Origin of the sequence: Geodermatophilus obscurus, from assembly GCF_900115395.1 — a bacterium.
Lineage (GTDB): Bacteria > Actinomycetota > Actinomycetes > Mycobacteriales > Geodermatophilaceae > Geodermatophilus > Geodermatophilus obscurus_B.
In genome coordinates, this window is the sequence record NZ_FOWE01000007.1 from 170,719 (window position 1) to 284,614 (window position 113,896).

Annotated in this window: 112 protein-coding genes, 3 tRNA genes and 1 pseudogene (2 of these 116 running past the window's edge); 55 read left to right on the top strand and 61 right to left on the bottom strand. The window is 75.9% G+C overall.

Going from position 1 to position 113,896, the window contains the following annotated elements; all coding sequences use genetic code 11:
• The 11 genes from BM165_RS15220 to argS form a co-directional block, all read right to left on the bottom strand.
• Positions 1-1,166 carry the 5' portion of a glycosyltransferase family 4 protein gene (locus tag BM165_RS15220; protein ID WP_075014396.1) on the bottom strand. It extends 142 nt beyond the left edge of the window, so only the first 1,166 of its 1,308 coding nucleotides appear in the window; it begins with the start codon at positions 1,164-1,166; its stop codon lies off the left edge, out of view.
• A gap of 153 nt (positions 1,167-1,319) precedes the next feature.
• The gene (locus BM165_RS15225) at positions 1,320-1,961 is read right to left on the bottom strand and encodes an L-threonylcarbamoyladenylate synthase (protein WP_075014397.1); all 642 of its coding nucleotides are present in this window, start codon (positions 1,959-1,961) and stop codon (positions 1,320-1,322) included.
• Between the two features lie 6 nt (positions 1,962-1,967).
• Positions 1,968-2,831 carry a peptide chain release factor N(5)-glutamine methyltransferase gene (gene prmC / locus BM165_RS15230; protein WP_075014398.1) on the bottom strand — a complete coding sequence of 288 codons (864 nt, stop codon included), beginning with the start codon at positions 2,829-2,831 and terminating at the stop codon, positions 1,968-1,970.
• Positions 2,828-3,907: a peptide chain release factor 1 gene (gene prfA / locus BM165_RS15235; RefSeq protein WP_075014399.1), complete on the bottom strand. Its 1,080-nt coding sequence runs from the start codon at positions 3,905-3,907 to the stop codon at positions 2,828-2,830. The genes prmC and prfA overlap by 4 nt, the downstream gene beginning before the upstream one ends.
• Positions 3,908-4,004: 97 nt before the next feature.
• Positions 4,005-4,229, bottom strand: a complete 225-nt coding sequence (rpmE, locus tag BM165_RS15240) for a 50S ribosomal protein L31 (protein WP_075014400.1) — start codon at positions 4,227-4,229, stop codon at positions 4,005-4,007.
• Positions 4,230-4,410: 181 nt separating this feature from the next.
• Positions 4,411-6,732, bottom strand: a complete 2,322-nt coding sequence (gene rho / locus BM165_RS15245) for a transcription termination factor Rho (protein ID WP_075014401.1) — start codon at positions 6,730-6,732, stop codon at positions 4,411-4,413.
• Positions 6,733-6,978: 246 nt separating this feature from the next.
• Complete coding sequence (gene thrB / locus BM165_RS15250) at positions 6,979-7,932, bottom strand: homoserine kinase (protein ID WP_075014402.1); 954 nt, start codon at positions 7,930-7,932, stop codon at positions 6,979-6,981.
• A gap of 53 nt (positions 7,933-7,985) precedes the next feature.
• Positions 7,986-9,065, bottom strand: a complete 1,080-nt coding sequence (gene thrC / locus BM165_RS15255; protein ID WP_075014403.1) for a threonine synthase — start codon at positions 9,063-9,065, stop codon at positions 7,986-7,988.
• Entirely contained in the window at positions 9,062-10,354 is a 1,293-nt protein-coding gene (locus tag BM165_RS15260; RefSeq protein WP_075014404.1) for a homoserine dehydrogenase, read from the bottom strand. Before BM165_RS15260 ends, thrC begins: the two co-directional genes overlap by 4 nt.
• On the bottom strand, positions 10,351-11,829 hold the full coding sequence (gene lysA, locus BM165_RS15265; protein ID WP_075014405.1) for a diaminopimelate decarboxylase: 1,479 nt from the start codon (positions 11,827-11,829) through the stop codon (positions 10,351-10,353). The genes BM165_RS15260 and lysA overlap by 4 nt, the downstream gene beginning before the upstream one ends.
• Positions 11,826-13,487 (bottom strand): arginine--tRNA ligase, encoded by a 1,662-nt coding sequence (gene argS, locus BM165_RS15270; protein ID WP_075014406.1) that lies wholly within the window; start codon positions 13,485-13,487, stop codon positions 11,826-11,828. The genes lysA and argS overlap by 4 nt, the downstream gene beginning before the upstream one ends.
• A gap of 224 nt (positions 13,488-13,711) precedes the next feature.
• On the opposite strand from argS, the gene BM165_RS15275 reads away from it, so the two are divergent.
• From BM165_RS15275 to BM165_RS15300, 6 genes are all read left to right on the top strand, one after another.
• On the top strand, positions 13,712-14,524 hold the full coding sequence (locus BM165_RS15275; protein ID WP_083427385.1) for a DUF3105 domain-containing protein: 813 nt from the start codon (positions 13,712-13,714) through the stop codon (positions 14,522-14,524).
• A gap of 7 nt (positions 14,525-14,531) precedes the next feature.
• The gene (locus BM165_RS15280; RefSeq protein ID WP_075014407.1) at positions 14,532-15,221 is read left to right on the top strand and encodes a DUF305 domain-containing protein; all 690 of its coding nucleotides are present in this window, start codon (positions 14,532-14,534) and stop codon (positions 15,219-15,221) included.
• A gap of 52 nt (positions 15,222-15,273) precedes the next feature.
• Positions 15,274-15,345: transfer RNA gene (locus BM165_RS15285), tRNA-Arg, on the top strand.
• A 114-nt stretch (positions 15,346-15,459) separates the two neighbouring features.
• Positions 15,460-16,002 (top strand): SigE family RNA polymerase sigma factor, encoded by a 543-nt coding sequence (locus tag BM165_RS15290; RefSeq protein ID WP_244274252.1) that lies wholly within the window; start codon positions 15,460-15,462, stop codon positions 16,000-16,002.
• The gene (locus BM165_RS15295) at positions 15,999-17,375 is read left to right on the top strand and encodes a hypothetical protein (protein ID WP_075014408.1); all 1,377 of its coding nucleotides are present in this window, start codon (positions 15,999-16,001) and stop codon (positions 17,373-17,375) included. Before BM165_RS15290 ends, BM165_RS15295 begins: the two co-directional genes overlap by 4 nt.
• 71 nt (positions 17,376-17,446) lie before the next feature.
• The gene (locus BM165_RS15300; RefSeq protein WP_075014409.1) at positions 17,447-18,898 is read left to right on the top strand and encodes a GGDEF domain-containing protein; all 1,452 of its coding nucleotides are present in this window, start codon (positions 17,447-17,449) and stop codon (positions 18,896-18,898) included.
• 30 nt (positions 18,899-18,928) lie between these two features.
• On the opposite strand, the gene BM165_RS15305 is transcribed toward BM165_RS15300, so the two are convergent.
• Positions 18,929-20,431: an AAA family ATPase gene (locus BM165_RS15305; RefSeq protein WP_143108180.1), complete on the bottom strand. Its 1,503-nt coding sequence runs from the start codon at positions 20,429-20,431 to the stop codon at positions 18,929-18,931.
• A gap of 275 nt (positions 20,432-20,706) precedes the next feature.
• On the opposite strand from BM165_RS15305, the gene BM165_RS15310 reads away from it, so the two are divergent.
• Positions 20,707-22,491, top strand: coding sequence for an alkaline phosphatase (locus BM165_RS15310; protein WP_083427386.1), 1,785 nt, complete (start codon positions 20,707-20,709; stop codon positions 22,489-22,491).
• Between the two features lie 92 nt (positions 22,492-22,583).
• On the opposite strand, the gene BM165_RS25715 is transcribed toward BM165_RS15310, so the two are convergent.
• From BM165_RS25715 to BM165_RS25725, 3 genes and pseudogenes are all read right to left on the bottom strand, one after another.
• Positions 22,584-22,742: a hypothetical protein gene (locus BM165_RS25715; RefSeq protein ID WP_244274273.1), complete on the bottom strand. Its 159-nt coding sequence runs from the start codon at positions 22,740-22,742 to the stop codon at positions 22,584-22,586.
• Positions 22,743-22,911: 169 nt separating this feature from the next.
• Positions 22,912-23,196, bottom strand: a pseudogene (locus BM165_RS25720) (sigma factor); the annotation flags it as partial.
• Positions 23,151-23,312: a hypothetical protein gene (locus tag BM165_RS25725; protein ID WP_244274253.1), complete on the bottom strand. Its 162-nt coding sequence runs from the start codon at positions 23,310-23,312 to the stop codon at positions 23,151-23,153. The gene BM165_RS25725 and the pseudogene BM165_RS25720, both read right to left, overlap by 46 nt.
• Before the next feature lie 83 nt (positions 23,313-23,395).
• Between BM165_RS25725 and BM165_RS15320 the strand changes: the two genes are divergently transcribed.
• Complete coding sequence (locus tag BM165_RS15320; protein ID WP_075014413.1) at positions 23,396-24,289, top strand: alpha/beta fold hydrolase; 894 nt, start codon at positions 23,396-23,398, stop codon at positions 24,287-24,289.
• 42 nt (positions 24,290-24,331) lie between these two features.
• Here BM165_RS15320 and BM165_RS15325 read toward each other — a convergent pair whose 3' ends face one another.
• Positions 24,332-25,093 (bottom strand): SDR family NAD(P)-dependent oxidoreductase, encoded by a 762-nt coding sequence (locus tag BM165_RS15325; protein WP_075014414.1) that lies wholly within the window; start codon positions 25,091-25,093, stop codon positions 24,332-24,334.
• Positions 25,094-25,181: 88 nt separating this feature from the next.
• Between BM165_RS15325 and BM165_RS15330 the strand changes: the two genes are divergently transcribed.
• From BM165_RS15330 to BM165_RS15340, 3 genes are read left to right on the top strand one after another with little or no spacing between them, the layout of a single operon-like run.
• Positions 25,182-25,586, top strand: a complete 405-nt coding sequence (locus BM165_RS15330; protein WP_075014415.1) for a hypothetical protein — start codon at positions 25,182-25,184, stop codon at positions 25,584-25,586.
• Entirely contained in the window at positions 25,507-26,616 is a 1,110-nt protein-coding gene (locus BM165_RS15335; RefSeq protein ID WP_075014416.1) for a PHA/PHB synthase family protein, read from the top strand. The genes BM165_RS15330 and BM165_RS15335 overlap by 80 nt, the downstream gene beginning before the upstream one ends.
• Positions 26,613-27,161: a GNAT family N-acetyltransferase gene (locus BM165_RS15340; RefSeq protein ID WP_244274254.1), complete on the top strand. Its 549-nt coding sequence runs from the start codon at positions 26,613-26,615 to the stop codon at positions 27,159-27,161. Before BM165_RS15335 ends, BM165_RS15340 begins: the two co-directional genes overlap by 4 nt.
• An 85-nt stretch (positions 27,162-27,246) precedes the next feature.
• On the opposite strand, the gene BM165_RS15345 is transcribed toward BM165_RS15340, so the two are convergent.
• Positions 27,247-28,881, bottom strand: a complete 1,635-nt coding sequence (locus BM165_RS15345; protein ID WP_075014418.1) for an ABC-F family ATP-binding cassette domain-containing protein — start codon at positions 28,879-28,881, stop codon at positions 27,247-27,249.
• A gap of 85 nt (positions 28,882-28,966) precedes the next feature.
• Entirely contained in the window at positions 28,967-30,085 is a 1,119-nt protein-coding gene (locus BM165_RS15350) for an adenylate/guanylate cyclase domain-containing protein (protein ID WP_075014419.1), read from the bottom strand.
• Positions 30,086-30,289: 204 nt separating this feature from the next.
• Between BM165_RS15350 and BM165_RS15355 the strand changes: the two genes are divergently transcribed.
• From BM165_RS15355 to BM165_RS15400, 10 genes are all read left to right on the top strand, one after another.
• On the top strand, positions 30,290-31,279 hold the full coding sequence (locus BM165_RS15355) for an ABC transporter ATP-binding protein (RefSeq protein WP_083427388.1): 990 nt from the start codon (positions 30,290-30,292) through the stop codon (positions 31,277-31,279).
• On the top strand, positions 31,276-32,043 hold the full coding sequence (locus BM165_RS15360) for an ABC transporter permease (protein WP_075014420.1): 768 nt from the start codon (positions 31,276-31,278) through the stop codon (positions 32,041-32,043). Before BM165_RS15355 ends, BM165_RS15360 begins: the two co-directional genes overlap by 4 nt.
• Before the next feature lie 37 nt (positions 32,044-32,080).
• Positions 32,081-32,902 (top strand): ankyrin repeat domain-containing protein, encoded by an 822-nt coding sequence (locus tag BM165_RS15365; protein WP_075014421.1) that lies wholly within the window; start codon positions 32,081-32,083, stop codon positions 32,900-32,902.
• 129 nt (positions 32,903-33,031) lie between these two features.
• Entirely contained in the window at positions 33,032-36,877 is a 3,846-nt protein-coding gene (locus BM165_RS15370) for a multifunctional oxoglutarate decarboxylase/oxoglutarate dehydrogenase thiamine pyrophosphate-binding subunit/dihydrolipoyllysine-residue succinyltransferase subunit (protein WP_075014422.1), read from the top strand.
• Positions 36,878-36,895: 18 nt separating this feature from the next.
• The gene (locus tag BM165_RS15375) at positions 36,896-37,087 is read left to right on the top strand and encodes a DUF6104 family protein (RefSeq protein WP_075014423.1); all 192 of its coding nucleotides are present in this window, start codon (positions 36,896-36,898) and stop codon (positions 37,085-37,087) included.
• Between the two features lie 147 nt (positions 37,088-37,234).
• The gene (locus BM165_RS15380) at positions 37,235-37,948 is read left to right on the top strand and encodes a metal-dependent hydrolase (RefSeq protein WP_075014560.1); all 714 of its coding nucleotides are present in this window, start codon (positions 37,235-37,237) and stop codon (positions 37,946-37,948) included.
• A 30-nt stretch (positions 37,949-37,978) separates the two neighbouring features.
• Positions 37,979-39,256 carry a sensor histidine kinase gene (locus tag BM165_RS15385; protein WP_075014424.1) on the top strand — a complete coding sequence of 426 codons (1,278 nt, stop codon included), beginning with the start codon at positions 37,979-37,981 and terminating at the stop codon, positions 39,254-39,256.
• Positions 39,253-39,933, top strand: a complete 681-nt coding sequence (locus BM165_RS15390; protein WP_075014425.1) for a response regulator — start codon at positions 39,253-39,255, stop codon at positions 39,931-39,933. Before BM165_RS15385 ends, BM165_RS15390 begins: the two co-directional genes overlap by 4 nt.
• Before the next feature lie 75 nt (positions 39,934-40,008).
• A complete protein-coding gene (locus tag BM165_RS15395) occupies positions 40,009-40,836 on the top strand; it encodes an alpha/beta hydrolase (RefSeq protein ID WP_075014426.1) in 828 nt (275 codons plus the stop codon).
• The gene (locus BM165_RS15400; RefSeq protein WP_075014427.1) at positions 40,833-41,888 is read left to right on the top strand and encodes an acyltransferase family protein; all 1,056 of its coding nucleotides are present in this window, start codon (positions 40,833-40,835) and stop codon (positions 41,886-41,888) included. The genes BM165_RS15395 and BM165_RS15400 overlap by 4 nt, the downstream gene beginning before the upstream one ends.
• A 15-nt stretch (positions 41,889-41,903) precedes the next feature.
• Here BM165_RS15400 and BM165_RS15405 read toward each other — a convergent pair whose 3' ends face one another.
• Entirely contained in the window at positions 41,904-42,359 is a 456-nt protein-coding gene (locus BM165_RS15405) for a hypothetical protein (RefSeq protein ID WP_075014428.1), read from the bottom strand.
• Positions 42,360-42,498: 139 nt separating this feature from the next.
• Here BM165_RS15405 and BM165_RS15410 point away from each other — a divergent pair, with 139 nt between their 5' ends.
• A complete protein-coding gene (locus BM165_RS15410; protein WP_075014429.1) occupies positions 42,499-43,833 on the top strand; it encodes an MFS transporter in 1,335 nt (444 codons plus the stop codon).
• The gene (locus tag BM165_RS15415) at positions 43,830-45,281 is read left to right on the top strand and encodes a pyridoxal phosphate-dependent decarboxylase family protein (protein ID WP_075014430.1); all 1,452 of its coding nucleotides are present in this window, start codon (positions 43,830-43,832) and stop codon (positions 45,279-45,281) included. Before BM165_RS15410 ends, BM165_RS15415 begins: the two co-directional genes overlap by 4 nt.
• On the opposite strand, the gene BM165_RS15420 is transcribed toward BM165_RS15415, so the two are convergent.
• Complete coding sequence (locus BM165_RS15420; protein ID WP_075014431.1) at positions 45,271-46,449, bottom strand: NAD(P)-dependent malic enzyme; 1,179 nt, start codon at positions 46,447-46,449, stop codon at positions 45,271-45,273. The genes BM165_RS15415 and BM165_RS15420 overlap by 11 nt on opposite strands.
• Before the next feature lie 94 nt (positions 46,450-46,543).
• Here BM165_RS15420 and BM165_RS15425 point away from each other — a divergent pair, with 94 nt between their 5' ends.
• The gene (locus BM165_RS15425; protein ID WP_075014432.1) at positions 46,544-47,149 is read left to right on the top strand and encodes a dTDP-4-dehydrorhamnose 3,5-epimerase family protein; all 606 of its coding nucleotides are present in this window, start codon (positions 46,544-46,546) and stop codon (positions 47,147-47,149) included.
• Here BM165_RS15425 and BM165_RS15430 read toward each other — a convergent pair.
• Positions 47,146-47,511: a S26 family signal peptidase gene (locus tag BM165_RS15430; RefSeq protein ID WP_244274255.1), complete on the bottom strand. Its 366-nt coding sequence runs from the start codon at positions 47,509-47,511 to the stop codon at positions 47,146-47,148. The two genes, BM165_RS15425 and BM165_RS15430, sit on opposite strands and share 4 nt — an antisense overlap.
• A gap of 51 nt (positions 47,512-47,562) precedes the next feature.
• On the opposite strand from BM165_RS15430, the gene sodN reads away from it, so the two are divergent.
• The 6 genes from sodN to BM165_RS15455 all read left to right on the top strand — a co-directional run bounded on the left by sodN (position 47,563) and on the right by BM165_RS15455 (position 51,040).
• Entirely contained in the window at positions 47,563-47,967 is a 405-nt protein-coding gene (gene sodN / locus BM165_RS15435) for a superoxide dismutase, Ni (protein ID WP_075014434.1), read from the top strand.
• Between the two features lie 25 nt (positions 47,968-47,992).
• Complete coding sequence (locus BM165_RS24350; RefSeq protein WP_208976753.1) at positions 47,993-48,145, top strand: hypothetical protein; 153 nt, start codon at positions 47,993-47,995, stop codon at positions 48,143-48,145.
• Positions 48,146-48,245: 100 nt separating this feature from the next.
• Positions 48,246-48,923, top strand: coding sequence for a phosphatidylserine decarboxylase (locus BM165_RS15440; RefSeq protein ID WP_075014435.1), 678 nt, complete (start codon positions 48,246-48,248; stop codon positions 48,921-48,923).
• Positions 48,924-48,931: 8 nt separating this feature from the next.
• Positions 48,932-49,762, top strand: a complete 831-nt coding sequence (gene pssA, locus BM165_RS15445; protein ID WP_075014436.1) for a CDP-diacylglycerol--serine O-phosphatidyltransferase — start codon at positions 48,932-48,934, stop codon at positions 49,760-49,762.
• Positions 49,759-50,253, top strand: a complete 495-nt coding sequence (locus tag BM165_RS15450; RefSeq protein ID WP_075014437.1) for a GNAT family N-acetyltransferase — start codon at positions 49,759-49,761, stop codon at positions 50,251-50,253. The genes pssA and BM165_RS15450 overlap by 4 nt, the downstream gene beginning before the upstream one ends.
• A gap of 4 nt (positions 50,254-50,257) precedes the next feature.
• Positions 50,258-51,040 carry an HAD-IIA family hydrolase gene (locus BM165_RS15455; RefSeq protein ID WP_208976754.1) on the top strand — a complete coding sequence of 261 codons (783 nt, stop codon included), beginning with the start codon at positions 50,258-50,260 and terminating at the stop codon, positions 51,038-51,040.
• Positions 51,041-51,054: 14 nt separating this feature from the next.
• Here BM165_RS15455 and BM165_RS15460 read toward each other — a convergent pair whose 3' ends face one another.
• Positions 51,055-51,528: a hypothetical protein gene (locus BM165_RS15460; protein WP_075014438.1), complete on the bottom strand. Its 474-nt coding sequence runs from the start codon at positions 51,526-51,528 to the stop codon at positions 51,055-51,057.
• Positions 51,529-51,612: 84 nt separating this feature from the next.
• Here BM165_RS15460 and BM165_RS15465 point away from each other — a divergent pair, with 84 nt between their 5' ends.
• Both BM165_RS15465 and BM165_RS15470 read left to right on the top strand, forming a co-directional pair.
• On the top strand, positions 51,613-52,635 hold the full coding sequence (locus BM165_RS15465; RefSeq protein WP_075014439.1) for a diacylglycerol/lipid kinase family protein: 1,023 nt from the start codon (positions 51,613-51,615) through the stop codon (positions 52,633-52,635).
• A 389-nt stretch (positions 52,636-53,024) separates the two neighbouring features.
• Positions 53,025-53,273 (top strand): WhiB family transcriptional regulator, encoded by a 249-nt coding sequence (locus tag BM165_RS15470; protein WP_073421644.1) that lies wholly within the window; start codon positions 53,025-53,027, stop codon positions 53,271-53,273.
• Between the two features lie 80 nt (positions 53,274-53,353).
• On the opposite strand, the gene BM165_RS15475 is transcribed toward BM165_RS15470, so the two are convergent.
• Positions 53,354-54,853, bottom strand: coding sequence for a sensor histidine kinase (locus BM165_RS15475; protein ID WP_075014562.1), 1,500 nt, complete (start codon positions 54,851-54,853; stop codon positions 53,354-53,356).
• A gap of 43 nt (positions 54,854-54,896) precedes the next feature.
• Between BM165_RS15475 and BM165_RS15480 the strand changes: the two genes are divergently transcribed.
• Positions 54,897-55,397 (top strand): GNAT family N-acetyltransferase, encoded by a 501-nt coding sequence (locus tag BM165_RS15480; protein WP_075014440.1) that lies wholly within the window; start codon positions 54,897-54,899, stop codon positions 55,395-55,397.
• An 11-nt stretch (positions 55,398-55,408) separates the two neighbouring features.
• Here BM165_RS15480 and BM165_RS15485 read toward each other — a convergent pair whose 3' ends face one another.
• Positions 55,409-56,968 (bottom strand): WS/DGAT/MGAT family O-acyltransferase, encoded by a 1,560-nt coding sequence (locus BM165_RS15485; protein WP_075014441.1) that lies wholly within the window; start codon positions 56,966-56,968, stop codon positions 55,409-55,411.
• Positions 56,969-57,128: 160 nt separating this feature from the next.
• Here BM165_RS15485 and BM165_RS15490 point away from each other — a divergent pair, with 160 nt between their 5' ends.
• Positions 57,129-57,959 carry an esterase/lipase family protein gene (locus BM165_RS15490; protein WP_083427390.1) on the top strand — a complete coding sequence of 277 codons (831 nt, stop codon included), beginning with the start codon at positions 57,129-57,131 and terminating at the stop codon, positions 57,957-57,959.
• Positions 57,960-57,968: 9 nt separating this feature from the next.
• Here the strand turns inward: BM165_RS15490 and BM165_RS15495 are convergent, their stop codons facing one another.
• Positions 57,969-58,193 (bottom strand): biotin/lipoyl-binding carrier protein, encoded by a 225-nt coding sequence (locus tag BM165_RS15495; RefSeq protein ID WP_075014442.1) that lies wholly within the window; start codon positions 58,191-58,193, stop codon positions 57,969-57,971.
• Between the two features lie 59 nt (positions 58,194-58,252).
• Complete coding sequence (locus BM165_RS15500; protein WP_075014443.1) at positions 58,253-59,302, bottom strand: biotin carboxylase N-terminal domain-containing protein; 1,050 nt, start codon at positions 59,300-59,302, stop codon at positions 58,253-58,255.
• A 185-nt stretch (positions 59,303-59,487) separates the two neighbouring features.
• On the opposite strand from BM165_RS15500, the gene BM165_RS26305 reads away from it, so the two are divergent.
• Entirely contained in the window at positions 59,488-59,562 is a 75-nt protein-coding gene (locus tag BM165_RS26305) for a 50S ribosomal protein bL37 (RefSeq protein ID WP_014377707.1), read from the top strand.
• Positions 59,563-59,695: 133 nt separating this feature from the next.
• On the opposite strand, the gene rsrA is transcribed toward BM165_RS26305, so the two are convergent.
• Together rsrA and BM165_RS15510 are read right to left on the bottom strand one after the other, a co-directional pair.
• On the bottom strand, positions 59,696-60,034 hold the full coding sequence (gene rsrA, locus BM165_RS15505) for a mycothiol system anti-sigma-R factor (protein ID WP_075014444.1): 339 nt from the start codon (positions 60,032-60,034) through the stop codon (positions 59,696-59,698).
• 3 nt (positions 60,035-60,037) lie between these two features.
• A complete protein-coding gene (locus BM165_RS15510; protein WP_075014445.1) occupies positions 60,038-60,739 on the bottom strand; it encodes a sigma-70 family RNA polymerase sigma factor in 702 nt (233 codons plus the stop codon).
• Positions 60,740-60,972: 233 nt separating this feature from the next.
• On the opposite strand from BM165_RS15510, the gene ybaK reads away from it, so the two are divergent.
• Positions 60,973-61,446, top strand: coding sequence for a Cys-tRNA(Pro) deacylase (gene ybaK, locus BM165_RS15515; RefSeq protein ID WP_075014446.1), 474 nt, complete (start codon positions 60,973-60,975; stop codon positions 61,444-61,446).
• 27 nt (positions 61,447-61,473) lie between these two features.
• Here ybaK and BM165_RS15520 read toward each other — a convergent pair whose 3' ends face one another.
• Complete coding sequence (locus tag BM165_RS15520) at positions 61,474-62,952, bottom strand: fused MFS/spermidine synthase (protein ID WP_244274256.1); 1,479 nt, start codon at positions 62,950-62,952, stop codon at positions 61,474-61,476.
• An 86-nt stretch (positions 62,953-63,038) separates the two neighbouring features.
• A complete protein-coding gene (locus BM165_RS15525; protein ID WP_075014447.1) occupies positions 63,039-63,785 on the bottom strand; it encodes an SOS response-associated peptidase in 747 nt (248 codons plus the stop codon).
• Between the two features lie 144 nt (positions 63,786-63,929).
• On the opposite strand from BM165_RS15525, the gene BM165_RS15530 reads away from it, so the two are divergent.
• From BM165_RS15530 to BM165_RS15545, 4 genes are all read left to right on the top strand, one after another.
• Positions 63,930-65,393 carry an NAD-dependent succinate-semialdehyde dehydrogenase gene (locus BM165_RS15530; protein ID WP_075014448.1) on the top strand — a complete coding sequence of 488 codons (1,464 nt, stop codon included), beginning with the start codon at positions 63,930-63,932 and terminating at the stop codon, positions 65,391-65,393.
• 179 nt (positions 65,394-65,572) lie between these two features.
• Positions 65,573-66,853, top strand: a complete 1,281-nt coding sequence (aroA, locus tag BM165_RS15535) for a 3-phosphoshikimate 1-carboxyvinyltransferase (RefSeq protein WP_075014449.1) — start codon at positions 65,573-65,575, stop codon at positions 66,851-66,853.
• A 92-nt stretch (positions 66,854-66,945) separates the two neighbouring features.
• Positions 66,946-67,869 carry a ribosome small subunit-dependent GTPase A gene (gene rsgA, locus BM165_RS15540; RefSeq protein ID WP_244274257.1) on the top strand — a complete coding sequence of 308 codons (924 nt, stop codon included), beginning with the start codon at positions 66,946-66,948 and terminating at the stop codon, positions 67,867-67,869.
• 88 nt (positions 67,870-67,957) lie between these two features.
• Positions 67,958-68,389: a VOC family protein gene (locus BM165_RS15545; protein WP_075014450.1), complete on the top strand. Its 432-nt coding sequence runs from the start codon at positions 67,958-67,960 to the stop codon at positions 68,387-68,389.
• Here BM165_RS15545 and BM165_RS15550 read toward each other — a convergent pair.
• A complete protein-coding gene (locus BM165_RS15550; RefSeq protein WP_075014451.1) occupies positions 68,386-69,027 on the bottom strand; it encodes a hypothetical protein in 642 nt (213 codons plus the stop codon). The genes BM165_RS15545 and BM165_RS15550 overlap by 4 nt on opposite strands.
• A 167-nt stretch (positions 69,028-69,194) precedes the next feature.
• Positions 69,195-69,740, bottom strand: a complete 546-nt coding sequence (locus BM165_RS15555) for a DUF2087 domain-containing protein (RefSeq protein WP_075014452.1) — start codon at positions 69,738-69,740, stop codon at positions 69,195-69,197.
• A gap of 54 nt (positions 69,741-69,794) precedes the next feature.
• Here BM165_RS15555 and BM165_RS15560 point away from each other — a divergent pair, with 54 nt between their 5' ends.
• Both BM165_RS15560 and hisN read left to right on the top strand, forming a co-directional pair.
• Positions 69,795-69,971: a DUF2795 domain-containing protein gene (locus BM165_RS15560; protein WP_083427391.1), complete on the top strand. Its 177-nt coding sequence runs from the start codon at positions 69,795-69,797 to the stop codon at positions 69,969-69,971.
• A 22-nt stretch (positions 69,972-69,993) separates the two neighbouring features.
• Positions 69,994-70,797, top strand: a complete 804-nt coding sequence (gene hisN, locus BM165_RS15565) for a histidinol-phosphatase (protein WP_075014454.1) — start codon at positions 69,994-69,996, stop codon at positions 70,795-70,797.
• A 41-nt stretch (positions 70,798-70,838) separates the two neighbouring features.
• Here hisN and BM165_RS15570 read toward each other — a convergent pair whose 3' ends face one another.
• The 5 genes from BM165_RS15570 to BM165_RS15590 form a co-directional block, all read right to left on the bottom strand.
• Positions 70,839-71,033, bottom strand: coding sequence for a hypothetical protein (locus BM165_RS15570; protein ID WP_075014455.1), 195 nt, complete (start codon positions 71,031-71,033; stop codon positions 70,839-70,841).
• An 85-nt stretch (positions 71,034-71,118) separates the two neighbouring features.
• Positions 71,119-72,462 carry an FGGY family carbohydrate kinase gene (locus BM165_RS15575; protein ID WP_075014456.1) on the bottom strand — a complete coding sequence of 448 codons (1,344 nt, stop codon included), beginning with the start codon at positions 72,460-72,462 and terminating at the stop codon, positions 71,119-71,121.
• Between the two features lie 2 nt (positions 72,463-72,464).
• On the bottom strand, positions 72,465-72,914 hold the full coding sequence (locus tag BM165_RS15580; RefSeq protein ID WP_075014457.1) for an XdhC family protein: 450 nt from the start codon (positions 72,912-72,914) through the stop codon (positions 72,465-72,467).
• On the bottom strand, positions 72,911-73,696 hold the full coding sequence (locus BM165_RS15585) for an alpha/beta fold hydrolase (protein ID WP_143108182.1): 786 nt from the start codon (positions 73,694-73,696) through the stop codon (positions 72,911-72,913). The genes BM165_RS15580 and BM165_RS15585 overlap by 4 nt, the downstream gene beginning before the upstream one ends.
• Entirely contained in the window at positions 73,693-74,712 is a 1,020-nt protein-coding gene (locus tag BM165_RS15590; RefSeq protein ID WP_075014458.1) for an aldo/keto reductase, read from the bottom strand. The genes BM165_RS15585 and BM165_RS15590 overlap by 4 nt, the downstream gene beginning before the upstream one ends.
• Positions 74,713-74,811: 99 nt before the next feature.
• On the opposite strand from BM165_RS15590, the gene BM165_RS15595 reads away from it, so the two are divergent.
• Positions 74,812-75,372, top strand: a complete 561-nt coding sequence (locus BM165_RS15595; RefSeq protein WP_075014459.1) for a hypothetical protein — start codon at positions 74,812-74,814, stop codon at positions 75,370-75,372.
• A gap of 12 nt (positions 75,373-75,384) precedes the next feature.
• Here BM165_RS15595 and BM165_RS15600 read toward each other — a convergent pair whose 3' ends face one another.
• Entirely contained in the window at positions 75,385-76,176 is a 792-nt protein-coding gene (locus tag BM165_RS15600) for an aldo/keto reductase (protein ID WP_244274258.1), read from the bottom strand.
• A 40-nt stretch (positions 76,177-76,216) separates the two neighbouring features.
• A complete protein-coding gene (locus BM165_RS15605; protein ID WP_244274259.1) occupies positions 76,217-77,047 on the bottom strand; it encodes an alpha/beta fold hydrolase in 831 nt (276 codons plus the stop codon).
• A 93-nt stretch (positions 77,048-77,140) separates the two neighbouring features.
• Between BM165_RS15605 and BM165_RS15610 the strand changes: the two genes are divergently transcribed.
• Both BM165_RS15610 and BM165_RS15615 read left to right on the top strand, forming a co-directional pair.
• Positions 77,141-78,526, top strand: a complete 1,386-nt coding sequence (locus BM165_RS15610) for a cystathionine beta-synthase (RefSeq protein WP_075014460.1) — start codon at positions 77,141-77,143, stop codon at positions 78,524-78,526.
• A complete protein-coding gene (locus BM165_RS15615; protein WP_075014461.1) occupies positions 78,523-79,677 on the top strand; it encodes a cystathionine gamma-synthase in 1,155 nt (384 codons plus the stop codon). The genes BM165_RS15610 and BM165_RS15615 overlap by 4 nt, the downstream gene beginning before the upstream one ends.
• Here the strand turns inward: BM165_RS15615 and map are convergent, their stop codons facing one another.
• On the bottom strand, positions 79,678-80,472 hold the full coding sequence (gene map / locus BM165_RS15620) for a type I methionyl aminopeptidase (protein WP_244274260.1): 795 nt from the start codon (positions 80,470-80,472) through the stop codon (positions 79,678-79,680).
• Between the two features lie 24 nt (positions 80,473-80,496).
• Here map and BM165_RS15625 point away from each other — a divergent pair, with 24 nt between their 5' ends.
• Entirely contained in the window at positions 80,497-80,766 is a 270-nt protein-coding gene (locus BM165_RS15625; RefSeq protein WP_075014462.1) for a helix-turn-helix domain-containing protein, read from the top strand.
• Between the two features lie 2 nt (positions 80,767-80,768).
• Here the strand turns inward: BM165_RS15625 and BM165_RS15630 are convergent, their stop codons facing one another.
• The 8 genes from BM165_RS15630 to BM165_RS15670 form a co-directional block, all read right to left on the bottom strand.
• Complete coding sequence (locus tag BM165_RS15630; RefSeq protein ID WP_075014463.1) at positions 80,769-80,951, bottom strand: ferredoxin; 183 nt, start codon at positions 80,949-80,951, stop codon at positions 80,769-80,771.
• Positions 80,951-82,243 carry a cytochrome P450 gene (locus BM165_RS15635; protein WP_208976755.1) on the bottom strand — a complete coding sequence of 431 codons (1,293 nt, stop codon included), beginning with the start codon at positions 82,241-82,243 and terminating at the stop codon, positions 80,951-80,953. The genes BM165_RS15630 and BM165_RS15635 overlap by 1 nt, the downstream gene beginning before the upstream one ends.
• A gap of 129 nt (positions 82,244-82,372) precedes the next feature.
• The gene (locus BM165_RS15640; RefSeq protein ID WP_143108183.1) at positions 82,373-82,660 is read right to left on the bottom strand and encodes a GNAT family N-acetyltransferase; all 288 of its coding nucleotides are present in this window, start codon (positions 82,658-82,660) and stop codon (positions 82,373-82,375) included.
• A gap of 86 nt (positions 82,661-82,746) precedes the next feature.
• Positions 82,747-82,820 (bottom strand) — tRNA-Met (locus tag BM165_RS15645).
• A 47-nt stretch (positions 82,821-82,867) separates the two neighbouring features.
• Complete coding sequence (locus BM165_RS15650) at positions 82,868-84,907, bottom strand: DEAD/DEAH box helicase (RefSeq protein WP_075014465.1); 2,040 nt, start codon at positions 84,905-84,907, stop codon at positions 82,868-82,870.
• A 433-nt stretch (positions 84,908-85,340) separates the two neighbouring features.
• Positions 85,341-85,417: transfer RNA gene (locus BM165_RS15660), tRNA-Met, on the bottom strand.
• A gap of 83 nt (positions 85,418-85,500) precedes the next feature.
• Positions 85,501-88,488 (bottom strand): UPF0182 family membrane protein, encoded by a 2,988-nt coding sequence (locus tag BM165_RS15665; RefSeq protein ID WP_244274268.1) that lies wholly within the window; start codon positions 88,486-88,488, stop codon positions 85,501-85,503.
• A 233-nt stretch (positions 88,489-88,721) separates the two neighbouring features.
• Complete coding sequence (locus tag BM165_RS15670) at positions 88,722-89,747, bottom strand: YlbL family protein (RefSeq protein WP_075014468.1); 1,026 nt, start codon at positions 89,745-89,747, stop codon at positions 88,722-88,724.
• 129 nt (positions 89,748-89,876) lie between these two features.
• Between BM165_RS15670 and BM165_RS15675 the strand changes: the two genes are divergently transcribed.
• Complete coding sequence (locus tag BM165_RS15675) at positions 89,877-91,352, top strand: zinc-dependent metalloprotease (protein WP_075014469.1); 1,476 nt, start codon at positions 89,877-89,879, stop codon at positions 91,350-91,352.
• Between the two features lie 92 nt (positions 91,353-91,444).
• Here the strand turns inward: BM165_RS15675 and BM165_RS15680 are convergent, their stop codons facing one another.
• Complete coding sequence (locus BM165_RS15680) at positions 91,445-92,029, bottom strand: M48 metallopeptidase family protein (RefSeq protein ID WP_075014470.1); 585 nt, start codon at positions 92,027-92,029, stop codon at positions 91,445-91,447.
• Between the two features lie 368 nt (positions 92,030-92,397).
• Here BM165_RS15680 and BM165_RS24825 point away from each other — a divergent pair, with 368 nt between their 5' ends.
• The 3 genes from BM165_RS24825 (at position 92,398) to BM165_RS15690 (ending at position 95,108) form a co-directional block, all read left to right on the top strand.
• Positions 92,398-92,550, top strand: coding sequence for a DUF5679 domain-containing protein (locus BM165_RS24825; RefSeq protein ID WP_176449798.1), 153 nt, complete (start codon positions 92,398-92,400; stop codon positions 92,548-92,550).
• Between the two features lie 123 nt (positions 92,551-92,673).
• Positions 92,674-93,714 carry a ThiF family adenylyltransferase gene (locus BM165_RS15685; protein ID WP_075014471.1) on the top strand — a complete coding sequence of 347 codons (1,041 nt, stop codon included), beginning with the start codon at positions 92,674-92,676 and terminating at the stop codon, positions 93,712-93,714.
• A gap of 71 nt (positions 93,715-93,785) precedes the next feature.
• Positions 93,786-95,108, top strand: a complete 1,323-nt coding sequence (locus BM165_RS15690; protein WP_075014472.1) for an ABC1 kinase family protein — start codon at positions 93,786-93,788, stop codon at positions 95,106-95,108.
• A gap of 105 nt (positions 95,109-95,213) precedes the next feature.
• On the opposite strand, the gene BM165_RS24830 is transcribed toward BM165_RS15690, so the two are convergent.
• From BM165_RS24830 to BM165_RS15705, 4 genes are all read right to left on the bottom strand, one after another.
• Complete coding sequence (locus tag BM165_RS24830; RefSeq protein ID WP_177225211.1) at positions 95,214-95,378, bottom strand: hypothetical protein; 165 nt, start codon at positions 95,376-95,378, stop codon at positions 95,214-95,216.
• A gap of 52 nt (positions 95,379-95,430) precedes the next feature.
• Positions 95,431-95,673 (bottom strand): WhiB family transcriptional regulator, encoded by a 243-nt coding sequence (locus BM165_RS15695; protein WP_280140717.1) that lies wholly within the window; start codon positions 95,671-95,673, stop codon positions 95,431-95,433.
• Positions 95,674-95,920: 247 nt separating this feature from the next.
• Positions 95,921-96,283 carry a hypothetical protein gene (locus BM165_RS15700; RefSeq protein WP_075014473.1) on the bottom strand — a complete coding sequence of 121 codons (363 nt, stop codon included), beginning with the start codon at positions 96,281-96,283 and terminating at the stop codon, positions 95,921-95,923.
• Positions 96,284-96,476: 193 nt separating this feature from the next.
• A complete protein-coding gene (locus BM165_RS15705; RefSeq protein ID WP_075014474.1) occupies positions 96,477-98,516 on the bottom strand; it encodes an ATP-dependent helicase in 2,040 nt (679 codons plus the stop codon).
• A 179-nt stretch (positions 98,517-98,695) separates the two neighbouring features.
• On the opposite strand from BM165_RS15705, the gene BM165_RS15710 reads away from it, so the two are divergent.
• The 3 genes from BM165_RS15710 to BM165_RS15720 all read left to right on the top strand — a co-directional run bounded on the left by BM165_RS15710 (position 98,696) and on the right by BM165_RS15720 (position 100,335).
• Complete coding sequence (locus BM165_RS15710) at positions 98,696-98,959, top strand: mycoredoxin (RefSeq protein ID WP_208976757.1); 264 nt, start codon at positions 98,696-98,698, stop codon at positions 98,957-98,959.
• A gap of 120 nt (positions 98,960-99,079) precedes the next feature.
• Positions 99,080-99,667 (top strand): ANTAR domain-containing protein, encoded by a 588-nt coding sequence (locus BM165_RS15715; RefSeq protein WP_083427395.1) that lies wholly within the window; start codon positions 99,080-99,082, stop codon positions 99,665-99,667.
• Positions 99,668-99,813: 146 nt separating this feature from the next.
• A complete protein-coding gene (locus BM165_RS15720) occupies positions 99,814-100,335 on the top strand; it encodes a nucleoside/nucleotide kinase family protein (RefSeq protein WP_244274261.1) in 522 nt (173 codons plus the stop codon).
• Between the two features lie 69 nt (positions 100,336-100,404).
• Here the strand turns inward: BM165_RS15720 and nudC are convergent, their stop codons facing one another.
• The 5 genes from nudC to BM165_RS15745 form a co-directional block, all read right to left on the bottom strand.
• Positions 100,405-101,361 carry an NAD(+) diphosphatase gene (gene nudC, locus BM165_RS15725; protein ID WP_083427396.1) on the bottom strand — a complete coding sequence of 319 codons (957 nt, stop codon included), beginning with the start codon at positions 101,359-101,361 and terminating at the stop codon, positions 100,405-100,407.
• Positions 101,358-102,731, bottom strand: coding sequence for a M16 family metallopeptidase (locus BM165_RS15730; RefSeq protein WP_075014476.1), 1,374 nt, complete (start codon positions 102,729-102,731; stop codon positions 101,358-101,360). Before BM165_RS15730 ends, nudC begins: the two co-directional genes overlap by 4 nt.
• On the bottom strand, positions 102,728-104,041 hold the full coding sequence (locus BM165_RS15735) for a M16 family metallopeptidase (protein ID WP_075014477.1): 1,314 nt from the start codon (positions 104,039-104,041) through the stop codon (positions 102,728-102,730). Before BM165_RS15735 ends, BM165_RS15730 begins: the two co-directional genes overlap by 4 nt.
• A 318-nt stretch (positions 104,042-104,359) precedes the next feature.
• Positions 104,360-105,265 (bottom strand): DUF2510 domain-containing protein, encoded by a 906-nt coding sequence (locus BM165_RS15740; RefSeq protein ID WP_075014478.1) that lies wholly within the window; start codon positions 105,263-105,265, stop codon positions 104,360-104,362.
• A 94-nt stretch (positions 105,266-105,359) separates the two neighbouring features.
• The gene (locus BM165_RS15745; RefSeq protein WP_075014479.1) at positions 105,360-106,763 is read right to left on the bottom strand and encodes a M20/M25/M40 family metallo-hydrolase; all 1,404 of its coding nucleotides are present in this window, start codon (positions 106,761-106,763) and stop codon (positions 105,360-105,362) included.
• A gap of 45 nt (positions 106,764-106,808) precedes the next feature.
• Here BM165_RS15745 and BM165_RS15750 point away from each other — a divergent pair, with 45 nt between their 5' ends.
• Together BM165_RS15750 and BM165_RS15755 are read left to right on the top strand one after the other, a co-directional pair.
• Complete coding sequence (locus tag BM165_RS15750) at positions 106,809-107,645, top strand: alpha/beta fold hydrolase (RefSeq protein ID WP_075014480.1); 837 nt, start codon at positions 106,809-106,811, stop codon at positions 107,643-107,645.
• A 46-nt stretch (positions 107,646-107,691) separates the two neighbouring features.
• Positions 107,692-108,729, top strand: coding sequence for an NAD(P)-dependent alcohol dehydrogenase (locus tag BM165_RS15755; protein ID WP_083427397.1), 1,038 nt, complete (start codon positions 107,692-107,694; stop codon positions 108,727-108,729).
• Here the strand turns inward: BM165_RS15755 and BM165_RS15760 are convergent.
• The 3 genes in view from BM165_RS15760 to BM165_RS15770 are tightly spaced (at most 21 nt apart) and all read right to left on the bottom strand, a layout consistent with a single transcriptional unit that may run on beyond the window.
• Positions 108,714-109,208, bottom strand: coding sequence for a GNAT family N-acetyltransferase (locus BM165_RS15760; protein WP_075014482.1), 495 nt, complete (start codon positions 109,206-109,208; stop codon positions 108,714-108,716). The genes BM165_RS15755 and BM165_RS15760 overlap by 16 nt on opposite strands.
• Positions 109,209-109,229: 21 nt before the next feature.
• Positions 109,230-112,643, bottom strand: a complete 3,414-nt coding sequence (locus BM165_RS15765) for an ATP-dependent helicase (protein ID WP_075014483.1) — start codon at positions 112,641-112,643, stop codon at positions 109,230-109,232.
• Positions 112,640-113,896, bottom strand: partial view of an ATP-dependent helicase gene (locus tag BM165_RS15770; protein WP_208976758.1) — the 3' end only. 1,932 nt of this gene lie beyond the right edge of the window; 1,257 of the gene's 3,189 nt are visible here — the last part of the coding sequence; the start codon falls outside the window, past its right edge; the stop codon is at positions 112,640-112,642. Before BM165_RS15770 ends, BM165_RS15765 begins: the two co-directional genes overlap by 4 nt.

A 113,896-nucleotide genomic window follows, 5' to 3' on the forward strand; every position in this document is an offset into this window, starting at 1 on the left:
GCGGTCGGGTGCGCGGCCCGGCTGCGGCGGCGCTGTGCGGCGATCTCGGCCGCCCGGGCCTCACGGGCCGCACGACGGGCGTGCGGGCTGAGGACGACGACGACACCCACGGCGAGCAGCACCCCGATCACGACGAGCAGCTCCGCCGTCCCGCCGGTGATCGACAGCGCCACCGCGCCGAAGGACAGGAGAGCCGCCCAGAAGTACATGGTCAGCACCGCCCGGCGGTGGGAGTGGCCGATGGCCAGCAGCCGGTGGTGCAGGTGCATCTTGTCGGGTGAGAACGGCGACTGGCCCCGGCGGGTCCGGCGGACGACGGCCAGGACGAGGTCGATGAAGGGGATGAAGAGGACCGCGATCGGCACCAGGAGGGGCAGCGCGAGCGGGAGGAGGCTGGCCGCGGAGTCGAAGGACTGCGCGTCGACGCGACCGGTGGCGCTGACGGCGGCCGCCGACAGCATGAGGCCCACGAGCATGGAGCCCGAGTCGCCCATGAAGATGCGTGCCGGGCTGAAGTTGTGCGGCAGGAAGCCCAGGCAGGCGCCGGCCAGCACCGCGGTGACCAGGGCCGGGGCGCTGGCGACCTCGTCGTAACCGACCCGGCTGAGGTTGTAGCTGTAGGCGAAGAAGGCCAGCGCCGCGATCGCCGAGACGCCCGCGGCCAGCCCGTCGAGGCCGTCGATGAAGTTCAGCGCGTTGACCGTCATGACGGTCAGCAGGATGGTCAGCGGCACGCCGACGTCGGGGCCGAAGGAGATCGTCCCGATGTCGGCCACCGGCAGGAACAGGAAGGCCAGCTGCACCCCGAGCAGCACCATGACGCCGGCCGCGGCGATCTGGCCGGTCAGCTTGGTGAGCGCGTCGAGGCCGAACTTGTCGTCGAGGACCCCGAGCAGGCAGATCAGCCCGCCGGCGACGAGCACCGCGGCGGTCTGCGAGTCGTCGAACGTGCGCTGCAGGGCCGGCAGCCGGGTGGCCACCATCACGGCCGCGGCCACGCCGAGGTACATCGCCACCCCTCCCCCGCGCGGGGTGGGGATGACGTGCACGTCGCGCTCGCGGGGGGCGGCCATCATCCGGAGCCGGACCGCCGCCACCCGCACCACCGGGGTGGCCAGGAAGGTGACCAGGCCGGCGGTCAGCAGGACGACGGCGTACTCGCGCACGGCTCAGTCCCGACCGGGACCGCGCGGGACCCCGCCCGGAGGCAGGGCGGGCTGGCTCATCGCGACGGTGCTCCGGGGGCGAGACGACAGGGCGGCTCCCCCACGGTATCGCCCGGACGGGCACCGGGGCGGGACCGGCGGACGCCGCCGCCGCTAGTCGACGGTCTCGGGCAGGACCTCGCGGAGGCGCTCGACGGGCACCGCGCCCACGCGCAGCACGCGGGGCGCGGGACCGGTGCAGTCGACGATCGTGCTCGCGGCCGACCCCTCGCGGGGGCCGCCGTCGAGCACCACGGCGGCGTGCTCGCCGAGCTGGGCCACGGCCTCCTGCGCCGTCGTCGCGGCCGGGCGGCCCGACCGGTTGGCGCTCGACACCGCCATCGGGCCGGTGCGGCGCAGCAGGTCGCGGGCGACGTCGTCGTCGGGGAGTCGCACGGCGACGGTGCCCTCGGCGTCGCCGAGGTCCCAGGCCAGGGACGGCGCGTGCTCGACGACGAGGGTCAGCCCGCCGGGCCAGAACGCCTCGGCGAGCCGGGTCGCCGCCGCGGGCACGCGGATGGTCAGCCCGGCCAGCGTGGAGGCCTCGCCGATGAGCACCGGCACCGGCATCGCGCGGCCGCGGTTCTTCGCCGCCAGCAGGCCGGCGACCGCGGCGGGTGAGAACGCGTCGGCGCCGACGCCGTAGACGGTGTCGGTGGGCAGCAGGACGAGCTGTCCGCGGGCGATCGCCGCGGCGGCGGCGTCCAGGCCCGCCGCGCGCGCCGCGGGGTCGGTGCAGTCGTAGAGGTCGGCCACGGGCGGTCAGTCTCCCCCAGCCCGCCGCGCGGTGGTGAACCGCGGGCGGCCGGCGAGGTCGGGGTGGTCGGCGACGTCGGTGAAGTCGCCGGTGCCGCGCACGAGCGCGGGCAGTGCGCTCCCCTGCTGGTCGGCGTGCTCGATGCCGAGCACACCACCGGGCCGCAGCAGGCGGGCGGCGGTCCGCAGCAGCCCCCGGACGACGTCGAGGCCGTCGGGACCGCCCCACAGCGCCAGCGGCGGGTCGTGGTCGGCCACCTCGCAGGGCACCCGGGCGCCGTCGGGCACGTAGGGCGGGTTGGAGACGACGAGGTCGACGGCGCCGTCGAGGCCGGTCAAGAGCGCCGGGTCGGTCATGTCACCGGCGAGCACGGTCACCGGGCGGTCGCCGGCGGCGGCGCGCAGGCCGGCGTTGTGCCGGGTCCACTCCATCGCCTGCGGGTCGCGCTCGACGGCGGTGACCCGCGCGCCGGGGTGCTCGTGCGCGATCGACAGCGCGATCGCGCCGGACCCGCTGCCGAGGTCGACGACGACCGGCTCCGCGACGCCGGCGAGCCGGGCCAGGGCCCACTCGACGAGCTGCTCGGTCTCCGGCCGCGGCACGAACACGCCCGGGCCGACGGCGAGCTCGAGGTGGCGGAACGGTGCGCGGCCGGTGAGGTGCTGCAGGGGGACGCGGGCGGCGCGCTGGTCGAGCAGGGCGGTGAAGCGGGCGGTGGCGTCGTCGTCGACGTCGACGAGGGTGAGCAGCGCTGTGCGGGAGCGGCCGAGGACGTGGGCGAGCAGGAGCTCGGCGTCCACGCGCGGTGACGCGACGCCGGCCTCGGCCAGCCGCCGGGCGGCGTCGGCGAGGAGCGTGCGGGTGTTCAGGAGCCGGCCGCCAGCAGCTCGGCGGTGTGCGCGCGGGTGAGCGCGTCGATGACCGGGTCGAGCTCGCCGTCGAGCACGGCGTCGAGGTTGTGCGCCTTGAAGCCGACCCGGTGGTCGGAGATGCGGCTCTCCGGGAAGTTGTAGGTGCGCACGCGCTCGCTGCGGTCGACCGTGCGGACCTGGCTGCGCCGCTGGTCGCTGGCGGTGGCCGCGGCCTCCTCGCGGGCGGCGGCCAGCAGCCGGGAGCGCAGCACGCGCAGCGCCGACTCGCGGTTCTGCAGCTGGCTCTTCTCGTTCTGCGAGCTGACGACGATGCCGGTCGGCAGGTGGGTGATCCGGACGGCGGAGTCAGTGGTGTTCACGCTCTGCCCGCCGGGGCCCGAGGAGCGGAAGACGTCGATGCGCAGGTCGTTCGGGTCGACGGTGACGTCGACCTCCTCGGCCTCGGGCAGCACGAGCACGCCGACGGCGGAGGTGTGGATGCGGCCCTGGGACTCGGTGACGGGCACCCGCTGCACCCGGTGCACGCCGCCCTCGAACTTCAGCCGCGACCAGATGCCCTCGTCGGTGCGCGACTTCACCGCGATGGAGACGTCCTTGTAGCCGCCGAGCTCGGCGGGGACGGCGTCGAGGACCTCGGTGGACCAGCCCCGGCGCTCGGCGTAGCGCAGGTACATGCGCAGCAGGTCGCCGGCGAACAGGGCCGACTCCGCGCCGCCCTCCCCCGCCTTGATCTCGAGGATGACGTCCTTGTCGTCGTCGGGGTCCTTCGGCAGCAGCTGCTCGCGCAACCGGTCGGTGAGCTCCTCGATCAGCGTCTCGAGGCCACGGGCCTCCTCGGCGAAGGAGGGGTCCTCGGCGGCGAGCTCACGGGCGGCGGCGAGGTCGTCCCGGGCGGCGTCGAGCGCGCGCGCCGTCTCGACCAGGGGCGCGAGCTGGGCGTAGCGGCGGCCCAGCCGGCGGGCGCGGGCGGTGTCGGTGTGCACCGCCGGGTCGGCGAGCTCGGTCTCCAGCGCGGCGTGCTCGTCGAGCAGCCCGCTCAGCCGGTCGGGCGCGGCGTCGGTCGAGGTGCTCATGCGGAGGACTCCAGGGACGGGGTGGGCGGCGGGATCGGCGGCGGACACGACGACGGCGCCCGTCCCACACGAGGTGGGACGGGCGCCGTCGGGGGTGCTACTTGCCGGCGTTCGCGCCGCGCTTGCCGAAGCGCTTCTCGAAGCGGGCCACGCGACCGCCGGTGTCGAGGATCCGCTGCTTGCCCGTGTAGAACGGGTGGCAGGCGGAGCAGGTCTCCACGGTCAGCGTGCCGCCGGGGGCGGTGCTGCGGGTGGTGAAGGTGTTCCCGCAACCACAGGTGACCGTGGTGGTGTGGTAGTCGGGGTGGATGCCGGGCTTCATGTCGCCTCTTCCGGTGGTCTGTGCCGTTCAGGTGGTCGAACGCCGGCGGCCCGCCGGTCATTCCGGCCGCGCTGCGGGGCTCAGTCGTCCAGTGTCCCAGACGTCCGGCCCCGCCCAGCGGCGGCCCCGCTGCAGGGGCCCCGCCGCGAGCGTGGGCGGTGAGGGGCAGCGGGGTCCTTCGTCAGTCGCGCTCGGGGCCGATCGTCGTCTTCTGGATCTGCATGAGGAACTCGATGTTGTTGCGCGTCTTGCGCAGCTTGTCGAGCAGCAGCTCCAGCGCCTGCTGCGGCTCGAGCGCGGCGAGCACCCGGCGCAGCTTGATGACGATGGCCAGCTCGTCGGGCGACATGAGGATCTCCTCCTTGCGCGTGCCCGACGCGTTGACGTCGACGGCCGGGAAGACCCGCTTGTCCGCCAGCCGGCGGTCGAGCTTGATCTCCGCGTTACCGGTGCCCTTGAACTCCTCGAAGATGACCGTGTCCATCGTGGACCCGGTCTCCACCAGCGCCGAGGCGATGATGGTCAGCGAGCCGCCGTTCTCGATGTTGCGGGCGGCGCCGAGGAAGCGCTTGGGCGGGTAGAGCGCCGTGGAGTCGACACCACCGGACAGGATGCGCCCGCTGGCGGGTGCGGCCAGGTTGTAGGCCCGGCCCAGGCGGGTGATCGAGTCCAGCAGGACGACGACGTCGTGGCCCATCTCGACGAGGCGCTTGGCCCGCTCGATGGACAGCTCCGCGACCGTCGTGTGGTCCGACGGCGGCCGGTCGAAGGTCGAGGCGATGACCTCGCCCTTCACCGAACGCTGCATGTCGGTGACCTCCTCGGGTCGCTCGTCGACCAGGACGACCATGAGGTGGCACTCGGGGTTGTTCGTGGTGATCGCGTTGGCGATCGCCTGCAGCACCATCGTCTTGCCGGCCTTGGGCGGCGACACGATGAGGGCGCGCTGGCCCTTGCCGATCGGCATGACCAGGTCGATGACCCGGGTGGTCAGCTGGTGCGGGTCGGTCTCCAGCCGCAGCCGCTCCTGCGGGTAGAGCGGGGTCAGCTTGGTGAACTCCGGGCGGTTGCGCGCCTGCTCGGGGTCCAGGCCGTTGACCGTGTCGAGCCGGACGAGCGCGTTGTACTTGTCCTTGCGCTCGCCCTCGCGGGGCTGACGGACGGCGCCGGTGATGGCGTCGCCGCGGCGCAGGCCGTGCCGGCGCACCTGCGACAGGGACACGTAGACGTCGTTCGGGCCGGTCAGGTACCCGGAGGTGCGGACGAACGCGTAGTTGTCGAGGACGTCGAGGATGCCGGCGACCGGGAGGAGGACGTCGTCCTCGCTGACGGTCGGCTCGGTGGGCTGCTCGAAGCGCTCGCGACCGTTGCGGCGGTTGCGGTCGCGGTAGCGGCGCCCGCGGCGGCCGCGGCCGCCCTCGAAGTCGTCGTCGTCCTCGTCGTTGCGGCCGTCGTTGCCACGGTCGTTGCCGCGGTCGGCGGCGGCGCGGGTGTCGGGGCGGCCGTTGCGGTCGCCGCGGTCGGGGCCGCGGTTGCCGTCGCGGTTGCCCTCGCGCTGGCCGTCACGGGCGCCGTCGCGGGCCCCGTCACGCTGGGGGCGCTCGGCGCGCTCGCCGTCACGCGGGCCGCGCTCGCCGTCCCGGCCCTCGCGCTGCGGGCGCTCGGCGCGCTCGCCGTCCCGGCCGTCGCGCTGGGGGCGCTCGCCGTCCCGGGCGTCGCGCTGCGGGCGCTCGCCGTCCCGGGCGTCGCGGTTGCGACCGCGGTCCCGGTTGCGTGCGGAGCGCTCGCCGTCGGCACGGTCGCCGTCGGTCTGCTCCGCGGGCGGGGCCACGGTGTCGGTCACGGTGTCGGTCACGGCGGCCCCGGTGTCGGTGCCGGCCGCGGGGGCCGTCTCGGTCCCGGAGGGCACGTCGACGGCGGGGGCGGCGTCGGCGACCGGGGCGTCTGCGGCCGGCACGTCGGCGGGACGGGTCTCGGCCGGACGGGTCTCGGCGGGCGCCGCCGCGGCGGGAGCGGTGTCGGCGCCGGTCGGCGCGCCGGCGGGGCGGCTGGCCGCCCGGCGGCGGCGCGGCGTGCTCTCGGCGGGCGCGCCGTCGGGAGCCGGGGCACTGCCGGTCAGCGGGCCGCCGTTGGCGCCGACGCTGACGGGGGCCTCGAGCGGCGCGGCGGTCGCGGCGATCCCGCGCGCGGTGGGCGCGCCGGAGGCGTCCGGGGCGCTGTCGGCCGGCGCACTGTCGGCCGGGGCGCCGGGCGCCGGGCCGCTGCCCGGGGCCCCACCGACCTGACGGGCGGAGATGGCGGTGACGAGGTCGCCCTTGCGCATGCGGCCGACGCCGGAGATCCCCAGCTCGGTCGCGAGTCGCTGCAGCTCGGGGAGCAGCATCCCGGCCAGGCCGCTGCCGCGGCGGCGGGATCGGCCTGCCGCACCCGCAGCGGCAGGTGCCTCGCCCGTCGCGACGCCCTCGGGGGCGCCGACGGTCGCGAGGTCGGTGGTTTCGCTCACGTACAGGTCCTTCCCTGCGGTGACCTGCGCCTACCGGCGCAGGGGGTGACCCGACGCCGGCTCCCGTCCGAGGAGTTCGGAACGGCAGGGAGCGGCGGATCGAGTGGGTACGGAACGGGATCTGCGCCGACAGCGATGGTCGACGGTGTCGTTCCGTGCGAGGCTCGCCCGAGAGGCGGCTACACGGAGAAGACTAGACTCGCCCCACAGACGGGACAACACCGCTGGCCAGCGGAGTGTTCCTCGTTACGAAGACGATACCCCAGCCGCCACACGGGACACCCGGGCGCCACCGTGATCCACCTCCAGCGGGTGGGAACGCCACCCGTCCGGGGTGATCGAGCTCACCTCGCGCACGCGAACCGCCGACGCCGGGTCCCCCGGGACGTCGTCGGGGTGGTGCCGGGTGAGCACCAGCACGCTGGGCCCGGCCCCGGACACCACGGCCGCGTGCCCGGCGGCGCGCAGCCGGTCGACCAGCGCGATCGTCTCCGGCATCGCGGCCGCGCGCTGCCGCTGGTGCAGCCGGTCCTCGGTGGCCTCGAGCAGCATCGCGGGCTCCGCGGTCAGGGCGTGCACCAGCAGCGCCGCGCGCGCGGCGTTGAAGGCGGCGTCGCCGTGCGGCACCGAGGCCGGCAGCAGCGTGCGGGCGAGGTGGGTCGACAGGGTGCCCTCCGGTACCAGGACCACCGGCAGCACCTCGTCGCTGACCGGCAGGCGGTCAGCCCGCGCACCCCCCGGCGTCGTCCACGACAGGGTCGCGCCGCCCAGCAGGCAGGCGGCGACGTTGTCGGGGTGGCCCTCGATCTCGCTGACCAGCCGCAGGACGGCGTCGGCGTCGATGCCCTCGACGTCGGGGCACAGCGCCCACGCGCCCACGACCCCGGCGACGACGGCGGCGGCCGACGAGCCCATCCCCCGCCCCTGCGGGATGGCGTTGACGGCGCGCACGCAGAGCCCCGGCGGGGTCCACCCGAGCTGCTCGCAGGCGGTGCGGAACGCGCGCACGACCATGTGCGACTCGTCGGTGGGCAGCTCCCCCGCCCCGACGCCGGACACCTCGACGGTCAGCCCGGCGTCGGCGACGGCGAACTCGACGACGTCGTGCAGCGTCAGGGCGAGGCCGGCGCAGTCGAAGGCGGGACCGAGGTTGGCGCTGGTCGCGGGGACGCGCACCGACGCCCGGTCCGGCTCGGCCACGTCCCGGGTTCCCTCGCGAGCGTGCGAGCGGAGGGGAGGACGTGGTCCTTCCATCACAGGCCCAGCTGCGCGGCGGCCGCGGCGGCGTCGACGGGGATCGTGACCGGTGCGGGAGCCCCGGAGATGGCCCATTCGGGGTCCTTGAGCCCGTTGCCGGTCACCGTGCACACGACGCGCTGACCCGGCTCGAGCTCGCCCGTCGCGGCCACCTTGAGCAGGCCGGCGACCGACGCCGCCGAGGCGGGCTCGACGAAGACCGCCTCGGTGCGGGCCAGCAGCCGGTAGGCGGCGAGGATCTCGCGGTCGGTGACGGCGTCGATGCGCCCGCCGGACTCGTCGCGCGCGGCCAGCGCCTTCGTCCACGACGCCGGGTTGCCGATGCGGATCGCCGTCGCGATGGTGCTCGGGTGCTCGACGACCTTCCCGGTGACGATCGGGGCGGCGCCCGCGGCCTGGAAGCCCCACATCCGCGGCCGGTGCGTGGCGGGGCCGTCGTCGGCGTACTCGCGGTAGCCCTGCCAGTAGGCCGTGATGTTGCCGGCGTTGCCGACCGGCAGGCAGTGCACGTCGGGGGCGTCGCCGAGGACGTCGACGACCTCGAACGAGGCGGTCTTCTGCCCCTCGATGCGGTACTGGTTGACGCTGTTGACCAGGCTGACGGGGTAGTCGATCGACAGCTTGCTGGCCAGCCCGAGGCAGTCGTCGAAGTTGCCGTCGACCTGCAGCAGCTTGGCGCCGTGCACCAGCGCCTGGGCGAGCTTGCCGAGCGCGATCTTGCCCTGCGGCACGAGGACGGCGCACACCATCCCGGCGCGCGCGGCGTAGGCGGCGGCGCTGGCACTGGTGTTGCCGGTGGAGGCGCAGATGACCGCCCGCGCGCCCTCCTCGAGGGCCTTGGTGATGGCCATGGTCATGCCGCGGTCCTTGAACGACCCGGTCGGGTTGGCGCCCTCGACCTTGAGGAACACCTCGCAGCCGGTGCGCCGCGACAGCTCGGGCGCCGGCACCAGCGGGGTGGCGCCCTCGTGCAGGGTGACCACCGGCGTGGTGCGGGTGACCGGCAGGCGCGACCGGTAGGCCTCGATCAGCCCCGGCCACAGCGGCGAGACCGCTCCGGGCAGCGTCCCCGTCATGACAACCCCTCGACCCTCAGCACGCTGGTGACCGCGCGGACCGCGGGCATCTCCCGGAGCGCGGCGACCGTGGCCGACAGGGCGGCGTCGGGCGCGCTGTGCGTGACGATGACCAGCGTGGCGGCGTCGCCGTGCCCGTCCTGGCGTACGGTGGCGATGCTCACCTCGTGCCGGGCGAACTCGGTGGCGACGGTGGCCAGCACACCGGGCACGTCGGCGACGTCGAGGCTGACGTGGTACCGGGTCGGCGTCTCGGCGATCGGCCGCGTGGGCAGGTCGGCGTAGGCGGTGGGACCGGCCCCGGCGGCCCCGGCCACCCGGTTGCGGGCGACGGCGACGAGGTCGCCGAGGACGGCGCTGGCGGTGGGCTCGCCCCCGGCGCCCTGGCCGTAGAACATCAGCTGCCCGGCGGCCTCGGCCTCGACGAAGACGGCGTTGAACGCCCCGCCGACGGCGGCCAGGGGGTGCGTCGTCGGGATCATCGCCGGGTGCACGCGGACGGCGACGGTGTCCCCGTCCTCCCCCACCACCCGCTCGCAGATGGCCAGCAGCTTCACCGTGCAGCCGATCTCGGCGGCGCGGGCGACGTCGGTGGCGGTGACCGACGAGATGCCCTCGCGGTGCACGTCGGAGGCGGTCACCGCGGTGTGGAAGGCCAGCGAGGCGAGGATCGCGGCCTTCGCGGCGGCGTCGAAGCCGTCGACGTCGGCGGTGGGGTCGGCCTCGGCGTACCCCAGGTCGGTGGCCTCGGCCAGCGCCTCGCCGAAACCGGCGCCGGTCTCGGCCATGCGCGAGAGGATGTAGTTGGTCGTGCCGTTGACGATGCCGACGACGCGGCGGATCTGGTCGCCGGCCAGCGACTCGCGCAGCGGGCGCAGCAGCGGGATCGCCCCGGCCACCGACGCCTCGTAGTACAGGTCGACGCCGGCCTTCGCGGCCGCCGCGTGCAGCGCCACGCCGTCCTCGGCCAGCAGCGCCTTGTTGGCGCTGACCACGGACTTGCCGGCCTCGATCGCCGCCTGGATCAGCGAGCGAGCCGGCTCGATACCGCCGATCACCTCGACGACGAGGTCGACGTCGTCGCGGGTGACCAGGCCGTGCGCGTCGGTGGTCAGCAGCCCGGCGGGCACCTCGGGGTGCCGGTCGGGGCGGCGGACGGCGACCCCGGCGACCTCCACCGGGCGGCCCACCCGGGCGGTGAGGTCGGCGGCCTGCTCCTCGACCAGCCGCAGCACCGCGCCGCCGACCGTGCCGCAGCCGAGCAGGGCGACGCGCAGGGGCGCGGTCACGACCGGGCCCCGACCGGCAGCTCGGGCGCGGGCTGGTCGATCGCCGGCGAGGGCGCGGGCACGTCGGCGAGGACGGCGTCGAGGGCGAACACGTCCGCCAGTGTCTGACGCCGCACGATCACCGTGGTCCCCCCGTCGCGGGCCGCGACCACCGCCGGCTTGAGCAGGTAGTTGTAGTTGCTGGCCATCGACCAGCAGTAGGCGCCGGTGGCGGCGACGGCGAGCAGGTCGCCCGCGCGCACGTCCGAGGGCAGCCACAGGTCGCGGACCAGCACGTCGCCGCTCTCGCAGTGCTTGCCGACGACGCGGCACAGCGCCGGCGGGGCGTCGGAGGTGCGGTTCGCCAGCACGCACGTGTAGCTCGCGTCGTAGAGGGCGGTGCGGATGTTGTCGCTCATCCCGCCGTCGACCGACACGTAGTTGCGCACCTGCGGCGCGCCCTGCCCGCCGCTGCCGAGGCGGACCGGCTTGATCGTGCCGATCTCGTAGAGCGTGACCGTGCCGGGGCCGGCGATCGCGCGGCCGGGCTCGACGGCCAGCCGCGGCACGGGCAGGTCCAGCGCGGCGCACTCGGCGGCGACGACGGTGCGCAGCCGCCGGGCGACGTCGTCGGGGGGAACCGGGTCGTCGTCGGGCAGGTAGGCGATGCCGAACCCGCCGCCGAGGTTGAGCTCGCCGAGGACCTCGCCGGTGGCCTGGTGCACCTGCCCCATCAGGCCGACCACCCGGTGCGCGGCGGCCTCGAAGCCGGCGGTGTCGAAGATCTGCGAGCCGATGTGGCTGTGCAGCCCGGCCAGGTGCAGCGCGGGCTCGCGGATGACCCGGACGGCGGCAGTCAGGGCGTCGCCGGTGGCCAGGGAGAACCCGAACTTCTGGTCCTCGTGGGCGGTGGCGATGAACTCGTGGGTGTGCGCCTCGATGCCGACGGTGGCGCGGATCAGGACCGGCACCGCCCGCCCGCTCGCCTCGGCGATCGGGACCAGCCGGTCGATCTCGTCGAAGGAGTCGACGACGATCCGGCCGATCCCGGCGTCGACGGCCAGCTGCAGCTCGACCGGCGACTTGTTGTTGCCGTGCAGCGCGATCCGCTCGGCCGGGAAGCCGGCGGCCAGCGCGAGGGCGAGCTCGTTGCCGCTGCAGGCGTCCAGGTGCAGGCCGTCCTCGGCGATCCAGCGCGCCACCTGCCCGCACAGGAAGGCCTTGGAGGCGTAGTGGACGTCGGCCCCGGTGAAGGCGGTGGCGAAGTCGGCCGCGCGGCCGCGGAAGTCGTCCTCGTCGAGGACGAACAGCGGGGTGCCGTGCACGCGGGCGAGCTCGGTGACCGGCGTGCCGCCGAGGTGCAGCTCGCCGTCGACCCGGCGGGCCGAGCGCGGCCAGACCCGCTCGTCGAGCGCGCCGAGGTCGGCCGGGGGCGTCCCGGCCGACGGCGGCGGGGCGAAGGCGCCGTGCAGCGGCCCCGCCGGGTGCGCCCTCACATCCGCTCCGGCGCGGAGACCCCGAGCACGCCGAGGCCGTTGCGCAGCACCACCGCGGTGGCCGCGCACAGCCACAGCCGCGGGGTGGTCAGCGGGCCGGGTTCCTCGTCGCCGCGGGGCAGCACCCGGCAGGCGTCGTAGAAGCGGTGGTAGGTGCCGGCCAGCTCCTCGAGGTAGCGGGCCACCCGGTGCGGCGCGCGCAGCTCGGCGGCGGAGGTGAGCACCCGCGGGAACTCGCCGACCGCGCGCAGCAGGTCGTTCTCCCGCTCGTGGACCAGCAGCCCGGCGTCGACGTCGCCCGGCTTGCCGAGGGCCAGGCCGAGGTCGGCGGCGTTGCGCAGCACCGAGGAGATCCGGGCGTGCGCGTACTGGACGTAGAACACCGGGTTGTCGTTGGTCCGCCGGCTCCACAGGTCGGCGTCGATGTCGATCGTCTGGTCGACCGACGCGCGCGCCAGCGCGTACCGGGCGGCGTCGACCCCGACGGCGTCGACCAGGTCGGTGAGCAGCACGAAGTTGCCCTTGCGCTTGCTCATCCGGACCGGCTCGCCGTCGCGCACCAGGTTCACCAGCTGGCCGATGAGGATCTCGAGGTGGGTGGCGGGGTCGTCGCCGGCCGCGGCCACCAGCGCCTTGTAGCGGCCCACGTAGCCCGAGTGGTCGGCGCCGAGCATGATCACGACCCGGTCGAAGCCGCGCGCCCGCTTGTCGAGGTAGTAGGCGCAGTCGGCCGCGAAGTAGGTGGGCTCACCGTCGGCCTTGACCAGCACGCGGTCCTTGTCGTCACCGAACGTCGTCGTCCGCAGCCAGACGGCGCCGTCGGCCTCGTAGACGTGCCCCTGCTCGCGGAGCGTGGCCACCGCCTTCTCCAGCGCGCCGGACTCGTGCAGCGTGCGCTCGGAGAAGAAGGTGTCGAACGGCACACCGAAGCCGGCGAGGGTCTCGCGGATGTCGGCCACCATCGCGGCGACGCCGCGGTCGGCGAAGACGGCGACCTGCTCGTCCTCCGGTCGCTCGAGCAAACCGGGTTCGTCTGCTAGCACGCGCGCGGCGACCTCGCCCACGTAGTCGCCCTGGTAGCCGTCCTCGGGCACCGGCCGACCGGCCGCCACGGCCTGCAGGCTGCGGGCGAAGCGCTCGATCTGCGCGCCGGCGTCGTTGACGTAGTACTCGCGGCTGATCTCGGCGCCGCTGGCCTCCAGCAGGCGGCCGAGGGCGTCGCCGACGGCGGCCCAGCGGGTGGAGCCCAGCGTCACGGGGCCGGTCGGGTTGGCGGAGACGAACTCGAGGTTGAGCCGCTGCCCGGCCAGCGCGCCGGTGCGGCCGTAGCCCTCGCCGGCGGTGACGGCCCGGACGGCGATCTGCCCGAGCGCGCCCTCGGCGAGGGTGACGTTGAGGAACCCGGGGCCGGCGACGTCGACCCGGGCGACGCCCGGCTGCGCGCGGAGCTCGGCGGCGAGCAGGTCGGCGACGGCGCGCGGCGGCATGCCCGCGGGCTTGGCCAGGCGGAGGGCGACGTTGGTCGCGTAGTCGCCGTGCCCGGGGTTCTTCGGCCGCTCGACGAGGACGTCGTCGGGGACGGCGACGGCGAGCGCGCCACGCTCGACGACCGCCGCGACGACGGTCCGGACGAGGTCGCGCAACTGCTCGGGTGTCACCGCGCGATCGTACGCAGCGGCGCACCGGCCTCCCGCGGTGCCGGGGCACGCACAGGGAGCCGACCTATGCTCGCGGACGAGGGCGGCAGCGCGTGCCGCGTCGCCCGGCGCGGACGGGCCCCCATCGTGGGCCACCGCGCCCGCGAGCACCACCCGAGACCGTCCGGCGCCGACCGGGCCCAGCGACACCGGGGCACGACCCCGCACGAGGACGAGGAGAGCACGTGGCCAAGGACCGCAAGCCCGACCCCGGCCGCACGGGGGGCGGGTCGAGCCGGGCCGGCTCCGGCGCGCGCCCGGCCACGGCGAACCGGCCCGCCGGCGGGCGCGGCCGCACCCGGCCGCCGACGCAGGTGGTCACCCAGCAGCGGCCGTGGGGGCTGATCGCCGCCGCCGTCGCCGTCGTCGTGTTCGCCGCCGCGGCCCTGACCTACGCCGTCCTGCAGGTGCGGCAGGCCGACGAGGAGCGCATCGACGCGATCGACGAGATCGCCGGCATCGAGAGCTTCGACTACGCCGCCGGGCAGGACCACGTCACCACCCCGGTCACCTACGACCAGACGCCGCCGGTCGGCGGCCCGCACGACTACAACTGGGCCGACTGCACGGGCACCGTCTACGACGTCGACATCCGGCACGAGAACGCCGTCCACTCGCTCGAGCACGGCGCGGTGTGGATCGCCTACGACCCCGAGCGGGTCTCCGGGGACGACGTGACGCGGCTGGCCGAGCTCGTCGACGGCGTCTCGGGCCGCATGCTCTCCCCGTACGTCGGCCTCGACGCCGCGGTCAGCCTCCAGTCGTGGAACCACCAGCTCAAGGTGGACTCCGCCGACGATCCGCGGATCGAGCAGTTCGCCGACTTCCTCACCTTCAACGGCGAGGTCGAGGGCCACTACCCCGAGATCGGCGCCAGCTGCGAGAACCCGGCCTTCGCCGCCGACCCGCTGGTGGCCGGCGAGGAGAGCGCGCCGGTCGGCCCCACCGACGCGCCGACGACGCCCACCATGGGCGCCCCCGAGACCAGCACGGAGTGAGCCCGCGATGACCGCCACCGCCGTCCGTCCCGAGCAGGACGCCCCCGCGCCGGCCCCCCGCGGTCGCGCACTGCGCGCCGTCCTGCTGGCCGTCATCGCCGTCGCGCTGGTGGCCCTCGGGGGCGGGCTGGCGGTGGGCCTGGGCATCGGCCGGCAGCCGGTACCCACCGCCGACTCGGTCGACGCCGGGTTCTCCCGGGACATGGCCGTCCACCACCGCCAGGGCGTGGAGATGGCCAACCTGGCACCGGAGCGCAGCAGCGACCCCGAGGTGCGGCAGCTGGCCTTCGACATCTCGGCCACCCAGACCAACCAGGCCGGCCGGATGGAGGGCTGGCTGTCGCTGTGGGGGCTGCCGCGCTCCGGCGGCGACCACATGGCCTGGATGGGCGGCGGGCACACCGGCCACTCCGGCCACGACGCGTCCGACGGCGCGGTGATGCCCGGCATGGCCACCGAGGCCGAGCTCGCGCAGCTGCGGTCGCTGTCGGGGCCGGCCTTCGACGTGGAGTTCCTGCGGCTGATGATCCGCCACCACCAGGGCGGCTTCGACATGGCGGAGTACGCGGCGGAGAACGCCGACGTCCCCGCGGTCCGGACCCTGGCGGAGTCCATCGCCGACACCCAGTCGGCCGAGACCGGGACGATGGGCGACATGCTCGCCGCGCGGGGCGGGACGCCGCTGCCGGAGCCCTGAGTCCCGGCGTCGGGACGGGTCCGGAGGACTGGTAACTTCTCCCCTGCCCCGAGCCCCCGTAGCTCAGGGGATAGAGCACCGCCCTCCGGAGGCGGGTGCGCAGGTTCGAATCCTGCCGGGGGCACACACGACACCACGACCGAGGCCCCGCAGCGCGCGCTGCGGGGCCTCCGTCGTCCCCGGGGCCGTCCTCGCGCGTCGGGAGACCGCGCTGTCAACCGTCGACGACCCTCACCGCGTGTACCAGGTGGGCGGCGAGGGGAGCACGGTGAGCGCACCGGACGACGCGGGGTTCCGGGAGTTCGTCACGCGGCAGCGGTCCGCGCTGCTGCGGACGGCCTACCTGCTCACCGGCGACCACGGCCAGGCCGAGGACCTCGTGCAGACCGCGCTGCTCAAGACCTACCGGCACTGGACGCGCGTGGCCGGTCGCGGGGACCCGTCGGCGTACGTCCGGCGGGTCCTCGTCACGACCGCCACCAGCTGGCGTCGACGCCTGTCGAGCACCGAGCAGGTGGTGGAGGCGGTGCCCGACCGCGGCTACGACGACCTCCCCCCGGAGCGGAGCGCGGCGGTGGTCCGGGCGCTGCGGGACCTGCCGCCACGGATGCGTGCCGTGGTCGTGCTGCGCTACTACGAGGACCACTCCGAGGCCGTGACCGCCGAGCTGCTGGGCTGCTCGGTCGGCACGGTGAAGACGCAGGCCTCCCGCGCGCTGTCCCGGCTCCGCGTCGCCCTCGCGGACCGTCCGTCGACCTGCACCACCGGGGAGCTGTCGTGAACGAGCAGGACCTCAGGACGCTGCTGCACGGCGCCGCCGCCGGCCCCCCGGCGGCCGTCCTGGACGACGACGCGGCCACCGACGCGGTGGTCGCGACCTCCCGCGCCCGCCGGCGGCAGCGGCTCGGCCTGGCCGCGCTCGGGCTGGCCGTCGCGCTCGTCGCCGCCGGGGTGCCGGTGCTGTCCGGGGAGCGCGGCACACCGGTCGAGCAGGTCGCCGCTCCCCCGGCCCCGGCCCCGCCCGACTGGCCGGTCCGCGGGTCGCTCGCCGGTGACGGGGACGCCGTCGAGGCGGCGCGCCGGCTGCCGTGGTCCGATGCGCCGTCCCCGCCGTCCGCCCCGCCCGTCGCCGATCGCGAGGTCCTGTTCCTCGGGGACGTCGACGGCAGACGGTGGGCCCTCGTCGTGGGCCCGACGGACGGCCAGGTGGCGGGCCAGTGGTTCACCGGCCCGGCCGGCGCGGACCCGGCCGCGCTCGTGGCCGACGGCGCGGTGCAGCCCGTGGCCGGGGTCGCGTCGGTCGCCCACGCCCCGGCCGGCGGGCCGGGCATCGTGCTGGCCGACCCGGGGACGCGGATCGAGGTCTCCCCCGGCGTGGTGGTCGACGCCGACGGGACGGTGCGCCGGGACTTCACGGCCGTCGAGACCGTGGACGGCGTCGCGGTCGTCCCCGTCGCGGAGTCCGGCCCGTACGGCACCGGGGCGGTCTACCGGGTGCTGAGCGGGGACGAGCCGGCCACCGAGGGCACCCTGCCGGTGCCGTCCGGCACGAGCGACGTGTCCGACCCGCCGGTGCTCACCCCGCTGGACCCGGCCGGGGAGCCGGCGGTGCCCGAGGCGGTCGACCACGCGCTCGGTGCCGTGCTCGCAGAGACCGGTCTGCGCGAGGAGGACGTGCGCCCGGACCTGCTCTGGTCCGGCCCGGTCCCCCGGGGCACCGCGGCGTCGCCCGACGCCGTCGTCCTCGCCGTCACGCTGCCCAGCGGTGCCGTCGCGGTCGCCGTGGCCTGGGCCGACATCGAGCCGTCCGGCGCGGGCAGCGCCGGCAGCTGCGGGGTGCAGGTGCACCCCGCCGGCACGCCGCTCGACGGTCTCGCCGTCGCCGCGGAGTGCCTGTTCCCCACCCGCGGCTTCGCGCACGAGTCGGTGCTGGTGGTCTACGCCGCTCCCGGGGCCGGCCGGGTCGAGGTCCTGGACGCCGGGGGCACGCCGGTCGCGGCCACCACCGGGGGCTCGGGGGCGATCACGGTCACCCCCGCCCCGGGTCGGGGGGTGCTGCGGGTCGAGCGCCCGGGCGCCCCGGTCACCGAGCTGGCCGTCGTGCCCACAGGGGACGTCCTCGTCGACCGCGCCGGGCGGTCGGCCGAGGACTGACGGGCCGTGCCCGTCTCCCCCCGGCGGGGGATGCCCCTCAACTCGTGGGGCCGGCGACCGATGGAACCTGCATGAGGATCCCGGCCTGGCGTGCCGTCCTGGTCGCCGGCAACCTCCTCCTGGTCGTCTACCCGTGGCTCCCGGCTGCAGCCCGGGACGCCGGCTACCTGCTCGCCGTCACCGGCGCGCTGGTGTCGCTCGCGGTCACGGCGGCCGGGGCCCGGGGCCCCGACCGGCTGCCGTGGGTGTTCCTGGCCGCGGGCGTGGCCGCGCTCTTCGTCGGCGAGGTGCTGTGGACCTGGTACGACCTCGTGCTCGGCGTCGACCCCTTCCCCTCGCTCGCCGACGCGGCCTACCTCGCCGCCTACCCCCTGCTGGCCACCGCACTGGCGCTGTGGGCACGCCGCAGCGCCCCGGCCGAGCGCAGTGCGAGCGTCCTCGACGCCGGCATCATCACCGTCGCCGCCGGCCTCCTCGCCTGGGTCGCGCTCATCTCGCCCACGGTGTCCGACGGCGAGCTGGGCCTGCTCGAGCAGGCGGTGTCGGTCGCCTACCCGGTGGCCGACCTGGCCCTGCTGGTGCTCACCGTGCAACTGCTGCTGCTCCCGGGGCAGCGCCCGGCCGCCACGCACCTGGTGACGGCGGGCATGCTCACGATGTTCACCGGGGACGCGCTCTACGCCGTCACCTCCCTCACCGGCACCACGCCCGGACCCCTCGGCGACCTGCCCTTCCTGCTCAGCTACCTGCTTCTCGGCGCGGTCGGCCTGCACCCGTCGCGGTACTCCTCCGAGGACACCGGCGCCGGCGGCGCCTCCACGCTGCGGTGGCTGCGCCTGGTGGTGCTCACCGCCGCTTCGCTGCTGGCACCGCTCACCCTGGCCGTGCAGGACCTCACCGGCGCCGTCGTCGACGGCGTGGCGATCGCCGCCTGCTCGGCGGTCCTGACCCTGCTCGTGGTCCTGCGCATGTCCGGCCTCGTCCGTCAGGTGCAGACGCAGGCGCGGGCGCTGGCCGAGGCGGCGCGCACCGACGCCCTCACCGGAGCGGCCAACCGCCGCGCCTGGGACGAGACGCTGGCCGCCACGACGTCGCGCGGCGGCGCCGTCTTCGTCGTCATGCTCGACCTCGACCACTTCAAGGCCTACAACGACCGGCACGGGCACCTCGGCGGCGACGCGCTGCTGCGGTCGGCCGCGGCGGCGTGGCGCGCGGAGCTGCGGGCCACCGACCTGCTGGCCCGCTACGGCGGCGAGGAGTTCGGCGTCCTGCTGACCGGCTGCGACCTGCGCGACGCCGTCGCCACGGCCGACCGGCTGCGGGCCGCAATGCCCGACGGGGTGACCTGCTCGACGGGCGTGGCCGCGTGGCACCCGCGCGAGACGCCGGCGCAGCTGCTGGGCCGGGCGGACGCGGCCCTCTACGCCGCCAAGGCCGCCGGTCGCGACCGCACGGTCGTCGCCGGCCCGCCCTCCGCGCCCCCGCTCGCGACCGTCTCCGACGTGGCGCACGTGGGCGGCTGAGCCGGCCGCCGTCGTGCCCGGCGGGTGCCGTCAGCGGCGGTGGCGGTACGGGTGGTACGAGCCCGTGTACACCACCGCGGGGGCCGGCCCCGGCTGCAGCGGGACACCGTCCTCCTCCGCTCCGACGCCGCCGGCGCCACCCACGCCGAGCAGGGTGCGGGTGACCTGCTGGGTGCTGTCGAGCAGGTCGTCGAGTGCCCGGGTGACGTGCACGGCGGTCACCTCCCGCAGCGGGTCCTGCTCGTGCAGGGCCTCCAGCACGGCCCGCCGCAGCAGCTCCTTGAGGAACGACGCCGTCACGCCCCCCGTGCGCTCGACCGCCGCCGTCACGTCGCCGTCGGACAGCCGCAGCGGCACCGCGCGGCCGTAGAGCTCCAGCAGCCGCCGGCGGGCCGCGGCGTCGGGCAGGTCGACGTCGACGGCGACGTCGATGCGGCCCGGGCGGGCGGCCAGCGCCGGCTCGAGCAGGTCGGCGCGGTTGGTGGTCAGGACGAAGAGCAGGTCGGCGTCCGGGGCGGCGCCGTCCATGGCGTCGAGCAGGTCGAACAGCACCGGGCTGCCGCCGGGGCCGAAGGAGCGGTCCATGGCGACGAGGTCGACGTCCTCGAGGACCACCACGGCCGGCTGCAGCTCCCGGGCGAGCTCGGTCACCGACCCGACCACGCCGAGCGAGCGCCCGGTGAGCAGCAGCCGGGTGTAGTCCCCCATCCGGCCGAGCAGGTAGCGCACGGTGTGCGTCTTGCCCGTGCCGGGCGGCCCGTAGAGCAGCAGCCCCCGCTTGAGGTGCTGACCGGCCGACCGCAGGCCCGCCCGGTGCTCGGCCACCCCCAGGGCGTGCCGCTCGATGCGGTCGAGCACCGCAGCCGGGAGGACGACGTCGTCGCGGCCGAGGTCCGGCGGGTCGAGGAAGGTCAGCTCGACGGTCCCCATCGGCGTCGGGGTGACCTCCACCAGGTGGCCCCGGTAGACGTTGAGCTCGCGGCGCAGGCGGTCGAGCTCGGCCAGGACCGCCTGCGCCTGCTGCACGGGCAACCCGGCGACCTCGACGCGCAGCGTGGGCTGCTCGTGCTCCCGGGGCGCCTGCAGCATCAGCAGGTACCGGCCGGCGTCGTCGCTGACCAGGAGCAGCGCCGACCGCAGGCAGGCCAGCGTGGACCCCGGACCGTTCGGCAGGTCGACCACCGAGGGGGCGCTCAGCCGCACCGGGGGCAGCGCCTCACCGGTCATCAGCTGCTGCAGGTCGATGCCGCCGAAGTGGGGCGGCAGCACGACGCCGTGCACCTCCACCCGGCGGCCGTCCGCCGCGGTCCAGGCGTCCAGCGCGGTCTGCAGGTTGACGTGCTCGAACGGCGGGAGCTCGCGGGCGACCACCGAGTGCTCCCGGCCGGCCGGCCCGAGCGTGTCCTGCACGAGCGCGACGACCTCGTTGCCCGCGCCCTGCGCGGGGACGTGCAACCACTCGAGCAACGACCTCAGCCCGGCCGCGAACGCCCGCGCCTCGACGTCCGACGCGCCCTCGGATGCCCCGGTCACCACAGCCCCACCCGCTCCCCGCCGCCCCGCCCGTCGCGGCGGAGCGTAGCGATCACCACGGTGCCCCACCGACGAGTTCCCGGCGACGCGCGGCCACGCGGTGTTGCCGGCAACGGCCGGAGGCGTGACGACGCGGCGGGCCGACCCCGGGTGTTCACGCCGGCGACACGGACCGGTCCCTCCCACGCCGCCGGTCGTGCGGATCCCGCCGCGAGGGTCCGCGACGGCACCGGGGGCGGCTGTCGTCCCCCGGCCGAGCAACGGAGGACCCCTGCATGCGCGGTAGGCACTGGACCGCTGCCGTCGTGATCCCCCTGGCGGGCGCGCTGGCCGTCGTCCCGACGGCGGCACACGGCACCGACGACACCGGCTCGTCCGGCGGTCACGACACCGGCAACATGATCTTCATCCACCCGGACGGCTCGGACATCGCGCTGTGGGAGCTGGCCCGCATCTACTGGTACGGGCCGGACTCGGTGACCAACTGGGACTCCCTCGACGCGGCGGTGCCCTACCGCGGGCACGCGGCCGACATCCTGACCACCTCGTCCAACGGCGGCGCCACGACGCACGCCTTCGGCTTCAAGACCGACGCCCCCGACTCCTTCGGCACCGACTCCGGGGCCGAGGACGTGCTGGCCGGTGACGCCGAGGAGCCGCGCACGATCAACGCGCTGTCCGGGTACGCGGGCAGCTGGCTGCGCGAGGCCGGCAACGCCGGCCTGCCCATCGGCGTGGTCAACGACGGCGACGTCGCCGAGCCGGGCACGGCCGCCTTCCTCACCGAGGTGACCGAGCGCAGCGACGCCTCGGCCCTCGAGATCGCCCGCCAGCTCGTCCAGGGCCGCCCGGGCTTCGACGACGCCGACGCCGACCCCGCCGTGATCATGGGCGGCGGCGAGGACCTGTTCTTCCCGCTCGACACGCCGGTCTGCGCGCAGGAGGACGTCGACGCGGCCCTGGCCGACGACAGCGCGCCGGTCCCCACCATCCCGCTGGACTGCGTGGTGCACCGCGCGCCCGGTGACACCCTCGACGACGACGGTCCCTCGGCCACCGGCGGGCTGCGCACCGACGGGCTCAACCTCGCCCGGGCCGCGGCCGACGAGGGGTACCTGGTCATCCGCACCCGCGCGGAGTTCGAGGCGCTGGGCGAGGCCATCGAGGCCGGCGAGGTCGACCCGGCCGAGACCAAGGTGCTGGCGCTGTTCGCGAGCCAGGACGTCTTCAACGCCGTCGCCGAGGAGGAGCTGATCGCCGCCGGCCTGGTCGACGAGAGCGTCCCGGCCGACGCCAAGGAGACCAACCTGGTCCTCTACGGCTCCGAGCCCGGCACGCCGGGCTACCGGCCGCCGACGGCGCCGGAGATGGCCGCGGTGGCGACCACCATCCTCGACGCGCACAGCGAGGAGGCCGGCAAGCCGTTCGCCACGGTGTGGGAGGTCGAGGGCACCGACAACATGGCCAACACCGACAACGCCCCGGGCACCCTGCTCGAGGCCCGGTACGCCGACGAGATGATCGGCGTCGCGCGTGACTTCCTCGAGCAGGACCCGGCGACCACCGTGCTGACGGCGGCCGACGGCACGGCCGGTGGCATCCAGGCCTCCACGTACAACGTCGACGAGGAGGTCCCGGCGGAGGTCGGGTCGATCGACCTCAACCCCGGTGAGGAGCTGCTCACCGACGCCGAGGAGCCGGAGGTCCCGCAGAACCCGCTGGACGGCCGGTACGGCCGCGGCACCGAGCCGTTCGTCGCCGAGCCCGACCAGTTCGGCCAGCGGCTCGCGTTCGGCGTCGCCTGGACCAGCACGGCCGACCTCACCGGCGGCGTCGTGACCCGGGCCGCCGGCCTGCACGCCGACCTGGTGGACGACGTCTTCTCCGCCCGCTTCGACAACGTCGACGTCTACCGGGTCGCCTACCTGACCCTCTTCGGGGAGGCCCTGGCCTACCCCGAGGGTGAGGTCGCACCGACCCGGCCCGGCCCGCAGGGCACCACGCCGGGCCGGCCCGACCCCGGGGTCGTCACCGACGCCCTCACCGCGGTCGGGGGCTGAGCCGGACCGTCACCGCGGGCGCCCCCGACCGGGGTGTCCGGACGCACCGGACCGTGTGGCCGGGACCCGGACGGGTCCCGGCCACACGGCCGTCAGCCGTCCGGCAGCGGGCAGGCCACCGCGGCGTCGGCGACCGCGCCTCCGTCCAGGCCGGCGTAGGGGTACCAGCCCGTCCCGCCGTCGGCCACGAAGGCGTCCCGCCCGGCCGGCGGGCCGGGGTCGAACGCCCGGTCGGTCAGGCAGGCGTGCACGGCGAGGTACTCCCCGTGGAGCTCGGGCAGGCGCCCGGCCGCCGACGCGGAGCGAGAGTCCCTGCAGCGCCCGGCGGAGGTCCTCCTCCAGCGGCAGCCCCGCCCGCGGCTCGCCACCGGGCCGGTCGGGCACGGCCGCCACGGGCCGCTCGCGGCTGGAGAGCCGCCGCCGCCAGCTCAGGTGCGCGTTGACCAGCACGCGGTGGACGTGGGCGAGCGGGTCGTCGGCCCGGCGCACGCGGTCCCAGTGCGCGTAGCTCCGCAGCAGCGCGACCTGGACCAGGTCCTCGCCCAGCGCCCGGTCGGCGGTCAGCAGGCAGGCGGTGCGCAGCAGCGCGGCACGGTGGTCGAGGACGAACGCGGTGGAGTCGTCGGCCCCGTCGCCTGTCACTCCGTCCCATCCCCGCCTCACCACGGCACGACCCCGGCCGCCACCAGGACGGCGGTCAGGCACGCGGCCACCGCGAGCGCGACCAGCACCCGCTCCCACCACGCCAGCGGCCCGCCACCACCCCGCCCACCACCACCCGGACCGCCTGCCTCCCCGGTCCCCCGGTCGCGCGTGCGCACAGCCCCCACGACCGTCAGACGCCGCGACCGGGCTCCCCGGGCCTACACCCGGGCGCTCCGGGCGCCCGGTTAGCGTGGCCCGCATGGAGCACACCGGGGTGCAGACCACCCGCGTCGGCGAGATCGAACTGGCCCACGAGACGTTCGGCTCGCCCGAGGACACACCGCTGCTGTTGGTCATGGGCCTGGCCACGCAGATGATCGGCTGGCCCGACGACTTCTGCCGGATGTTGGCCGAGCGCGGCCTCTACGTCATCCGGTTCGACAACCGCGACATCGGCCTGTCCACCCACCTCGACCACGCCGGCGCGCCCGACGTGCTCGCCGTCATGGGTGGCGACCACTCGCGCGTCGCGTACCGCCTCGCCGACATGGCCGAGGACACCGCCGGGCTGCTCGACGCCCTCGGCCTGGACGACGCGCACGTCGTCGGCGCCTCGATGGGCGGCATGATCGCCCAGACGCTGGCGATCCGGCACCCGGAGCGGGTCCGCAGCCTGACCTCGATCATGTCGACGACGGGCGACCCGGCGGTCGGCGCCCCGGCCGAGGCCGCGCTCGGCGCGCTGCTCGCCCCGCCGGCCACCGACCGGGAGAGCGCCGTGCAGCGGGCGGTCGACACCTACCGGGTCATCGGCTCCCCCGGTTTCGAGTTCGACGAGCACGGGCTGCGGGAGCGGGCCGGGCTCTCCTTCGACCGGGCGTACGACCCGGCGGGCGTGGCCCGCCAGCTGGCCGCGATCCTCGCCAGCCCCGACCGCACCGCCGACCTCGCGCGGGTCGCCGTCCCCACGCTCGTGGTGCACGGCGCGCAGGACGCGCTGGTGAACGTGTCCGGCGGCCGGGCGACGGCGGCCGCGATCCCCGGTGCCGAGCTGTTCGTCGTCGAAGGGATGGGCCACGACCTGCCGCGCGCGGTGTGGCCGGACCTGGTCGACCGGATCACCGCGCTGGTCGACCGCGTCGAGCGGGCCTGACGCGACCCCGGGCCCCGCAGCGGCGGGGCCCGGGGTCGTCGCTCAGCTGGTGAGCATGCCGCCCTCCACCGGGATCGTCGTCCCGGTGACGTAGCCGCCGGCGTCGCTGACCAGGAACACCAGCGCCGCGGCCAGCTCCATGGGGTCGCCGGCCCGGCCGACCAGCACCCGGCTCATCTGCTGGTCGAGGTAGCCCTCCGGGTACTGGTCGGTCATCTCCGAGGCGAAGAAGCCGGGCGCCAGCGCGTTGACCCGGATGCCCTTGCGGCCGGTCCACTGCTGGGCGAGGTCGCGGGTCAGGCCGATCAGCCCGGCCTTGCTGGCGGCGTAGGCGGCCTGCGGCAGCCCGGCGGTGGTCAGGCCGAGCACGCTGGAGATGTTCACGATCGAGCTGCCCGGCTGCATCACCCGACCGCAGGCCTGCGCCATCCAGTAGCAGCCGTTGAGGTTCACGTCGATGACCGCGCGGAAGTCCTCGGGCTTCTCCCGGGTGGCCGGCGCGGCGGTGCCGATGCCGGCGTTGTTGACCAGGACGTCGACCCGGCCGAACTCCGCCATGGCGGCGTCGACGAGCGCCTGGCAGTCCTCCACCCTCGCCACGTCCGTGCGCACGGTGATCGCCCGGCGGCCGGCGGCCTCGACCGCCTCCTTCGTGGCGGCCATGCGGTCCTCGCGCCGGGCGCCGAGGGCGACGTCGGCGCCGGCCTCGGCCAGCGCCCGGGCGAACACCACGCCCAGCCCCGACGACGCCCCGGTCACGATCGCGACCTTCCCGTCGAGCCGGAACATGTCCAAGACGCTCACGCCGATCTCCCCTCTCGCTGCTGCACCGTCCTCCGGACCGTAGCGATCCTGTGCGGTACGTCACCGGGCGGGCGGGTAGGGAGCCCCCATGACCCAGCCCGGGACACCGATGTGGCGGCAGGCCTTCGACGCCGCCGAGCGCCGGGTGACCCCGCACGCGGAGAACCTCGTGCGCACCCCCGGCTTCACCACCGGCGTGACCCTGCTGCGGCGGGCGCAGAACCTGGCGCGGGACACCGCCCGCGACGTGTCCGCCCGCGCCTGGCACCTGGTCAACCTGCCGGCCGGCAGCGACCTGGCCCGGCTGCGGGCGCAGATCGGCGCGCTGGACCGCGAGGTGCGGCGGCTGACCGTGCAGCTGGAGAACGAACGCCGCGCCCGCGCGGCGACCGACCCCACCCAGGAGGAGACCGATGCCGACGGTGCCCACCCCACAGGCGGTGCTCGACCGCGTCCGCCGCGACGTCGAACGCAACGCCCTCCGGGCGCGTAACGGCATCAAGCTCGTCGCCGGCGTCGACCGGCCCGGCGTGGGGCTCACGCCCAAGGACGTCGTGTGGGAGCGCGGGCGCACCCAGCTGTGGCACTACCGCAGCGACCGGGTGCGGTACTCCCCGCCGCTGCTCATCGTCTTCAGCCTGGTCAGCCGCAGCTACATCCTCGACCTGACGCCGGGCAACAGCTTCATCGAGCAGCTCCTCGACGCCGGGTTCGACGTGTACATGGTCGACTGGGGCGAGCCCGACGAGCGCGACGCGGAGAACCGGCTCGAGGACTACGTCGACGACTACATCCCCGCCGCCATCGACCGGGTGCGGGAGATCTCCGGCGCCGACGAGGTCAACGTCTTCGGCTACTGCTTCGGCGGCGACCTGTGCCTGCTGCACGCCGCGCACCACCCCGACGCGCCGGTGCGCAGCCTCACCGTGCTGGCCACCCCCGTCGACTTCACGCGGATGGGGCCGATGTCCGACGTCTTCCGCGGCGGGCTGGAGGTCGACGACGTCGTCGACGAGGACGGCAACGTGCCGCCCCGGGTCGTCGTCCAGGGGTTCAAGACGCTCACCCCCACCGCCGAGGTCACCCGCTACGTGACGCTGTGGGAGCGGTTGTGGAGCGACGAGTACGTGTCGGCCTACCAGGCGATGACCGGCTGGTCCGACGACCACATCCCGTTCCCCGGCGCGGCCGCCCGCGAGACGGTGCAGATGCTCGTGCGGGACAACGGGTTCGTCACCGACCGGCTGACCGTCGGCGGTGACCGCGTGCACCTGTCCGACATCCGGCTGCCGTTCCTCACCGTGCGCGCCGACCGCGACCACATCGTCCCGCCGGAGGCGACCGCGCCGCTGATCGACCTGGTCGGCTCGGAGGACAAGCACGAGCTGCGGCTGGCCGCCGGCCACATGGGCCTGGTCGTCGGGAAGACGGCGGCGAGGACGACGGTGCCGGAGATCATCGGGTTCCTGCGCCAGCGCAGCGAGGAGAGCGCGCCCGCCCGCGCGGCCGGGCAGGAGGGGTGAGCGTGGACGTCGTCGAGCTGGGGCCGGCGCACACCGAGGCGCTGCTGCGCTTCTTCGCCGGCCTGCCCGAGGGGGACCTGACCTTCATCGAGGAGGAGGTCACCGACCCCGGGGTCGTCCGGTCGTGGGCATCCGGCACCGGCGGCGGGCGGCGCTTCGTCGCCGTCGACGGGGACGAGGTGGCCGGCTACGTCGCCGTCCGCCCCCTGCCGGGCTGGTCGTCCCACGTCGGGGAGGTCCGGTTGGTGGTCTCCCCGACCCGGCGCGGCTCGGGCCTGGGCCGGCAGCTCGCCCGCCAGGCCCTGGTGACGGCGGTCGGTGACGGGCTGGCCAAGCTGGTGGTGGAGGTCGTCGCCGAGCAGGGCGCGGCGCTGGCGCTGTTCACCGATCTCGGCTTCACCGGCGAGGCGCTGCTGCGCGACCACGTCCGCGACCGGGAGGGCACCCTGCGCGACCTCATGGTCCTGGCCCACCACGTCGACGACACCTGGTCGGGCATGGCGACCGTCGGCCTCGACGAGGCGCTGGGCCAGGACCTCAGCTAGAGATCGGCGGAGCACCTCCCGCTGTTCCGGCCTGCTCGCAGGGCCCGCTGCGAGCAGGCGAGCAGTGGGGGGCGAGGAGGTCCTGCTACTCCGTGACCCGACCGGCGTCGACGGCGAAGCGGCGGGTGGTGGCCACGGCGTCGAGCATCCGGCGGTCGTGGGTGACCAGCAGCAGCGTGCCCGGGTAGGCGGCCAGCGCCGACTCCAGCTGCTCGATCGCTGGCAGGTCGAGGTGGTTGGTCGGCTCGTCGAGCACCAGCACGTTGACCCCCCGGGCCTGCAGCAGCGCCAGCGCCGCGCGGGTCCGCTCCCCGGGCGAGAGCGTCGCGGCTGGCCGCGTCACGTGCTCGGCGGTGAGGCCGAACTTCGCCAGCAGGGTGCGCACCTCGGCGGTCGGCCAGTCGGGCACCTCGGCGCCGAACGCCTCCAGCAGCAGCTGCCCGCCGACGAAGAGGCCGCGCGCCTGGTCGACCTCGCCCAGGCGCACCGACGGCCCCAGCGAGGCGCTGCCGGCGTCCAGCGGCACCCGGCCCAGCAGCGCGCCGAGCAGCGTCGTCTTGCCCGAGCCGTTCGGGCCGGTGATGGCCACCCGGTCGCCCCAGTCCACCTGCAGGCTCACCGGCCCGAGGGTGAACTCCCCGCGCCGGACGACGGCCTCCCGCAGCGTCGCGACGACGGCCCCGGCCCGCGGTGCCGCGGCGATGGTCATCCGCAGCTCCCACTCCTTGCGGGGCTCCTCGACCACCTCCAGCCGCTCGATCCGACGTTCGGTCTGCTTGGCCTTGGCGCCCTGCTTCTCCGCCGTCGCCCGGTTGTGCGCCTTGATGAACTTGTCGGGGTCGCGCTGCTTCTTCACCGCGTCGCGCACGCCCTTGGCCAGCCAGTTGCGCTGCATGCGCGCCCGGGCCTCCAGCTCCGCCTTGGTCTCCGCGAACTCCTCGTACTCCTCGCGCGCGTGCCGGCGGGCCACCTCGCGCTCGGCCAGGTAGGCCTCGTAGCCGCCGTCGACGACCCGCACCAACTGCTGCGCGAGGTCGAGCTCGACGACGCGGGTGACGGTGCGGGACAGGAACTCCCGGTCGTGGCTGACCAGCACGATGCCGGCGCGGTTGCCGGCGACGAAGCGCTCGAGCTGGTCGAGACCGGAGAGGTCGAGGTCGTTGGTGGGCTCGTCGAGCAGCAGCAGGTCGTGGCGCGACAGCAGCAGCGCGGCCAGCCCGACCCGGGCGGCCTGCCCGCCGGAGAGCCCGGGCATCGGGGCGCCGGGGTCGACGCCGGGCGCCACCTCGGCCAGGACCTGCACCAGCCGCTCGTCGAGGTCGGCGCCGCCGAGGGACAGCCAGCGCTCCAGCGCCTCGCCGTAGGCGTCGTCGGCCCCGGGACGGCCCTCGGTGAGGTCGGCGGTGGCGGCGTCGAGGGCGGCCTGGGCGGCGGCGACGCCCGTGCGGCGGGCCAGCGCGTCGGCGACGGTCTCGCCCTCGCGGCGGTCGCGCTCCTGCGGCAGGTGGCCGATGGTCGCCGTCGGCGGGCTCAGGGTGATCGCGCCGGAGCCGGCCGGCAGCTCACCGGCCAGGGTGCGCAGCAGCGTGGACTTGCCGGCGCCGTTGACCCCGACCAGGCCGACGACGTCGCCGGGGGCGACGACGAGGTCGAGGCCGGAGAAGAGGACGCGGGCACCGTGGCCGGCGGCGAGGCCGCGCGCGACGAGGGTGGCGCTCATGGGTGTGCTCCCGGGGGGACGGTCGGGTGGGGACGACGTCGGGTCCGGGGCTCACAGCACGCCCCCACGGTAGCGCGGGGGCGCCTCAGCCGTCGTGCGGGATCTCGCTGTACGGGCCGTCGGGGTCCTCGTCCGGCTCGGCGGCGAGCACCGCGTCGGCCATCTCGTCGAGCATCCCCTCGAGGACGACGTCCTCCCCCGCCGGCGGGCGCCGGCGCACCTGCCAGGGCTGCAGGAAGTCGTAGCCGCGCACCGACACCCGCTCCAGCGGGCGCACCCGGTACTGCGGCAGGCCGCGCAGCCGGCCGGCGAGGACCCGGTCGACCAGCACCGATCCCGCGGGGGCCAGCGAGGTGAGCCGGCTGGCCAGGTTCACCACCGGGGAGTAGACGTCGCCGAGGTGGGTCAGCACCACGCCGTAGGCGACGCCCACCCGCAGCGGCGGGCGGTCCTCCGCACCCCACTGCTCCGGCAGGGTCAGCCCGATCTCCACGGCGTCGACGGCGGAGACGGCGGTGTAGAGGACGCCGTCGCCGACGGTCTTGACCACCCGGCCGCGCAGCCGCGCGATGACCTCGGTGGCCGTGGCCTCGAAGGCCTCGACCATCGCACCGAGCTCGCGGCCGCCCATGCCGCGGGAGCGGGACGTGTAGCCGACCAGGTCGGCGAAGCCGACGCCGAGCTCCCGCCGGGTGTCGGGGGCCTCCGCGGACAGCACCCGGTCGACGTTGGCGGCCAGGTGCCGGCGCCACACGTAGTCCTGCACGCGACCGAGCAGCGGCAGCAGCGTCTCGGCCGCGGCCACGACGTCGACCGGCGTCCCCGGCCCGGCCTCCCGGGCACGGCGGACGAGCGCGTCGGCGAGCAGGTCGGTCTGCCAGTCGGCCAGCCGGGACAGCGCCTGGCCGGTGGCGCGCGCGATGGACGCCTCGCTGGCGGGGTCGACGAAGCCGGAGTCGATGAGGGCCGAGACGGTGCCCAGCGCGCCCACGTCGGCCAGCGTGAAGACCGGGTCGTCGTCGGCGACGTCGGGGAAGCCCAGCGCCCGCCACAGCCGCTGCGTGCGCTCGGGCGGCATGCCGGCCGCGGCGGCCACCTCCCGCCGGGTCAGCCCGCGCGGGCCGCCGAGCAGGAGTCGTTCCAGCGCTTCCCGGACGTCGGGGCCGGGCCGGTCCCGACCGGGTTCGGGCCCGGGAGGGTGCACGTGCGCACTGTAGTGACCGGCCCCGCCGGGTGTGCCCCCGGTCACGCCGCGCGGGCCGGCAGGCGAACGCCGGGTGGACGCCGGATGGCCGGGCGGTGCCGGTGACGCGCGGCGCGCCGGGGAGGCTCGGAGGACGGCCCCGCGTGCGCTTGGATGACGGGGCACGGGGGTGCGGACGGCCGGACGGCGCGAGGAGGAGGACCGATGGCCAGCGGCACCACCGCGGGACCACGACCGGTGCGGATCGAGGTGTCCGGCCTGACCAAGACCTTCGGCACCGTCCGCGCGGTCTCCGACCTCGGCTTCACCGTCGAGCCCGGTTCGGTCACCGGCTTCCTGGGGCCCAACGGCGCGGGCAAGACGACGACGCTGCGGATGGTCCTCGGCCTCATCACCCCCGACGCCGGCAGCGCGACCTTCGACGGCGTCCCCTACGCGGCGCTGCGCGAGCCGGTGCGCACGGTGGGCGCGGTGCTCGAGACCGCCTTCCACCCGGCACGGTCGGGACGCGACCACCTGCGGGTGTACAGCCGCGCCGCCGGCATCCCGGTCGCGCGCGCCGACGAGGTCCTGGAGCGGGTGGGCCTGACCACCGCCGGCCGGCGCCGGGCCGGCGGCTACTCCCTGGGCATGCGGCAGCGGCTGGCGCTGGCCACCGCGCTGCTCGGCGACCCGCCGGTGCTGGTCCTCGACGAGCCGGCCAACGGCCTGGACCCCGAGGGCATCCTCTGGCTCCGCGGGTTCCTCCGGCACCTCGCCCACGACGAGGGCCGCACCGTGCTGGTCTCGAGCCACCTGCTGTCGGAGATGGAGCAGACCGCCGACCGCGTGGTCATCGTCGGCGCGGGCCGGCTGGTGCGCCAGGGCTCGATCACCGAGCTGCGGTCGGGCGCGCAGGGCGCCGGCACGGTGCTGGTGCGCAGCCCCGAGGCCGACCGGCTGGTCGCGGTGCTCTCCGGCGCCGGCCTGGCGGCCACGCGGGGCGACGACGGCCTGGTCACCGTCGAGGGCGCGACCCCGGCCGACGTCGGCGCGCGCGCCTTCGCCGGGCAGGTGGAGCTGCACGAGCTGCGCGCCGAGAGCACCGGCCTGGAGGAGCTTTACTTCCGGCTCACCGCCGGGCAGGAGCAGTTCTCGGCCGGCGCGGCCGCCCCGGGCGCGACCGCCGTGACCACCGAGGGAGCCAGCCGATGACCGCGCTCGTCCGGGCCGAGTGGACCAAGCTGTTCACGACCCGCGTGTGGATCGGGCTGACCATCGGCGCCTGCGTGATGGCCGGCGGGTTCGCCACGCTGTTCACCGCCCTGGCCGGGTCCGAGCAGGACGGCGGCCAGCCGGGCCTGCCCGCGGTGGGGACGCCGCAGTACGAGGAGCTCGCCTTCTCCGTCGCGGCCAACGCCAGCGTCCTGCTGCTCATCCTCGGGATCATCGGGATGACCCAGGAGTACCGGCACCGCACCGCGACGCCGACCTTCCTCACCACGCCCCGCCGCGGCCGGGTCGTGGTCGCCAAGCTGCTCGCCTACGCCACGGCGGCGGTGCCGATCGCGCTGCTCGTGCTCGCGGTGAACGTGGTGGTCGTGCTGGTCTACGCCGGGGCGCGCGGGGCGGCGCCGTCGCTGGGCGGGGACAACCTGCGGACCCTCGGCGCGGGCGGGCTGGTGCTGGTCGTCTTCGCCGTGATCGGCGTGGGCGTCGGCGCGCTGCTGCGCAACCAGGTCGGCGCGATCGTCGGTGCCCTGGTCTACCTCTACGTCGTCGAGCCGATCATCTCCTCGATCGGCGCGATCCAGGGGGCCTACAAGTGGCTGCCCGGCGGTGCGGTGCAGGCGATCACGTCGGACTTCCAGGCCCCCGACCTGCTCGAGCCGTGGCAGGGCGCCCTGCTGCTGGTCGGCTACGGCCTGGTCGCGGCCCTGCTCGGGACGTTGCTCGCGGTGCGCCGCGACGTCTCCTGAGCCGCGAGCCGCCCCTCTCCCCCGGAACGGACAACGCATGACCACGCGCATGACCGTGCAGCGGCTCGCGCGGCTGCTGCAGGCCGGCGACGTCGGAGCCGTCCGCGCTGCGGTCACCGACGCGCCGCGGCTGCTCACCGGCACCGTCGAGCACGCCGGCGAGGGTGGCTGGACGCCGCTGCACCTGGCCGTCGCGGCCGGCCGCGAGGACGCCGTCCGCGACCTGGCCGCCGCGGGCGCCGACCTCGGCGCGCGCACCGAGTCCGGCCGCACGCCGGTGCACGTCGCCGTGGAGCACTCCCCCGGCCTGGTGCCGGTGCTCGGCGAGCTCGGCGCACCGGTCGACGCCGCGGCCGCCGCCCACCTCGACGACGTCGACCGGCTGGCCCGCGAGCTCGACGACGGCGCGGCGCTCACCGACCCCGCGACCGGGCTGGACCTGCTCGCCGTGGCGGCCGCCGCCGGCGCGGCCGGCACCCTGCGGCTGCTCCTCGACCGCGGAGCCGACCCCGACGGCGGCGCGCTGGCCGCGGCCGCGGGCTCCTGCCGCGCCGACCTGGTGGAGGTCCTCCTCGACGCCGGCGCCGACCCCGGCCGCCGCGACCCCGACACCGGCCGGACGCCGCTGCACGAGGCGGTGTCCGCCGGGGCGGCCGCCGGACCGGGCGGCGACGCGCCCGAGGTGGTGCGGCTGCTGCTGGCGGCCGGGGCCGACGTCGACGCCACCACCAACGACGGCGCCAGCGCCCTCGACATCGGGAGGGTCGCCGCGGCCCGCCACCGGCGCGACGACGCAGGTCGGGCCGGGGTCCGCGACGCCCTGGTCGACCTGCTGGTGGCCGCCGGCGCGCGCAGCTGACCGCTCCCCGCCGGAGCCCCGTGACGGGCGCGCGGGGCCGTGGCACCGCGGGTCTGACGCGGGCGACGGGCGTAGAGTCAGACCCCGGTCCAGCGACGTCCACCGACGACGAAGAAGGCACTCGACCCCGTGTCACGCGACAACTCATCCCGGCCGTCCTCCATCGGCACCTCCTCGGCGGTGGCGGGCTTCGGCACCAACGAGTGGCTGGTCGAGGAGATGTACCAGCAGTTCCTCGCCGACCCGTCCAGCGTGGACCAGGCGTGGCACGAGTTCTTCGCCGACTACCGGCCGGGCAGCCCGGTCGCGGCCAGCGACGACCGTGCGCAGGCGCCCGCCCCCGCACAGGCCCCGGCGCCGGCCCCCGCGGCGCCCGCGGCGAACGGCGGGGACGCCCGCCCGGCGGCCGCCGACGCCGCGAGCTCCGCGCCCGCCGAGGCCACCCCCTCCGCGCCCGCGGCTCCCCCGGCGCCCGCCCGGTCGACCCCGGTGCCCGAGCGGACCGAGGCCACCGTGATCGACCGCGCCGCCGACCGCGCGCCGCAGCAGACCAAGGCCGCGCCCGCACCGAAGCCCCCGGTGGCGCCGGCCGCCAAGGCCCAGCCGGCCGGCGACGGCCCGAAGCGGACCCCGCTGCGCGGCGCGGCCGCCAGCGTCGTCAAGAACATGAACGCCTCGCTCACCGTGCCGACGGCGACGAGCGTGCGCGCGGTGCCGGCCAAGCTGCTGGCCGACAACCGGATCGTCATCAACAACCACCTCAAGCGCTCGCGCGGCGGCAAGGTCTCCTTCACGCACCTGATCGGCTACGCGCTGGTCCGGGCGCTCGACGACTTCCCGACCATGAACGCCGCCTTCGCCGAGGTCGACGGCAAGCCGACCCTCGTGCAGCCCGAGCACGTGAACTTCGGCCTGGCGATCGACCTGCCGAAGGCCGACGGCTCCCGCTCGCTCGTCGTCGCCTCGATCAAGGGCGCCGAGATGATGGACTTCGCCGCCTTCTGGGGCGCCTACGAGGACGTCATCCGCCGCGCCCGCGCCGGCAAGCTGACCCTCGAGGACTTCTCCGGCACCACGATCAGCCTCACCAACCCGGGCACGATCGGCACCGTCCACTCGGTGCCGCGGCTGACCGCCGGGCAGGGCGCCATCATCGGCGTCGGGGCCATGGAGTACCCGGCCGAGTTCCAGGGGATGAGCCCCGACGCGCTCACCGACCTCGGCATCTCCAAGATCATCACGTTGACGTCGACCTACGACCACCGGATCATCCAGGGCGCCGAGTCCGGCGACTTCCTGCGCCGGCTGCACCAGCTGCTGCTGGGCGAGGACGGCTTCTACGACGACGTCTTCCGGTCGCTGCGCATCCCCTACGAGCCGGTGCGCTGGATGCCCGACGTGCGGGTCAGCCGCGAGGGGCAGATCGACAAGGAAGCCCGGGTCATCGAGGTCATCGAGGCCTACCGGCGCAACGGCCACCTCATGGCCGACACCGACCCGCTCGAGTTCAAGGTCCGCAGCCACCCCGACCTCGACATCCTCCAGCACGGCCTGACGCTGTGGGACCTCGACCGGCCCTTCCCCGTCGGCGGCTTCGCCGGCGAGAAGGTCATGCAGCTGCGCGACATCCTGGGCGTGCTGCGCAACTCCTACTGCCGCACCGTCGGCGTGGAGTACATGCACATCACCGACCCCGAGGAGCGCGAGTGGCTCCAGCAGCGCATCGAGGTCGTGCACGAGCAGCCCGACCGGGAGAAGCAGAAGCACATCCTCGGCCGGCTCAACGCCGCTGAGGCCTTCGAGACGTTCCTGCAGACCAAGTACGTCGGCCAGAAGCGGTTCAGTCTCGAGGGCGGCGAGTCGGTCATCCCGCTGCTGGACGAGGTGCTCATCGCCGGCACCGACCACGGGCTCGACGAGGTCGCGATCGGGATGGCCCACCGCGGCCGGCTCAACGTCCTGGCCAACGTCCTCGGCAAGAGCTACGCCAAGATCTTCGGCGAGTTCGAGGGCAACATCGACCCCGGCACCGTCCAGGGCTCCGGCGACGTCAAGTACCACCTGGGGGCGGAGGGCACCTTCGCCAACCCGTTCCGCCGCGAGGCCGAGATAGCCGTCTCGCTGGCCAGCAACCCCTCGCACCTCGAGACGGTCAACCCGGTCCTCGAGGGCATGACGCGGGCCAAGCAGGACCTGATCGACAGGGGCGAGGAGGGCTTCACCGTCCTGCCGGTCCTGCTGCACGGTGACGCCGCCTTCGCCGGCCAGGGCGTGGTCCAGGAGACGCTGAACCTGTCCCAGCTGCGCGGCTACCGCACCGGCGGCACCGTGCACGTGGTCATCAACAACCAGGTCGGCTTCACCACCAGCCCGGCGCAGTCCCGCTCCAGCCTCTACTCGACCGACGTGGCCCGGATGGTCAACGCGCCGGTCTTCCACGTCAACGGCGACGACCCCGAGGCGTGCGTGCGGATGGCACGCCTCGCCGTCGAGTACCGGCAGGCGTTCAAGAAGGACGTCGTCATCGACCTCGTCTGCTACCGCCGTCGCGGGCACAACGAGGGCGACGACCCGTCGATGACCCAGCCGCTGATGTACGAGAGCATCGACCGCAAGCGCTCGGTACGGAAGCTCTACACCGAGGCGCTGATCGGCCGCGGCGACATCACGCTCGCCGAGGCCGAGGAGGCACTCAAGGACTACCGCGAGCAGCTGGAGCGGGCCTTCGCCGAGACGCACGACGCGACGGAGACCCCGAAGCCGCAGCCGGTCATGGACCAGCCCGGGCAGCAGGCGACCACCTTCGCCACCGCCATCACACCCGAGGTGATGAAGGCGATCGGCGACGCGCACGTCTCCCTGCCGGCCGACTTCACCGCCCACCCCAAGCTCAAGCGGATGCTCGAGCGGCGGGCGGCCATGGTCAGCGAGGGCGGCATCGACTGGGCGATGGGCGAGCTGCTCGCCTTCGGGTCGCTGCTCATGCAGGGCGTCCCGGTGCGGCTGGCCGGGCAGGACTCCCGCCGCGGCACCTTCGTGCAGCGGCACGCGGTCCTCATCGACCGGGAGACCGCCGGCGAGTACACGCCGCTGGCGAACCTGTCGCAGGAGCAGGCGAAGTTCTTCGTCTACGACTCGCTGCTGTCGGAGTACGCGGCGCTCGGCTTCGAGTACGGCTACTCGGTGGCCAACCCGAAGGCGCTGGTGCTGTGGGAGGCCCAGTTCGGCGACTTCATCAACGGCGCGCAGATGGTGATCGACGAGTACATCACCTCGGGCGAGGCCAAGTGGGGCCAGCGCTCGGGCGTGGTGCTGCTGCTGCCGCACGGCCTCGAGGGCCAGGGCCCGGACCACTCCAGCGGGCGCATCGAGCGGTTCCTGCAGATGGGCGCGGAGAACAACATCACCGTCGCCAACTGCTCGACGCCGGGCAACTACTTCCACCTGCTGCGCCGTCAGGCGCTCTCCGACGTGCACCGGCCGCTGGTCGTGTTCACGCCGAAGTCGCTGCTGCGGGCCAAGGCGGCGGTCAGCCCGGTGTCGGACTTCACCGACGAGGGCTTCCGGCCCGTGCTCGGCGACCCCGGCGTCGGCGGTGAGCCGCTCGACGACGCCGCGGTGCGCCGCGTGCTCCTGTGCAGCGGCAAGGTCGCCTACGACCTGCTGGCCCAGCGCGAGGCCGAGGGGCGCGCCGACACCGCCGTCCTGCGGGTCGAGCAGCTCTACCCGCTGCCGGCCGAGCAGATCCGGCAGGCCGTCGGCCGCTACCCGAACGCGACCGACCTCGTCTGGGTGCAGGAGGAGCCGGCGAACATGGGCGCCTGGTCGTTCATGGCACTCACCCTGCCCGAGCACCTCGACGGCCGGACGGTGCGCCGCGTCAGCCGCCGCGCCTCGGCCAGCCCCGCCGTCGGCTCGGCCAAGGTGCACGAGGTGGAGCAGAAGGAGCTCGTCGCCCAGGCCTTCGCCGACTGACCGGGGACCGCACGGACGATGTACTTCACGGACAGGGGCCTGGAGGAGCTGGCCGACCGGCGGGGCGGGGAGCAGGTGACCCTCGCCTGGCTGGCCGACCAGCTCCAGGCCTTCGTCGACCAGCACCCCGACTTCGAGGTGCCGATCGAGCGGCTGGCCACCTGGCTGGCGCGCGGCGGCACCGACGACGTCGACGACCTCGACGACTGAGGACCGATCGCACGATCAGGTGAGCTGATCGTGCCGCGTCCTGGCTCACCTCCCACGGTGAGCCAGGACGCGCGCCGGTGATCCCACCTGATCGTGCATCCGGTGCGCCTCCACCGACGGCGGCCCGCCGGGCGGGACGCTGCGTCCGTGCTCGGTCACTCCCACGCCCTCTCCGGCCTGGCCGCCGGCGCGGCGACCCTCCCCTGGGCGCCCGTCGACGGCACCGTCGCCCAGGTGGCGTGGGTGGCCGCCGCCGGCGGGTTCGCCATGCTGCCCGACCTCGACCACAGCGGGTCGACGGTGTCGGACATGTGGGGGCCGGTGACCGACGTGCCGTCGGGGGCGATCGGGCGGCTCGCCGGCGGGCACCGCTGGGGCACGCACGACGCCCTGCTCGCACCGGTCGCGTTCGGCGCCGTCGCGCTGGCCGCCGCGAACCTGTACTGGTCGAGCCTGGTGGTCATGGCGCTGGCGATCGGGCTTGCGCTCCGGGCGCTGCACTTCGTCATCCCCGGCCGCGCGGAGAACACCGTCGTCGGCAACCTGCTGCTGTCCTTCGGCGGCGCCTGGCTGCTCCTGTCGCACTCCCCCCAGCCCACCTGGCTGCCGTGGGCGGTGGCCCTCGGCGTGCTCACCCACATCGCCGGCGACCTGATCACCAAGCAGGGTGTGCCGCTGCCGCTGCTGTGGCTGCTCCGCCGCAAGCGCGTCGCGCTCACCCCGATGCGCACCGGGACGACGCTGGAGAAGGCGGTGCTCGCGCCGCTGTTCCTCGGCGTCGCGCTGTGGTTCTGCTACGCCAACACCCCGGCCCGCCAGGCGCTCGACCCCTACCTCCAGGGGTTGCGCAGCCTGGGCTGAACCGGCGCGCGGCGCTACGTTCCGCTGGCCATGACCGACGTCCGCACCGCTCCGCGCTGGTGGCAGCCCCTGGGACGGGCGCTGCTGCGGGCGGTCCCGGCCGCGCTCTGGACCGCCGTCGACAGCGGCCGCCCGCCGTGGCGGCCCCGGCGGCGGCGCTGGGACGTGGCGCTGCTCGCGGTGACGTTCTTCTACGGCGTCGTCGTGATCGGCACCGCCTCGGGCACCGACGAGGCGGTGCGGCTGACCAGCGGGCTGTACCTGCTGTGCGCCGCCCCGGTGGCCGTCGGGCTGGTGGTGGCCGTCCGCCGGCCGCTGGACGGCTGGCGCCTGTCCCTGCTCGGGCTCGTCCTCACCGCCTACGTGCTCACCCCTCCCCCGGCCCCGGCGCCGGTGCTCGAGGGCTGGCAGTGGCTGCTCTGGTGCCCGGTGCTGCTGGCGACGGCGTGGGCCTCGTCCCGCCCGGTCGCCGCCGGCGTGGCGGTGGTGTCGCTGGCGCTCCTGGTCGTGCTGGGGGTGACCTCGCCGTGGCCGGTGGAGCTGGCCCGGTCCCTGCCGATCTCGGCCGTCGGGGTCCTCGCCCCCCTCGTGGTCGGCGCGAGCCTGGGCGCCCGGCGCGACGCCCGCCGCGAACTGGAGGCCGAGCAGGCCCGGACGGCGCGGGCCCAGGCCGAGCGCGGGGCGCTGGCCGAGCGGGCGCGCATCGCCCGCGAGATGCACGACGTCGTCGCCCACCACCTGTCGCTCATCGCGGTGCGCTGCGAGACCGCGCCGTACCGGCTCGCGCCGCTCGACCCGCGCGCGGGCACCGAGCTGGCGGAGGTCGGCGGGACCGCGCGCTCCGCGCTCACCGAGCTGCAGCGGCTGCTCGGCGTGCTGCGGGCCGAGGACCAGGGCCCCGAGCGGGCGCCGCAGCCCGGCGCGGCCGACCTCGGTGCGCTGTTCGACGGCGCCCGGGCGGCCGGCGTGGACCTCGAGGTGGACGTCGGGGTGGACGTCGCGGACCTCGCGCTGCCCGACACCCTCGGCCTGAGCGTCTTCCGGATCGTGCAGCAGGCGCTGTCCAACGCCGCGCAGCACTCCCCCGGCGCCCCGGTGCGGGTCTCGGTCACCCGGGCCGGGGGCGTGCTGCGCGTCGAGGTGGTCAACGGCCCCGGCACCGCCCCGGGGTCGCCAGGAGCCGGAACGGGGGTGACCGGCATGCGGGAGCGCGCGGAGCTGCACGGCGGACGGCTCGACGCCGGGCCGGCCCGCGACGGCGGGTACCGGGTGCTGGCCGAGGTCCCGCTGGAGGTGGCCCGGCCGTGATCCGGGTGATGCTGGTCGACGACCAGGAGATGGTCCGCGAGGGGTTCGCCGCGCTGCTCGGCGCCCAGCCCGACGTCGAGGTCGTGGGCACCGCCGGCGACGGCGCCGCCGCCCTGTCGGTACACGCCGAGCTCGCCGCCGCCGGCCGCCGACCCGACGTCGTCCTCATGGACGTGCGGATGCCGGTGCTCGACGGGCTGGAGGCGACGCGGACGCTGCTGGCCGGGGGTCCGCCGCACCCGCGCGTGCTGGTCCTGACCACGTTCGACCTCGACGACTACGTCTACGACGCGCTGCGCGCCGGGGCCAGCGGATTCCTGCTCAAGCACGCACCGGCCGCCGAGCTGCTGCACGCGGTGCGGGTGGTCGCGGCCGGGGACGCGCTGCTGGCCCCCGCGGTCACCCGCCGGCTCATCGCCGACTTCGTCGCCGCCCGGCCGGCGGCCCCGACGCCGACCCGCCCACAGGTCCTCGGGGCGCTCACCGAACGGGAGGCGGAGGTGCTGGCCCTGGTGGCGCGGGGGCTGTCCAACACCGAGATCGCCGCACACCTCGTGCTCGCCGAGCAGACGGTGAAGACGCACGTGAGCCGCGTGTTCACCAAGCTCGGGCTGCGCGACCGCGCCCAGGCGGTGGTACTGGCGTACGAGACGGGCCTGGTCTCACCCGGATCCTGAGTACCCCGGTAGCACCCGTAGGTGGGCTCCCCGGTGTGACGATCCCGGGGGTCGGCGTGCCTAGCGTCGGGCAGCGTGAGAAACCGCTGGGGAGCCCTGTTCCTGCTGGTCGGCGCGCTGTGGACGGGAACCGCGCAGCCGTCGGTGGCCGCCGTCCCGCCGCCGGTGCGACTGGACCCGGCGTGCGCGGCCGACCTCGCCGCGCGGCTGGGTCCCGTCGGCGTGCTCGGCTGCGACCCGGCCGGCCGCGGCCTGGCCGTGCTGGTCCTCGGCGATCTCGCGGCCGCCGCCTCCGTCGCCGTGCTGGTGCTCGGGTCCGACACCGACCTGGCCCGGCTGCACGACCCGGACCGGCCGCACCGGCGCCCCCTCGGCTGGGCACGGGCGCTGGCCGACGCCGGCGGCCCCGGGCTCGCCGTCGTCCTCTGGGTCGGGTACGTCACCCCGGACGGGCTGGGCGTCGACGCCGCGACCGGGCGCCTGGCCCGGGCCGGCGCCACGGCCCTGGTCCGCTTCGTCGCCGGCCTGCGCGGTGACGCCCACGTCACCGTGGTCGGGCACAGCTACGGCGCCGTGGTCACCGCGCTGGCCGCGCGCGACCTCGCCGCCGACGACGTCGTGCTGCTGGGCAGCCCCGGCGCGCGGGCGCGGTCGGTGGCCGACCTGGGCACCGGCGCCCGCGTCTGGGCCGGGCGCGCCGACGGCGACTGGGTCGGCCGGGTGCCGCACGTCCGCGTCGGCGACCTCGGGCACGGCGCCGACCCGGCGGACCCGGGCTTCGGTGCCCGCCCGCTGCCCGTCGACGACGTCCCCGGGCACGACGGGTACCTCCTCCCCGGGTCGGCGTCGCTGGCCGCCGTCGCCGCGATCGCGACCGGCCGCGCCGGGGAGGGAGCGGCGTGAGCCGGGACCGCGGGGTCGACCTCCTGCGCGCGCTGGCGCTGGCGGGGGTCGTGCTCGGGCACTGGCTGGTCACCGCCCCCGGCGCGCCGGACCCGGTCAGCGGGCGGGTGGTCACCGGCAGCCCGCTGGCCGCGATGCCGGGCCTGGCGCCGGTCAGCTGGCTGCTGCAGACGCTGGCGCTGTTCTTCCTGGTCGCCGGCTGGGCGGCGGCCCGCGGCGGGCGGGGTCCGGGGTGGGCGGCCCGGCTGCGACGGCTCACCGTGCCGGTCGGGGGGCTCGGCGCCGGGGTGGTGGCGCTGGCCGTCGCGCTGGCGGCGGCCGGTGCCGCGCAGGGCGTGGTGCGGACGGTCGTCGTGCTGTCGCTGCGGCCGCTGTGGTTCCTCGGCGTGTACCTGGTGCTGTCCCTGGCGACGCCGCTCATGGTGCGGCTCGACGCGCGCCTCGGCCCGGGAGCCGCGGTGGTCCCGCTCGGCCTCGCGCTGGCCGGATCGGTGCTCGCGCCGGGCACCGCCGGCACGGTCGGGACGGCGCTGGCCGCCTGGTGGGTGCCGTGGCAGCTCGGTGTGGCCGTGGCGCGCCGCCCGCTCGGCCGGGGCACCTGCGTCGCGCTGCTGGCCGGCGGGACGGCGGCGGTGCTGGTCCTGGTGGAGGTCGCCGGGCTGCCCGCGACCGCCGTCGGCGTGCCCGGCGCCGCGGCGTCCAACCTCGACCCGCCGTCGGCGGCGACGCTGGCCCTCGGCCTGGCGCAGGCCGGTGCCGCGGGCCTGCTGCTGCCCCTGCTGCGCCGGGCCTCCGGGGCGACCGCCGACCTCGCGGTGCGGCTCGGCCGCTCGGCGCTGCCGGTGTTCCTGCTGCACCAGCCGCTGTTCGTGCTGCTGTGGCTGCTGACGCTGCCGGTGGCGCCGCTGCCCGGCCTGCACGACGTGCCCGACGGCGCGGGGTGGCTGCTCGCCCGGGCCGGCTGGGTCGCCGTCCTCGTCCTGGTGCTCGTCCTGGTGCTCGCCCGGGTGCTGCGGCCGGCCGCCGTCCGGGGACGCGTACCGGGGAGCTGACGGCGCCGGCGCGAGTCAGCCGGCGCGGGTCATCGTGGTCTCGTAGCCGCCGCCGGGCCACCGCCACGCGCCGGCGTTGACGGTCCCGTCGGCGCTGAAGCGCCCCTCGAAGCGCGCCGGGGAGTCGGTGCCGCCGAACCAGATGGTGAGCAGGTCGCCCTCGACCCGGTAGGTGTACTCCAGCAGCTCGCCGCGGGAGCCGAAGAAGTGCGACCGGAGCTCGCCGGCGGTCTCGTCCCAGCCGATGTACTCGACCCCGCGGTCGTGCTCGTCGCCGGAGCGCAGGTCCACGTGCTGGACCAGCCAGCACCCGCCGTCGGCCCACGCGTAGCGGACCTCGCCGCCGTGCCCGCCGGGACCGGAGACGGTCCACCGGCCGACGAGGCGGTCGAGGCTGCGCAGCGCCGCCGCGCGGGCGTCGGGAGCGAGGGCGGTGCCGGTGCTCGTGTCGGTGCTCGTGTCGGTGCTCATGGTCTCCTCCTGCGCGGACCGGGCCGGGTGACGTCGCGGGGCCACGGGAGGGAGACCGCCCGGCGGGCGCTCCCTCATCGGTGGACCCGGCACCGGGCGCGGGGCCGTGAGGGCCCGGCGGCGGCTACGGTCCCCCGTCGTGACCGCCGCCACACCCCGTCTGTCCCGCGGCACGCACCTCGGCTACGCCCTGGGCTCGATCGGGACGGCGGCCTTCGGGACGGTGCCCGGGCTGCTGCTCCTCCACTACCTCACCGACGAGCTCGGGGTCGCCGCCGGGCTGGCCGGGCTGGTCGTGTTCGCGCCCAAGGCCTGGGACGTGCTGCTCAACCCGTGGGTCGGCAGCCGGTCGGACCGGACGGCCGGCCGCTGGGGGCCGCGCCGGCCGTGGATGCTGGCCGGCGGGCTGGCGCTGCCGCCGCTGTTCGTCCTCGTCTTCGCCGGGCCGGGCGCCCCGCCGGCGGCGGCCGCGACCTGGGTGGCGGTCACCTTCCTGCTGGCCGCGACCGCCTACGCCTGCTTCCAGGTGCCCTACGTCGCCCAGCCGGCCGAGATCACCGACGACCCGGGCGAGCGCGCGACGCTGATGTCGTGGCGGGTGGCGGCGCTGGCGGTCGGGATCCTGCTCGCCGGCGCCGGCGCCCCGGCGGTGGTCGACGCCTCCGGCGGCGGGCGCGGCGGGCACCTGGCGATGGCGGTCTTCGTCGCGCTGCTGCTCGCCGGCGGGATGCTCGGGGCGGTCGCCGGCACCCGGCGCGCGCCCACCCTCACCCGGGTCACCGGCGAGGGCCGGCTCGGCGCGACGCTCGTGCTGGCCTGGCGCTCCCGGCCGTTCCGGGTGCTGCTTACCGGCTTCGTCCTCCAGGCGCTCGGGATCGGCGTGATGCTGGCCGGCGTCCCGTACTACTCCGAGCAGGTGCTGGGCGACCCCGCGGCCGGCTCGCTGCTGTTCGGCGCACTGGTGGGCCCGGCGATCCTGGTCATGCCGCTGTGGCTGCGGGTCAGCCGCCGGCTCGGCAAGCGCACCGGCCTGCTGGCGTCCTCGGCGCTGTTCACCGTGGGGGCGGCCGCGCTGGCGCCGGCCGGGTCCGTGGGATCGGCGCTCCCGCTCGTCGTGCTGGTGGGCGTCGGCTACGCGGGCATGCAGATGTTCCCGCTGGCCATGCTGCCCGACGTCGTCGCCGCCGACGAGGCCGCGTCCGGGCAACGGCGCGCCGGCGTGTTCACCGGCGTGTGGACGGCGGCCGAGACGCTGGGGCTCGCCGTCGGCCCGGGGCTGCTCGGGCTGCTGCTCGGCGCGGCCGGCTACGTGTCCTCCACCGGGGAGGACGCCGCCCAGTCCGGCGGTGCGGTGCTCGCCGTCCGGCTCGGCTTCACCGTCCTCCCCGCGCTGCTCGTGCTCGCCAGCCTGCCGGTGCTGGCCCGCTACCGGCTCGACCCCGTCCCCACCCCGACCCGGGAGGTCCCCGCGTGACGCCGCAGGAGGTGCTGGCCGAGCTCACCGCGCTGCAGGCCGGCGACGTGCCCACCCACGGGGGCTCGACGATGGCCTACGTCTACGACTCCGGGCTCGCCGGCGTGGCGGACCTCGCGGCCGCCGCCCAAGCCGCCTTCCAGTGGACGAACGCCCTCGACCCGACCGCCTTCCCCAGCGTCGCCCGCATCGAGGACGACCTGGTGGGCGCCGCGGCCGACCTCCTCGGCGGGGGTCCCGCGACGGTCGGCACGGTCACCAGCGGCGGCACCGAGAGCTGCCTGCTGGCGGTGCTCGCCGCCCGCGAGCGGTGGCGGGCGCGCGGCGGGCAGGGCCGTCCGCGGCTGGTGCTGCCGGTCACCGCGCACGCCGCCTTCCGCAAGGCGGCGCACCTGTTCGACCTCGAGGTCGTCGACGTCCCGGTCGACCCGGTCACCTGCCGCGCGCTGCCCTCCGCGGTGGCGGAGGTGCTCGACGCCCGCGCCGCGCTGGTCGTCGTCAGCGCGCCGTCCTACCCGCACGGGGTGATGGACCCGGTCGGGGAGGTGGCCACCCTGGCCGCCGCGGCCGGGGTGCCGTGCCACGTCGACGCCTGCATCGGCGGCTGGGTGCTGCCCTTCCTCGACGACGTGCCCGAGCCGTTCGACCTGTCGGTGCCCGGCGTGACCTCGCTGTCGGTGGACCTGCACAAGTACGGCTACGCGCCCAAGGGCGTCTCGGTGCTGCTCACCGCGGAGCCGGAGCTGCGCCAGGCGCACTGGTTCAGCACCGCGGGCTGGCCGGGCTACCCGGTGGTCAACCCGACGCTCGCCGGCACCCGCCCGGCCGGGCCGATGGCCGCCGCCTGGGCGGTGCACCGCTGGCTGGGTCGCGACGGCTACGCCGACCTCGCCCGGGCCACCCGCGCGGCCACGGTGGCGCTGGCCGAGGGCGCCGCCGCGATCGCCGGGCTGCGGGTGGTCGGGGCGCCGGTGGCCACCCTCGTCGCGCTGGCGCAGGACGGCCCGGACGGCGTCGACGTGCTGCACCTCGCCGACGAGGCCACCGCCCGCGGCTGGCTGCTGCAGCCGCAGCCCCCGTTCGCCCAGCCCGGCGGCGCGGACCTGCCCGCCACGCTGCACCTGACCGTCACCGGCGCCACCGCCGGCCGGGTCGACGCCCTGCTCGCCGACCTCGCCGACGCCGCCTGCGCCGCCGCGGCGCTGCCCCCACCCGTGCCCGACCCCGACCTGGTCGCGGCGGCCGCCACCATCGACCCGGCGGCCCTCACCGTGGCGGAGGTGGACGCGCTGCTGGAGCTGGCCGGGGTCGGCGGCGGGCGGCTGCCCGAGCGCATGGCGCCGGTGCACGCCCTGGTGGCCGCGCTCCCCCGCCCGGTGGCCGAGCGTCTGCTCGCCGGCGTCCTCGACCTCGTCTACCGGCCGCGCCGCGGCGCCACTACCGGGTGACGCACGCGGCCACGGCCTCGGCGACCGCGGGCGCCACCCGCCGGTCCAGCGGGCTGGGGACGACGTACCCGGGCGCGAGGTCGTCGCCGACGACGCCGGCGATCGCCTCGGCGGCGGCCAGCTTCATCTCCTCGGTGATCGCGGTGGCGCCGGCGTCGATCGCGCCGCGGAACACCCCCGGGAAGGCGAGCACGTTGTTGATCTGGTTGGGCAGGTCGCTGCGCCCGGTGGCCACCACGGCGGCGTACCGGGCCGCCACCTCCGGGTCGACCTCCGGCGTCGGGTTGGCCAGCGAGAACACGATCGCCCCCGGCGCCATGGACGCGACCGCCGACTCCGGCACCGACCCCCCGGACAGGCCCAGGTAGACGTCGGCCCCCTCCATCGCGCCGGTCATCGTGCCCGCGTACCCGGTGCCGTTGGTGTGCTCGACGACCCAGCGCTTGACCGGCGTGAGGTCCTCCCGGCCGGCGTGCAGCACGCCGCGGGAGTCGGCCACCGCGACGTCGCCCACGCCGGCCCCCAGCAGCATCTTCGTGCAGGCGATGCCCGCGGCCCCGGCGCCGGCCACGACCACCCGCAGGTCGCCGAGCCCGCGGCCGGTCACCCGCGCCGCGTTGCGCAGGGCGGCCAGGACGACGATCGCCGTCCCGTGCTGGTCGTCGTGCATGACGGGGATGTCCAGCCGCTCGCGCAGCCGGTCCTCGATCTCGAAGCAGCGGGGGGCGCTGATGTCCTCGAGGTTGATGCCGCCGAACGACGGCGCGATCGCCACCACCGTCTCGACGATCCGGTCGACGTCGGTGGTCGACAGCACCACCGGCACCGACGACAGGCCGGCGAACTCGCTGAACAGGCAGGCCTTGCCCTCCATCACCGGCAGCGCCGCGGCGGGGCCGATGTCGCCCAGGCCGAGGACGGCCGTGCCGTCGGAGACGACCGCGACCACGCGGGGCGCCCAGGTGAAGCGGCGGGCCAGTGCCGGCTCGGCGGCGATGGCGCTGGAGACCCGGGCGACGCCGGGGGTGTAGGTGAGCGCGAGGTCCTCGATCGACCCGATCGCGCGGGTCGGGCGGACCACGAGCTTGCCGCCCTCGTGCACCGCGAAGGCGGGGTCCCCGGAGAAGCGGTCGGCACTGTCCCCGACGGAGCCCGTCTCTGCACCCATGGACCCCGGAGGGTAGTGCCGGGGTACAGGTCGCCGCGTCCTCCACCCCTTCAGGGCGACGACCGGGGCCCGCCGCGATCGTTACCGTGCCGCCGTGGAGATCCGCGAGCTCGCCGTCCCGGACGGCTACGTCCTCGACCTGGTGCCGCACGGCGACGACCGCGGTCGCTTCACCGAGTGGTACCGCGCCGACGTGCTCGCCTCGGCCACCGGGTGGTCGCTGCCGCTGGCGCAGGCCAACCACAGCGTCTCGGCCCGCGGCGTGCTCCGCGGCGTCCACTTCGCGCTCGTCCCGCCCGGGCAGGCCAAGTACGTCTACTGCCCGGCGGGCCGGGTCCTCGACGTCGTCGTCGACGTGCGGGTCGGGTCGCCGACCTTCGGCGTCTCCGAGGCCGTCCTGCTGGACTCCGGGCGGCCGCGCGCGGTGTTCCTCGCCGAGGGGCTGGGGCACGCGTTCCTGGCCCTGGAGGACCGCTCGTCGGTCACCTACCTGGTGTCGACGGGGTACTCCCCCGGCCGCGAGTTCGGCGTCTCGCCCCTGGACCCGGAGCTGGACCTGCCGTGGCCGGCCGACGTCGACCTCCGGCTGTCGGACAAGGACCGGGCCGCGCCCACGCTGGCGCAGGCCCGCGAGCAGGGGATCCTGCCGACGATGGAGCAGTGCGCCGCCCGCTACGCGCAGCTGCGCGCCGGGGCCTAGCCAGCCGGGGCCGGGCCCAGCCGGCCGGGCCGGGGCCGCAACCGCGCGACGACGCGGCCGACGGCGACCGCGGGGCCGTAGGCACGGCTGTCGTCGGTGACCAGCGGGTTGTCGCCGCGGACGTCGACCGCGTCGCCGTCGAGCAGCCGGTGCACCCGCTTGACCACCAGCAGGTCGGGACGGGCCGGGAAGCGGGCGAGGACGACGTCGCCGACCGCCACCCGGCCGGGGCGCAGCCGGCGCACCAGCAGCCGGTCGCCGGAGCGCACGGTCGGGGACATCGACGGCCCGGAGACGCGGGCCAGCACCCAGGCCGCCGGCAGCGGCCGGACGGCGCCGGTCCCGGGACGTGGACTGATCACCGCGAGTAGGGTCGCAGACGACCCGATCGACGAACTCATGGAGGTGAGGACGTGCTGTTCAGCAGCGTGTTCACCGCCGTGGAGGCCACCGCGCACTGCGACCTCCCCTGCGGCGTGTACGACCCGGCCCAGGCCCGCATCGAGGCCGAGTCGGTGAAGGCCATCCAGGAGAAGTACCAGGCGAACGAGGACCCGGCCTTCCGCACCCGCGCCATCCTGATCAAGGAGCAGCGCTCGGACCTGGTGAAGCACCACCTGTGGGTGCTGTGGACCGACTACTTCAAGCCGCCGCACTTCGAGAAGTACCCGCAGCTGCACGAGCTGTTCAACAAGGCCACCAAGCAGGCCGGCGCGGCCGGCGGCAAGGGCAGCATGGACCCCGCAGAGGGTCAGAAGCTGCTCGACTACATCGCCGAGATCGACCGGATCTTCTGGGAGACCAAGGCCGCGGCATAAGCCGCACAGCAGGTCACGACGGCCGGTGGGCACCCGCCCACCGGCCGTCGTCGTCCCCGACCCGCGGAGGGTCCGCGACCGGGTGCTCACCCGGCCGCGGGTGCTGACCTGGATGCGGCGGACGTTCGCGGCGTCGTTCGTCGCCCTCGGCGCGCGCCTGGCCCTCGCCGACCGCTGAGGTCCGGCGCCGGGTCACCCGGCGCCGGCCGCCGCGACCCGCCGGAGGCGCCCGGCGGGGAGACGGGGCCACCGGCCCGTCCCGGTACCGTCAGCCCTCGATGCGCATCGACCGGGCCGGGTGGCCCTTCATCACCGGACCCCTCGGCCCGGCCGCCGTGCTGGCCCTCGCGGGCGCGCTGCGGGGGCGCCGCTGGGCACGGGTCGCCGCCTGGCCGTTCCTGGGCCTGTCGGCCTACATGGCCCTGTTCTTCCGCGACCCCGACCGGCCGTGCGACCGCGAGGAGCCGCCGGCCGACGTCGTGCTGTCCCCCGCCGACGGGATGGTCATGGTCGCCGGGCAGCCGCAGGAGGGCGTGGCGCCCGAGCCCGCGCCCCCGGGCGGCTGGCAGCAGGTCAGCGTGTTCCTCTCCGTCGTCGACGTGCACGTCAACCGCTCCCCCTACCGCGGCGAGGTCGTCGAGAGCTCCTACCGCAAGGGCAGCTTCCTGGCCGCCTACCGCGCGGAGTCCGCGCACCGCAACGAGCGCAGCGAGCTGTGGCTGCGCGAGGGTGAGCGCACCGTCGTCTTCCGCCAGCTGGTCGGGGTGCTCGCCCGCCGGATCGTCACGCGCACCGGCGTCGGGCAGCGGCTGGCCACCGGCGAGCGCTTCGGCCTGATGAAGTTCGGCTCGCGGATGGACGTCTTCCTGCCCGCGGAGTGCGAGATCACGGTGCGGAAGGGCCAGCGCGTGCGGGGCGGGGACACCGTCATCGCCCGCTGGCCCGCCGCCGGCTGAGACCCGCGGTGCCCAGCTCCGCCTCCGGCGAGGGGCGTCCGGCCCCGACCCGGCGCACGGCGACGGTCGAGTTCGTCCGCGGCTCGGTGCGCGGCAGCCGCCGGCGTGCGCTGGCGACCCTGCCCAGCCTCTTCACGCTCGGCAACATGCTGTGCGGCTTCGCCGCGATCCTGGTGTCGATCCGCGGCCAGTACTCGCTCGCCGCGGTGCTCATCGGCCTGTCGGTGCTCTTCGACATCGCCGACGGCGCGGTGGCGCGGCTGGTCCGCGCGGTGAGCGCCTTCGGCCTGCAGTTCGACTCGCTGGCCGACCTCGTGTCCTTCGGCCTGGCCCCGGCGCTGCTCGCCTTCACCCTCTTCTCCGAGGGCCGCGACGAGTGGGACCCGCTCGGCTGGGTCGTCTGCTTCCTGTGGGTGGCGTGCGCGGCGATCCGGCTGGCCCGCTTCAACACCACCGTCGACCCGACGGCGGACAAGCGGTACTTCACCGGCATGCCCAGCCCCGGCGCCGCCGGCGTCGTGCTGGCCTCGGTCTTCGCCTTCGGCGCCCAGATGCAGGGCCGGGACCGGCTGTGGGTGCTGCTCATCGTCGCCGTCCCGGCGCTGCTCATGGTCAGCACCGTCCGGTTCCGCTCGTTCCGCTCCCTGGTCAGCCCGAAGAGCGGGCGCCCCTACGGGCTGGTGGCCGCCGCGGTCGCGCTCGTCGTCGGCTTCGTCACCGTCCCGGTGGTCACCGGCTGCGTGCTCGCCTACGGCTACCTGCTGGCGCCGGTGCTCAACCCGGTGCTCTCCCCCCTCGGCCGGCTGGTGCCGGACCGGATCAGAGAGGTCCTCACGTGACCGTGCGCCCGGTCGAGCCCGCGGACGTGCCCGCCGTCGTCGGTCTGGTGCGCGAGCTCGCCGAGTACGAGCGGGCCCTGCACGAGGTGCGGCTGACCGAGGAGCAGCTGTCCGCCGCGCTGTTCGGGGCGTCACCCGCGCTCTTCGGGCACGTCGCGCTCGGTCCCGACGGCGAGGTCGCCGGCACGGCGCTGTGGTTCCTGAACTTCTCCACCTGGCGCGGCACCCACGGCGTGTACCTCGAGGACCTCTACGTGCGGCCGCGGTACCGCGGCACGGGCCTGGGCCGGGAGCTGCTGCGGACGCTGGCGGCCACCTGCGTCGAGCGCGGCTACAGCCGGCTGGAGTGGTCGGTGCTCGACTGGAACACCCCGTCGATCGAGTTCTACCGGGCCGCGGGCGCGGTGCCGCTGGACGGGTGGACGGTCTTCCGGCTCACCGACGACGCCCTCACCTCCTTCGCCGCCGCCCCGCCGGGTACGGCAGGCTGACGGCGTGACCGGCGACCGCAGACCGACCGAGTGCTGGCTGACCGACATGGACGGCGTCCTGGTGCACGAGGGGCAGGCCCTGCCCGGCGCCGCCGACTTCCTCGCCCGGCTGGTCGAGGCGGGCCGGCGCTTCCTCGTCCTGACCAACAACTCGATCTTCACCCCGCGCGACCTCGCGGCCCGCCTGTCCCGCTCGGGCCTGCAGGTGCCCGAGGAGTCGATCTGGACCTCGGCCCTGGCGACGGCGGACTTCCTCGCCTCCCAGCTGCCGGGCGGGTCGGCATACGTGATCGGCGAGGCCGGGCTGACCACCGCGCTGCACGAGGCCGGCTACACGCTCACCGACACCGCTCCCGACTACGTCGTCCTCGGCGAGACGCGCACTTACTCCTTCGAGGCGATCACCCGCGCGATCCGGCTGATCGGCGCCGGGTCGCGGTTCATCGCCACCAACCCCGACGTCACCGGCCCCTCGCCGGAGGGGCCGCTGCCGGCCACCGGCTCGGTCGCCGCGATGATCACCGAGGCCACCGGCGCCAAGCCCTACTTCGTGGGCAAGCCGAATCCGATGATGTTCCGCAGCGCCATGAACCGGATCGAGGCGCACTCGGAGAGCACGACCATGATCGGTGACCGCATGGACACCGACGTGGTGGCCGGCATCGAGGCGGGCCTGGAGACGATCCTGGTGCTCACCGGCTCCACCACCGCGGCCGACGTCGCCCGGTTCCCGTTCCGGCCCAGCCGGGTGCTCGACTCGATCGGTGACGTCGTCGACCTGGTGTGACGGCCTGAGCGGCCTCAGCGGTCGAGGAACGCCAGCCGGGCCTCGGGGGTGGCCAGCAGGTACAGCTCGGTCAGCGCCAGGACGATGAGCGGGATGCCCAGCAGGGGCTGCTCACCGGCGAACGCGGTGCTGTAGCCGAACAGGCCGAGCAGGATCTGCAGCACGATGACCGGCCCGCGCGCCCAGCCCGCGACCCGGCGGAGCCCGGCCGCGGCCGCGGCCAGCGCGACGCCGAAGATCCCCACGTAGACCACCTCGGCCAGCGCCCGGCCGACGCTGTCGGGGTCGCCGGTGACGGTCAGCCAGAGCAGGACCAGCGCCCCGGCGAGCAGCAGCCCGGCCTCGACGGCGGCCACCAGCGCGGCCCGGACGACGGCCGGCGGCGCCTCCGGCCCGGCTGGGCGGGGCGGCCGCGAGGAGGGCTGCGCGGCGCCGCCGAAGAGCCTCTCCGCCCTGGTCGGGCGGCGCGTCGCGTCCTCGTCCGTCACACCGGCGAGGCTACGCGTCACCGGGCACGCCGGGTCCCCGTCCGTGCCGGTCCGGGCGGCCCCGCCCCGGTTAGCCTCACCGGCATGCGCGCGCTCGTGGTGGCCAACCCCGCAGCGACGACCACCACCCGCCGGGTGCGTGACGTGCTGCTGGGCGCCCTGGCCAGCGAGCTGAAGGTCGACCTCGCCGAGACCGCCCACCGCGGCCACGGCCGCGAGCTCGGCCAGCAGGCACTGGCGGAGGGGGTCGACGTCGTCGTCGCCCTGGGCGGCGACGGCACGGTCAACGAGGTGGTCGACGGGCTGCTCGCCGACGGGCCGGGCGCGCACGTGCCGACGCTGGCCGTCGTCCCGGGCGGCTCCACCAACGTGTTCGCCCGCGCGCTGGGCCGCTCCCGCGACCCGGTCGAGGCGACCGGCGAGATCCTCGACTCGCTGCGGTGGGGCCGGACGCGGCGGATCTCCCTCGGCACCGCCAGCGCCACCGGCACGAGCGCGGCCCCGGTCGCCGGCACCGACCCGGCCACGGCCGTGGTGGCCGCCGAGGCCGGCGCCGCCGCCGACGACACCTGGAGCACCCCGCGCTGGTTCGTCTTCGCCGCGGGGCTGGGCTTCGACGCCGACGTGATCGCGCGGGTGGAGGCCGAGCGGGCCCGCGGCCGCCGCTCCACCGGCGCCCTCTACGTCCGCGAGGCGACCCGGGCGTTCGTGCTGGGCCGGGAGCGCCGGCGCCCGGCGATGACACTCACCCGGCCCGGCGAGCCCGACCTCGACGGGCTGTTCCTGTGCCTGGTGTCCAACGTCAGCCCGTGGACCTACCTGGGCTCGCGCCCGGTCAACCCCAGCCCCGAGGCGTCCTTCGACTCCGGGCTCGACGTCTTCGCGATGGGCCGGATGGGCGTGCTGCGCATGCTGCACCACTCCCGCCAGGTGCTGGCCCGCCGTCCCGACGCCCGCGGCCGGGGCGTGCACCGCTTCCACGACCTCGGGGAGCTCACGCTGACCGCGTCGCGGCCGCAGGGCTGGCAGCTCGACGGCGACCACCTCGGGACGGCGACGGGGCTGCGGCTGCGCTCGGTGCCCGCGGCACTGTCCGTCCTGGCCTGACCCCCGGATCGGCGACACCGACCCCGTACCGGGGTGCCCGGCCTCGCCCCGTGGCACGAGGTCGGGCACCGGCCGGTGGCGGCGACGGGCACCGGCGGAGCCGCCTCACGCACGTCCGGACGCCGCTGTCAACGACCCCGGTGCTGCCGAGTGGCGGCCCTAGCACGACCGTGGTGAGCTTGCTCACGCGGGGTCGACCCAGGACCGCCGCGCGCTTGACACGCCGTCCTCAGGTGAAAACATCGCGAGAGGAACGCAACCTGCCGGTAACAAGCGGCAGGCGGTCGCTGGAACGAGGCGCTGGGCAACCGGTGTCGCGCCCACGCAGGCGGCCCACGTCAGCGATCTGACAGCACCCGAACGCCGTCGACACCGAGGAGTGCACCGACATGGACTGGCGCCACCGCGCCCTCTGCCGGGACGAGGACCCTGAGTTGTTCTTCCCCATCGGGACGACCGGCCCGGCCCTCGTGCAAGTGGAGCAGGCGAAGGCCGTGTGCCGACGCTGCTCCGTCGTGGAGTCCTGCCTGGACTGGGCTCTGCGATCCGGCCAGGACTCGGGCGTGTGGGGCGGGCTCTCCGAGGACGAGCGACGCGCGCTCAAGCGTCGTCAGTCCCGCACCCGCGTCCGCGCCTGACGCACACACCGCACCACCCGCCGACGAGGCCGGTCACCCGCTCCGGGTGACCGGCCTCGTCGTCGCTGTGCCCCGTCGCCCTACCGGCGCGGGCGTCCCGCGCCGGGCAGCTCGAGCACGACCTCGGTACCCGGCCGGCCCGGACCGGGCGGCTCGGCGGGCGTGGTGGCGTGCAGCGCACCGCCGAGCTCGCTGGTCACCAGCGTCCGCACGATCTGCAGCCCGAGCCCGTCGCTGTGCGCCGGGTCGAAGCCCTCCGGCAGGCCCCGGCCGTCGTCGCGCACCCGGACGACGAGGTCGTCGCCGTCACGCTCGGCCACCAGCTCGATCGCCCCGGGCGGGCCGTCGGGCGGGAAGGCGTGCTCGGCGGCGTTCTGCAGCAGCTCGGTGACCGCCATGACCAGCGGCGTCGCCGTCGCCGCGGGGAGCTCGCCGAAGCCGCCGACCCGGCGGGTCCGCGCCGCCGGGCCGATCGAGGTCAGGTCACCGAGCATCGGCAGCACCTGGTCGATGACGTGGTCGACGTCGACGACGTCCTCCCGACTGCCGGCCAGCGTCTCGTGGACGACGGCGATGGAGGCCACCCGCCGCACCGACTCCTCCAGTGCCGCCCGCGCGGCCGGCTCGGTCATCCGCCGGGCCTGCAGCCGCAGCAGCGCGGCGACGGTCTGCAGGTTGTTCTTCACGCGGTGGTGGATCTCGCGGATCGTCGCGTCCTTGGTGAGCAGCGCCCGGTCGCGGCTGCGCAGGTCGGTGACGTCGCGGACGAGCACCAGCGCCCCCTCCTCGGCGCCCGGCGCCTGCAGCGGCAGCGCCCGCACCAGCAGGGTGGCCGACCTCCCCTCGACGTCGGTCGGGTCGGGGAACCGCCCGGCCACCGCGGCGGCGATCGTCGCCGCGACCGCCTCCCCCGCCACCCCGTCCCACGCCGCCGCGCGCATCAGCTTCCCCAGGTCCGCGCCGACCAGGTCGCCGGTCACCCCGAGCCGCCGGTACGCCGACAGCGCGTTGGGGCTGGCGTAGACGGCGCGGCCGGCGGCGTCCAGCCGCACCAGGCCGTCGCCCACCCGCGGGCTCATCTCCGCGTCGAGCAGCTTCTCCGGCGGGAACGTGCCGGCCGAGACCATGAGGCAGAGGTCGGCGGCGATGTCGAGGTAGGTCAGCTCCAGCGTCGACGGCGACCGGGTGACGGCGAGGTTGGTGTCCTTGGCCAGGACCGCGACGACGACGCCGTCGTGCCGCACCGGGATGATCTCGCGGCGCCGCGGCGCGGCGCCCGACCAGTCGGGGTCCCCCTCGGTGACCGGCCGGCCCTCGCGGTGCGCCTGGCGCAGCGGGTCGGCGGCGTCCCCGTCGACCTCGCTGCCGACCAGGTCCTCGGGCTGGCTGGTCGGCGCGGTGAGCGGGCGCACCTGGGCGACGCACCACCAGGCGCCGGTGCGCAGCGGGACCCACAGCGTCAGGTCGGCGAAGGCGAGGTCGGCCAGCAGCTGCCAGTCGGCCACGAGGCGCCGGGCGTGGTCGACCTGGGAGGGAGCGGTCGCCGCACCACGGTGCAGGCGCTCGGAGAGGGTGCTCATCACCCCCGAGCGTATGGCCGGCGCCGTCCTAGGCTGGTCCCCCGTGGCCGTACCGCTCCCCGCTCCCCCGACCGTCGACGACGCCGTCCCCGCCGACTGGCCGCGGATCGCCGGGCTGACCGCCGGTGTCTACCGCGACGAGCGGCTGGCCTCCGACGAGTACCTCGGTCAGCTCGCCGACGTCGAGGGCCGGGCTGGCCGCTCGCAGCTGGTCGTCGCCCGCTGGGACGGCCGGGTCGTCGGGGCCGTCGCGCTGGTGCTCGACGGCGACTTCGGGGAGGTCACCGCCTCCGACGACGAGGCGGCGTTCCGGATGCTCGTCGTCGACCCCGCCGTCCGAGGCCAGGGGATCGGCGAGCTGCTGGTCCGCGAGTGCCTGGACCGCGCCCGCGCGGCGGGCAGGCGGCGGATGGTGCTGTCCACCGACCCGCGGATGACCGCCGCGCACCGCCTCTACGGCCGCCTCGGCTTCACGCGGCTGCCCGAGCGGGACTGGTCGCCGCGCCCTGGGATCGACCTGCTGGTCTACGTCCTGGAGCTCTGAGGCACCGCCGGTCAGGCGCGGCTCCGCGCCGAGGTGCCGCGTGATCGGGAGCGCCCGGGAGCGGGAGCGGGTCGCCCGGCCTCCGGCGCCCCGACGCCCGCCGCGGCGGCGAGCGCGTCCAGCTCGTCGAGGATGTCGCGGAGCAGCACGTCGACGTCCGGCAGCAGCTCGGCGCAGGAGACCAGCCCCCAGTCGAGGCGGTCGAGGTAGCTCTGCACCGTGATGTTGAGGCCCTGACCCTCGACGATCGTGGAGACCGGGAAGTAGTGCTCGAGCCGCGCCCCGGCGGCGTACAGCGGCGTCCGCGGCCCGGGCACGTTGGAGATCACCAGGTTGCCCGGGCTCAGCCGGGAGCCCAGGCGCAACCGGGCGCTCAGCCGCATCGCCCGGGCGAACACCGCCGGTGGCGGGAACTCGGCGAAGTCGGTGAGCCGTTCCGCGGGGAGCGCGGAGAACAACTCCTTGCTGCTGGCCATCGACTCGTGCACGCGCCGGACTCGCCGGACGGGATCGGCCTCGTCGGTGGGCAGGACGGCCGAGAGCATCGACACGCGGTTGGTCCAGCGATCGGTCTCCTCCCCGGTCCGCACCGAGACGGGCACGAGCGCCACGAGCGGGTCCGAGGGCAGGGCCCCGCGCCGGTCGAGCCAGGTGCGCAGGCCGCCGGCGCACGCAGCCATGACGACGTCGTTGACGGTGGCGCCCAGCGCTGACTTCACGGCCTTCACCTGGTCGAGGGACGTCGACCGGATGGCGAGCTTCCGGTGCGGGGTGATGGGCCCGTTGAACGGAGTGCGCGGCGGCCGGACGCTGGGCAGCGGCGGAGGCTGGTCGGGCTCCTCGGGGCGGGAGCGCCCGAGGTTGAGCACCGTGCCGAGCGGTCCACGCAGGCTCCGCCGGACGTCGTTCGCCGCTCGGACCAGCACGGGGTTGCGCGTCGCCCGGCCGACCTCCCGGGCGGTCCGGGCGGCGAGCAGGACCCCGCGCGCCGGCTTCCGGGTGAGGCCGAGCACGCCGCGCGCGAGCATCTCGAGGTCACCAGGGGGCCGCTCGGGCGTCCAGGGGTCGGCCTCGGGTGGCACGGTGCCGCCCTCGGGGCCGTCGTCGAGCATCAGGGTCATGAGTTCGACGCCCGACGCTCCGTCGATGGTGGCGTGGTGGACGATCGTGAGGACGGCGAAGCGGCGGTCGGCCAGGCCCTCGATGACGTAGGACAGCCACAGGGGCTTGCGCCGGTCCAGCGGCCGGGAGACGAGGCGACCGGCGAGCACCGCGAGCTGGTCGTCGGTGCCGGGTGGCGGGACGGCCGTGTGGCGGACGTGGAAGTCCAGGTCGAAGGCCGGGTCGGCCACCCAGTACGGGTGATCCAGTCCGAGGGGCACCTCGGCCAGGCGCCGGCGCAGCGGCTCGAGGAGGTGCAGCCGCTGCTGCAGCTGTGCCCGCCACGCGTCGTACGGCCGGTAGCCGGGATCGTCCGGCCGGGTGTAGATCGACAGGCTCGAGACGTGACCGAACTGCGCGGACGTCTCGAGGTGGAGGAACGTCGCGTCCAGTCCCGACAGCTGCTTCACGGTCGCTGGCCTCCTCAGGGCGGCGGGAACCCGGACCGGGCAGGGCCGGCTCCCCGTGGTGTGCGGGAGTGTGTCAGCCCTCACACTCTCGTGCAGGTGGTGGGCGCCTACACGAAGGGGTCCGCGCCGTTCCGGTCGTCGACGGAGACGAGGACACGACATGCGCGCTGCGGCGCCCTCCCGCATCCCTGGCGGCCACCGGATCCCGGAGGACGAGGCCCCTCCGTGGCTCGGTGCCTCCCCGGTCGCCGCGCTGCTGGCCGTGCAGCGCCCCTGGCGTGAGGCGGCCGCGCTGCTGCGCTCCCCCGTGTGGCGCGGTCGTGGCGTCCCGGACGGCGGCGGCCTGCCTGTCCTGCTCGTGCCCGGCTTCCTGGCCGGCGACCCGTCGCTGTCGCTGATGGAGAGCTGGCTCCGCGCCCGGGGCTACCGGACCTGCACGTCGCGGATCCGCGCCAACGTCGACTGCACCCGCCGGGCGGTCGAACGCCTGGAGCGGCGTCTGGTCGAGCTCACCGACCGGACGGGGCGGCCGGCGGCGATCGTCGGCCAGAGCCGCGGCGGGCTGTTCGCCAAGCTCCTCGCCGCCCGCCGGCCCGACCACGTCAGCGGGATCGTCACGCTGGGCAGCCCGAACGTCGACCACACGGCGATCAACCCGCTCGTGGCCGCCCAGGTGCGGCTGGTCGCCGCCCTCGGTACCGCGGGCGTGCCGGGCCTGTTCGTCGACGACTGCCTGCAGGGTGCGTGCGCCGACGAGCTCGCCGGGGAGCTGGACCGGCCGTTCCCCGCGCACGTCCCGTACGTCTCGGTCCACTCACGCAGCGACTGGGTGGTCGACTGGCACGCGTGCGTGGACCCGGCCGCCGAGAACATCGAGATCGACTCGAGCCACGTCGGCATGAGCGTCCACCCGCAGGTCTACGCGCTGCTCGGGGAGCGGCTGGCCGCGCTGGGCGGACGGACCACGGCGAGCTCCGCCGGAGCCGGCTGAGGCCGTCGCTCAGGCGTCGGCGACGGTGGCGATCAGGTCGCCCTCCTGGAGCACCTCGCCCTCGACGACGTGCAGCTCCTGCACGACGCCGGCGCGCTCGGTGAGCACGGGGATCTCCATCTTCATCGACTCGAGGATCACCAGGGTGTCCCCCGCGGCGACCTCGGTCCCCGGTGCCACGAGGACCCGCCACACGCTGGACACCATCTCGGCGTGGATCTCCTCGACCGCCACCCAGCACCCCCTCGAGCCCGAGACCCCATCCAAGCAAACGGCGGGGCGCCGGCGGGCGGCTACGCGCCGGGCGCGGGGTCGCCGGCGGCCAGCCGCCCGAGCACCGCGCACACCTCGGGCCCGTCGTGCGGGACGCCGGTCTCGGGCAGCCCGTCGAGCGCCACCCCGGCGGCCCGGGCGGCGGTGGCGGTGTCGGCCGCGCCGGCGCTGACGGTGGCCAGCAGCGCGTCGTACCAGGGGTCGAGCCGGTCGCCGGGGTCGTAGCCGCTGACCGCGACCACCTCCGTCTGACCGGTGGCGCCGCTGCGCCGTCCCGACACGGGCAGCCGGCCGGTGACCCGGCCCGCGGTCCCCGGCGCGAGCGTCGACCGCAGCTGCACCGCGACGGCGGCCCGGGGCGGGTGCTCCTCGCGCGAGACGCGGCGGGGTGCGCGGCGCCCGGCCGCGGCGGCCAGTGCGAGGTCGACGGCGTCGACGCGGTGCGCGCGCTCGAGCACCGCCATGTCCAGGGAGAAGCCGGCCGCGACCTCCCCCAGCTCGCCGTCCTCGTCGACGCCGACGGTGACCAGCCCCCGCCAGCCGACCTCGGCCAGCCGCTCGGCACCGGCGGGCACGTCACCGGGGGGCTCGGGGGTCCAGGAGACGCGGGCGATGCCGGCCGCGCGGTCGCGCGCCACCGTCGTCGGGTACCGCAGGCCGTCGTCGGTGACCAGCGCGAGCAGGCCGTGCTCGCTGGCCGGCTCGACGCCGTCACCGCCCAGGCGCTCGAGCACGTCGGCCGGCGGGCCGACCCAGACCAGCCCGGCGGCGGCCACCTCGGCGGCGAGGGCGGCGTTGCCCGCCAGGGCCGGCGGCACCGGCAGGACGGCGCCGGCCCCGCTGCGGCGGGCGGCCTCCACGATCCGGTCGACGGCGAGGTAGGACTCCGTGGCGGGCGCCGGCCCGAGCAGCACCGCGTCGTCGGCCAGCCGCACGTGCCGGGCCGACCGCTCGACCTCGGAGTAGACGGCGACCGCCTTGACGCCGAGCCGGGAGCAGGCCGCGATCACCGCGCACGCGGCAGGCCCCCGTCCCGCCACGAGCACGCTCTCGATCCCGTGCTGGGCCACGCTGCCGGTCCTCCCCGTCCACCGAGCCCGGTCCCCGTCGACCCGGCCTGCCCCATCGTGCCTGCCGCGTACGACACCCGCCGCACCGGCGGGGGCGGTCTCCCCCGCCTGTGGGACCCTGGGGTCAGACCCGGCGGGCGTCTCCCGGGGCGCCGGCACCCGACCACGAGGAGAGGAGGGCAGCGATGTCCAAGCGCGGACGCAAGCGTCGCTCCCGCAAGGGGAACAAGGCCAACCACGGCAAGCGCCCCAACGCCTGAGCAAGGACCCTCTTGCCAGGGCCGACACAGCACGACCCCAGCGCTCGCACGCTCGCGGCGGGCCCCTGCGAGAGGGCCGACACAGCACGACGCCCCGCCCCGGACTCCGGGGACGGGGCGTCGTCGTCTGCGGCTACTCCGACCAGTCGGTGCGGACCACCTCGGTGCGCACCTGCTCGACGCTCACCTGCTCGACGCTCACGTGGGTGCCGTCCTCCTCGAAGGAGACGGTGGTCAGCTGCAGCTTGATCCGGTCGCGCAGGCCCAGCGGCGGCTTGTCACCACCGCAGCGGCGGCGTACCAGCGCCTTGAACTCCTGCTCGATGCCGAACTGCCGCAGGCACGGTGAGCAGTCCTCGAGGTGCTCGGCGATGACGGCGCGGCGGGCGTCGTCGGTCTCGTGGTCGAGGAACTCGAAGACGTGCGACAGGACGTCGTCGCACGAGGCCGGGTGCTCGTGTCCGTCGTTCACGCGCTACCCCTCACCGGTGCCGGCGCGGACGAACCCGCGCTCGCGGGCGTAGTCGGCCAGCAGCTTCTGCAGACCCCGCCGGCCGCGGTGCAGCCGGGACATCACCGTGCCGATGGGCGTGCCCATGATCTCGGCGATCTCCTTGTAGGCGAAGCCCTCGACGTCGGCGAGGTAGACCGCCAGGCGGAAGTCCTCGGGCAGCTGCTGCAGAGCCTCCTTGATGTCGGAGTCCGGCAGGTGGTCCAGCGCCTCGATCTCGGCCGACCGCAGCCCGGTGGAGCTGTGCTCCTCGGCGGCGTAGAGCTGCCAGTCCTGCACCTGGTCGGTGGGGTACTGCTGCGGCTGCCGCTGCTTCTTGCGGTAGCTGTTGATGTAGGTGTTGGTCAGGATCCGGTACAGCCAGGCCTTGAGGTTGGTGCCCTCGGCGAACTGGTGGAACGCGGAGTAGGCCTTGACGAAGGTCTCCTGGACCAGGTCCTCGGCGTCGGCGGGGTTGCGGGTCATCCGCAGCGCGGCCGGGTAGAGCTGGTCGAGGTAGGGCAGCGCGTCCCGCTCGAAGCGGGCGTCGCGCTCGGCGCGGGTCTCGGCGACCTCGGTCCGGCTGCCGCCCTCGCGGGCCTCGGGCACCTCCACGGGAGCCCCCACGACCGGCGTGGTCTCGACGGGCTCGACGGCGGGGTTCCCGCCCGCGGACTCCTCAGCCACCGACCGTCCTCTCTGCGGCGCCCGGACGCGGGCGGCCACCTCGGACGATCCTAGTCGCGCGGCGTCGGGCCGGCCCGGGGGCCGCCGGCGCGGGGCCCGCGTTCGGGCACTGGAGACGGTGCTGCTCACGGTCCGTGCAACGGCGTCCCCCGGCGGGGTCATTCCCCGGCTCCGCTCCCCGGGTCACGGAACTCCGCGGCGTCCGGCGGGTGACGTCGCTACGCTGCCCCGCCGTGGCGGCGACCCCCGCGGTGCGGGCCCTGGAGCGGGCCCGCGTCCAGCACACCCTGCACCCCTACGACCCGGAGCACCCCGGCGACCAGGGCCACGGCGAGGCCGCGGTGGCCGCGCTGGGCGCCGATCCGCGGCAGGTGTTCAAGACGCTCGTCACCCGCGTCGACGGCGCGCTCACCGTCGCGGTCGTGCCGGTGAGCGGGAGCCTCGACCTCAAGGCGCTGGCCGCCGCGGCGGGCGGGCGGAAGGCGGCGATGGCCGACCCCGCCGACGCCGAGCGGACGACCGGCTACGTGCTCGGCGGCATCAGCCCGCTCGGCCAGCGCAAGGCGCTGCCGACCGTGGTCGACGATTCGGCCCTGGGGTTCGCCACGGTGCTGGTGAGCGCCGGCCGCCGCGGACTGCAGGTGGAGCTGCCGCCGACCGAGCTGGTGCGCCTCACCCGTGCGCGCACCGCCCCGATCGGCCGATGAGGTCCACTCCGGTGCCGCGCCCCGGGCTCAGGAGCCGGGGGCGCCGTAGGGGGTGAGCAGCTGGTCGACCGGCGCGGCGTCGTCGGTGAGCACCTGCGCGTCACCGGCGAAGGCGGCCACCTCGTCGGAGGAGGCGACCTGCCAGGTGGAGTCCTGGGCGAGCAGCGCACCGGCGAGGACCGCCTCGTCCAGCGGCCGGGACGATGCGACGGCGACCAGGTTGCCGCCGTCCTCCCCCGCCAGCACCGGCGACCGGGCGAGCAGCAGCACGTGCGGCCACACCTGCCGCATCGTGGCCAGCTCCGCGCGGACGAACCCCAGCGGCGGGTGGTCGATGAGGTTGGCGACGTAGACGCCCTGGTCGGTGAGCGCCCGGTCGACGAGCCGCAGCGCCTCGACGGTGGTCAGCTGCCAGGGCACCGACAGCCCGCCGAAGGCGTCCCCGACGACGAGGTCGCGCTCCCCCGGGGGCTCGGCGGCCAGCCCCACGCGGGCGTCACCCACGCGCACCTCGAGGTCCGCCGACGTCTCCAGGCCCAGCTGCCGCCGGTCGATGTCGACGACGCCGGGGTCGACCTCGAGCACCCGGCTGGTCGTGCCGGGGCGGACCTCCGCGAGGTAGCGCGGCACGGTCACCCCCCCACCGCCCAGGTGCAGCGCCGACAGCGGCTCCCCGGGCGGGGCGAGCACGTCGGTGACCGCCGCGATCGCGCGGACGTACTCGAACTCGAGGTAGGTGGGGTCGGCGAGGTCGACGTAGCTGTGCCGCAGCGTGTCGAGCACCAGCACGCGGCCGGTCTCCCGCTCGGGGTCGGCCACCACGCGGGCGCAGTGGTAGGCGGTCTCCTCCTCGCACGGCGTCGGCGCGACGGCGGCCAGCAGCGACCCGGCGACGGCGAGCAGCAGCAGCGCGGCCGGCAGCCGGCCGGCCGGGCCGGCGGAGCGGCGCAGCAGCACCCAGACGGCGCTGCCCGCGACCACGGTGACCAGGCCGGTGCCGACGAGGATGCCGCTGCTCGGGAAGACCGCGATGAGCAGGAAGCCGGTGACGAACGTGGCCGCGATCGCGCCGAGCGTGCCGATCCCCGACAGCCGCCCGACCACCGCGCCTGTCTCGGCCAGGCTGGACAGCTGGAGCTTCACCACCATGGGCGGCACCGCCGACAGCAGGGCGGCCGGCACCACCACGGCGACGGCGGCCAGCAGCAGCACGCTGCCGGCGTCGGCCCCGGTCAGGAACGACCCGGCGAAGCGCACCAGCGGCAGGACGGCGACCACCAGCGCGCCGCCGGCCACCATCAGCGGCGCGATGAGCTGCCGGGGGTCGTGGCGGTCGGCCGCGGCGCCGCCGGCCCACGCGCCGATCGCGATCGCGGCCAGGGCGAACCCGATGACGGCGGTGTTGGTCTGCAGCGTGATGCCGACGTAGGGCGCGATGAGCCGCAGACCGACGATCTCGAGCACCAGGACCGCCCCGGAGGACAGGAAGGTGACCCCGGAGGCCACCCACCCGGGTAGTGAGGCGGCGGGCGGCGGGCCGGCGGGGACGGCGGACTCGACGGCGGGCGCGCGCTCGCTCAGGGCAGGTCTCCTCAGAAGAGCGCCGGCTGGTCGGCGGGGGCGCTGGGGCCCTCCAGCCGGGTCAGCAGCTCGGCGCCGTTGTTGCGGACGTTGTTGACCGCGGTGCCCACCGGGCGCAGCTCCAGCGCCTCGACCACCTCCGGCGGCGTCGGCTGCGCCAGTGTCTCGACGTCGTCGCGGGCCGGGTCGAGCCAGTCGGCCCAGCGCTCGCGGGGCAGCACCAGCGGCATCCGGTCGTGGACCTCGGCCAGGGCGCCGACCGCCGGGGCGGTGACGACCGTGCAGGTGTAGAGCCGGTCCTCGCCCTTCCCCCACACCTCGTAGAGCCCGGCCATGGCCAGCACCGAGCCGTCGGCGGGGGTGATGAAGAAGGGCTGCTTGCCGGGTGAGTCGAGCTTCTTCTGCCACTCGTACCAGCCGTCGGCCGGCACCAGGCAGCGCCGGGAGCGCGCGGCCGCGCGGAAGGCCGGCTTCTCCGTGAGCGACTCGACCCGGGCGTTGAGCAGCCGGTTGCCCACCGACACGTCCTTGGCCCAGGAGGGCACCAGCCCCCAGCGGACGGCGCGCAGCTCCCGGTGCCCGGCGCCGGTGGGGCTGCCCTCGGGGTCGCGCTCCCGCTTGGTGCGGACCACGTAGACGTCCTTGGTGGGCGCGACGTTGTAGTCGGCCCGGAGCGGCTCCTGGCCCTCGGCCGGCACGGCCTCGAACTCGACCACGAGGTCCTCGGGACGGCGGCTGGCGGCGTAGCGACCACACACGGCTGGTCCTCCCGGCGTTCGTCGGGCCCGGCGGCGGCCCGTCGCTGCCGACTGTAGGGGCGGCCGGTGACGGCGTGACTGGCGCGGGCGGCCACGGGTAGGCCCGGGTGGAGTCGACGACGACCAGAGACGAGGATCACGCCCGTGACCGCGACCCAGAACCCCACGCACGAGCAGCCGAAGACCGCGAGCGAGTCCGCCGAGCGGCGCTACGCGACGGTCAACCCCTTCACCGGCCAGGTCGAGAAGGAGTTCGACTTCACGCCGACCGAGGCCATCGACGGCATCGTCGAGCGCGCCCACGCCGCCTACCAGGAGTGGCGCCTGCGGCCGGTCGAGGAGCGCGCCGCCGTCGTCCGGCGGGCCGCCGAGCTCATGGACGAGCGCCGCGACGACCTCGCCCGGCTCATCACCACCGAGATGGGCAAGCGGCAGGAGGAGGCCACGGGCGAGCTCTACCTCTGCTCGATGATCCTCAAGTACTACGCCGACAACGGCCCGGGCTTCCTCGAGCCCACCCAGATCACGCCGCTGATGGGCAAGGGCGAGGCGGTCATCGAGACGCGGCCGATCGGCGTCCTGCTGGCCATCGAGCCGTGGAACTACCCCTTCTACCAGGTGGTCCGCGTGGCCGGCCCGAACCTGGTGCTGGGCAACACCGTCATCCTCAAGCACGCCGAGATCACCCCGCAGTGCGCGGTGGCCGTCGAGCAGCTGTTCACCGACGCCGGCGCTCCCGAGGGCGTGTTCACCAACACCTTCCTGCGCATCGACGACGTCGAGCAGGTCATCGCCGACCCCCGCATCCAGGGCGTGACCCTCACCGGCAGCGAGCGTGCCGGCAGCGCCGTCGGGGCCCTGGCGGGCAAGTACCTCAAGAAGTCGGTGCTCGAGCTCGGCGGCAGCGACCCGTTCATCGTGCTCGACGCCGAGGACCTCGGCGCCACGGTGAAGGCCGCGACCATGGGTCGGATGCAGAACACCGGCCAGGCCTGCACCGCCTCCAAGCGGCTGATCGTCACCGAGGAGAACTACGAGCCCTTCGTCGAGGGCCTCAAGCAGGCGTTCTCCACCTTCTCCCCCGGCGACCCGTCGGACCCCTCGACGTCGCTGGCGCCGCTGTCGAGCGAGCGGGCGGCGCAGGACCTGCACGCGCAGATCCAGGACGCCGTCGACAAGGGCGCCACCGTCGTCGCCGGCGGGAAGCGGCCCGACCAGCCGGGCGCCTTCGTCGAGGCCACCATCCTCACCGACGTCACCCCGGAGATGCGGGCCTACCGCGAGGAGCTGTTCGGCCCCGCGGCCGTCGTCTACAAGGTCAAGGACGCCGACGAGGCGGTCGCGCTGGCCAACGACAGCGACTTCGGCCTCGGCGCCACCGTCATGAGCAGCGACCTCGACCGCGCGCGGGCGGTGGCCGACCGGCTCGAGGCCGGGATGGTGTGGATCAACCAGCCCACCGGCTCCTCCCCCGAGCTGCCCTTCGGCGGCATCAAGCGCTCGGGCTACGGCCGCGAGCTCTCGGAGCTGGCGATGTTCGAGTTCGCCAACCGGCGGCTGGTGCGCACCGTCCCGGTGAAGAAGGCCGACCGCCCGGTCGGCGGCTGACGAAGGACCCCGCCGCCCCCCGCCACTCGCACGCTCGTGGCGGGGCCCTGCGGCGGGGCCTCTCCAGCACGTCACCCGTCCGGAGCGGGCAGGATGGGCTGCGCGGGCGAGCTCGCGAGCTCGCCCGAGGACAGAGCAGCCGCGCTCACGTGACCGACGAGCGCCAGCGAGGAGGTCACGTGAGCCAGGTCTGGACGACGCCGCACCGCACCGCCCCCGTAGACGCCGTCGTCCCGCTGCCCGGCTCGAAGTCGATCACCGCGCGGGCGCTGGTGCTGGCCGCGCTGGCCGACGGTCCCGGCCGCGTCGTGCGTCCGCTGCGGGCGCGCGACACCGACCTCATGGCCGCCGGGCTGCGGGCGCTCGGCGTGCGGATCGACGAGGACGGTGACGACTGGCTGGTCACCCCCGGCGAGCTGCGCGGTCCGGCCGAGGTCGACGCCGGGCTGGCCGGCACGGTGCTGCGGTTCCTGCCGCCGGTCGCCGCGCTGGCCACCGGCCCGGTGCGGGTCGACGGCGACCCGCGGCTGCGCGAGCGCCCCAACGCCGGGCTGGTCGCCGCGCTGCGCGACCTCGGGGTCGAGGTCGACGACGGCGGCCGCGGCCGGGCGCCGTTCACCGTGCACGGCACCGGGGCGGTCCGCGGCGGCGCGGTCACCGTCGACGCGAGCGAGTCCTCGCAGATCGTCTCCGGGATCCTGCTGGCCGCCGCCCGGTTCGGCGACGGCGTCGACCTGGCCCTCGCCGGCGGCGTGCCCTCGATGCCGCACGTGGAGATGACCGTCGCCGCGCTGCGCGAGCACGGCGTGCGGGTCGAGGCCACCGACCGCGGCTGGCGGGTCGCCCCCGGGCCGGTCGCGGCGCGCGACCGCGTCGTCGAGCCCGACCTGTCCAACGCCGCGCCGTTCCTCGCCGCGGCGCTGGTCACCGGCGGCCGGGTCACCGTGCCCGACTGGCCGGCGGAGACCACCCAGCCCGGAGCGCAGCTGGACCGGCTCCTGTCGGGGATGGGCGCCGAGGTCGAGCACACCCCCGACGGGCTGCGGGTCACCGGCACCGGCCGGATCGCCCCCCTGGTGGCCGACCTCGGCGACGTCGGCGAGCTGACCCCGGTGCTCGCGGCGCTGTGCGCGCTGGCCGACGGCCCGTCCCGGCTCACCGGCATCGGTCACCTGCGCGGGCACGAGACCGACCGGCTGCAGGCCCTCGACGAGGTGCTCACCGCCGTCGGGGCCCGCGTCGAGCAGCTGCCCGACGGGCTGGTGGTCACGCCCGGCCCGGGCCGGGCGGCACTGGTCGACTCCTACGCCGACCACCGCATGGTGCACGCCGCCGCCGTCCTCGGCCTGGCCGTCGACGGCGTGCGGGTGTCCGGGCCGGAGGCGGTGACCAAGACGCTGCCGGACTTCCGCGAGCGCTGGGCGGGCATGCTCGGCGCCACCGCCGGGGTGGGCTCCTGAGCCCCCGGCGGCTGGACAGCCGGTCGGACGAGGACGACGTCCGGACGCGGCCCAGCCGGCGCGGCTCCCGCCCGCGCACCCGCACGCGCCCGGTGCACAGCGACGCCGTCCCGGGTCTCGTGGTCGCCGTCGACCGCGGGCGGATGACCGTGCGGGTCGAGGGGCCGGGCGGCGCGCCGGTGGAGGTCACGGCGATGCGCGCCCGCGAGCTCGGCCGGCACGGCGTCGTCGTCGGGGACCAGGTGCGCCTGGTCGGCGACACCACCGGCCGGCCCGACACGCTGGCCCGGATCGTCGTCATCGAGGAGCGGACGACGTCGCTGCGGCGCACCGCCGACGACACCGACCCCACCGAACGGGTGGTGGTCGCCAACGCCGAGCTGCTCGTCGTCGTCACCTCGGTGACCGACCCCGAGCCGGCGCTGGGCTTCCTCGACCGCTGCCTGGTCGCGGCCTTCGCCGGTGGCCTGCAGCCACTGTTCTGCCTCACCAAGACCGACCTGGCCAGCCCGCAGCCGCTGCTGGACCGCTACGCCGGGCTCGACGTCGACGCGGTGCCGATGTCGCGGGAGGCGGCGCTGGAGCCGCTGCTCGAGCGCATCGGGGGGCGCACCAGCGTCTTCGTGGGGCAGTCCGGCGTGGGCAAGTCGACGCTGGTCAACCGGCTGGTGCCCGAGGCCGACCGGGCCACCGGCGACGTCAACAAGATCGGCAAGGGGCGGCACACCTCGTCGTCGGCGGTGCTGTTCGACCTGCCCGGCGGCGGCACCGTCATCGACACCCCGGGCATCCGCTCGCTGGGGCTCGCGCACGTCACCGCCGACGACGTCGTCGCCGCATTCGACGACCTGGCCGAGGCCGCCGCCGACTGCCCGCCCGGGTGCGGGCACTCCGCCGACGACCCCGACTGCGCGCTCGACGCGTGGGCCGCGAGCGGGCCGTCGAACCGCGCGGAGCGGCTGGCCAGCGTGCGGCGGCTGCTCGGCGCCGTCGGCCAGACCGCCCCCGGCCACTAGGGGAAGGACCCTCCTGCCCCCCCACCGCTCGCAGGCTCGCGGCGGGACCCTGCAGGCAGGCCGACGATCGAGACGGAAGAGGTTCTCCATGGAGCAGCAGGTCCACTTCCTGACCCTGGCGACCGCGGACCTCGACGCGGCCCGGCGCTTCTACGTCGACGGCCTCGGCTGGACGCCACTGCTCGACGTCCCCGGCGAGATCGTCTTCTTCCAGGTGGCGCCGGGCACGGTGCTGGCGTTCTTCGAGGCGGGCAGCTTCGCCCGCGACCTCGGCACCGGCCCCGCGCGGCCGGAGGTGTCGGGCGTGACGCTCGCGCACGACGTGGCCGACCGGGACGCCGTCACCGCGCTCACCGGCCGGATGGCCGCGGCCGGCGGCACGGTGCTCACCGCGCCGGAGGAGGGCGCGTTCGGCGGCGTCTTCCACGCGCTGGTGCGCGACCCGAACGGCGTCGTCTGGGAGGTCGCGCACAACCCCGGCTGGTCGGTCGGCCCCGACGGGACCGTGCGGCTGTCCTAGCCGCGGACCGCGCCCTGGCGGCGGGCGCGGCGGAACAGGTCGTCGCCCATCGGCTCGTCGACCGCCTCGATGCGCAGGTCGTGGGTGTCGCCGGCGAAGGTGCCGTCGAGCGCCTCGGCCCACACGCAGACGCCGGTCGCCGCGTCGAGGCGGACCAGGTGCGCGGTCGGGTACACGGCGTCGGGGAAGGAGCCGGGGCCCCACTCCAGGTCGTCGATCCGCCGACTGCGCAGCAGCGGGCAGCAGGCGCACCGCGGCTCGTACCGGTCGGTGGGCACGACCAGCGCCTCCCAGGACGGCCGGCCCGCGTGCTCGACCTCCCGGACCGAGTCGACCTCCAGCGGATCGCCCCCCGGCTCCCCGGTGTCCGGGTCGAGCCCGTCGGCGAGCTCGGCCGGCCGCAGCTCCGCGACCCACCGGTAGTCCTGCCACATCGGGTCGTGGTCCGCGCCGGTCTCCCGGACGACGTGCGGCCGGCCGGCGGCGTCCACCACCCGCAGCAGGTCGGGCCGGCGCAGCCACGCGCGGACCGGCCCGGACCACGACCACCCGGCGCGCCGGCGCTCGGTGAACCGCAGCGTCGTCCAGCGCTGCGGCGAGGACCGGGCGAGCGCGCGGAGGTCGTCGGCGTCGGGCACCCCCGCAGTGTGGGCCGGGCCCGGTCCCCTGTCTCCCGGGTAGTCGTGCTCTGCCCACACACGCACGCAGAGCTCGAGGGGAGCAGGGCGGACGTGGTCCCGCGGACGCTCGTGCTCTGCACACAGCTGCAGGCAGAGCACGACCGAGCGCGGGAGCACCCGGTCGGTCACCTCCCGTCGACGTCGACCCAGCCGCCGGTCCGCCAGTACAGCCCGGCCTCGCGGGAGAGCAACCCCTCGTCGACCAGGTACCGGCGCAGCGCCGCGGTGTCGGGGTGCCAGACGGCCAGCAGCGCGTTGACCTCCCGCTCGGGGTAGCGCACTCCGACGTCGAAGACCCGCACCACGTGCTCCAGCACCACCCGCCGCTTGCCCCGCTGGGCGGGGACGGTGGTCAGCCGCCCGTCGCGGATGAAGGCGGCCAGGACGGCGGACTCGGTGGGGTCGTCCGACAGCGGCTCGGGTGCCGGCGCCGACTCCGCGGCAGCCCGCGCGGCGGCGCGGAACCGCTCGGTCAGCAGCTCGAGGGTGTGCCCGTCACGGCGCACCAGGCCCGCACGCGCCAGCCGGCGGGCGGCCAGCGCGACGTCCTTGAGCGGCAGCCCGGCCGCGGCGGCGACCTCCTCGATCGTCCCGGCTCCCAGGGCGAGCGCGGACACCACCTTCAGCCGGGTGGGGTCGGCCAGCAGCCCCACGATCGTCGCCGCGTGCACGCCAGCGACGGTATCCGCGCATCGACGCACGTGGGCGGGGGTAGGCGGAGGCGCATGGTGAGCCCCATCGACATCCAGAAGGCACTCAAGGGCATGGACTACCCGGCCAGCAAGGAGCAGATCCTCGAGCACGCCAAGGGCAGCGACGAGGAGGTGCTCGACGCGCTCGGGAAGATCGACGACCGGGAGTACGAGGGCCCCAGCGGCGTGAGTGCCGCCGTCTTCGACTGACGCCCGGCTAGGTTCGGTGCCCATGACACCGGGCCGGGACTTCACGGGGGACATGCACCTCGCGCACGTGCTCGCCGACCAGGCGGACTCGATCAGCATGGAGCGCTTCCGGGCCCTCGACCTGCAGGTCGAGACCAAGCCCGACCTGACGCCGGTCACCGACGCCGACCGCGCGGTCGAGGAGCAGCTGCGGATCACCCTCTCCCGGGCCCGCACGCGCGACGCGGTGCTCGGCGAGGAGTTCGGCGTGACCGGGCACGGCCCGCGGCGCTGGGTGCTCGACCCCATCGACGGGACGAAGAACTTCGTCCGCGGCGTGCCCGTCTGGGCGACGCTCATCGCGCTGTTCGACGGCGACGAGGCGGTCGTCGGGCTGGTCTCCGCGCCGGCGCTCAACCGCCGCTGGTGGGCCGCCAAGGACGTCGGCGCGTGGACCGGCCGGCGCCTGGAGTCGGCCACCCGCTGCCGCGTGTCGGGGGTCTCCGACCTGGGCGACGCGAGCCTGTCCTACTCCAGCCTGTCGGGGTGGGAGGAGCGCGGCCTGCTCGACGGCTTCCTCGACCTCACCCGCGCGGCCTGGCGGACCCGCGCCTACGGCGACTTCTGGAGCTACGTGCTGCTGGCCGAGGGCGCGGTCGACGTCGCCTGCGAGCCGGAGGTGTCGCTGTGGGACCTCGCCGCCCTCGACGTCATCGTGCGCGAGGCCGGCGGCCGGTTCACCGACCTCACCGGCGCGCCCGGGCCGGCGGGGGGCAGCGCGCTGGCCACCAACGGACTGGTGCACGACGCCGCGCTGGCGCACCTGCGCCTGCCCGACCCGGCCTGAGGGGCGTCCCTCCCCCCACCGCGGGGAGGGACGCCCCCGCCTCATGCCGCGGGAGTGGTCCCGCCGCCGCTGCCCGTGCCGCGCCCGCCGGAGAACCGGCGGCGGGCGTCGTCGATCCGCGCCTTGGTCTTCGGGTCCTTGGCCATCCGCTGGGCCTTGGCCGACACCTGCCGCAGGGCCTGCTGGCCCTTGGGGCTGCGGGCGAACTGGGCCACCTTGTCGAACACCGACGCCATGTCGGGTGCCTCCTCTCGCCGGGGCCCGGGAGCGGGCCCTCACCGGGATCAACGGTCGCCGTGCGGGCGCCGTTCCACGTGCCCGTCAGCCCCCCGGCAGCACCGGCGGTGAGGGCGCCCGTTCCGGCTGCACCGGCCGGCCGACGCCCTGCCCGGCCAGCACGGCCGCGCCGACGGCGGACGCGCTGCGCAGCGCCAGGTACGTCACCGGCCGGTCCAGGAGGTCGGCGAGCAGCTGCCGGACCAACGGCACCCGCCCGCCGCCGCCGGTGAGGACGACCGGCTCCCGCGGCGCCCCGCCGAGCAGCCCGACGGCGGTGGCCACGGCCGAGAGCACGCCCTCCACGGCGGCGCGGGCCAGGTCGGCGCGGGTGGTGGCGGCCGACAGCCCGGTCCAGGCGGCGCGGTCGTCGGGACCGGCGACCCCGCCGCGCTCGCCGGTGAGGAAGGGACGGAACACCGCTCCCCCGGCGCCGGGCTGCGCCGTCGCGGCGAGGTCGAACAGGTCGGCGGGGGTCAGGCCGAGCACCCCGGCGGCCCACGTCCACGCCGAGCCGCCGTTCTGCAGGGCGGCCATGGCGTACCAGCCGTCGCCGGTGTCGGCGTAGCAGTGCACGACCGGGTCCTCGGCCGGCGCGGGCGTCCACGCCGGGCGCAGCACCTGTGCCCCGGTGCCGAGGTTGACCTGCAGCGCCCCGCCGGTGCCGGCGGCGAGCACCGCCAGCGGGGTGTCCGCGCCGCCGACGACGACCGGCACCTCGGCGCCGCCCAGCACGGCGGTGCCCGCCACCTCCGCCGAGGGCCGCACCGCGGGCAGCAGGCCGGCCGGCACGCCGGCGGCGGCGCGGGCGGCCTCCGACCAGCCGTCGGCGAGGACGTCCCAGAGCAGGGTCGCCGAGGCGTCGCTGCGGTCGGTGACCCGCGGGTCGGCGCCCGGCAGCAGGGTCGCCCGCAGCGCGTCCTTGGGCAGCAGGACGGCGGCCGCGCGCGCCACGAGCTCCGGCCGGTGGACGGCCAGCCAGGCGAGCACCGGCCCGGTCATCCCGGGCACCAGCGGGTTGGCCAGCGCCGCGCGGTCGGCCGCCGGCAGCGCGCGCCACCGCGCAACCTCGGCGGCGGCACGCCGGTCGGGCCACAGCACCGCGGGCGCCAGCGCGGCCCCGGCGTCGTCGACCAGGACGGTGCCGTGCATCTGACCGGACAGGCCGAGCCCCGCCACCGGCCGGCCGCCCAGCGCGGGCAGCACCCGGGCGAGCGCGTCGTCCAGCGCCGCCCGCCAGGTGCCGACGGCGCACTCGGCCCAGCCGTCCCGCGGGCGCTCGACCGCGTAGCCGGCCTCGGACTCGGCGACGACCCGGCCGTCGTCGCCCAGCGCGACGAGCTTGAGGCCACTGGTGCCGAGGTCGGCACCGAGCAGGACCGCGGACACCGTCAGCGCCCGTGCGGCGAGCCGGGCCGGCCGTTGCGGTCGGCGAGCAGCCCGGCCAGCGTGCTGAGGGCGATCTCCGCCGGGGCCCGCGAGCCGATGTCCAGGCCGATCGGGCGGTGCACCCGGGCCACCTCCTCCGGCGGGACGCCGAGGGCGGCCAGCGCCGCCACGTGCGGGCCCTCGTGCCGGGGGTTGCCCATGACCCCCACCCAGCGCACCGGCCGGGCCAGCGCGTCGCGCACCACCTCGCCGAGCTCGGGCCGGTGGTGGTCGGTCACCACGACGTCGGCGTCGGAGAGGTCCTCCCCGAGGTCGGCCACGGAGGTGGCGTCGGCGCCGCGGGCGGGGTCGGGGTCGACCAGCACGGTGCGGAAGCCGAGCTCCGGCGCCCACCGCAGCAGGACGCCGGCCACCGGTGAGTCGAACACCGCCACGAGCACCCGGTCGGTCACGGCTCCCCCAGGAACCCGGTGAGCGCCGCGGCGAAGGCCGGCGCCCGGAGCGCGGTCGAGTGGTCACCGGGGACGACGGTCACCCGGGCACCCGGGATGGCCGCGGCCAGCACCTCCGGGCGCACCGCCAGCGGGTCGGCGTCACCGGCGAGGACGAGCGCGGGCGCGGTGACGGCGGCCAGGTCGGGGTCCCGGTCGTGCACCGCGCGGGCGTGGGCCGCCAGCGCGCGCCGGTCGGCACCGAGGGCGTCGGCCATGCGGCGGAACAGCACGACGGCGGGGTCCCGCACCTCGGTGACGTCGGCCGCCTCGAGCGCGGCGGCCAGTCGCTCCATCAGGGCGGCGTGGCGCTCGGCACCGCCGCGCTCCACGAAGGCGGCGCCGACGCCCCCGACCACGAGCCGGCGCACCCTCCGGTCGGCGGCGGCGACCAGCATCGCGACCGTCGCGCCCATCGAGTAGCCGGCCAGGTCGAACGAGTCGTGGCCGAGGGCGTCGGCCACCCGCCGCAGGTCGTCGGCCATCCGGCGCTCGCCGTAGGCGGCCGGGTCGTGCGGCTTGTCCGACCTGCCGTGCCCGCGGGCGTCGACCCCGACGACCTCCCGCCCGGCCGCCAGCAGCACCCCGACCGTCCCCGTGCCGACCCAGTTGAGCCGGGTGTCGGCGACGAAGCCGTGCTGCAGGTACACCGGCGGCAGCGCACCGGGCACCCCCCACCGGCGGACGGCGACCGAGACGCCGTCGGCACCGGGCACCCGCAGGGGCGCCAGGACAGCGGTCACGCCGCCCGCTCCGGGCTGTCGCCGTAGGCGTAGGAGGAGTCGGCGTACCGCCCGCCCTGCGCCACCCCGGGCGGCGCGATCTCGCCGAGCCGCCGCAGGTCCTCCGCGGACAGCTCGACCGCGACCGCGCCCACGTTCTCCTCCAGGTAGGACCGCCGCTTGGTGCCCGGGATCGGCACGACGTCCCCGCCCTGGGCGAGCACCCAGGCGAGTGCGAGCTGACCGGCGGTGCATCCCCGCTCCCCGGCCATGGCGCGGACGGCGTCGACCAGCCGTAGGTTCGCCGCGAACGCCTCGCCGGTGAAGCGGGGGTGGGTGCGCCGCCAGTCGTCCTCGGCGAAGTCCTCGGGGCCGCGGATGGCGCCGGTGAGGAAGCCACGGCCCAGCGGGCTGAACGGCACGACGCCGATCCCGTGCTCGCGGGCGACGCCGAGCACCTCACCCTCCAGGTCGCGCGTCCACAGCGACCACTCGCTCTGCAGCGCGGCGATCGGGTGCACGGCCACGGCCCGGCGGACCGAGGCCGCCGAGGCCTCCGACAGCCCGAGGTGGCGGACCTTCCCCTGCTGGACGAGCTCGGCCATGGCGCCCACGGTGTCCTCGATCGGCACCCGCGGGTCGACCCGGTGCTGGTAGTAGAGGTCGATGACGTCGACGCCGAGCCGGCGCAGGCTCGCCTCGGCGCAGGCCCGCACGTTCTCCGGCCGCCCGTCGATGTCCATGCCCCCGTGGTCGTTGCGCCGCAGGGAGAACTTGGTGGCCAGCTGCACCTCGCCGCGCCGGCCGCGGATCGCATCGCCGACCAGCTCCTCGTTGTGCCCGTCGCCGTAGACGTCGGAGGTGTCGAGGAACGTGACGCCGAGGTCGAGCGCCCGGTGCAGCGTCGCCACCGACTCGTCGCGGTCGGCGGCGCCGTACATCTGGCTCATCCCCATGCAGCCCAGGCCGAGCGCCGAGACGGTCAGCCCGTCCCGGCCGAGCGTGCGGGTGCCGACGGGCGGGGACGCGGAGGTCATGTGCGCATCCTCGTCCCGGCGCGGCCGTGCCCGCCACAGGCGGTTGCCGGGCCGGGAGGCCGGGTAGCCGCCCCGGGCACCGACTCCCCGGGAGGACCCGTGAGCTCTCGTCCCGCGCGCCGCCGCACGGCCCGCCTGCTCGGCCTGGCCAGCCTCGGTCTGGGCACCACGATGCTCGTCTCCCCCCAGGGCGTCGCCCGGTTCGCCGGGGTCGACGACTCTCCCGTCGCGCTGCCGGTGGTCACCGCCGTCGGTGCCCGCGAGCTCGCGCACGCCGCCGGACTGCTCGCCGGCCGGCCGGGCTGGGCCTGGACCCGGGTCCTCGGCGACGCCGTCGACCTGACCGCCCTGGGCGTCGCGCTGGGCAACCGCAGCGGCCAGCGGCACGAGCGCCTGCAGGCCGTGATCGTGGGCGCCTCCGTCCTCGCGCTGCTGGACGTGCTCACGGCACTGGCGTCCCGGCGCGCCCGCCGGACCGCGCCGGACCTCTCGCCCGTGACCCGGCCGACGACGGGCCTGGTGGCGCCGCTGGTCGACGTCCGGTCCGCCCTGGCGGGGCAGCCGCGGAAGCCGGTCCCGCCGCGACAGCCGGCCGACTCCCCGCAGCCGGCGGAGCCGGCGCCGGCGCAGTCGCAGCGGCCGGCGGCGCCGGGGGCCTGAGAGCCGGGGCGCTCAGCCCCGCGCCAGGCCGTCGATCCGGGCCACCTCATCGCCGGTCAGGGAGAAGGAGCCGATCTCCCGGTTGGCCCGGATCCGCTCCGGCGTGGCCGACTTGGGGATGACGACGACCCCGTGCTCGACGTGCCAGCGCAGCACCACCTGGGCCGGGGTGACGCCGTGCGCGCCGGCGACCTCGCGCAGCACCGGGTCGCCCAGGTCGGTGTTCTTGAACGGGCTGTAGCCCTCGAGGACGACGCTGCGCTCCCGGTGCCCGGACTCCACGGCGGCGTCGTACCGCGCCGGCGCCCAGCTGACCTGGTTGACCTGCGGCGTCACACCGGTCGCGCGGGTGAGCCGGTCGACCTGGTCGAGGGAGTAGTTGCTCACCCCGATCGCCCGGGCCCGCCCGGCCTCGCGGGCGGCGACGAACCGCTCCCACAGGCCCTCCCCCGCCCCTCCGGGCGGCCAGTGCACCAGCCACAGGTCGACGGCGTCGAGGCCGAGCGCGTCCAGCGACGCGGACAGGGTCCGCTCGGCGCGGCCGGCCTCGCGGGGCGGCAGCTTGGTGGTCACGAAGACCTCGTCGCGGTCGATCCCGGAGTCGCGCAGCGCGCGGCCGACCTCGGCCTCGTTGCGGTACATCGTCGCGGTGTCCAGGTGCCGGTAGCCGGCGTCCAGTGCGGTCCGGACGGCGTCGTAGCAGGTCGCGCCGGTCATCTGCCAGGTGCCGAACCCGAGCAGCGGCATGGCGCCGCCCCCGTCGAGCGCGGCCGCGGGGAGGGCTCCGGGTACGGCGTCGGTCATGCCGCTGCCCTGCCCGCGCCCGGCGGGGCCGACACCCGCCTCAGGAGCGCAGGAACCCGTCGACCAGCGGGGCCAGCTCGGGAGCGGCGAACACGTCGTAGTGCGTGCGCCCGGGCAGGATCGCCAGCCGCGACGCCGGGCGCCCGCCGGAGCCGTCCCACCCGGGGTCGCGCAGCCCACCGCCGAGCAGCGCGAAGAACTCAGCCGCGTGGGCCGGCGGCACGCCGTCGCCGTCGCCGTAGACCAGCTGGACCGGCGCGGCGAGCGCCCGCACCTCCTCGCTCCAGTCGTACGGCGCGCGGATCAGGTCGCCGGTCTTGTCCATCAGGGCGGGGAAGGCGTCGACGTCCGGGGCGACGGCGGCGTAGGCCGCGTACGGCGGCGACTGTCGCATCCACTCGAACCCGGCGCTGGTGACGCCGGCCATCCCGGCCAGGACGTCGGGCAGCCACCCGTCGCGGCGGCACGGTGCGGCGACGACGACCAGCCGCCGCGCCACCTCCGGGTGCCGCATCGCCGTGCGCAGCACGACGCCGCCGCCGAGGGAGTAGCCCATCAGGTCGGCCGGGCCGAGGTCGAGGTGGCGCACCAGCGCGGCGACGTCGTCGGCGAACGCGTCCCAGGAGAACGGCCGGTCGACGTCGGCGGTGTGCCCGTGCCCCTGCAGCTCGACGGCGACCACCCGCCGTCCCGCGGCCAGCCGGTCGAGCACCTCGCCGAACATCCGCGCGTCCCCGAACCCGCCGTGGACGACGACCAGCGGGGTGCCGCCCTCCCCCAGGCTGCGCCAGTACATCCGCACGCCCCCCGTGACCGGCACGTAGCCCTCGTCGACCCGCAGGTCCGTCGTCGCCATGTCGTACGTCGTCATGCGGGGTATGACGGGGGGACCGCCCCGAACTCATCGTGGGTGGTGGGATGGAGACGCGAGCGCCCGCCCGGGGCGCCGCCGAGGAGGTCCTCAGTGCAGTACGCCGAGTCCGTCGTCGACCTGATCGGCGGCACGCCGCTGGTGCGGCTGTCGCGGGTGACCCGCGACCTCGGGCCGGACGCCCCCCTGGTCCTGGCCAAGGTCGAGTACCTCAACCCCGGCGGCTCGGTGAAGGACCGCATCGCCGTGCGCATGGTCGACGACGCCGAGGCCAGCGGGGAGCTCGAGCCCGGCGGGACGATCGTCGAGCCCACCAGCGGCAACACCGGCATCGGCCTGGCGCTGGTCGCCCAGCAGCGCGGCTACCGGTGCATCTTCGTCTGCCCCGACAAGGTCAGCCAGGACAAGATCAACGTGCTGAAGGCCTACGGGGCCGAGGTGCACGTCTGCCCCACCGCCGTCGACCCGCTGGACCCGCGCTCCTACTACTCCGTCTCCGACCGGCTGGCCCGCGAGACCCCCGGCGGCTGGAAGCCCGACCAGTACGCCAACCCGGCCAACCCGCGGTCGCACTACGAGACCACCGGCCCGGAGATCTGGGAGCACACCGAGGGGAAGGTGACCTGCTTCGTCACCGGCGTCGGCACCGGCGGCACGATCAGCGGCATCGGCCGCTACCTCAAGGAGGCCTCCGGCGGCCGCGTGCGCGTCGTCGGCGTCGACCCCGAGGGCTCGGTCTACTCCGGCGGCACCGGCCGCCCCTACCTCGTCGAGGGCGTCGGCGAGGACTTCTGGCCCGAGGCCTACGACCGCGGCATCGCCGACGAGATCGTGCCGGTGTCCGACGGCGACTCCTTCGCCATGACGCGGCGGCTGGCCCGCGAGGAGGGGCTGCTGGTCGGCGGCTCCTGCGGGATGGCCGTCGCCGGTGCCCTGCGGGCCGCCGAGAAGCTGGGCAGGGACGACGTCGTCGTGGTGCTGCTGCCCGACGGCGGCCGCGGCTACCTCAACAAGATCTTCAACGACCAGTGGATGGCCGACTACGGCTTCCTGGACGTGACCGGCAGCGGCGAGACCGTCGGAGAACTGCTCGCCACCAAGGGCGGCGCGACGCCGGAGCTGGTGCACACCCACCCCAACGAGACCGTCCGCGACGCCATCGACATCCTGCGCGAGTACGGCGTCAGCCAGCTGCCGGTCGTCAAGGCCGAGCCGCCGGTGACCGCCGGCGAGGTCGTCGGCTCGGTCGACGAGAAGGTGCTGCTCGACGCGCTGTTCGCCGGCCGGGCGGCGCTGTCGGACCGGGTGGAGAAGCACATGTCGGCGCCGCTGCCGATCATCGGTTCCGGCGAGCCGGTGAGCGCCGCGGTCGCGGAGTTCGGTGACGCCGACGCCCTCGTGGTGCACGTCGACGGCAAGCCCGCCGGCGTCGTCACCCGCCAGGACGTGCTCGGCCACCTGGCGGGGGTGACCCGGTGAGCGGCTCCGGAGCGCAGGGCTTCGACACCCGCGCCATCCACGCCGGGCAGGAGCCGAACCCGGCCACCGGGGACGTCGTCGTCCCGCTGCACCTGGCCACCACGTTCAAGCAGGACGGCGTCGGCGGGCTCCGCGACGGCTACGAGTACGCCCGCAGCGGCAACCCCACCCGCGCCGCGCTGCAGGAGCTGCTCGCCTCGCTCGAGGAGGGCGTCGCGGGGCTGGCCTTCGCCTCCGGGCTGGCCGCCGAGGACACCCTGCTGCGCACCGTGTGCGAGCCCGGCAGCCACGTCGTCCTGGGCGGGGACGCCTACGGCGGCACCTACCGGCTCATCTCGAGGGTCATGTCGCGCTGGGGCGTCGAGCACACCCCGGCCGACCTCAACGACCCCGACGCCCTGCGCGCGGCCATCCGGTCCGGCAGCACGCGGGTGGTCTGGTGCGAGACGCCGACCAACCCGTTGCTCAACATCGCCGACATCGCGCTCACCGCGGAGGTCGCGCACGAGGCGGGCGCGATCCTGGTCGTCGACAACACGTTCGCCAGCCCCTACCTGCAGCGGCCGCTGACCCTCGGCGCCGACGTCGTCGTGCACTCGACGACGAAGTACCTCGGCGGGCACTCCGACGTCGTGGGCGGCGCGCTGGTGGTCCGCGAGGCGGAGCTGGCCGAGCAGCTCGCGTACCACCAGAACGCCATGGGCGCGGTCTCCGGGCCCCTGTCGGACTGGCTGGTCATCCGCGGCATCAAGACCCTGGGCGTGCGCATGGACCGCCACCAGGACAACGCGGGCCGGATCGCGGAGTACCTGATCGGGCACCCGGCCGTCTCGCAGGTGCTCTACCCCGGCCTGCCCGACCACCCGGGCCACGACATCGCGGCGAAGCAGATGTCCGGCTTCGGCGGGATGCTGTCGTTCCGGCTGGCCGCCGGCGAGGAGGCGGCGCTGCGGGTGTGCGAGCGGGCGCAGCTGTTCACGCTGGCCGAGTCCCTCGGCGGCGTCGAGTCGCTCATCGAGCACCCGCACCGGATGACCCACGCCAGCGCGGCCGGCTCGCCGCTGGAGGTGCCGGCCGACCTGGTGCGGCTGTCGGTGGGCATCGAGGACGTCGACGACCTGCTCGCCGACCTCGACCAGGCGATGAGTTGATCACCGGGGCAGCGTCAGGATCCGGGGACCGTCGTCGGTGACCGCGACGGTGTGCTCGACGTGGGCGGCCCGGCTGCCGTCGGCGCTGCGCAGCGTCCACCCGTCGGCGTCGACCCGGTAGTCGTCGTCCCCGCCGGCGAGGAACCACGGCTCGATCGCGATGACCAGGCCCGGCCGCAGCGGCACCCCGCGGCCGGGCCTGCCCTCGTTGGGCACGGACGGCGCCTCGTGCATGCTGCGGCCCACCCCGTGACCGCCCTGGTCGGTGTTGATGCCGCACCCGCCCGCCCGGCCCACCGCGCCGATCGCCGCGGAGACGTCACCCACCCGGTTGCCGATGACGGCCGCCGCGATGCCGGCCGCCAGCGCCCGCTCCGTGGTGGCCATCAGCGCCAGGTCCTCCGGCCGGGGCGTGCCGACCGGGAAGGTGACGGCGGCGTCGCCCACCCAGCCGTCGAGGACGGCGCCGGCGTCGACGCTGAGCAGGTCGCCGTCCTCGAGCTGCTGCGGGGTCGGGATGCCGTGCAGCGCCACGTCGTTGACCGACAGGCAAACCACTCCCGGGAAGGGCGGGGTGGTGGCGAGCGGGGCGTAGCCGAGGAAGGGCGAGGTCGCGCCGGCGTCGGCGAGGACGTCGCGGGCCACCTGGTCGAGCTGGGTCAGCCGGACGCCGGGCGCCGCCGCGGCCCGGACGGCGGCCAGCATGTCGGCCACCACGGCGCCGGCGGCCCGCATGGCGTCCAGCTCGCCGGGGGTGCGCAGCTCGATCACGGCGATCTCCTCGGGACGGTACACATATCCCGGTATTAGTATCACGCCATGGTCCGCCCACCGCTGAGCCCCGAGGCTCGCGAGCGCGGCCGCCGGCTGGGCGCCCTGCTGCGCGCGGCCCGCGGGGCGCGCCCCCCTGCCGAGGTCGCGACGGCGTCCGGGGTCAGCCTCGAGGCGCTGCGCAAGATCGAGTCCGGCCGGGTGCCGACGCCGGCGTTCTTCACCGTGGCCGCGCTCGCCCGCGCGCTGGCCCTGCCGCTCGACGAGCTGGCCGCCGACCTCGCCGCACCGGGCGACGGGACGGCCCTCTCGGCCTGAGGTCAGCCCAGCGCGATCGCCCCGGTCGGGCACTGCGAGACCGCGTCGCGGACGGCGGCGTCGTCGTCGGGCTCGTCCTGCAGCACCTGCACGGCGCCGTCGTCGTCGACCTCGAAGACGTCGGGCGCGAGCATCTCGCACGCGCCCGAGCCCACGCACAGCTCCCGGTCCACGTGGACCCGCATCAGCGGTCCCCGCCCAGTCGCGCCGGGAGCCGCTTGAGGCCGTTGACGAACGCCGACGCCAGCCGGTGCGGCGGGCCGGTCACCTCGAGGTCGGGCAGCTGCTCGAAGATCGCACGGAAGGTGACCTGCAGCTCGCGGCGGGCCAGGTGCGCGCCCAGGCAGAAGTGCGGGCCCTTGGAGCCGAAGCCGACGTGGGGGTTGGGGTCGCGGCCGACGTCGAAGCGCTGGGGGTCGGCGAAGACCTCGGGGTCGCGGTTGGCGGCGTTGTAGAAGAGCAGGAACTTCTCCCCCGCGGTGAAACGGTGGCCGGCCACTTCGCCGTCCTGCGTCGCGGTGCGGCGCATCCAGGTGACCGGGCTGACCCAGCGCACGACCTCCTCGACGCCGGTGCGGTCCAGGGAGGGGTCGGCGGCCCACCGCGCCCGCTCCTGAGGCCACTCCGAGAGCGTCAGCAGGCCCTGGGAGATGGCGTTGCGAGTGGTCTCGTTGCCGGCCACCAGCAGCAGGATGAAGAAGGACGCGATCTCCTGGTGGGTGAGCCGCTCGCCGTCGACCTCGGACCGGACCAGCGCGGTGGTGAGGTCGTCGCGCGGGTCGGCCAGCCGCTCGGCCGCGAGCCGCTCCATCAGCGCGGCCATCTCCATGCCGGCGGTGAGGAACGCGGTGAGCGGGTCGTCACCCCCGATGAGCTCCGGGTCGCCGCCGCTCAGGACGATGTTGGAGTTGGCCAGCACACCCGGCCGGTCGGCCTCCGGCACGCCCATCATGTCGCAGATGACCCGCAGCGGGATGGGTGCGGCGATGTCGGCGACGACGTCGATCGCGCCGTCGTCCGCCTCCGCCGTGGCACGCGCCCGCGTCAGGACGTCGTCGACGATCGTGCGGACCGAGTCCAGCGTCCGCTCGAGCATCCGCGGGGTGAAGGTCTTCGAGACGATCCGGCGGATCTTGGCGTGCCGCGGGTCGTCCATGCTGATCAGCGAGCCGTAGAACTCGTGCAGCTCGGCCGGGACGTCCTGCATCGACACCGCACCCCTGCCGGAGCAGAACACCGCCGGCTGCGAGCTGATCGCCTCGAGGTCGGCGTAGCGGGTGACCGCGTGGTAGCCGGGACCGGCCGGGATGCCGGGGATCTCGGGCTCGGCGAAGAAGGCGAAGGGACGTTCGCGGCGCAGCCGGTCGAACGCGGCGTGCCGGTACGCCGGCGGCGTCGTCCACCAGTCCCGGTCGGACAGGTCGACGCCGTTGAGGTCGACGGCGTCGAGGTCGGGGCCGTGGGCTTCGATGGTCACGGGGCGACTCCCTCGTCGGAACGGTCACCGTTGACCGTCACGCTAGAGAGCGGAGGGTGTGAGGGGCAACACACCGGCGCGCCCCGTCAGCCGGCGAGCGGCCCGTCAGGCAGGCACGGGGTCCGCGCGTCAGGAGTCGCGGTCGACCAGGTCGCCGTACTCGGGGTGGCGCTCGATCCAGCCGCGCACGAACGAGCAGGCCGGCACCACGCGGCCACCCTGCCGGCGGACGTCGTCGAGTGCCGCCCGGACCAGGCGGCTCCCGTGGCCGGAGCCCTCCGCGTCGGGGTCGATCTCGGTGTGGGTGAAGACCACCCGCTCGCCGCGGCGCTGGTAGGCGGCCAGCCCCAGCAGGCGATCACCCTCGCGGATCTCGTAGCGCTCGGCCTCGGGTGCGTCGTGGACGGTCGGCTCCATGCCGGGGCCAACCGGGCCCGCGCCGCCGGTGTTCCACCCGGACACGACGAGGGCCCCGGAGCTGCGCTCCGGGGCCCTCGTGCCAGTAGCGGGGACAGGATTCGAACCTGTGACCTCTGGGTTATGAGCCCAGCGAGCTACCGAGCTGCTCCACCCCGCGTCGGTACCGATGACTGTACACGCCTGCGCGCCGGGGCCGGCGGGGGGTCAGCCGCGGTCCCCCAGTGCCTCCGTCAGCAGCGCCACCAGCGCCTCCAGCTGCACGTCCGCCGACGGCGTCAGCTCCTCGTCGGAGCCGTCCAGGGCCCGCGCCGCCAGCCCCGCCTTGCCGTCGATGAGCTCGGCGACGCGGGCGTCGAGGGTCTGGGCGGCGATGATCCGCCACGCGGTGACCGGCCGGTCCTGGCCGATCCGGTGGCTGCGGTCGATCGCCTGGGTCTGCTCCGCGTCGGTCCAGGACAGCTCGGCCAGCACGACGTCGGAGGCGACCTGCAGGTTGAGACCGACCCCGGCCGCCGTCAGCGAGCAGACCGCGACCGCGACGTCGGGGTCGCCGACGAAGGCGTCGACGTTGGCCTGCCGGACGGCCGACGTCTGGTCGCCGCGGATGGACGAGTACCGCAGGCCCCGCCGGGCGAAGGCCTCCTCGGCGGCGTCCATCACGTCGACGTGCTTGGCGAAGAACACGACCTTGCCCACGCTGCGGGCGAGCTGGGCGGCGTAGTCGGCGGCCAGGCCGGCCTTCGCGCGCCCGATGCGCCGCATCATGCTGAACACGTTCTCGCCGCTGTCGGCCGTCGTGGCGTCCTTGAGCTCCCAGCGGGCCACCCGGCGCACCAGGTCGAGGTCGATCCCCTCGACGGGGGCGTCGGACCGGCGGTTGGCCAGTGCGGTCTCGTAGCGGGACACCATCCGGCGGGCCAGCTCCCGCTCGGCGGCCCGGATCGAGCGGCCGGCCTCGCTGTCGAGCTCGACGGGCAGGTCGGCCACCCGGCGGGCCGGGATGTCGGCGGCGACGTCGACCTTGCGCCGGCGGACGATGCCGAGGTCGATGACGCACCGGCGGGCGGCGGGGTAGAACGCCGGGTCGGCCGGCGTCAGGCCGGTCTCCTCCAGGGCGTCGGTCAGCTCGCCGAGCGGCCCGTTCTCGTCGATCCAGCCGAGGAACTGCCAGATCGCCCGGAAGTCCTCGATGTCGTTGATCAGCGGGGTGCCGGTGAGGGCCATCAGCAGGGGCCGCGCGACCCGCTCCCGGAGGCGCGCGGACAGCTCCAGGACGTGCTGCGAGCGCTGCGAGGTCTTGTTCTTGATGAAGTGCGCCTCGTCGACGACCATCCCCCGGAACCCGAAGTCGCCGATCCAGCCCACGTGGCGGTCGAGCACCTCGTAGTTGACGACGACGACGTCGGCGAAGCCGTCCACCGTGTCGCCGTCGCCGTGCACCACGGTGGCCGACCGGTGCGGTGTCCAGAGGCCGGCCTCGCGGGCCCAGTTGGTCTTGACCACGTTCGGCACGACCGCCAGCAGCGGGTAGGCGCCGGCCGCCTCCGCCGCGAGCAGCGCCTGCGCCGTCTTGCCCAGGCCCGGCTCGTCGGCGAGCAGGAAGGTCCGGTGGCCGGCGGCGGCCGCGGCGACCACCTGCGCCTGGTGGGGCATCAGCTCCGCCCCGCCGGGCAGGTGCCGCCCGGTCGGTGCGGGCAGGGCCATGTTCGCCGGAGCGCCGCCCCCGGCCCGCTCGAAGGACCGCAGGAGCGGGCCGATCAGCTCCCAGCCGGCCAGGCGGCGCGGCCGGGACACGCCGGGCCGGGGCGCCGAGTAGTCGGGCGCGAGGAAGGGGTTGGCCAGCTGCCGGGAGACGACCGACTGCGGCACGACCCGGCGCACCGGGGGCGCCGGCTCGGGGTCGGCGGGCGCCGCCTCCTCCGGCGCCGGCTCGGGACCGGTCCCGCCCAGCATCTCCCTGCGCAGGGCGCGGACCTCGTCGGAGACGACGGCGTCCTCGGCCAGCAGGGCGAGCAGGGCGGGGTCACGGACCGCGGTGCGGGCGAGGGCCGTCGCCAGGCCGTCGAGCCGCTTGAGCTGCTCGGCGCGGAGCCGCTCGCTGCCGGAGCCCTCCGCGAGGACCCGGGCGCGCTCCTCGCGCAGCAGCAACGCCGCGACCTGGAACCGCGTGCGCACGCTGGGCGGCACGGAGCCCCGCCGGGCGGCGGCCTCGACCGCACGGACCGTGCGGTCGACGATCGACACGACGTCGTCGCGGTCACGGCGGCGGCGCTGGTCCCGCGGGACGGCGCGGCGCGCACCCGCGGTGCCGTGCCCCTGGGCGCCGTGTCCCTGAGCGCTCTGGCCGCGCGCACCCTGACCACGCGCACCCTGACCACGGGCACCCTGACCACGGGGACTCTGGCCTCGTCGGGCCACGGACTCCTCCTCTGGACGTCCGGCACGGACGCTGCGACGCCGGCGCCGCGGACGGTCCCGGGACCACCGGCGGCGGACGCCTGAGGACCGCGGAGCTCCCCCGGGACGCCACCGGCCGAGCCGGGACCCACACCGCCCGGGACGCCGACCGGGAGCCCGGCACCCGGCGGGTGGCTGCCCCGGGGGCGCGAACCGTGCCGGACGGCCGGTCCCAGGCACGAAGGCGGCCCTCACAGGACTGTGAGGGCCGCCTCAGTGGTGGTAGCGGGGGCAGGATTCGAACCTGCGACCTCTGGGTTATGAGCCCAGCGAGCTACCGAGCTGCTCCACCCCGCGTCGGTGAGACCACCATACCCCTCCGGCGGAGGACGCCGCAGGGCGGGGGTGCGCCGGCCCGGCGACACCCCCGCCCTCACGGGTCAGCCCGTCGGAGACGCCGGCGCCGCGCCGCCCGTGGCGGCCTCGTAGGCCTCGACGGCCCGCTGCAGGTCCGCCAGCGCCTGCCCCTGCGCGGCGAAGTCGCCGCTGCGCTGGGCGTCCTCCAGCCGCTGCAGCGCCGCGTCGACGTCCTGCAGCGCCTGGTCGACCTCCGGCGTCGCCGTGCCCCCGCCGTCGGCCGGCGGGGTCGTCGGGTCCGCCGGGGCCGACGGGTCGGCCGGTGGCGTCTCCGGCGTCGGCGGCTCCTCCTCGTCGGGAGTCGTCCCTGCGTCGTCGGAGTCCGTGGCCGTGTCGCCGGCCCCGGCGCCGAACACCTGGTCGAGGGCCTCCGACAGGGTGTTGGCGTAGCCGACCTGGCCGCCGTAGTTGACCAGCACCTTGCGCAGCAGCGGGAACGAGTTCTCGCCCGTGCCCTCGACGTAGAGCGGCTGCACGTACAGCAGGCCGTTGGCCCCGATCGGCAGGGTCAGCAGGTTGCCGAACACCGCCTGCGAGTCCTCGCTGTTGAACAGCGTCAGGTCCCGCGCGACCTGGTCGTTGGTGTTGAACGCCTGCTGCACCTGTTGCGGCCCGCGGAACGGGGTGTTGCCCGGCAGGCGGAGCACCTGGATCTGGCCGTAGGTGTCCGGGTCGCTGGACGCCGAGATGAACGCCGAGAGGTTCTGCCGGCGGAACGCGTTGAGCGCGCTCGTCAGCTGGAAGGTGGCGTCCCCCTCACCGGGGCGCGCGGCGAGGATGTAGTACGGCGGCTGCGCCTCGTCGGCGGCCGCGGCCTCCTGCGACTGGGTCGGGTCGGCAGGCACCGCCCACCGGTCGTTCTGGCTGTAGAAGTCGCCGGGGTTGGTGACGTGGTACCGCGTGAGGATGTCCCGCTGCAGCTTGAACAGGTCCTCCGGGTAGCGGACGTGGCCGATGAGCTCCTCGCTCATCTGGTCCCGGTCCTCGATCACGCCGGGGAAGGCGGCCTTGTAGGCCTGCAGCACCGGGTCCTCGGTGTCCCACTCGAACAGCCGCACCTCGCCGCTGTAGGCGTCGACGGTGGCCTTCACCGAGTTGCGGATGTAGTTGAACTGCTCGTTGGGCAACGCGGTCGTGCCCGTGCCGGTGAGCGCGTCCGTCGTCGCCTCGCCGAGCTCCATCGGCTCGGCGTAGGGGTAGGCGTCGGAGGTGGTGTAGCCGTCGAGGATCCAGGTGACCCGCCCGTCGATGACCGCCGGGTACGGGTCGCCGTCGACCTCGAGGAAGGGTGCCGCCTTCTCGACCCGCTCGCGGGGGTCGCGGACGTAGAGCACCTTCGAGGCGTCGTTGACCGCGCCCGAGAGCAGGAAGTTGCGCTCCCGGTAGTAGATGGCGAACGTCAGTTGCCGGAAGAAGCTGCCGATCGCGACGCCGCCCTCGCCGTCGTAGGTGTTGTTGACCTCGCCCTCGGACCCGTCCTCGGGGCGGTCGAACTCCCGGGCGGTCGCGCCCTCCGGCGCGCCGACCACGGAGTAGTCCTCGATCAGCTCGCCGTAGTAGATGCGGGCCTGCTCGACGTCGATGTCGCCCACGGTGGGCAGGTCGCGGCTGGTGAAGTTGGGCTCGCCGCCCTCCTGCCCGGTGACCACCTGGTTGGCCGGGGCGGCGACGAAGCCGTTGCCGTGGGTGTAGACGGTGTGCCGGTTGATCCAGGTGTCCTGGTTCTCCGACAGGCTGTTGCTGTCGAGCTCGCGGACGGCCACGACGTAGTCCCGGGTCTCCCCGTCGATCGTGTACCGGTCGATGTCGAGCTTCTCGGGGAAGCCGTACACGTTGCGGATCTGCTGGCGCGCGGTGAACGTGCCCGCGAGCACGTTCGGGTCGAGCAGCCGGGCGTTGGGGATCGTCGCGTCGTCACCGCGCAGCTCGGCGAGGGCGGCGTCGGTGTCGACGTCGTCGCCGGTGTTCTCCTGCGCGAAGTCGCGGTAGTCGACGTCCTCGTCGGTGAGCCCGTACGCCGCGCGGGTGGAGGCGATCGCCCGCTCGATGTAGTCGGCCTCGCGCTCGTTGGCGCTGGGACGGACCACGAACTGCTGCACGATCGCCGGGTAGGCCACGCCGATCACCAGGCTGGAGAGCAGCAGCAGCACCAGCGCGGCGGCCGGCAGCCGGAAGTTCCGGACGACGACGTTGGCGAAGAACGCGACGGCGCAGACCACCGCGGCGAAGACCAGGATCGTCTTGGCCGGCAGCAGTGCGTTGACGTCGGTGTAGCTCGCGCCGGCGAACAGCTCGCCGCGGTCGGAGTACACGAGGCTGTACCGGTCGAACCAGTAGGCCAGGGCCTTGAGGGCGACGAACAGGCCGAGCAGCACCGACAGCTGCACCATCGCCGCGCCGGTCAGCTTCTGCCCCGGGGTCTGCAGCCGCAGGCCGCCGAACACGTAGTGGGTGAGCACCGAGCCGATCAGCGACAGCAGCACGATGGCGAAGCCGAAGCTGAGCAGCAGCCGGTAGAAGGGGTACTCGAAGACGAAGAAGGACAGGTCCAGCCCGAACTGCGGGTCGACCTCGCCGAAGGGCACGGCGTTGCGGAAGGTCAGCCAGGTCTCCCAGCTGCCCTGCGCGGTGAAGCCGGCGAAGAGGCCCACGACGACGGCGACGGCGGTGAGCACCAGGCTGCGGCGCGGCTCGAGGGACTGGCGGTAGCGCTCGAGGTTCTGCTGCTCGAGCGACATCGGCCGGAACGCCGGGCGGAACCGGTAGGCGAGGTACACCGCCAGCGCGGTCAGCCCGCCGGTGGCGACGCCGGCCACCGCGAACAGCAGCGCCCGGGTCTGGAGCTCGGTCCAGAACACCTCGGTGTACCCGGTCTCGTCGAACCACAGGTAGTCGACGTAGACGTTGGTCAACGTGCCGATGGCCGTGAACAGCACCAGCAGCACGGCGATGGACCCGATGACCACCTTCGCCCGCCGCGACAACGTCGGCACGGACACGGGGGGCCGCATGGCCACGAGCGGTCTCCTTCAGTTGCAGGTGCGGCGGCACACCCGGGAGGTGTGCCGCCGCGGTGGGACGACCGCGGGCGGTCGGACGGACGTCGTCACCCGACGACGCCGGCACCGGCCCGGATGCGACCGGTGTCGCCCCGACCAACGTCCGGCGCGGCACCGGGTTCCCGCGCCGGACCCGTGCTGCCCCCCAGCTTCCCCCACCCGCGCGGATCCGTGGCGGGTAGCCGTCAGCATCCCGCGGGCGTGCGGCCCTCCCGGAGGTCCTGGAGGGCGGTGAGGGCGTCGTCGAGGTCGTCGACCCGGGCGAGCGTGAGCCCGGTGGCCGGCGAGCCGAGCGCGTCGGCGCAGTTGTCGGCGGGTACCAGGAAGAGCTCGGCGCCGATGTCCTCGGCGGCGACCATCTTCAGCTGGATCCCGCCGATGGGGCCGACGGTGCCGTCGGCGGCGATGGTGCCGCTGCCGGCGACCACCGCACCCTCGGTCAGGTCGGTGTCGCCCACGAGGTCGAGGATCCCGAGGGTCAACATCAGGCCGGCGGAGGGGCCGCCGACGTCGGCGACGTCGATGTCGACGTCGAAGGGCGCCGAGGGCTGCTCGCGGACGAGGATCCCGAGCACCGAGCCCTCCCGGTCCGGCGCCGACGTCGTCGTCACCGTCGCGGTGCCCGGCTGCCCGAGGCGGGTGTAGGCGACCTCGACGGCGGTGCCGACGGGGACGGCGCCGAGGACGGTGGTCAGCGTCGCGGAGTCCGGCGTCGGCTGCCCGGCCACCGACTCGATGGCGTCACCCTCCTCGAGCAGGCCGTCGGAGGGCGAGTCGTCGCCGGTCACCCCGCGGACGACGACCTTCACCGGGTAGCCGAGCTCCCCCAGCGCCGCGGCCTCGGCGGACTCCTCGGAGGTGAGGAACGCCTCCCGGTTGGCCTGCTCGATCTCGTCCTCGCTCTGGTCGGGCGGGTAGACGGTCTCCTCGGGGACGACGCTGATCTCGTCGTCGAACCAGCCGCGGACGGCCTCGACCAGGCTCAGGCCCGCCCGCCCGACGCCGACGGTGGTCAGGTTGAGGTTGCCGCTGACCTCGTTGCGGTCGCGGCCGCGCACGCTGATGACAGGGGCGCCGTCGATGTCGCCGAGGGTGTTGAACGTCGGCCCGGGCACCTGGGCGACGTAGGGCACGGGCAGGGCAGCGCCGAGGACGCCGGCGACGAGCAGCAGCACCACACCGACGGCGAGGACGGCGATCCGACGGGTCACGACCGGCCAGCCTAGGAGACGGGACCGCCGGAGGGCCGCCGGACGACCGGCCGGCTGTCCGCTCACGGCGGACGTCCGGGCCCCCCTCACGGGCCTCCCGAGAGGTGATCACGCGTCTACCGTGGGGGCATGAGCGACGTGCCGTTCGGCTTCGGCCTCCCCGACCGCGACCCCGAGCGCCGCGACCAGCCCGGTGCGAACGACCCGTTCGGCTTCGGTGCCCTGTTCGGCGCGGGCGCCGGCGGTGCCGGCGGCGGCACGCCCGAGGAGCTGCTGGCCAAGATGCCGCTGTTCGCCGAGCTGCAGAAGCTCATGACGTGGTCGGGCGGCCCGGTGAACTGGGACCTCGCCCGGCAGGGCGCGATCAGCAGCCTGGCCACCGGCACCCAGCCGACGTCGGAGGCCGAGCGTGCCGCCGTCGCCGAGGCGCTGCGCCTGGCCGACCTGTGGCTGGACCAGGTGACCGACCTGCCCTCCGGCGTCGACCGCGCACTCGCGTGGTCGCGCGTGGAGTGGGTGGAGCAGACGCTGCCGGCCTGGAGCGCGCTCATCGACCCGCTGGCCGAGAAGGTCGTCGCCGCCATGACCAGCGCGCTGCCGCAGGAGGCCATGGCGATGGCCGGGCCGCTCGCCGGGATCATGGGCCGGATGGGCGGGCTGATGTTCGGCGCGCAGGTCGGCCAGGCGATGGGCCGGCTGGCCGGCGAGGTCATCACCGGCACCGAGGTCGGCCTGCCGCTGGCTCCCGCCGGCTCCGGGGTCCTCGTGCCCCAGAACGTCGCCGCCTTCGCCGAGGGGCTCGACCGCCCCGCCGACGAGGTGCGGCTGTTCGTCGCGCTCCGCGAGGCCGCGTCGCTGCGGCTGTTCGCCCACGTGCCGTGGCTGCGCCAGCAGCTGCACGACGCCGTCCACGCCTACGCGCGCGGCATCACCATCGACCGCGAGGCCATCGAGCGCGGGCTCGAGGACGCGATGGGCTCCATGGAAGGCGGGTTCGACCCGTCGAACCCGGAGGCCCTGCAGGAGCTGCTGGGCAGCGGGCTGCTGGAGCCGGAGGAGACGCCCGAGCAGCAGATGGCGCTGCGCCGGCTGGAGACGCTGCTGGCGCTGGTCGAGGGCTGGGTCGACGCCGTCGTCGCCGCGGCGGCCGGTGAGCGGCTGCCCGGGCACGGCGCGCTGGCCGAGACGATGCGCCGCCGTCGCGCCTCCGGCGGGCCGGCCGAGCAGACCTTCGCCACCCTCGTCGGGCTGCAGCTGCGCCCGCGCCGGCTGCGCGACGCCGCGACCGTGTGGGGCGCGATGGCGCAGCGCCACGGCGCGGCCGAGCGCGACCGGCTGTGGTCGCACCCCGACCTGCTGCCCACCTCCGACGACCTCGACGAGCCGCTGGACTTCGTCGCCCGCCAGGGCGTCGACGACGAGCTGCGCCGGCTCACCTCCGAGGCGGAGGACCCGGGCACGCCGTCCGGGGACGAGGCCGCCGGGGACGAGGCCACCGGGGACGACGCCACCGGGGACGACGCCACCGGGGACGACGCCACCGGGGACGACGCCACCGGGGACGACGCCACCGGGGACGACGCCACCGGGGACGACGCCCGCTGAGTCGCCGACGAGGCGCCGGAGGCCTCCGCGAGGAGTCCCTGGTCGGCCCTGCAGGTCCCGCCGCGGTGAGGCGGGACCTGCGGGGTCCTCCGTCAGTCGACCAGGTCGTCGTCCGCGGACGGACCGGCGCCCTCGGCCCGGGCCGACTCGACGCCCTCGAGGAAACCCCGGGCGCGCTCCGCGCGGGGGTAGCGGGCCACCAGCGCCCAGAAGCGGGCGTCGTGCTGGGCCTCCAGCAGGTGCGCCAGCTCGTGCACGAGCACGTAGTCGACGACGTAGGCGGGCATCGACCGCAGCCGGCTCGACAGCCGGATGCTGCCGTCGGCCGGCGTGCACGACCCCCAGCGGCGCTGCTGGTTGTCCACCCAACGCACGCTGGCCGGCTGCGCGGCGCCGTCGAGGTGGGCTGCGGACAGCGCCCGGGCGCGGGCCATGAGCTCCTCGTCGCCGCCCATCGACCGGCGCCGGCGCTCGTCGCGCGTCTGCAGCTTGGCCACCATCTGCGCGACCCAGCGCCGCTCCTCGGCCGGCGTGAACGCTGCGGGGATGAGCACGACGGTGCGCCCGGACTCGCGGTAGGCGGTCACCGTCCGGCGGCGGCGGGAGCTGCGACGGACCTCGATCGGTCCCGGCGCGGACGCGGGACCGCGCACGGGGTCGGCGGTCGATCCGGGCACGCAAGGACCGTAGCCAGCCACCCGCGCCGACGCCCCTGGGGGCACCACCCGCTCGGGTGCGTGTCGCACGGACGGTGGACGGCCCGTGGGCCGGGGCGGCGTGACGTCGTCCACAGCCTCCGCCCGGGCGTCCCCGCAGGTGACGGCCCCGCGCGGGCTCCTGCCGGGTCTCCGGCACGGAGCGTCGTCCCCGGTCCGCGCACAGGGACACGCCGCAGGGTCCCCAAGGTGTCCACAGAGTTGTCCACAGGCTGTGGGTAGGCGGCGACGCTGGGTCCGGCCGCTCGACGGGCCGCACGATCGCGTCCGGGTAGCGTTCCGGCGACGGCGCCCGCAGCGGGGGTCGAGCTGCCGGAGGGAGACACAGCGTGGCGGACAGCTACAACGGCTACTGCGTGAAGTGCAAGGAGAAGCGGGACTTCGACGGCGAGGTCAAGGTCAGCGAGTCCGGCCGCCGCATGGCCCAGGGCACCTGCCCGGTCTGCGGCACCAAGATGAACCGGATCCTCGGCAAGGCGTGAGGTAACCCCTCCCCTGCAGGCGGGGGACGACGGCGGCGCCCGCCCGGCGGGAGCCGCCGTCGTCGTTCCCGGGGCTGTGGACGGCCCCAGCGGGCCGGGGCGCTCCGCTGGCACCCTGCGCGGGTGCACGACACCGCCCACCCGCTCCTCCCGCCCGGGACGCCGCTCCTGCACCGGGCACCCGACACCCTCCAGGTCGGCGGTGTCGACGCCGACGGCGCGGTGCTCGCCGGCGCCGACCCGGCCGCCGTCGCCACCCTGCTGGCGGGGCTGGACGGCCGCCGCACGCAGCGCGCCGTCCTCGCCGACGCGGCCGCCGCGGGCCTCCAGCCCGGGTCGCTCGGCGCCCTGCTCGACGGCCTGCGGAGCACCGGCGCCCTGCTCGACCTCGACGCCGCCGACCTGCTGGCCTCCGACGCCGGCCCCGCCGCCGCGGCGCGCACCGCCGCCGAGCTGCCGGCCGCCCGTGACCGCACCGACTCCTCGCGCTGGGGTGCCCGGCGCGCGGCGTCGGTGCTCGTTCAGGGTGCGACCCGGGTCGGCGTGCCGCTGGCCGCGCTGCTGGCGGCCAGCGGGGTCGGCCGGGTCACCGTCGGCGACGACGGCGTCGTCACGGCCGCCGACGCGGTCGTGGGCGGGCTGACCGCCGACGACGAGGGCCGTCCGCGCGGGCCGGCCGCCGCCGACGCCGTCCGCCGGGCCAGCCCGCTGACCGACCTGCGGCCCCTCCCGCCCGGGGTCTCCCCCGACCTGGTGGTCCTGTCCCGCCCGTGGTCGGCGTCCGACCCGCTGGTCAGCGGGCTGCAGGACGCCGGCGTGGCCCACCTCGTGGCCACCGTGCGAGGGGACACCGGCGTCGTCGGCCCGCTCGTCGTCCCGGGGGCCACCAGCTGCCTGCGCTGCGCCGACCTGCACCGCCGCGACGCCGACCCGCGGTGGCCGGTGCTGGCCGCCCAGCTCACCTCCGGCACGGACGGGCCCAGCGGGTCGACACTCACCTGCTGGGCCACCGCGCTGGCCGCGGCGCAGCAGGCCCTGGCCTACCTCGACGGCAGCGGCACCCCGGCGGCCCTGTCGGCGGTGGTGGAACTGCGCCCGCCCGACCTGACGCCGCGGCTGCGCCGCTGGCCGCCGCACCCCTCCTGCGGGTGCACCGGAGCCTGACGTCGCTGCTCCGGATCGGTGCCGTGCCGGTCCGTGAGCGGGGGGACGGCCCCGCGGGGGACAATGGCGATGTGAGCGACGACGCACCGGGGATACCCAGAGGCTCGATCTCGCGCACCGCGCGGCTGGCCTCCCTCCCCCTGGGTGCGGCGGGACGCGCCACGCTCGGGATCGGCAAGCGGCTGTCGGGCCAGGCTCCGGAGGCGGTCACGGCCGAGCTCCAGCAGCGCACCGCCGAGCAGCTGTTCGCCGTCCTCGGCCAGCTCAAGGGCGGGGCGATGAAGCTCGGCCAGACGCTGTCGGTGTTCGAGGCCGCGGTGCCCGAGGAGGTCGCCGCCCCCTACCGCGAGGCGCTGGTCAAGCTCCAGGAGGAGGCGCCGCCGATGCCGGTGCGCACCGTGCACGCGGTGCTGGCCCAGCAGCTCGGTGGCACCTGGCGCACCCGGTTCCGCGAGTTCGACGACCAGCCGGCCGCGGCGGCCAGCATCGGGCAGGTCCACCGGGCCACCTGGCGCGACGGCCGCGACGTCGCCGTCAAGATCCAGTACCCGGGCGCGGCCACGGCGCTCATGGCCGACCTCAACCAGCTCTCCCGTTTCGCCCGGCTGTTCGCCACGCTCTTCCCGGGCCTGGACGTCAAGCCGCTGATCGCCGAGCTCAAGGCGCGCGTGGTCGAGGAGCTCGACTACGGGCTGGAGGCCGACGCGCAGCGGCAGTTCGCCGCGGCCTACGCCGGGGACGAGGAGATCGTCGTCCCCCGGGTGGTGGCCAGCGCGCCGAAGGTCATCGTGTCGGAGTGGCTCGAGGGCCTGCCGCTGTCCCGGGTGATCTCCGACGGCACCCGCGAGCAGCGCGACCGCGCCGGCCACCTCATGGCAGTGCTGCACTTCTCCGCACCGTCCCGGGCCCGCGCGCTGCACGCCGACCCGCACCCGGGCAACTTCCGGCTCGTCGACGGCGACCGGCTCGGCGTCATCGACTTCGGCGCCACCGCCCGGCTGCCCGACGGCCTGCCCGAGCCGATCGGCCGGCTGGTCCGCTGGGCGCTGGAGGGCCGGGCCGAGGACGTGCTGACCGACCTGCGCGCCGAGGGCTTCATCCGGCCGGGTGTCCAGGTCGACGCGCGGGGCGTGCACGACTACCTGCGGCCCATGCTCGAACCGATCGAGCGCCACGGCTTCCGGTTCACGCGCAAGTGGATGCAGGAGCAGGCCGCCCGCCTGGCCGATCCGCGCAGCGAGGCCAGCCGGCTGGGCCGCCAGCTCAACCTGCCACCGGCCTACCTGCTCATCCACCGGGTGACGATCGGCTCGATCGGTGTGCTCTGCCAGCTCGACGCCGCCGCGGACTACCGCAGCGTCTGCGAGGAGTGGCTGCCCGGCTTCACCGGCTGAGGAGCCCGGACGGACGAGAGGCCGGGTCCCCGACGCACCGGGAGCGTCGGGGACCCGGCCTCGACCGGGTGGGCACGTCGGTGCCCGGGGGGATGCCGCCCGCTCCTAGCGGACGGCGGCGCTGGCCCGCGCGGCACGCCGGCTGGCGTACTCCGCACGGCGGGCCCACCGGCGGGCGGCCCGCAGCCGGCGGACGCGGCCGGCCTGGTCGGCCTCGGCGCGCAGCTCGCTCAGCCGGGTGGTGGCGAGGTCGTACTCGGTGGTGTGCACGGCGGTTCCTCACGTCTCGTGGCAGGTGGTGACACTGGTCGCCGTCGCGGGCTCAGGCCGCGACGACCTTGCGGGGACGACCCCGCGGGCGCTTGCGCGGGATGACGGCACCCCGCTCGAAGATCTCGCCGCCCCACACGCCCCACGGCTCGCCGCGGTCGAGCGCACCGGCCAGGCAGGCGTCGCGGACCGGGCACTCCCCGCACAGGACCTTGGCCTGCTCGAGAGCCGCGGGGCTCTCGGCGAACCACAGGTCGGGGTCGTCGGTCCCGCGGCACGGCAGGGGTCGCCGCACCGGTGCCGGGGCCAGAGGGACGTGCGGCGTCCTGGGGGTGGCGCCACCGGTCCGGGGGAGCCCGGGTCGGCGGTGGGACGTCGGGCGGTCGATCGTCTGCTGCACTGCCGCTCCTCCTCGTACTCGTCGTCTGCGCGGCCGGCGGGTCCGCCGACCGGGTGGTCGGGGCCGGGTGCCGCGGAGAAAGACGAAGGCCGCGGATCCCGGGGTTCGGGTTCCGCGGCCTCGAGGAGGACCGGTCGAGCGGTTAGCTCTGCGGTCTCCCCGGGGAGTGGATCCCGAGGGTGTGCTGCTTGTCGGTGGTGTCGGTGCGGGGGACGTCGGTGCCGAACACGTCGGTGCCGAAGACGCCGGTGCCGAACAAGTCGGTGCCGATGAGGCGGCCGCCGAGGAGATCGGCGACGTGGGCGGCGGTGGGCAGACCGGTCCCCTGGAACGGAGCGGTGGGCGCAGCGACGGCCGTGCCGGTCAGGTCGAACGGCGTCATGGTGCGGACGACGGCGTAGCGCGGGCGGGCCGACGGAGCGACGCCACCAGCGGCCGGACGCACGCCGAGGGCGCCCCAGGCGGAGACCCCGGCGGGGGCGAGAGCGCAGCGCATGTCGATCATCAGAACCCCTCCTCCCGGGGTCGGAGGCCGGCGGTCAGGCCGGTCTCGGTCTGGCGCGCCCGCGGCGGTCCGTCGGGCGCGATGAGGACAGTAGGGAAGGTCACGCGGACGGCGCAACGCATTTAACGGGCGCGTCCCCGAGCCGAGGGAGTGTCGTCCCGCGACCGTGCCGGTCAGCACGGTCCGTGACCGGTCAGCCGCCGACGGTGGCGAGAACGTCCTCGCCGTACATCTCGAGCTTGCGGGCGCCGACGCCGGGCAGCCCCGACAGCTCACGGATGCTGGTCGGCCGCGCCTCGGCGATGGCCTGCAGGGTCGCGTCGGTGAAGACGACGTAGGCCGGCACCGAGGCGGCCTGGGCCGTGCTGCTGCGCCAGGCGCGCAGCCGCTCGAAGAGCTCGCCGGCCTCGCCGTCGAGGACGACCTTGACCTTCTTGGCCTTGCGTTGCGGCCCCGGGGCCGTGGGCGTGGACCCGGGGACCAGGCCGTCGAGGAACCGGCTGCGCGGGCGGGCCCGCTTGGCGCCCGGGTGGCGGGTCAGCGACCACGACAGCGTCAGCTGCTCACGGGCCCGGGTGACCGCGACGTAGAGCAGCCGCCGCTCCTCCTCCACCGCGTCGGGCCGGCTCAACGACTGCGCGATGGGCAGCACGCCGTCGACCAGGCCGACGACGAAGACCGCGTCCCACTCCAGCCCCTTCGCCGCGTGCATCGAGGCGAGGGTGACGCCCTGGACGGTGGGCGCGTGCTGGGCGTCGGCGCGCTCGGCGAGATGGGCGACGAAGCGCGGGAGGTCGGTGGTCGGGTCCTCGGCGACCAGGTCGACGGCGAGGTCGACCAGCGCGGCCAGCGACTGCCAGCGGTCGCGGGCCGCTCCCCCGGCCGGCGGCCGGTGCTCCACCCAGCCGGTGGAGGCCAGCACGTCGCGCACGGTGGTGACCAGGGCGCCCGGTTCGCTCCCGCCGGCCGCCGCGCCGCGCAGCAGGACGACGGCCTCGCGCACCTCGGGCCGCTCGAAGAAGCGCTCGCCGCCCTTGAGCACGTAGGGCACGCCGACGTCGGCCAGCGCGGACTCGTACACCTGCGACTGTGCGTTGATCCGGAACAGGACGGCGATCTCCGACGCCGGCGTGCCCGCCTCGATCATGGCCCGGCAGGCCTGCGCGACGGCCGCGGCCTCGGTGGGCTCGTCGGGGTGCTCGAGGAAGCGCGGCTCGGGGCCGTCGGCCCGCTGGCCCAGGAGCTTCAGCCGGAAGATGCTCCTGCGCTCCGGCGCCTGCCCGATGAGCTTGTTCGCCAGGCCCACCACCTGCGGCGTCGACCGGTAGTCCCGCTCCAGCTTGACCACCGCGGCGTCGGGATAGCGGTCGGCGAAGCCCAAGAGGTAGTCGGGGTCGGCGCCGGTGAAGGAGTAGATGGTCTGGTTCGGGTCGCCGACGACGCAGACGTCGGCCCGCCCGCCGAGCCACGCGTCGAGCAGCCGCTGCTGCAGCGGGTTGACGTCCTGGTACTCGTCGACGACGAAGTGCCGGTACTGCCCGCGCACCTGCCGGGCGACGTCGGGGTGCTCCTCCAGCGCGTAGGCGGTGACCAGCAGCAGGTCCTCGAAGTCGAGCATCCCGTCGCGCTGCTTGGCCGACTCGTAGGAGGAGTACACGCGGGCGACGGTCGCCGCGTCGAACGGCGGCTCGCGGCCCGCCGCGGCGGCGCGCGCCGGGTAGTCGTCGGGCGTGGCCAGGGTGGTCTTGGCCCACTCGATCTCGCTGGCGAGGTCGCGCAGGCTGGTGCGGTCGGTGGACAGCCGCGCGCGCGTGGCGGCGGAGGCGACGACCCGCAGCTTGTTCTCCACCAGCGGGGGCATCGGCCCGCCGAGCACGCGGGGGGCGAAGTAGCGCAGCTGGCGCATCGCGGCGGCGTGGAAGGTGCGGGCCTGCACGCCGCCCACTCCGAGGGCGGCCAGCCGGGACCGCAGCTCCCCGGCGGCACGAGCGGTGAAGGTGACGGCGAGGACCTGCTCGGGGACGAAGGCCCCGGCGTGCACCCCGTAGGCGATCCGGTGGGTGATCGTGCGGGTCTTGCCCGTGCCGGCGCCGGCGAGGATGCAGACCGGTCCGTCGACGGCCGAGGCCGCCTCGCGCTGCTCGTCGTCGAGACCGGCCAGCACCGCCTCGGCCCCGGCGGAGACGGCTCCGGACCCGGGCGAGCGTCCGGGCAGGTCGGCGGTCCGCGGCATGCGGGCGGTCTCCTCGGGGTCGGGACGGACGGACGGACCCGAGTCTCCCAGCCGACACCGACATCCGGCCGGGACACCCCGGCGCGGCGGCCGGGCGCGGGGAAGGTCTCCCCCGCCGTGTGCGTTCCTGCCCCCGGGGGCACCACAGCCCTGTCGACGACCCTCCGGGAGGACCTCGAGTGACTGCCGCACCCGCCGCCGTGACGATGTACACCACCACCTGGTGCGGGTACTGCGTGCGGCTGAAGAAGATGATGCAGCGCGAGGGCATCTCGTTCGCCGAGGTCGACATCGAGCGCGAGCCCGGCGCGGCCGACGTCGTCATGCAGGCCAACGGCGGCAACCGCACGGTGCCGACGCTGGTCTTCGCCGACGGCAGCGCCCTGACCAACCCGAGCATCGACCAGGTGCGGTCCCAGCTCGCGCAGTTGCCCGGGGCCTGACCGGCGGGTGCTCCACGTCCAGCGGCCCCCGTCGGTGCATCATCGTGGCCCGGCGGGTCGCGACCGTGACCCCTACCCCACCCCGCCCACCGGGCCGCACACCTCGCGGGAGCCGCTGTCGTGACCTCGGACGCCGTACCCGCGCCGGCCGACCCGCCGTCCGTCGTCGTGGCCCGCACGGGCCGCGGCTGGCGGGTGCTGGCGCCCGGCTGCGCACAGGACGTCGACGACCTGGTCGAGGGCCTGTCCCTGGCCGACCTGGTGGCCGAGGGGATCGGCTGCCCCGCCGAGCCCGACCGGGCGGCCCGGCGGGCCGCGCGCGGCGGTGCCGACGCCGACGCCGGTGACGACCCGCGCGACGCCCGGATCGCGGCCCTGGAGCGGACCGTCGCCCAGCTCGAGCACGCCCTGGCCGCCCGGGTGGTCACGGAGCGGGCGATCGGCGTGCTCGCCGAGCGGCATGCCACCGCACCGCGGACGGCCTTCGAGGTGCTGCGCGCCCAGGCGCGCTCGCTGGGGCGGCCGGTGCACGAGCTCGCCCGCGAGGTCATGGCCACGCTGGACCGGCTGGGCGACCACCCCCCGCCCGGGTCGCCGGCCGAGGCCGGACCGGTGCTGACGCCGGTCCCCCGTCGCGCGCCGGGCCGGCGGGTCGAGCGCGGGCACACGCGGCCCGGCCCCGCGGTCCCGGCGGACGGCCGCCACTGAGCGGTCCGGAGCCGCTGACCCCGCGAGCGCTGGTCGACCGGCTGGCCGCCCTGCTCGCCGACGTCGAGCCGCTGCCCGGGGCGACGGCGCTGCGGGTCGGCGTCGACGGCCCCGACGTCGCCGCGCCCGAGGCCCTGGCCCGGGCGGTGGCCGAGCGGCTGCCCGAGCGCGGCCGGCCGGCGGTCGTCGTCCCGGCGGCGGGGTTCCTGCGGCCGGCGTCGCTGCGCTTCGAGCACGGCCGCACCGACCCCGACGCCCGCTACACCGACTGGCTCGACACCGGGGCGCTCTCCCGGGAGGTGCTCGACCGGGTCGGTCCCGGGGGCCGCGGCGAGTACCTGCCGGTGCTGTGGGACGTCGAGCGCGACCGCGCCGCCCGTGCCGGATACCAGCCGATGCCGCCGCGTGGCGTGCTGCTGGTCCCCGGGGCGCTGCTGCAGGGCGTCGGGCTCGCCCTGGACGTCGTCGTCCACCTGCGGGTGGCGCCGCCCGCCCGGCGCCGGCGGACGCCGGAGGAGCAGGCCTGGGAGTTGCCGGCCTTCGACCGCTACGACGAGGAGGTCGACCCGGTGGCCCTCGCCGACGCCGTCGTGCTGGCCGACCGACCGGAGCACCCGGCGCTCGTGCTCCAGGGCAGGTGGGCGCCGTCCGGGGACCAGGTCACCTGATCATCGGGCGTCCCCCCGCACGGCAGGACGTGAGGGAGGACGCCCCACGGTGCGGGAGGACCCCGCGGCTCAGGCGAGCTCGCCGTCCACCCAGCGGTCGATGAGGTGCCGGGCGATGGAGACCGGCGGCGGAAGCGCCTCCGGACCGCGGCCGTCGCGCAGCTCCTCGCGGGTGAACCAGCGCGCCTCCTCGATCTCCGTGGGGTCCAGCCGCAGCGTGTCCTCGCCCACGGCACGGGCGACGAAGCCGAGCATGAGCGACTGCGGGAACGGCCACGGCTGGCTGCTGACGTAGCGGACGTCGGTGACGGCGAGGCCGACCTCCTCCATCACCTCGCGGGCGACCGCACCCTCGGCGGACTCCCCCGGCTCGACGAACCCGGCGAGCACCGAGTACCGCCCGGGCGGCCAGACGGCCTGCCGGCCGAGCACGCAGCGGTCGCCGCCGTCGTGCACGAGCATGATCACGGCGGGGTCGGTGCGGGGGAACAGCTCGGTGCCGGTGACCGGGTCGCGCTGCACCCAGCCGGCCCGCTCGATCGTCGTCGCCGCCCCCGACAGCGGGCTGAACCGCGCCCGCTCGTGCCACTCGAGGATCCCGATCGCCTCGGCGAGCAGGCCGGCGTCGAGGTCGCCGAGGTCGGCGCCGAGCTCGCGCAGCCCGGACCAGGAGTCGACCGGCCGGCCGTTCACCGTCAGGGCCCGCTCACCGCGGACCGCCGCGTAGGGGACGCCGTCGGCCTCGCCGAGGTACACCGCGCCCAGCGGCAGCTCCGGCTGCTCGTCCCACACCAGCGCCGGGCCGTCGGGTCCCTCGCCCACCGGCACGGTGCGCCGCTCGTCGACGGTGAGCACCCGCACCGGCCGGCCCCGCGTCGGGTCGGGCAGCGAGCGGCCGAGGTGGTCGCGGTCGTGCGCCGAGCGGGACAGCACGGGGACGACGCCGGTCGTCCGCGGCGTGCCGGCCGGCCACGCGCCGCGGGTCACCACGTCCTCGGGAGTGCTGCCGCCCGGCGGGACGCTCACGCGGGGTCCGCGGCGGCGCTGGCCGTCACGTCGACCGGGCCGAGGGCACGCAGCGCGTCGGTGACCCGCTCGGCGTCGCCGACGACGACGCCGGTCAGCGCGGCCGGCGCGAGGTGGCGGCGGGCCACCTCCTGCACCTGCTCGACGGTGACCTGGGCCAGCGCGCGCTGGTGCTCGGCCAGCCACTCGACCGACAGCCCCGATCCGGCCAGCGCGGACAGCGTGCTGGCCAGCCCGGCGTGCGTGGACGTGGACAGGGCCATCGAGCCCAGGACGTAGCGGCGGGCGGCGTCGAGCTCGGCCTCGCCGACCGGCGCCAGCGCCATCCGGCCGAGCTCGGCCCAGGTCTCGAGGAACGCGGGGCCGGTGACCTCCGTGGCGACGTCGGCCTCGACGAGGAACGACGAGGCGGCGGCCAGGTGGTCGACGGCGCTGCGCGGGCTGTAGGAGTACCCCCGCCGCTCGCGGATGTTCTCGACCAGCCGGGAGGAGAAGTAGCCGCCGAAGACCATGCTGGCCAGGCGCATCGCGGGCAGGTCGGGATCGGTGCGGCCCGGCGCCGGCCCGCCGAGCCGGATGTTGGACTGCACCGCGCCGGGCCGGTCGACCACCTCGAGGTGCCCGGGGGCCAGGACCGGCGCGGGCGGGGCACCGGCGGCGGCGCCCTCGCCCGTCCACTCCCCCAGCGCCGCGGCGACGGTGTCGGTGGCTGCGGCGGCGTCGAGGTCGCCGACGAGCACCAGCGTGCTGCCGGCCGGGAGCACCCGCTCGCGGTGCAGCTTGCGCAGCGCGCCGGCGCCGACCTTGCCGACCAGCTCGGGCGAGGGCAGCTGCGCGGCGTAGGGATGGGTGCCGTAGCGGCGGGCGGCCAGCGCGGAGCGGGCGATGACGCCGGGCTGGGACCGCGCGATGGCGATCCGCTCGGCCACCCGGTCGCGCTCGGCCTCGACCCGGTCGGCCGGGTAGGCCGCAGCGGTGAGGACCTCGGCGAGGACGCCGAGCACGGGCGCGAGCCCCTCGGCCAGCAGCGTGGTGGAGAAGAGCAGCCGGTCGGGGTCGGCGGCCACCGAGAGCTCGGCACCGTGGCCCTGCAGCGCCTCGGCCAGGCCGGTGGCGTCGCGCTGCGCCGTCCCGAGCAGGACCGCGCCGGAGAGCACGGAGGCACGGGCGGTGTGCTGGGCGGCGCCGCGGGGAGTGGTCGCGGCGAACGGCACCCGCAGCCGCAGCTCCACCAGCGGGACACCGGGCCGCGGCACCACGAGGACGGTCATCCCGCTCGGCAGCGTCGTCGTCGCGACCTCGGGGACCGGCTGCGGGCGCGGCTCGCCCAGCGGCGGGACGAGGGCGAGGTCGAGGACGGGGGCGCTCACTTCGCTCCTCCGGTGGTGCGCAGCTCCAGCACGGCAGCGGTACCGGGGTCGAGACCCCTGGCCGCCGTCTGCACCTGGTCCGGCGTGACGGCGGCGAGGCGGGTGGCGAGCTCGCCGGCGAGCTCGGCCCGGCCGTGCACCAGCTCGGCGGCGGCGAAGGCGAGCGTGCGGCCGAGGACGGAGTCGGCCTGGCGCAGCAGCTGGGCGCTGGTGCGGGCCTGCACGCGCGCGAGCTCCTCCGGCGTCACCCCCTCGCTCGCGACGCGGCCGATCTCGTCGTGCACGGCGGCCAGCACATCGGCGACCGGGACGGCGGCCGGGTGGTGCACCTGGGTGGTCAGCAGCGTGGCGTCGCGGACGTCGAAGGGGTCGCCGAACAGGCCGACGTAGCTGCTCTGCGCCACCGCCAGGCGGTCGTCGTGCACGAGCCGGCGCTCGAGGCGGGAGGCGTCGCCCTCGCTGAGCAGCTCGGCCAGCAGCACGGTGCCGAGGTAGGTGTCGAGGTCGCCGACGGGGTCGGGCACCCGCCAGCCGAGCGCGACCGCGGGCGCGGGGGCCAGCCGGTCCTCGACGACGTCGCGGCGCACGGTCGTGGGCGAGGGCTCGCCGGTGTTCGGCGTCGGTGGGACGTCACGGGCGTCGACGGCGCCGAAGTACCGGCGGACCAGCCGCTCGGTCTCGCCGGCGTCGAGGTCGCCGCCGATGCAGAGGACCGCGTTGCCCGGCGCGTAGAAGCGGGAGAAGAAGTCGGTGGCGTCCTCGACGGTGGAGCTCTCCAGGTCGACGAAGGAGCCGTAGCCGTCGTGGGTGTTGGCGAAGCTCTCGAACGCGATCTGCGGCAGTTGCAGCCAGGGGAACGCGCCGTAGGGCCGGTTGAGGACGTTGACCCGGATCTCCTCCTTGACCACGTCGATCTGGTTGCGGAGGTTCTCCTCGGTGATGGCCGGCGCGGCCATCCGGTCGGCCTCGAGGAAGAGCGCGCGCTCCAGCGCCTCGGACGGCAGGGCCTCGAAGTAGTTCGTGTAGTCCTGGTGGGTCGAGCCGTTGAAGGTGCCGCCGGCGGCCTGCACCAGGCGGGCGTGCTCCATCTTCGGCACGTGCGCCGAGCCCTGGAACATCATGTGCTCGAAGAGGTGGGCGAACCCGGTGCGGCCCTCCGGTTCGTTGCGCATGCCGACGTCGTAGAAGACGGACACGGCGACGACCGGCACGCTGCGGTCGGGCGCGAGGACGACCCGCAGCCCGTTGTCCAGCGAGAAGCGCTCCACCGGGTGCCGCACGGTCAGGTCGGCCCCAGTCGCTGCTGTCACGGACCGACCCTAACCACGCGGGGCGACGGGCTGCCGCGCGCCCACCGCCCGCAGACCGACACCCGCGACGATCACGGAGCCAGCGCGGCGACACGCGGGCCCGCGACGGCGTGTCGCCACCGCGAGCCCGTGATCGCCGTCGACCGGACCTTCTCGGACGCGTCCGCAGCGGCTCCGCGCGGGCCGGGACGGCAGGTGGCCGCGGTGGCGACCGACGAGCGGGGCCCGCAGGGTCCCCGAGGAGGGACGCGCCCGCAGCGGCTCCGCGCGGGCCGGGACGGCACGTGGCCGCGGTCGGAGCCCGGGAGGGCGACCGTGTCAGAGCACGTCGATGTCGGCGAGGACCCGGTCGATGACGCCGTAGAGCTCGGCGTGGGTGTTGGGGATGGAGACGTAGAGCAGCGCGGGGTCGGGCCGGCCGACGTCGATGACGAGGAGCGCCGCGCGCTCGCCCGTGGAGTCGTAGCCCTCGACGTCCCAGGTCAGCTGGAACTCGATGAGGTGGGCGGCGGCGCCGTCGACGGTGAGCGCCTCGTCGCGCAGCACCTCCCGCTCGTTCGGGAACGGGTAGTAGGCGGCGCGGACGCTGTCGGCCAGCGCCGTCACCGTCGCCTGCTCGCTCCCGGGCCCGGCCCAGCCGTAGCCGTCCGCGACCGGCCCGGAGGTGCACTGGGCGATGAAGTCGCCGCCGGTGGGCACGCCCTCCTGGGTGGTGAAGTACTGCCCGGCGATGGTGCGGGTCTCGAGCATCGGGCCGAGGTCGTACTCGAACCAGCCGTTGCCGAGGAACGGGTAGGAGATGCCCGCCTCCTCGTCGATGATCCGCACGGTGCCGGGTGGGAACTCGGGGCCGGACGGCCCGGCGGTCACCGGCGGGTCGTCGACCACCGGGGTGCCGCCGCTGCCGGAGAGGCCGACGACCAGGGCCAGGACGACGACGGCGACCACCGCGGCCACCGACCCCCCGATCCACCACGCGATGCGCGACCGGGAGCCGGGCGCAGACGCGGGGCCGGACTGCCAGCCGTCCGCCGCGCCACCGTCCCACCCGGCCGACGGGACCGGCGCGGCGGCGACCGGGGCCGCCTGCACCGCGACGCCCGGGCCGGCCGGCGTCGTCACGTCCGACCAGGTCTCCCCGTTCCACCAGCGCACCATCCCGGCGGCCCCGTCGGGGTCGGGGTACCACCCCGCGGGGGCGCGCGTCAGCCCAGGTCCGGTCACGCCGGTCAGGGTAGGACGGCGACCCGCCCGGTCAGGGTTCCCGCGACACGACGTGACCTGGCCGTGGCCCCGGTCGCGGCCTCCTCCGGTGAGGTCACCGCGTGGCCAGCTCGCGCCAGAGGTGGGCCGCGGCCTCCGCCCCGCGGTACAGCATGGGCAGCAGCACCCGCTCGTTCGGCGAGTGGATGCGGTCGGTGGGCAGGCCCGCGCCGAGGAAGACGAGCGGGGCGCCGAGCACCTCGACCAGGTCGGCCTCCGGTCCGCTGCCGCCCTCGCGGGTGAACAGCACGTCCGCGGGGTCGGTGTCGAAGGCCTGCCCGATGCTGCGCAGGAGCGCGGCCACGAAGGGCGAGTCCAGGTCGCTGGCGCAGGGCGCGACGCCGCCGGGCGGGGTGTGCACCTCGGCCTCGATCCCCTCGGGCACGTGCGCCTGCACCCACTCCCGCAGCATCGGGCCGACGTCGGCAGGGGTCTGGTCGGCCACCAGCCGGAAGGTCAGCTTGGCGTGCGCCTCGGCCGGGACGATCGTCTTGTGGCCGGGGCCGGTGTAGCCGCCCCACACGCCGTTGACCTCGGCGGTCGGGCGGGCGCCGATCCGCTCGAGGGTGCTGAAGCCCGCCTCCCCGGCGGTGGCGCGGGAGGCGGCGGGGCCGGCCAGCCAGGCGGCCTCGTCGAAGGGCACGCGGGCCATGAGCTCGCGCTCGCGGTCGGTCAGCGGCCGCACCTTCTCGTAGAACCCGGGCAGGGTGACCCGGCCCTGCTCGTCGTGCAGGGCGGCGAGCAGGGACGCCATCGCGTGCAGCGGGTTGGGCACGCCGCCGCCGAAGGAGCCCGAGTGCAGGTCGACGGCGGGGCCGCGCAGGGTGATCTCGGCGTCGGCCAGGCCGCGCATGGCCACGACGGCGCTGGGCACGTCGGGGGCGGCCATGCCGGTGTCGCTGACCACGACGACGTCGCAGGTCAGCCGGTCGGCGCGCTCGCGCAGGAGGTCGGCGAAGTGGGGCGACCCGGACTCCTCCTCGCCCTCGACGAGCAGCTTGACCGTGACGGCGGGGGTGTCGCGCCCGGTGGCGGCCAGGTGTGCGCGGATGCCGAGCAGGTGGAAGGCGACGTTGCCCTTGTCGTCGATGGCGCCGCGGGCGTGCAACTCCGGGCCGTCGGGGCCCTCGACCCGGGTCGGCTCGAACGGCGGGTGCTCCCACAGCTCCGGCGGGTCGACCGGCTGGACGTCGTGGTGGCCGTAGACGAGCGCGACCGGGGCGCCGGCGTGGCCGCTGGGCCACTCGGCGTAGACCGCCGGGGCGCCGGGGGTCTCCCACACCTCCACGGTCGGGAAGCCGGTGCGGCGCAGCGCGTCGGCCAGCCACCGGGCGCTGGCTGCGACGTCGCCGGCGTGGGCCGGGTCGGCCGAGATGGAGGGGATGCGCAGCCAGGCGTCGAGGTCGGCGTGGAGGTCGTCGAGGTGGGCCTGCACGAAGGCGCGTTCCGGGCTCGTCACGCTCGCGACGGTAGCGGCGGACCGGCACCGGATACGTTGCGCCCCATGGCCGGAGAGCTGCTGAGGGTGGACGTGGGCGACCTGACGTTCGACGTGCGGGCCGACGGTCCCGGGGACGGGCGCCCGGTGGTGCTGCTGCACGGCTTCCCGGAGACGTCGGCGTCCTGGGCGGCGGTGACGCCGCGCCTGGCGGAGGCGGGGCTGCGCACCTACGCCGTCGACCAGCTCGGCTACTCCCCCGGCGCCCGGCCGCAGGAGGTCGAGGCCTACGCGCTGACCAACCTCGCCCAGGTCACCGCCGACCTCATGACCGCCATGGAGGTCCCCGTGGCCGACGTCGTCGGCCACGACTGGGGCGCCAACGTGGCGTGGGCGCTGGCCGCCTGGCACACCGACCGGGTGCGGTCGCTCACTGCCGTGTCCGTGCCGCACCCGACCGCGTTCACCGCCGCGTGGCGCAGCGACCCGGAGCAGAAGGAGCGCTCGGCCTACATCCGGCTGTTCTGGCAGGAGGGCAAGGCCGAGGAGGTGCTGCTGGCCGACGACGCCCGGCGGCTGCGCCGGATGTACGGGGGCGCCGTCGACCCGGAGACGGTCGACGAGTACGTGGCCGTGCTGTCGGCGCCGGGTGCGCTCACCGCGGCGCTCAACTGGTACCGGGCGATGAGCTCGGGCACCCCGGTCGACGACGTCGCCGTGCCCACCACCTACGTGTGGAGCGACGGCGACACCGCGATCGGCCGGATCGCCGCCGAGGGCACCGCCGAGTTCGTCAGCGGCGACTACCGGTTCGTGGAGCTGGCGGGCGTCAGCCACTGGATCCCCGAGGAGGCGCCCGACGCGCTGGCCACCGCGATCCTGGACCGGATGGCCTCCAGCTGACCGCCGAGGCGTCAGGTCACCTGTCGTCTGGGTAGGAGCCGGCCATGTGCACTCCCCTGCCGACCACGACCCTGACCCTCCCGACCACGGCGAGGGGCTGACCGCCGTGCGCGCCGTCCGCCTGCACCGCTCCCGCGACGGCGTCCTGCCGCAGGTGGTGGACGTGCCCGGGCCCCCGCCCCCCACCGGCGACCGGCTGCTGCTGCGGGTGGAGGCGTCGAGCATCAACGGCACCGACCTCGGGATGCTCGGCACGGAGGTGTTCGCCGCGATGATCCGCCGGGTCGGCATGCCCGGCTTCGACGTGGCCGGCGAGGTCCTCGCCTGCGGCCCGGAGGTGACCGCCTTCTCCCCCGGTGACCGGGTGATGGCCCTGCTCGGGCACTCCGGCGGCGGGCTGGCCGAGCGCGTCCTCGTCCCGCAGGAGCACGCCGCCCGCGTGCCGGCCACGTGCTCGGCGGCGGAGGCCGCCGCGCTGCCCCTGGCCGGGCTGACCGCGCTGCAGGCGCTCCACGGCCGGGCGGCCCTGCGTGCCCGCCGGTCGCCGCGCGTGCTGGTGGTCGGGGCGTCGGGCGGCATCGGCTCGTTCGCCGTCCAGCTGGCCCGGGACGCCGGTGCGCACGTCACCGGCGTGGCCGCCGGCCCGCGGCTGGACTTCGTCGCCGGGCTGGGTGCCGACGAGCTGGTCGACCGGCACGAGCAGGACGTCACCGCCCTCGGCCGCCGGTTCGACGTCGTCCTGGACACCCCCGGGCGGCTGACCTTCACCGCCGCCCGCCCGCTGCTGGCCGACGACGGCGTGTTCGTCAGCACCCGGGTGGTGGGCCCCGACGCGCCCCGCGCGTTCCTGCCCGCCCGGCTGCGGCGCCGCGGGCCGGCCTTCGCGGCGGTGCGGACCGCCCCCCGGTCGGCCGACCTCGCCCACCTGGCGGCGTTGGTCGACGCCGGGCGCCTCCGGGCGGCGGTGGACCGGACCTTCCCGCTGGAGGAGGCCGCGGCCGCCTACCGCCGCGCCGGCGGCACGGCCACCGGCAAGGTCGTGGTCACGGTGTCCGGTCCGCCCCCGGGTCAGAGCAGCCGGTAGTAGCGCACCAGGGGCAGCGGCGTGAAGCCGGCCGCCTCGTAGGTGCGGCGGGCCGGCGCGTGCCCCGGGTCGCCGCCGGTGCCGATCGCGACGAGCCGGACCCCCGCCCGCCGCAACTGCTCGACCCCGTCGTCGAGCAGGGCCCGGCCGACGCCGCGGCGCTGGGCCGCGGGGTCGACGGCGAGCATCTCGACCTCCCCGCCGTCGGGCTCGTCGAACGACCCGTCGTGCACCAGGACGGCGACGAACCCGACCGGCCGGCCGGCCTCGTCGGCGACGCGGACCCGCACGCCCGGATCGCGGCACACCCGTTCGACGGCCGCGGCCTGCGACCGCGACCAGTCGGGGTACAGGTGCCGGTACACCGCCGGGCCGAGGACCGCCCCGAAGGAGGCGAACACCGGCTCCCAGGCGCGCAGCGACAGGGCGACGACCTCCGCGACGTCGGCGTCGGCGAGGTCCCGGATCACGACGGTCACCCGGTCAGGCTCGCGGCGCCGTCAAACGGGATCCGGGTCGTCGGGCGGCGGGGGCAGGAGGTCGTCGTCGGGCTCGGGCGGCACGTCGTCGGGCACCTCGCCGGTGGCCGCCTGTCCGCTGACCAGGGCCACGAGGCCGGCCTCGTCGAGCAGGTCGACGGGGCGCACGGTGACCCCGGCGGCGACGTGGTGGAAGCCGGCGCTGACCCGCTCGACGGGCACGCCGGTCAGCCGCGACCAGCCCAGCCGGTAGGCGGCGAGCTGGACGGCGGCGGAGGCGAGCTCGGCGCCCGACGGCGGCGGGCCGGTCTTCCAGTCGACCACCTCGAAGCCGCCGTCGGCGGTGCCGAACACGGCGTCGATGCGGCCGCGCAGGGTGAGCGGGCCCAGCGGCGTCTCGAACGGCACCTCCACCTCGACCGGCTGCCGGTCGGCCCACGGGCTGGCCAGGAACGCCTGCTGCAGCGCGGTGAGTGCGCCGTCGGGCACGGCGGTCGCGTCGCCGGAGCCGGGCAGTTCGTCCAGGTCGAGCAGCCGGGAGGCGCCGAAGCGTTCCTCCAGCCAGGCGTGGAAGGCGGTGCCGCGACGGGCCAGGGGCGCGGGGGCGGCGGGCATCGGCCGGCGCAGGCGCCGCGCCAGCTCGGCCGGGTCCCGGCGCAGGGTGACCAGCTCCGACACCGACAGGTGGCTGGGCAGCGGCACCTCCACCGTCGGGCGGGCGGTGCGGCGCCGCTCGCGCAGCAGGAGGTCGGCGTCGCGCACCCAGTGCTCCACCTCCGGGTCGCCGCTGCCGAGGACGGCGTCGGCGTCGAGCGGGTGCGGCGCGGTGGCGGCCACCAGCTCGGCGGCGGCGGTGAGCGCCCGGCGGCGCGGTGCCGACAGCGGGTCGGCCGGCCAGACGCCGACCGGCCACTCCTCCAGCGCGGGGTTGGTGGCGCCGTCCTCGGGGCGCTCGGCCCAGGAGACGACGACGCCCGCGCCGGCCGTGCAGGCGCGGCGGACGGTGTCGAGCAGGACGGAGGGCCCGCACGGCTTGACGCCGTCGCGCCACCAGCTGCCCGAGCACAGCAGCAGGTGCTTGGCGCGGGTCACCGCGACGTAGCCGAGCCGGATCTCCTCGGCCTCGCCGAAGCGCTTCCACTCCTCGACGTAGTCCTCGAGCGCGGCGCGGACCGCGGCCTGGTCACCGGAGCCGGGCACCGGCAGGCGCAGTTGCGGCAGCTCCCCGCGGTCGGTGGTGCGCAGGTCGACCGGCACCGCGCCGGGGTCCTTGATCCAGGAGTCGGCGGTGTCGGTGCGGGCCGGGAACTGGTCGGCGGTCATCCCGGGCACCGCGACCACGTCCCACTCCAGGCCCTTCGCGGAGTGGCCGGTGAGCAGCTGGACCGACTCGGGGTCGACCGCCACCTCGCCGGGCTCCAGGCCCCGCTCGCGTTCCTCGGCGTCCTTCAGGTAGCCGAGGAACGCCGGCAGCGAGGGCAGCTCGGCGAGCTCGGTGAACTCCGCGGCGACGCCGTGCAGGGCGTCGAGGTGCGCCCGCGCCGCGCCGGGGCTCACGCCGGGCGCGCTGGCCAGCTGGGTCTCCAGGCCGAGCACCCGGGCGACGTCGTCGACCAGGTCGGGCAGCGACTCCCCCAGCCGGCCGCGCAGGTGCGCCAGCTCGGCGCCGAGGCGGCGCAGCCGCCGGTACGCAGCCGCCGAGAAGGCCGACGGGTCGCCGAGGTCGTCGAGCGCCTCGACGATGCTGCCGCGCTCGGACGGGCGCGGAGCGGTGTCCTCGTCGTCCTCCCGGGCCGGCTTCCTCGCGTGCACCAGGGCGCGGGCGCGGGCCTCCAGCGCGGCGAGGTCGCGCGGGCCGATCCGCCACCGGGCGCCGGTGAGCAGCCGGCCGAGCGCGTCGCCCGCGGTGGGGTCGACCAGCACGGTGAGCGTCGCGACGACGTCGGAGACCTCGGGCACCTCGAGCAGACCGCCCAGGCCGACGACGGTGACCGGGAGGCCGCGGGCGCGCAGGGCCGCGGCGATGCCGGGCAGCTGCTTGCGGGTGCGGACCAGCACCGCGGTGGTCGGCGGGCGGCCGTCGGGACGCGGCTGCAGGTCGGGGTCCTCGCCGCGCCAGCAGGCGGTCAGCCGGTCGGCCAGTGCCTCGGTCTCCTCGGCGACGGTCGTGTACAGGCCGGCGGTGACCAGGCCCTGCCCGGCGGCCGGTGCCGGCGCGAGGTCGGGCAGCGGCACCTCCGGCGCGGGCAGCAGCCCGGCGACGTCGTTGGCCACGGTGAGCACGGCGCCGTCGTTGCGCCAGCTGGTGGCCAGCGTGAGCCGCTGCGCCCGCCGGCCCCGGACGCCGGGGAAGGTGCGGTCGAACCGCTCGATCGTGCCGGCCGACGCGCCGCGCCAGCCGTAGATGGACTGCCGCGGGTCGCCGACGGCGAGCACCGGGTGCCCGCTGGCGCCGCCGAACAGCGCCTCCAGCATCCGCAGCTGGCCGACGCTGGTGTCCTGGTACTCGTCGAGGAGCACGATCCGCCAGCGGGCGCGCTCGCGGCGGCCGACCTCGGGCGCGGTGATGGCCACCCGCGCCGCCAGCGCCACCTGGTCGGAGTGGTCGATGGCCCCGGCGGCCCGCTTGCGCGCCTCGAACGCCTCGACCAGCGGCAGCAGCGCCACCCGGGCCCGCTGCCGGGCCAGCACGTCGAGCACCGGCTTGTAGGGGCCGCGCTTGCCCTTCGCGTCGGGGTAGGCGGCGATCCGCCGCTCCAGGGAGGCGGTCCAGGTGCGCAGCCGGTCGGGGCTGACGTCGTGCTCGCCGAGCTCGCCGGCCAGCGCGAGCACGTCCTCGACGGTGGTCAGCGGGCTCAGCTGGACGTCGTCCATGTCGCCGGTCCAGCCGGAGACGACGGAGGCCGCCTGCCCCCAGCACATGGCGGGGCCGAGGACACCGGCGCCGGGCTCGACGCCGATCCGCAGCCCGTGCTCGCCGACCAGCGTCGCGGCGTAGCCGTGGTAGGTCGACACCGTCGGCATCGCGACGGCCAGCCGCTCCCGCAGCTGGGGGTCGGTCTCGGGGTGCCGCGACAGCGCGGCCAGCCGGATGCGGATGCGCTCGTTGAGCTCGCTGGCCGCCTTGCGGGTGAAGGTGAGCCCGAGGACGGCGTCGGGGGCAACTAGCTCGTTGGCCACCAGCCAGCACACCCGGGCGGCCATCGTCTCGGTCTTGCCCGACCCGGCGCCGGCGACGACGACCAGCGGCCGGTCGGCCGGCGCCGACACCACCCGCGCCTGCTCGTCCGACGGCGCGTAGGACAGTCCGCAGCGCGCCGCGACCTCGGCCGGGGTGAGCAGCCGCTGCTCCCGGACCGGCTCCGGCGGCGCCCCGAACAGGGCGTCGTCGAAGGAGAGCTGGTCCTCCGGCGGCACCGGTGTCCGACGGGTCACGAGGTGACCTGCCGACCCCGCTCGTGCAGGGGGCAGCTGCGCCGGGCGGGGCAGCGGGAGCAGTGGCTGCCGGTCCGGACCTCGAAGGTCCCGGCGCCCATGCCGTCACCGACCTGCGCGACCAGCTCCCCGGCCCAGGTCTCCCCCACCGGGACGTCGGGGGGCAGCGGCCCCTGCGCCTGCTCCTTGGCCCTCGTCCCCGTGCCGACCTGCAGCAGCGCCGCACCGCCGGGGGCGTCGCCGTGGTCGCCGAACGCGCCCGCGGCGACCGCCACCTGGTAGGCGGCCAGCTGCCCGTGGGTGTCGACGTCCTTGGCCGGCGTGCGGCCGGTCTTGAGGTCGACGACGACCAGCCGGCCGGCCTCGTCGCGCTCGAGCCGGTCGACCTGGCCGCGGATGCGGGCCCGCCCCACGGTGACGTCGAAGTCGGCCTCGGCGGCGAGCAGCTCGCGGCGGTTGGCGGTGTGCCAGCCGAGGAACCGGTCGAGCATGTCGCGCGCGGCGATCCGCTGCCGCTGGTCGGCCCAGCCCGGGCCGAGGTCGAGGGCGTCGAGCTCCTCGGCCAGCGCGGCGGACGCCTGCGAGGCGGGCAGCCCCTCGGCCACCTTCTGCGCGACGGTGTGCACCGCCGAGCCGACCGTGCGGGTGGCGTCGGGCGAGGCCTCCGCGCCGACCGCGCCGAGCACCCACTTCAGCGGGCAGCGCTGGAAGGTCTCGATCGCCGACGGGCGCACCCGCACGGGCTCGCCGTCGGGCACCAGCGGGGCGTCGTCGGACAGCGGCGCCAGGCCCCACCAGTCGGCCGGGGAGGCGCCGGGCACGTGCTCGTCGGCCAGCCGGCGCAGCACCGCGGCGGCGGCGGAGCGGCGGCCCGGCTCGGTGTGCGGGTCGCTGACCGCGCGGCGCAGGTCGGCGACCAGCGCGGGCAGGGTGAGCGAGCGCGGCAGCGGTGTCAGCGGCCGGCCGTCGTCGGGCGGGGCGGCGACGAGGTCGAGGAAGCGGGAGGCGGTGGCCCCGGCGTCGGGCCCGTCGAGGGCGCCCTCGACGGCGGTGACCACCAGCCGGCGGCGGGCGCGGGTGCAGGCGACGTAGAACAGCCGGCGCTCCTCGGCCAGCATCTGGGTGCGCCGGTCGACGTTCGTGCCGTCGATCCCGGCGACCCGCTCGACCAGCAGCTCGGTGCCGAGCAGGGTGCCGCGGTCGCGCAGGTCGGGCCAGATCCCCTCCTGGACGCCGGCCACGCAGACGACGTC

Excerpts from the sequence above, each read along its gene's own strand:
- prfA (WP_075014399.1), bottom strand. The coding sequence starts at position 3,907 with ATGAGCACCTCGACCGACGCCGCGCCCGACCGGCTGAGCGGGCTGCTC.
- rpmE (WP_075014400.1), bottom strand. The coding sequence starts at position 4,229 with ATGAAGCCCGGCATCCACCCCGACTACCACACCACCACGGTCACCTGT.
- thrC (WP_075014403.1), bottom strand. The coding sequence starts at position 9,065 with ATGACGGGGACGCTGCCCGGAGCGGTCTCGCCGCTGTGGCCGGGGCTG.
- BM165_RS15280 (WP_075014407.1), top strand. The coding sequence starts at position 14,532 with ATGACCGCCACCGCCGTCCGTCCCGAGCAGGACGCCCCCGCGCCGGCC.
- BM165_RS15300 (WP_075014409.1), top strand. The coding sequence starts at position 17,447 with ATGAGGATCCCGGCCTGGCGTGCCGTCCTGGTCGCCGGCAACCTCCTC.
- BM165_RS15310 (WP_083427386.1), top strand. The coding sequence starts at position 20,707 with ATGCGCGGTAGGCACTGGACCGCTGCCGTCGTGATCCCCCTGGCGGGC.
- BM165_RS15320 (WP_075014413.1), top strand. The coding sequence starts at position 23,396 with ATGGAGCACACCGGGGTGCAGACCACCCGCGTCGGCGAGATCGAACTG.
- BM165_RS15330 (WP_075014415.1), top strand. The coding sequence starts at position 25,182 with ATGACCCAGCCCGGGACACCGATGTGGCGGCAGGCCTTCGACGCCGCC.
- BM165_RS15335 (WP_075014416.1), top strand. The coding sequence starts at position 25,507 with ATGCCGACGGTGCCCACCCCACAGGCGGTGCTCGACCGCGTCCGCCGC.
- BM165_RS15345 (WP_075014418.1), bottom strand. The coding sequence starts at position 28,881 with ATGAGCGCCACCCTCGTCGCGCGCGGCCTCGCCGCCGGCCACGGTGCC.
- BM165_RS15355 (WP_083427388.1), top strand. The coding sequence starts at position 30,290 with ATGGCCAGCGGCACCACCGCGGGACCACGACCGGTGCGGATCGAGGTG.
- BM165_RS15360 (WP_075014420.1), top strand. The coding sequence starts at position 31,276 with ATGACCGCGCTCGTCCGGGCCGAGTGGACCAAGCTGTTCACGACCCGC.
- BM165_RS15365 (WP_075014421.1), top strand. The coding sequence starts at position 32,081 with ATGACCACGCGCATGACCGTGCAGCGGCTCGCGCGGCTGCTGCAGGCC.
- BM165_RS15375 (WP_075014423.1), top strand. The coding sequence starts at position 36,896 with ATGTACTTCACGGACAGGGGCCTGGAGGAGCTGGCCGACCGGCGGGGC.
- BM165_RS15385 (WP_075014424.1), top strand. The coding sequence starts at position 37,979 with ATGACCGACGTCCGCACCGCTCCGCGCTGGTGGCAGCCCCTGGGACGG.
- BM165_RS15405 (WP_075014428.1), bottom strand. The coding sequence starts at position 42,359 with ATGAGCACCGACACGAGCACCGACACGAGCACCGGCACCGCCCTCGCT.
- BM165_RS15420 (WP_075014431.1), bottom strand. The coding sequence starts at position 46,449 with ATGGGTGCAGAGACGGGCTCCGTCGGGGACAGTGCCGACCGCTTCTCC.
- BM165_RS15440 (WP_075014435.1), top strand. The coding sequence starts at position 48,246 with ATGCGCATCGACCGGGCCGGGTGGCCCTTCATCACCGGACCCCTCGGC.
- BM165_RS15465 (WP_075014439.1), top strand. The coding sequence starts at position 51,613 with ATGCGCGCGCTCGTGGTGGCCAACCCCGCAGCGACGACCACCACCCGC.
- BM165_RS15470 (WP_073421644.1), top strand. The coding sequence starts at position 53,025 with ATGGACTGGCGCCACCGCGCCCTCTGCCGGGACGAGGACCCTGAGTTG.
- BM165_RS15475 (WP_075014562.1), bottom strand. The coding sequence starts at position 54,853 with ATGAGCACCCTCTCCGAGCGCCTGCACCGTGGTGCGGCGACCGCTCCC.
- BM165_RS15490 (WP_083427390.1), top strand. The coding sequence starts at position 57,129 with ATGCGCGCTGCGGCGCCCTCCCGCATCCCTGGCGGCCACCGGATCCCG.
- BM165_RS15545 (WP_075014450.1), top strand. The coding sequence starts at position 67,958 with ATGGAGCAGCAGGTCCACTTCCTGACCCTGGCGACCGCGGACCTCGAC.
- BM165_RS15560 (WP_083427391.1), top strand. The coding sequence starts at position 69,795 with ATGGTGAGCCCCATCGACATCCAGAAGGCACTCAAGGGCATGGACTAC.
- hisN (WP_075014454.1), top strand. The coding sequence starts at position 69,994 with ATGACACCGGGCCGGGACTTCACGGGGGACATGCACCTCGCGCACGTG.
- BM165_RS15570 (WP_075014455.1), bottom strand. The coding sequence starts at position 71,033 with ATGGCGTCGGTGTTCGACAAGGTGGCCCAGTTCGCCCGCAGCCCCAAG.
- BM165_RS15590 (WP_075014458.1), bottom strand. The coding sequence starts at position 74,712 with ATGACCTCCGCGTCCCCGCCCGTCGGCACCCGCACGCTCGGCCGGGAC.
- BM165_RS15600 (WP_244274258.1), bottom strand. The coding sequence starts at position 76,176 with ATGACCGACGCCGTACCCGGAGCCCTCCCCGCGGCCGCGCTCGACGGG.
- BM165_RS15605 (WP_244274259.1), bottom strand. The coding sequence starts at position 77,047 with ATGACGACGTACGACATGGCGACGACGGACCTGCGGGTCGACGAGGGC.
- BM165_RS15625 (WP_075014462.1), top strand. The coding sequence starts at position 80,497 with ATGGTCCGCCCACCGCTGAGCCCCGAGGCTCGCGAGCGCGGCCGCCGG.
- BM165_RS15630 (WP_075014463.1), bottom strand. The coding sequence starts at position 80,951 with ATGCGGGTCCACGTGGACCGGGAGCTGTGCGTGGGCTCGGGCGCGTGC.
- BM165_RS15640 (WP_143108183.1), bottom strand. The coding sequence starts at position 82,660 with ATGGAGCCGACCGTCCACGACGCACCCGAGGCCGAGCGCTACGAGATC.
- BM165_RS15665 (WP_244274268.1), bottom strand. The coding sequence starts at position 88,488 with ATGCGGCCCCCCGTGTCCGTGCCGACGTTGTCGCGGCGGGCGAAGGTG.
- BM165_RS15675 (WP_075014469.1), top strand. The coding sequence starts at position 89,877 with ATGAGCGACGTGCCGTTCGGCTTCGGCCTCCCCGACCGCGACCCCGAG.
- BM165_RS15700 (WP_075014473.1), bottom strand. The coding sequence starts at position 96,283 with ATGATCGACATGCGCTGCGCTCTCGCCCCCGCCGGGGTCTCCGCCTGG.
- BM165_RS15705 (WP_075014474.1), bottom strand. The coding sequence starts at position 98,516 with ATGCCGCGGACCGCCGACCTGCCCGGACGCTCGCCCGGGTCCGGAGCC.
- BM165_RS15750 (WP_075014480.1), top strand. The coding sequence starts at position 106,809 with ATGGCCGGAGAGCTGCTGAGGGTGGACGTGGGCGACCTGACGTTCGAC.